Consider the following 112,051-nt stretch of genomic DNA (forward strand, 5'->3'; position numbering starts at 1 on the left):
GGCAAAGTCGCGATGAGATCGCTCATCCCGTCCCGCCCGGGAACCAGTCGCACGCATCGTCCAGCGGCTGCTTCTTCGTGGCGTTCCGCGAAGGATCGCGGGTGCATCCGGTGCGCGAAGATCTCCAGCTCACCCCGCACCCGGTTCGGAGTCTCCCGCTCGCACCGTTCGATCGCGATCGCTTCGAACTCCGCCCACATCTCTGCCGGCAGGGTCGTCCCCGCGTCGACGATCGCCCGCACATGCTCCCGCACGATCCGCCCCGATTCCCAGGCGGTCACAGCCGCAGGAAACCCTTCGATGATCGTCCGCGCCTCGCCGATCCGCCGTTGCACCGTGCGATCGGTCGTGCGCAGGACCCCGCCGACCTCGGCTGCGATCGACCGCAGGGCCATGTCGTGGAGCCGCACTTTCGCGTTCTGTTGCACCGCCTGTTCTTCTGCGAGACGCCCGGCCGCAGCCAGTACTCGCAGCTCGGCGATCTGCGCCGCGGCGACCTGGCGGGCGGCATCCGAGACGTCAGAAACGAGGCCCGCGAGAGCGGCGAGATAATCCTCGCCACCCGGGGTTTCCGCCGCATCCGCCATACCTGCACTCTCGCAGCAACCACCGACATTCAGACCCGGAAAATCACCGAGACCACCCCTTATGAACAGCCCCGAGATGAGAAACCGCTCATCTCCCGAATCGGCTCATCACCGTGGCACCCAGCCCGCGCGCACGAGCACCTCTCGGGCGGTGTCCGCCACCGTGGGCCCGTCCGTCGCGACACGCGCCAGCGGGATGCCGCTCCGCCAGCGCCAGCGGTGCGCCTGCCCGAGATTGATCACGTCCCCGTGCACCCGGCCATCCTGCCGAACTAACCCGCGCCACTGCATCCCGCAACCCCGCCGCGCATTCACGGAGGTCCGCATACCGTGGCCGGGAACCAATCGAGCGGAGTGTGTGATGCGGACGTACGACTATCTGATCGTCGGTGGCGGAATGGTGGCGGATGCGGCGGCCCGCGGCATCCGGGAACTGGATCCCGACGGCACCATCGGCATCCTCAGCGCGGACATCGACCCGCCGTACACTCGGCCGGCGCTGACGAAGAAGCTCTGGACCGATCCCGACTTCACGTGGGACCAGGTACCGCTCGGTACCGAAGAGGCCACCGGAGCGGAGATCCGCCTCGAGACGTACGTCAGCGCGATCGACCGTGAGGCGAAGACGGTCACGATCGCGGAGGGGAACGAGCTCGCGTACCGGCGACTGCTCCTCGCGACGGGGTCGAAGCCGCGCGAGATTCCGGTGCCGGAGGACGACCGCATCCTCTTCTTCCGCTCAGCCGAGGACTACCGGCAGCTGCGCGACCTGGCGGAGAACGGCGGCCGAGCGGTCGTGATCGGCGGTGGCTACATCGGCGCCGAGATCGCCGCAGCGCTCGCGCAGAACGGGGTCGAGACCGAGCTCGTCTTCCCATCGGAGGTGCTGGGCGACGGCACCTTCCCGCCCGAGCTGGCGAAGCGATACGACCAGCTGTTCCGAGACGGCGGTGTCGAGCTCGTTCCCAGTGCTCGGGTCGAAGAGGTGCGCACCGAGGGCAACCGCCTCCACGTCGTGCTCGAGGGCGGCGAAGAGCGTCCGGCCGACATCGTCGTGCTGGGTCTCGGCGTCGATCCGGTCACCGACCTGGCCGAGCAGGCCGGTCTGCAGGTGGATGACGGCGTTCTCGTCGACGAGCACCTCGTCACGAGTGATGACGCGATCTGGGCAGCGGGCGACATCGCGTCGTACCCCGACCCGATTCTCGGCCGCTCGCGCGTCGAGCACGTCGACAACGCGAACGAGATGGGCGCGGCGGTCGGCCGTTCGATGGCGGGGGAGCGGCTGCCGTACTCGCACACCCCGTACTTCTACTCCGCCGTCTTCGGCGTCCGGTGGGAAGCGGTCGGCATCCTCGACCCTGAGCAGGACCCGCTCGTCGTCGACCTCGACGAGGACCGCACGGTCGTCTACTACCGCGATGAGTCGGGTGCCCCGGTCGGCGTCCTGCTCTGGAACGTCGAGGATGCCCGCGATCTCGCCCGCGCGGTGCTCGTCGACGGCGAGACGGATGCCGAGGCCCTCCGCACGCGCATCGGCTGAATCGTGGGCCGGGCATCCGATGCCCGGCCGGCGACGAACAACAGTCATGTCGTCCCTTCCTCGCGTCGCGGCGCGTGACCGCTCCCGGCTCGACACCAGCGGGCGCGCGCTCGGGCTTCGACGCGAGGTCGTGGCGACGCCCGAGGGCGAGATCGTCGTCCATGCCTCCGAGCCCGAGAGCGGTGTGGCCGTCGTTCTCCTGCACGGGGCTGCGGGATCGTGGACGACGTGGACGCCGCTCCTCTGGGCGGCTCGACGGGCCGGTCGTCCGCTCCGCGACGTCGTCGCCGCCGACCTGCCCGGATGGGGTGAAAGCCCCCTGCCCGCGTCTGGCCTGGACATCCCACGGCTCAGCGCGGCAGTCGTCGGCGCCCTGCGGTCGCGGGGTTACGACCGGTGGGTGCTCGTCGGGCACTCGCTGGGCGGCGCCCTCGCGCTCGACATCGCAGCGCGCTTTCCGGACGAGACCGGGTCCGTCTTCCTCGTCTCGCCGTCAGGTCCCGCCGTCCTCGACGCCGTCCGCCGCCCGATCCGCGGCGGCCTCAGGCTGCCGGGCTTCGCCGGGATGCTGCTCGCGATGCGCGTCCTCGCGATGCTGGGGTCGGCATCCGCTCCGCTCCTGCGCTGGCTCGACCGCGTCGGGATGCTGCGCGCCCTCAGCTCTCCGCTGTTCGCTCGTCCCGCCGAGGTCGACGACTCGGTGGTGAGCGCGCTGGCGGAGGAGATCCGGCCGCTGTCCTTCGTCGCGGCGGCCCGCGCGGCTGCGGCCTACGACGAGTCGGCGTGGCGCGGCATCCGCTGTCCGGTTCGTTCGGTGCGGGGCGCGCGCGACGTTTTCGTCGGAGCGGATGACGGCTCGTTCTTGGCGTCGACCATTCCCGACTTTCGCGAGACCGTGCTGGATGCCGCGGGCCACTTCGCCGCCATCGAGCAGTCCGACGTCGTGGCGGCGATGCTGCGGGAGCTCGTGGCGGCAGCCGCCCCGCTCACTCCGCCGCGCTGAGCTGAAGCGTGATGGTGATCGTCGTCCCGACGCCCACCTCGCTGTCGATGTCGAGGGTTCCGCCGAGACCGGCGATCGCCGTGGCCGCGCTGGCGAGCCCGAGCCCCGTGCCGCCGTCGTCGGCGTCGGCGAGCCGACCGCGCTCGCCGGAGGACGTGATCGTCGCGAGGTCGCCGGGGTGGATGCCTCGACCGCTGTCACGGACCGTCACCGCCACGCCGTCGCCTGATCGGATGACATCGACGTGGATCTCATCGTCTGAGTAGCGGGCGGCGTTCTCGAGCACGTTGGCGAACGCTCGGCGGAGGGCAAGGACGTCGCCGCGGATCTCGGCGGCGTCGAGCCGTCCGAAGCGGACCCGTTCTTCCGTTCCCGCACGGAGTACGACGCTGGCAGCGCCCCGAACCACGAGCGAGACATCGAACGTGCGTCCTTCCTCGTCCGCACCGATGAGCGCATCCGCCATCAGCGCGCCCGCCATCGCCACGAGGTGTTCGCCGGTCTCCTGAGCGAGGCGGAGGTATCGGTGGTCCCCGCCGATCTCCTCCTCGAGCAGCTCGAGGTATCCGCGAAGCGCGGTCACGGGCGAGACGAGGTCGTGGGCGAACGTCCGCTGCAGCGCGACCTGCTCATCAGCGGCGTGCTTCTCCGCGCTCAGGTCCCGAACGATCTTGACGAACCCGCGGATGCCGCCGTCGTCGGGAACGGCGGTGATCGTCACGTGCGCCCAGAACTCCGAGCCGTCCTTGCGGACACGCCAGCCGCGGTCGTCGACGCTGCCGTGGATTCTGGCTTTGTCGAGCAGGCGCTCAGGGAGGCCGCGGTCAACGTCAGCGGCGCGGTAGAACCGAGAGAAGTGCTCACCGACGATCTCCTCAGCCGAATACCCCTTGAGCGTCTGGGCCCCGGCATTCCAGCCGCGGACGATCCCGTCGGGGTCGAGCTTCACAATGGCGAAGAGGGTGACGTGCGTCTCCCACGAGTCGAGCGTGTCTGTCCGTGTCCTCATCGTCCCCCGCCGGTCGGCAACAGTCATCCATCGTCAGCCTAGAAGCAGACGAGATGTCCGTGGTGCCGATTGCTTTTCAGAGGTCGTGGACCTCGCTTTCGCCCGCCGGCGGCAGCGGCGAGCGCGTGTCGAGGTCCTCCATCAGGTGGATCGCCGCGTACGGATGCAGCAGGATGCGGCCGGCTTCGTCGAACACGCGCAGGGTCCGTCGCAGGCGGCCGCTCGGGAGGATCGGATGCCGGAAGGTCACCTCCACTCGGGTGTCCGGCCATTCGCCGACGACGTCGATGCGCGGCTCCGTGAGCCCGATGCTGAGGGGCACGGTGACGCCGTCCGCCCCTCGCCAGTAGTGCGCGAGGTCGCCGAACTCGTCGACGAGCGCCGCGACGGCGGCATCCCGTCGATCCGTGGGCAGATCTATGCGCTCCCATGGGATGCCGACCGAGGGTTCCTCGCGGTAGCGGGGTCGCATCCCCGTGAGCTCGTCGAGCAGCGCTTCGTCGGTGAGGTCTGTCGCCGCGGTGGCCGGCGAAAGGTGGTCGGGCAGAGCGCCGGCGGGGAGTGAGGCGGTCGCGTAGCGGTACGAGTAGGCCGTCCCCGCGCCGTCTGTGTCGGCGTCCGGCGCGCTTCGCGAGAAGGTGAGGAGAGGGCCGGAACCGGATTCGTGGACGAACAGGATGCGTCGGTCGACAGCGAGCGAGATGCACGTGCCGTCGTGGCTGACGACCACGACCCGGGTGTCGGCCAGCCACGCGTCGTGGTCGTCGGGGCCCGGGTCGTGCTCCGTGCGAAACCACAGCCCGTGCCGGGTCGCGCCGAGCGAATCCATCACGCTCGGAAGTCGGATTCGACGAACAGTCCCGTCGGGGCCGACGTGGACCGCTGCCACGGGGGCGGACGAGTCGCCGTCGTCTGCGTCCTGCGGCTGGTACACGACCCACACGCCGTCGGGCGCAGCGTGGACGATCGCGTCCGCGCTGATGACGCCGATGTCGAGGTCAGCCCACGAGGCGACACGGTCGGCCTGGCCGGGATGGCGGACGACGGCTGTCGGCTGCCGGGGGCTGACGAGGATCTCGGCGTCACCGCGCGTCGTGACGCGCCAGGCGCTTGCGGGGGTGGACACGAGCCGATTCTGCCGCAGCATCCGATGTCACCGGTGTGCGGCGAGCCGGACGGCATGACCGGTCAGGGCGAATCCACGGATGCCGAGGGTGGGCACCCGGGCGGCTTTCACGCTATCGGTGCTTGACCTCGCCCCAGGGGCAGGGTCGATGCTGATGCTGTGACCGCGAACGATGAGGATCTGATGACCGCCGGCAGGTTCGGCGCGTCCACCCTGCTGTCGGCGAAGGCGCTCCGGATCTACGCCGATCGGGGTCTGCTGGCGCCGAGTCGCGTGGATGCCGACACCGGCTACCGCTACTACTCGGCGGAGCAGGTGCAGACCGGCTGGCTGATCGCGCTCCTGCGGTCAGCCGAGCTCTCGCTCGACCAGATCGCGGAGATCGTCGAGCTCGCGGAACGCGATCCGGATGCCGCGGTAAATCTCCTCGACGAGGCGATCGCCGCAATGGACCGCCGCACCCAGGCTCACCATGTCGTGCTCGCTCGAGCGCGACTTCATCTCACCAAGGAGGAACCCATGTCCATTGTCGAAACCGCGATCGAGGTCGATCGTCCCGTGCTGAGCGTGATGCGTCGGATGGCGCCGCAGGAGATGGATCAGCTGATCCATGACGAGGTCGGGCGCCTGCACGATGTGGCTGCCGCCGCAGGGCTCCGCGCCACGGGCGACCCGTTCGGCGTCTTCCACGGCCCCGTGACCGACGACTCCGACGGTCCGTTGGAGATCGTCCTGCCTGTCGACGCACTGACGGACGGCACGGACGATGTGCGCAGCTACCGCATGACCGGGGGGCAGGTTGCTCTCCGTCACGCGGAGGGCCGCGAGACCGACTTCCCCGAGATCCTCGCGCTGTACGACGAGGTGCACGCCTGGATCACGGATGCCGGTCGCACCCCGATCGGGCCGGCCCGGGAGATCTGGCACAACTCGCCCAGGGATGACGAGCCCCTGCGGCTGACCGTGGTGTGGCCGTACGCGGGCTGAGGCCTGCGCATCCGCGCGACATCCGCAAGTGGGAGATTCCTTTCACTGCGGGGTTCATAGTGGGACGGGCAAGCCCGTCACGCATGTCATCGCCGCAGCCTCGGTGCATCCGATCCGGTGTTCGCTACGAACAAGCTCTGAAGGGATGACATGAGCACTCACACCACCACAGGCAAGCGCTTCTTCTTCTGGGCGGCCCTTTCGGGCCTGGTCGGGGGTGCAGTCTTCCTCGCTGTCGCGGAGTTGGCGGCGCTGATCTTCGCGAGCACCGCCAGCCCGATCCTCGCCGTCGGTTCCTTCGTGATCGACATCGTCCCGAGGCCGCTGAAAGAATTCGCGATCACCACCTTCGGGGAGTACGACAAGATCGCACTCCTCGCCGGACTCGGGATCGCGGTCGTGGTGGCATCCGCCATCGCGGGGATTCTCGAGTACGTGCGGCCCCCGCTCGGGGTGATCGCCTTGTTCGTCGCCGGCATCCTCTCGGGTGCGGCCATCGTCACCCGCGCCGAGGCGACCACCCTCGCGTTCGTCCCGCCGCTTCTGGGCACCCTGGCCGCCGCCGCCGTCCTGTTCCTCCTGGGTCGCAGGCTTCGCGCCTGGCGCGATGCGCGAAAGTCAGGCGAGGAGAGAGAGGGCCTCGACCGTCGTCGCTTCCTCGTGATGACCGGTCTCGCCGGGGCATCCGCTGTCATCGTCGGCGTCGCCTCACGTGCCGTCAGCGCAGCTACCTCGTCGGCTGATGCGATCCGCCGTGCGCTGAAGCTCCCCGCTCCGAAGTCGACCGTGCCGATCCCGGCGGGCGCCGAACTAGACGTTCCCGGCATCAGCCCGCTGTTCACCCCGAACGCCGACTTCTACCGCGTCGACACCGCTCTCACCGTGCCGAACGTCGACCCCTCCACCTGGAAGCTCGTCATCGACGGCATGGTCGACAAGCGCGTCGAACTGTCGTTCCAGGACCTGCTCGACATGGGCCTCGACGAGTACGCGATCACGCTCACCTGCGTCTCCAACGAGGTCGGCGGGGAGCTCGTCGGCAACGCGAAGTGGCAGGGTGTGCGCCTCCGCGACGTCCTGAAGATGGCGGGACCGAAGTCGGGCGCCGACATGATCCTGTCGCGGAGCGTCGACGGCTACACCGCGAGCACACCGCTCTCCGCGGCGACCGACGAGAACCTCGACGCGATCCTCGCCGTCGCGATGAACGGCGAGCCGCTCCCGCCCGAGCACGGCTTCCCCGTCCGCATGGTGATCCCTGGTCTCTACGGTTACGTCTCGGCGACGAAGTGGGTCACCGAGCTCAAGATCACGACGTTCGCCGACGACGAGGCCTACTGGACTCCGCGCGGCTACAGCGCCGAGGCGCCCATCAAGTTCTCGTCGCGCGTCGACACCCCGAAGAGCGGCACCCCGGTCAAGGCCGGAAAGGTACCGATCGCCGGTGTCGCGTGGGCTCAGACCGTCGGTATCGAGCGTGTCGAAGTCAGCATCGACAACGGTGACTGGATCCCGGCGAAGCTGTCGACCCCGATCAACGCCGACACGTGGGTCCAGTGGGTTGTCGATTGGGATGCCACTCCCGGCACCCACTACGTGGCGGTCCGCGCGATCAACAAGGACGGCGACATGCAGATCGAAGAGCGCGCCGCCATCGCGCCCAACGGCTCGTCGGGCTGGCAGCGTTCGCTCATCTCCGTTTCGTGAGCGTCGGCGGCCCGGGCCTAGGGTGAGCACGTGACGTCCCTTCTCGCGTTCGTGATCACGGTCTCCGACCGCTCCGCCTCGGGTGAGCGTGAGGACCGCGGTGGTCCGCTCGCGGTCTCCCTGCTCGAAGGGGCCAGCATCGCCTGCGCGCCCGTCGAGGTCGTCCCCGACGGTGCAGACTCCGTCGAGCAGGCCCTCCGCCGCGCGCTCGCAGCGGGCGCTCGGCTCATCATCACCACCGGTGGCACGGGTGTCGGTCCTCGGGACCAGACCCCCGAGGGAACGGAACGCATCGTCACCCGTCCGCTCCCCGGCATCGCGGAGGAACTGCGCCGCGTCGGCCTCGCCGACACCCCGCTGTCGGTGCTCTCCCGCGGGATCGCGGGCGTCGCCGACCCCGAGGGAGCCCTCATCGTCAACCTGCCGGGATCGCCGCGCGCGGTGAGCTCCGGCATCCCCGTGATCGTGTCGGTCGCCACGCACGTGGTCGATCAGGTGAAGGGCGGAGACCACTCATGAACACCGTACGAATCGCGCGGCTCGAAGAGACCGCGCTCGACCTCGACGCCCATCTGCGTGCCGTCGAGGACCCGAAGTTCGGCGCTGTCACCACCTTCGTCGGCCGGGTGCGCGACAACGATCCGGATGCCGCGACCACCGTCGTCGGGCTCGAATACAGCGCTCACCCCGACGCCGAAGCAACGCTGCACCGCATCGCGGAGCAGGCGGGCGACGCGTCCGGTGCCGTCGTCGCCGTCAGCCATCGCGTGGGCAACCTCGCGGTCGGCGACGCGGCGGTCGTGATCGCCGTCGCGTCGGAGCACCGCGCCGAAGCGTTCGAGGTCTGCCGCGCCGTCATCGAGACGATCAAGACCGACCTGCCCGTCTGGAAACGTCAGCTCGAGACCGACGGAACCTCGGCCTGGAAGGGCATCGGCGGCTGACGCTCCGCCGCCCGCTCAGCCGCCCGCGAACGGCGGCAGGACGTCGATCAGTCGTGCGTCGATCAGCGGAGCGTCGCCATCCGTCCGCACGCCATCGACGAGGACGGCGCAGTCGGGCAGTACGAGGAACAGCGACGGGTGCTCGTTGAGGATCGCGGTGCGGAGCTCGGCGAGGGTCGCCTCCGAGCGATCCTCACTCTCGGTGCCGGCAGCCTCTGCAGCGGCGGCGAAGTAGCGCACGAGAGTCATGCCTGATCCTTTTCTCCGGGCCGCACCCAGTCGCCGGAGCGACCTCCCGACTTCGCGGTGATGCGGACGTTCTCGATCACGACCGAGCGGTCGAGGCCTTTGATCATGTCGACGATGGCGAGCGCGGCGACGGAGACGGCGGTGAGCGCCTCCATCTCGATGCCGGTGCGGTCTGCCGTTCCGACGGTCGCCTCGATCTCGACACCGTCGTCGACGATGTCGAGTTCGACCGACGCGCGGTGCACGCCGATCACGTGTGCCAGCGGCAGCAGTGTGGCGGTCGACTTCGCCGCCTGGATGCCGGCGATGCGGGCCACAGCCAGCACGTCGCCCTTCGGGGCGGTGCCGTCACGAAGGGCCGAGACGACCTCCGCGCCGCAACGGACGAAGCCCCGGGCGGTGGCGGTGCGGACCGTCGGAGTCTTGCCCGTGACGTCGACCATGTGCGCGCGGCCGGCCGAGTCGAGATGAGGAAACGTCATCCGACCAGCATGACATCTAGCTCGTCGCCGACGGCCACGACGGCGACCTCTGCCGGGACGATCGCGAAAGCGGATGCCTGTGCGAGCCCGCCGGCCAGGTGCGAGCCCGATCCTCCCGCCGTCGCCGGGCGCACGGTGCGGGCGGCGAGGTCGACCACCGCTGGCAGGTACTGCCGCCGTCCGGGCGGCGGCTTCCACGACTCCGCCGCGGTCATCGTCAGGTGGGCTCGGTGGATGACCGATCTGCTCTGGAGAGCGAGAAGGGCAGGGCGCACGAACACCTCGAACGACACGGCCACGCTGACCGGGTTTCCGGGGAGGCCGAACACCAGGCATCCGTCGCCCACGGTTCCGAAGGCCTGCGGTTTGCCGGGCTGCATCGAGATCTTCGCGAACTCGACCTCGCCGTGGCCGTCGAAGGCGGCGCGCACCGGCTCGTAGGCGCCGGCGCTCACCCCGCCGGTGAAGATGATGACGTCGGCACCCGCGGCGCGCGCATCGGCGGTGACCTGGGCGACGGCTGCGCCGTCGTCCGAGACGCGAGCGATCATGACCACCTCGGCATCCGCATCGGCGACGAGCCCAGCGAGCAGGGGACCGTTCGAGTCGGGGATGAGGCCGCGCCGCACGGTCTCGCCGGGGGCGATCAGCTCACTGCCGGTGGACACGACGGCGACGCGGGGCGCGCGGGCCACGGTCACTTCGTCGGCTCCCGCGGCCACGGCGGCAGCCACCTGGAACGCACCCATCCGCTGACCCGCCTCGACGACGACGTCGCCGGCGCGGAGGTCGGCGCCGCGGCGACGGATGAACGCCCCGGGGGCGGGGGCTTCGAGCACGTGGATGACGTCGAGCGAGTTCGCCAGCCCGCCCGCGGTGGCTTCGAACGGCACGATGGCGTCGGCTGCCGTGGGCGTAGGTGAGCCCGTCATGATGCGGGCGGTTTCCCCCGCGGCGAGCGGGGGATCTACCGAGACGCCGGCGGGCAGGTCGGCGACGACCCGGAGCGCGATCGGGGTGTCGGGGCCGGCAGTCGCGACGTCGGCCGCGTGCACGGCGAACCCGTCCATCGCGGAATTGTCGAAGAGCGGGATGTCGTGGGCGGCGACGGCCGGTGCCGCGAGGGTGCGGCCGGCTGACTCGGGCGTCGGCACGGTCTCTCCAGGGAGGGTGCGGACGGCAGCCAGCACGCGGGCGAGCTGCTCCTCGACGCTGCGCAGCCCGCTCATGCGGATGCCGCAGCCGTGGCGGCGGAGCGGAGGGGGATCTCGCGCTGGCGACCCGAGAGGGAGTCGAGGACGAGCAGACGTCCGAGCAACGGTTCGCCGACGCCGATCGCGAGCTTGACGACCTCAGTCGACAGGAGCCCTCCGACCTGCACGCAGAGCGCGCCGAGCACGCCGACCTGCGCGCACGTGGGCGGGTCGCCCTCGGTGCCGACGGCGAAGAGGTCGTTGAGGACGACGGGGTCGGCGTCGGTCGGGTTCGACCAGAAGACCGTGACCTGCGCGTACCACTCCCGCACAGCGCCCCAGACGAGAGGGATGCCGAGCGCTTCGGCGGCGGCGGCGACGGCTCGACGCGTCGCGAACGAGTCGCTCGTGTCGATGACGACGTCGGCGTCGGCGAAGAACTCCTGTGCGTTGGTCTCGTCGAGGCGGGCGGTGACGGGTCGGACAACGGTGGCCGGCGACAGGGCGGCGACCGCACGCACCGTGCTCTCCGTCTTGTGCACGCCGATGTCTTCGATGCGGTGCGCGATCTGGCGCTGCAGGTTGTGGAGCTCGACGATGTCGTCGTCGATCACCGTGATCGCGCCGACGCCCGCGGCGGCGAGGGCGAGGATCGCCGGCGAGCCGATCCCCCCGGCTCCGACGACGGCGACGCGGGTGGCGGCGAGTCGACGTTGACCCTCGTCGCCGATGCCCTTGAGTACCGTGTGGCGTGCGGTTCGCTTGCGCTCGTCGGGATCCAACTCGGACACGGGATCGACCAGGGGGCGCATGACCCGAGTTTACGCGTCAGGGGGCTGTGCAAGCGTGCCGCGTGATCGGATTCTCGGCGGGTCGTCGAGCCGCACTTGCGGATTGAAAGGCTGTGCAGGACCCGCGGATGCGGCATCATCGAAGAATGACGACGTACCGCGTGGCTCGGGCCGCACGCCTGTTGGGCGTCAGCGACGATTCGGTCCGGCGATGGATCGACCAGGGGCTGCTGCCGGTGACGGATGCCGTCCCTGCCGAGATCCCCGGCGAGGCGCTCGCGGCCTTCGCGGTGTCGATGGCGAACGATCCCGGCGACGGGCAAGAACACCGCTCCAGCGCGCGGAACAGCTTCGTCGGAATCGTGACGCGCGTGCAGGTCGACGGTGTCATGGCGCAGGTCGACATCCAGTCCGGTCCCCACCGCGTCGTATCGCTTCTCTCGGCCGAGGCGGTGCACGAGTTGCAACTCGAGGTCGGCACGCTTGCGCGGGCATCGGTGAAGGCCACGAACGTCGTCGTCGAGATCGCGGGGGAGTGACGTGCCTCGTTCCCTGCTCCGACCCGTGGCGCTCGGTGCGCTCGCACTTCTCCTGACCGGATGCGCCGCGTCGCCGCCCTCCGGCGATGACATCTCAGGATCGCTCACCGTCTACGCTGCCGCCTCCCTGAAGACGTCGTTCGACGAGGTGGCCGAAGCGTTCACGGCGCAGCATCCCGGCATCCGGATCAGTCCCGTCTACGACGGCTCGTCGACGCTCGCGACCCAGATCGATGCGGGGGCGCCGGCAGACGTGTTCGCGTCGGCCGATGAAGCCACGATGGCCAAGGTGTCCGAGTTCGCCGTCAGTCCGAAGGTGTTCGCCTCGAACACGCTCGTGATCGTCGTTCCCGCCGGGAACCCGAAGGAGGTGACGAGCCTCGCCGACCTGTCGCGCGTCGTGACGGTGCTGTGTGCGCCCGAGGTGCCGTGCGGCGCGGCATCCGCGAAGCTGCTCACCGCCGCTGACGTGACGGTCGACGCCGCCAGTCTCGAGCAGAACGTGACCGCCGTGCTCACGAAGGTCGCGGCGGGCGAGGCAGACGCGGGCCTCGTGTACGCGACCGATGTGATCGGGCGCGACGACGTCGCCGCGGTCGTTCCCGAGGGCAGCGACAAGGTCGTCAACGAGTACCCGATCGCCGCGTTGAAGGATGCCGCGAATCCGCAGGCGGCGAAGGCTTTCGTCGACTTCGTGCTGTCGGACGCTGGGCAGAAGATCCTCCACGACCGCGGCTTCGGAGCGCCGTGAGTACGGTGGCTGATCGCGGGTACGTTCCCCGTGCCCTGGCGTTCCCCGCGCTCCTCGGGCTGTGCTTCCTGATCCTGCCCCTCATCGCCCTGATCGCCCGCGTGGAGTGGGCCACCTTCGTCGCCGACGTGACATCGCCGACGGCGCTGGCCGCCCTCGGTCTCTCGTTCGGTACCGGAATCGCCGCCACCGCGATCTGCGTCGTGATCGGTGTGCCGCTCGCCCTGTTGATCGCCCGGTCGGGTCCCCGGCTTGCCGCCGTGCTGCGTGCCGCGGTGACGGTGCCGCTCGTGCTGCCCCCGATGGTCGGCGGCATCGCGCTGCTGTACCTGTTCGGCCGCGCCGGGTGGCTCGGAGGACTCGGGCTGTCGTTCACGACGCCGGCGGTCGTGCTCGCGCAGACCTTCGTGGCACTGCCGTTCCTCGTGCTGGCCGTCGAGGGCGCGGTGCGTTCGACGGGCGTGGACTTCGAACGGACTGCGGCGGCGCTGGGAGCCGGCCGCTGGACGATCCTCCGCCGCATCACGCTTCCCCTCGCAGCGCCCGGGATCGTCGCCGGAACCGTGCTGTGCTTCGCGCGGGCGATCGGCGAGTTCGGCGCGACTGCCCTCTTCGCCGGCAATCGGCCCGGCGTCACGCAGACGATGCCGCTTGCGATCTACACGGCGTTCAACGGCGCCGGGGTCACGCAGGGGACGGCCGTCGCCCTTGCGCTGCTGCTTCTCGCGACAGCGGTTCTCGTGCTGATGCTGGTGCGCGGCTGGCGACCGGGGGCCGCGCGATGAGCGGGCTGCGGGCGCACGTCGTCGTCGACCGGTCCCGCTTCCGCGTGGATGTCATGATCGACGCCGCGGCGGGGGAGACGGTCGCGGTGATGGGTCCGAGCGGCGCCGGCAAGTCGACGCTGCTGTCGGCGCTCGCCGGCCTGGTGTCGCTCGACGGCGGGGAGATCACCGTCGCGGACCGCACGGTCGAGCGCGTGGCCGCACCTCGGGTGAGCACGGCGCCGATGCATCGCGGAGTGGTGCTGCTCGGGCAGGATCCGCGCCTGTTCCCCCACTTGAGCGCACGGGAGAACGTCGCGTTCGGCCCCCGTGCCGCGGGAACGCCTGCGGCACGGGCGCGCGCCGACGCCGATGAGTGGCTCGAACGCGTCGGACTAGGCGGCCTGGGGCCTCGTATGCCGCGTGAACTGTCCGGAGGAGAGCAGCAGCGCGTCGCGATCGCGCGGGCGCTGTCGGCGTCGCCACGGGTGGTGCTGCTCGATGAGCCCTTCGTCGCGCTCGATCCGGTCACGGCCTCGTCGATCCGCGGGATGCTGCGCGAACAGCTCGTCGGCACGACGACGGTCGCCGTGACGCACGACGCCGGCGACGCGGTCGCGTTGGCCGAGCGACTGTTCGTGATCGACGCGGGAGCTGTGGTGCAGACCGGTCCCGTGCGCGAGGTCTTGCGGGCACCGGCATCCGCCTTCGTCGCCTCGATCGCCGACATGAATCGGATGCCCGGAGTCGCTGCGCGAGGAGGGTGGTCGGACTCGGACGGCCACCTGCTGACAAGCTCGGATGTCGCTTCGACCGCGCTCGCCACCGCGGACGGGACGGCGCTCGCCGCCGTGTTCCGCCCGAGTGATGCGAGGGTCGTGGCGGGGGAAGGCGCGAACACCTGGAAGGCGACCGTTCTGCGCGTCGAGCCGACGCTGTCGGGCTCGCGGATCCACACGTCCGCGGGCGCGGTGGATGTCGACGACACGCGCGACGCTTGGTCATCCGGCGACACGGTGTGGCTGCACGTCGACCTGTCGCGCGTGCGGTTCGTGCCGCTGCCGTGAAGGTGCCCTGATCAGCCCAGATCCAGGCGGCGGCGATTAGGCTCTGATGATGGGATGCCACTGGGGGACGACGCGATGACGGCCATCCCGATCACGATCGGTCGGGCGCCGCAGATCGCGCCTCACTCGGGCGCGGCTCCCGACCCGGCCGCCGGCCTCGTCGACACGCACGGACGCATTCACCGCGACCTGCGGATCTCGCTCACCGACCGCTGCTCCCTGCGCTGCACGTACTGCATGCCCGAGCAGGGCAACGAGTGGTTGGCACGCACGAGCATCCTCACGACCGACGAGATCGTCGAGATCGCGGAGGTCGCGGCGAGCCTCGGCATCCGCACATTCCGGCTCACCGGTGGCGAGCCGCTGCTGCGCACCGACATCGTCGACGTGGTGCGCCGCGTCGCTGCGATCTCAGGCCCCGACGGGCCGGTCGAGGTCGCGATGACGACCAACGGCATCCGTCTCGCCGAGGTGCTGCCCGATCTCATCGACGCCGGCCTGACGCGACTCAACATCAGCATCGACACGATCGATCGCGAGCGGTTCGCCGCGCTCACCCGTCGTGATCGGCTCGACGACGTGCTCGAGGGGATCGCGGCAGCCGCGGCATCCGATCTGAAGCCCTTGAAGCTGAACGCCGTGGCGATGCGGGGCGTGAACGACGACCAGCTTGCCGACCTCGTCGCCTTCGCGATGGAGGTGGGCGCGCAGTTGCGGTTCATCGAGCAGATGCCGCTGGATTCCGGGCACACGTGGGATCGGAGCTCGATGGTGACGCGCGAGGAGATCCTCGAGGCGCTGTCGGAGCGCTGGTCTCTCGAGCCGGTTCCCGGCCGCGGCGGGGCGCCCGCCGAGAAGTGGCGCATCGACGGCGGTCCACACGAGGTGGGCGTGATCGCGTCGGTGACCGCGCCCTTCTGCGGAGCGTGCGACCGGTTGCGCCTGACCGCCGACGGTCAGTTCCGCAACTGCCTCTTCTCGCTGACCGAGTACGACGTGACGACCGCGGTGCGGGGGATGCCGGTGGGCGCCGCCCTTGAGGACCGTCAGCGCGTGATCGCCGAGATCCTGCACGCGTGCGTGCTGGGGAAGCTGCCCGGCCACGCGATCAACGACCCGTCGTTCCTGCAGCCCGCGCGGGGCATGAACGCGATCGGGGGCTGACGAGCGTGCTCGTCTCGCGACGACGAGTGCGCTGTACCCGAGACATCGTCGGAACCGCAAGGCTCTGCCGGACAGCTCGCATCGCGCACACACTGCGGGTGTGACCCGCCTGCAGGAAGACTCTTCCCCCATCCATCTGAGCGACGGTCCCATCCGCGATTCGGGGGCCGCGTTGCTCGACGAGGCCGGTCGGATCGACGGGTTCGGTACGAACGTTGCCACCACGCTCGCCTGGGCCGTCGGTGTGGGCGCTGCACGCGGTCACGAGCGTTCACTCTCGGACGACTGGTCGTTCCTCGCTGCGGTCGCGAGTCGGGATGTGGGTGCTGCGCGCATCCTCGAACCCCACCTCGACGCGCTCGACATCCTCGACCAAGCGGGTCGCGACGGGTACGACGTCGACCTCGCGTCGATCCACGCGGATTCCGGCTCGTCATGGGGAGTGTTCGCCGCCGAAGGCGCGGGGATGCGGCTCGAGGTGCAGGGCGACGGCTCGGGGTGGCGGCTGACGGGAACGAAGCCATGGTGCTCGCTCGCACAGCACCTGACACATGCGCTCATCACCGCCTGGGTCGGCGACGAGCGTCGGCTGTTCGCGGTCGCGTTGCAGACACCCGACGTGACACCTCACACGGGACCATGGCATGCGCGGGGACTCCGACAGGTCGTGAGCGCGCCGGTCGATTTCGTCTCGGCTCCGGCCGTGCCTGTGGGCGAGCCTGGCTGGTACCTGCGCCGCCCCGGCTTTGCGGCCGGTGGCATCGGGGTGGCCGCGTGTTGGTGGGGCGGCGCGCTGCCGCTGCGGGACGCCCTCGCCGGTGCCGCGCAGCGCGAGGGCGCGGATCAGCTGTCGCGCGTCCACCTGGGCCGAGTGGATGTGGCGCTCTGGACCGCAAGACTCGCCCTGCGATCGGCGGCGCAGGAGATGGGCCGGCTGCCCGAGGCATCCCATCCCGGTGCTCTCGCCGCACGCGTCCGGGCGGTCGTCGCCGGCGCGGTCGAGACGGCGATCGACGAATCCGCTCGCGCGCTGGGGCCTTTGCCCCTCGTGGCTGACGAGGCTCATGCCCGCCGGGTGGCCGACCTCGAGATCTACCTGCGTCAACATCACGACGAACGCGATCTGGCTCGCATCGGCGCCGACATCGTGGAAGGGCGGGGCGCATGGTGAGCTTCAGTCACCGCGATCCGGGGACCGACGAAGCGGTCTGGCGGGAGGTGTTCGTCGATCGTGAGCTGCCGCCCTTGGACGAAACCTTCGAGCACCTCATCGTCGTCTCGGCCCATCCCGACGACGAGACGCTGGGCGCCGCGGGGCTGATCGCACGCACCAAGCGTCGCGGCGCGAGCGTCTCGGTGATCATCGCCACCGACGGCGAGGGCTCTCATCCGGAGTCGCCGACGCACACCCCTGTCGAGCTCGCAGCGGTGCGACGGCGGGAGGTGGCCGAGGCCCTCGGTCAGCTGGGCTCGTCGATCGACCTGCAGTTCCTCGGTCTTCCGGACGGCGGCACGGATGACCATCGCGACGCGATCAAGGACGCGCTCCATGCCGTGCTGCAAGGAAACGACGCGCATCTCGTCGTGGTGCCCTGGGTGGGCGACGGCCACCGCGATCATCGTGTCGCCGCAGAGGTGACCGCCGGGGTGTGTGCGGACCTCGGGGTCCCCTGGCGGGAGTATCCGATCTGGCTGTGGCATTGGGGCTCGCCGGATGACGTGCCTTGGGGTGACCTCGAGGTTGTCCCGCTCGAAGAGTCGACCGTGGACCTCAAGCGCACGGCCACAGATCGACATCGCAGCCAGATCGCCCCGCTCTCGTCGGCACCGGGCGATGAGGTGATGCTCCACGAGCGGATGCAGGCGCATTTCGACCGGAACTTCGAGGTCTTCGTCCGCCCTGCCGGCAGCAGCCTCGCGGAGGGCTTCTTCGACGACTTCTACCGCCGCAACGGCGATGACCCGTGGGGTTTCGAGTCGCGCTGGTACGAGCAGCGCAAGCGCAGCATCGCCCTGGCGAGCCTGCCTCGCGCCCGGTATGCGTCGGCGCTCGAACTGGGGTGCTCGACGGGCGTGTTGACCGAACTTCTCGCTGACCGATGCGACGCGGTGCATGCCGTCGACATCGCGGATGCTCCGCTCGAGATCGCACGCCGTCGCCTCGGCGATCGTGAGGGTGTTCGCCTCGACCGTCTCGCGTTGCCGGGGGAGTGGCCGGCCGGCACGTTCGACCTCGTCGTCCTGTCGGAGGTCGGCTACTACTGGAGCGCCGCTGACCTTGCCGTCGCCATCGGCCGAATACGACGAGCGATGGATGCCGGTGGCCACCTCATCGCCTGCCACTGGCGGCATCCGGTCGGGGAGTATCCGCAGTCAGGCGATGACGTACACGCCGCGCTTCGTGCGGCGGACGGGTTCGTCCGCCTGGTGCTGCACGACGAGGAGGACTTCGTGCTCGAGGTCTACGGGCTCGAGGGCGCCCGATCGGTCGCCGCGGAGACGGGGCTCATCGCATGACGCTGGGCAGTCCGGCGGTGGCGGTCGTCGTCCCTGTGCACAACGAAGCCGAGCTCCTCGACGACTGCCTCGCCGCGCTCGCCGCGGCCGTCGAGCACAGCCAGCGGACGCATCCGGGAGTGCGGATCGCGACGGTCGTCGTCCTCGACGCGTGCACGGATGCCTCGGCTCAGATCGCAGGGTCGTGGCCGGTGCGCGTTCTGAGTATCGACGCTCGGAACGTGGGAACCGCTCGACGCCGGGGTGTTGCGGCACTCCTCGCAGAGCTGGGGTCGCCGGAGGATGTCTGGATCAGCACGACGGACGGAGACTCCGTCGTCCCCGTCAGCTGGCTCAGTCATCAGCTCGATCTGCGCGCCGCGGGAGCGGATGTCGTCCTCGGCACGGTCCGCCCGGACTTCGCCGACCTCACTCTGGAGCACGCGGAGCACTGGTTGGAGACCCATCCGCGCGGCCGTCCGGCGGGCAATGTCCACGGTGCGAATCTCGGTCTGCGTGCCGACGTGTACCTCGCGGCGGGGCAGTTCGCTGACCTCGACCAGCACGAGGACGTCGAGCTCGTCCGCGCGGCGCGAGCGCTCAGGGCACGGGTGGTCGCGACGGACGAGAACGAGGTGGTCACATCGGGCCGCTTCTGGGGGCGGACGCCAGGCGGGTACGCCGCGTTCGTCCGCGCGACGCACGAGCGTATCGCCGGGGTCGGCTGACGCGTTTCCCACAAGGCCGGAAGGTAGCTGGTGCCGTCCACGTCGGCAAGGGGCGCGGTGGGGCGAGGGGACAGGCGGATCGTCGGGCTCCCCAAACCCCCGGAGGAACCATGTACTTCCACGTTCAAGAGTTCATCAATGAGATCGCACAGGACGAGCCGGATCCCGCCGCCGCCAACGCGCTGCAGGAGGGCCTCGGCGGACAGTTCGGCGAGATGCGCACGATGATGCAGTACCTGTTCCAGAGCATCAATTTCCGTGGCCCGTCGGGTAAGCCCTACAAGGACCTCATCCAGGGCATCGGCACTGAGGAGATCAGCCACGTCGAGCTCATCGGCACGACGATCTCGCGCCTGCTGGATGGGTCGCCCCGATACAACGGGAAGCCGACCGATCCGGTCGACGCGCCCGGCGCCGGCGGCGCGACACCGCTCAGCATCGCCGTCGACCACGGCAACATCCATCACTATCTGGTCGGGGCGCAGGGTGCACTTCCCGTCGACGCCGCCGGCAACCCGTGGATGGGCAGCTACGTCTACAACTCCGGCAACCTCGTGCTCGACCTGCTGTACAACCTGATGCTGGAGTCGACGGGGCGGCTGCAGAAGTGCCGGCTCTACGAGATGACAGACAACAAGATGGCGCGCAGCACGATCTCGTACCTCATCGTGCGAGACCAGGCGCATGAGAACGCCTATGCGAAGGCCCTCGAGACCCTCGGTGTGAACTGGCGTACCTCGCTCCCGATCCCGAAGACGAACGCCGAGCAGTTCCCCGAGGTGAAGCGTCTCGTCGACCTGGGGCTGCAGAGCAAGCAGTACTCGTTCGACCTGGGCAACCAGTCCGAAGCCGGCCGCATCTTCCAGGGGGCGTCGCCGTCGAACGACGGAACGCAGCTGGATGCCAGCGAGCAGGCACCGGCAGGTTCGCCGATGACCATCTCGCCGGAGCGTCCGGAAGAGTTCTCGCCGGGAGCCGACGAGGAGCTCCGGGCGCTGATCGAAGCGACGGCCGCCATGGAGATGGCCGACATCGACGCGACGTTCGGTCGTATGTAACGCTCCGCTGCGTGCGGTCGGTGCCTGGGCAGCGAGCAAGCTACCCGGGCAACCGATCGCACCTCAGTGCGGTGCGTGGTACTCGGCTTCGCCGGACTTCCAGTAGCCCTTCACGACGACCTGATCGGATGCCGCGCCCCACCGGTCGAGCAGCAGACGCCGCCCCGCCTTGACGATCCCTTGCTCGGCCGCGACGAACCCGAAGACGTCGCCGGCCGGTCGGTCTCCCGCCGAAAGGATGTCGAGGGCGGCTGTCAGCGCCGTCCCCGGGAACGCGTCGCCCCGGTGGACGAATGCGACGGCCACGGCGGCCGGAGCCGCGATCGTCAGCTCATGTGCCGCATCGGTGACCTCGATCAGGATGCGACCGGTCGCCTGCTGATCCATGAGTGCCGTGAAGCGCCGGATCGCCGGGACGGCAGTCTCGTCGCCGGCCAGGAACCAGGAGTCGGGACGGCCGGCGATCACCATCGACCCGCGAGGGCCGCCGACGCCGATGACCGACCCCAGGGGTGCGGTCGCGGCCCACGGGGCGGCGATGCCGGCGTCGCCGTGGACGGCGAACTCGACCTTGAGCCAGCCCGCCTCGGCATCCCATGCGAGCGGGGTGTACTCGCGGCTCGGGGAGCGACGAATGACATCGAGGTCGTCGGTGTCCTCGCCGGGGAAGAACAGCCGCATGTGGTCGTCGCTGCCGAGCGACGTGAAGCCCCGCAGGTCGTCACCCTCGAGCCGCACACGCACGTACGTCGAGGTCTCCCAGGTCCGCGCGGTGAGCATCGCCCGCCGGAATGTCAGGTCGAGCGACTGCCGCTCGAGGCGGAAGGAGGAGGCGGATTTGACGGAGCTCACATAGGTAAGGCTAGCCTAAGAAGCACCGGCGATCGCCCGGCATTCCCTTCCGAACGGACGCGCCAGCGCGCTCATACGCGCCCGCGCCTCCGACGACAGGAGCAGTCACATGCGCAGCATCCGTCCCCTCACCGCCACCCCGCTCGTCGCGCTCGCGGCCGTCCTCCTCGCCGGGTGCGCGGGCACGACCGCCGACGCGGAGCCCGCCGCTGAGGGCGAGGCGACGTCCGTCACGGTGGAGGACAACCACGGTGAGCAGACCGTCACCACGCCGCCGAAGCGCGTCGTGGCGACCGACAACCGCACCATCGCGATGCTCGACTCCTGGGGTGTCGACGTCGTCGGCGCGCCGCTCGACATCTTCCCGGCCGGGCTGTCCTTCAAGGACGACCCGAACGTCGCCAACCTCGGCAACCACCGCGAGCCCGACCTCGAGGCCGTCGTCGCCGCCGAGCCCGACCTCGTCGTCAACGGTCAGCGCTTCTCGACGTACTACGGCGACTTCAAGACCCTCGTCCCGGACGCCGCAATCGTCGAGCTCGACCCGCGCGACGGCGAGCCGCTCGACGCGGAGCTGAAGCGCCAGGTCACCGCGCTCGGCGAGATCTTCGGAAAGCAGGACGAAGCGGCAGCCCTCGTCGCCGACTTCGACGCCGCAATCGAGCGCGTGAAGGCCGCCTACGACAAGAGCGAGACGGTGATGGGCGTCATCACCTCGGGCGGCGAGATCAACTACGCCGCGCCGACGACCGGTCGCACCCTCGGCCCTGTCTACGACATCCTCGGGCTCACCCCGGCGCTCGAGTCGGAGGGTTCGACCGATCACCAGGGCGACGACATCTCGGTCGAGGCGGTCGCGTCGTCGAACCCCGACTGGATCCTCGTGATGGATCGGGATGCCGCGGTCAGCGTCAACACCGACGAGGCGTACACGCCCGCCAACGACCTGATCAGCGACTCCGAGGCACTGCAGAACGTGACCGCCGTGAAGGAAGGCAACGTCGTCTACATGCCGCAGGGCACGTACCTGAACGAGGGCATCGAGACGTACACCCAGTTCTTCAGTGACCTGGCTGACGCCCTCGAAGGTCGATGACAGACACCGTCTCGGCGCCCGCGGTCAGCCGACGCTCCCGCGGGCGCCTGCTCACCTGGCCCCTTGTCGGCGGCATCGCCGTCGTCGGGGGGCTGGTGGTCCTGTCGCTCTTCGTCGGCGTCTACGACGTGATCGGCGCCGACGACGGTGCGGAGATGTTCGCGATCACGCGGATCCCGCGGACGGTCGGGCTCGTCCTCGCGGGAGCGGCGCTGGCCATGTGCGGCCTCGTCATGCAGCAGCTGACGCAGAACCGGTTCGTCGAGCCGACCACGACCGGCACCACGGAGTGGGCGGGCCTGGGCCTGCTGCTCGTCATGCTGGTCTTCCCCGACGCGCCGCTCATGGTCCGGATGGTCGGCGCGGTCGGCATGGCCTTCGTCGGCACGATGCTCTTCTTCCTCTTCCTGCGCCGCGTGATGCTGACCTCGTCGATCATCGTCCCGATCGTCGGGATGATGCTCGGCGCCGTCGTCGGCGCGGTGTCGACCTTCATCGCGCTGTCGACGAACCTCCTGCAGAGCATGGCGGCCTGGTTCACCGGCTCGTTCACCTCTGTCCTGCGGGGGCAGTACGAGCCGCTGTGGATCGTCCTGCTTGTCGTCGTCGCCGTGTTCATCACGGCGGACCGCTTCACGATCGCCGGTCTCGGGCGCGACGTCGCGACCAACGTGGGCGTCGACTACTCGCGCGTCGTCCTCGTCGGCACCGTGCTCATCGCCCTGGCGGCCGGTGTCGTCACCGTCGTCGTCGGCAATCTGCCGTTCCTCGGGCTCATCGTTCCGAATGTCGTGTCGCTCATCCGAGGCGACGACCTTCGCTCGAACCTGCCGTGGGTCGCGCTCGGCGGCATCGCGCTCGTCACCGGGTGCGACATCCTCGCCCGCATCGTGAACGCGCCCTTCGAGGTGCCCGTCTCGCTCATCCTTGCCATGGTCGGAGCCGTCGTGTTCATCACCCTTCTCCTCCGGCAGCGTCGTCGTGGCTGACACCGTCGCGCTGTCGGGCGCCTTCCCCACCGCGATCCGGGCCCGTCGCTACGCGCTGACCGTCGCGGCGCTTATCGTCCTCGCCGTCGTGGTGGCCGTCGGCATCCTCGCCTGGGACAACCCCGCACCCGCGGGCAGCGCCGGCTTCTGGCGGATTGCTCAGCTGCGGGTCACGAGCGTCGTCGTCATCGCGATCGTCGCCGTCTGCCAGGGGATCGCGACCATCACCTTCCAGACCGTGACCGGCAACCGGATCGTCACGCCCTCGATCATGGGCTTCGAGTCGCTCTACACGGCGATCTCGACCGCCGCGATCTTCTTCTTCGGTGCGGCCGGCGCGCTGCTCGTCCAGGGCGCGGGGCCATATCTCCTGCAGATCCTCGCGATGCTCGCGTTCTCGGGTGTTCTCTACGGCTGGCTGCTCTCGGGCCGCTACGCGAACGTGCAGATCATGCTGCTGGTCGGCATCATCCTGGGCGGAGCGCTGGCCGCGTTCTCGACGTTCCTTCAACGGATGCTGACGCCCACCGAGTTCGACCTGCTCACCGCGCGGCTCATCGGCAGCGTCGCAAACGCCGACGGCACGCACCTGCCGATCGCGATCCCGCTCGTCGTCGTCGCGGCGGGACTCATGGTGTGGGGAGGCGGCCGTCTCAATGTGCTCGGGCTGGGACGCGAGGTCGCCCTGAGTCTCGGGTCGTCACAGCGGCGCGACTCGATCCTGGCGCTGCTGCTCGTGTCGATCCTCATGGCGGTCTCGACGTCGCTGATCGGGCCGATGACCTTCTTCGGCTTCCTTGTCGCGATGCTCACGTACCAACTGGCCGACACGTTCGACCATCGCCGGATGTTTGCGCTCGCCGCGCTCGTCGGCTTCGTCGTGCTCGGCGGTGCCTACGTCGTGCTCAAGCACGTCTTCTACGCCGCCGGGTCGGTCGGTGTCATCGTCGAGATCGTCGGCGGCACGCTCTTCCTCATCCACCTGCTCCGAAAGGGACGCCTGTGATCTCTCTCACCGCCGTCGAGAAGCGCTACAGCACCCAGGTCGCGATCGGCCCCGTGACCCTCGACCTGCCCGCGGGCGGCATCACCGCGCTCATCGGGCCGAACGGCGCCGGCAAGTCCACGCTGTTGACGATGATCGGCCGTCTGCTGCCCGCCGACGCCGGGTCGATTTCGGTCGGGGGACACGACGTCGCGGCGGTGAAGTCGCGGGAGCTCGCGAAGGTCGTCGCGATCCTTCGGCAGGAGAACCATTTCGTCACTCGTCTGACGGTGCGGCAGCTGGTCGGTTTCGGTCGGTATCCGCATTCGCAGGGCCGCCTCACGGTCGACGACGAGCGGATCATCGACCGGTCCATCGACTTCCTCGGCCTGGACGGGCTCGAGGGTCGGTACCTCGACGAGCTGTCGGGCGGGCAGCGTCAGCGCGCGTATGTCGCGATGGTGCTCGCGCAGGACACGGAGTACGTGTTGCTCGATGAGCCGCTCAACAACCTCGACATCCAGCACGCCGTGCAGATGATGAGCCACCTGCAGCGCGCCGCGCGCGAGCTGGGTCGCACGATCGTCGTCGTGCTGCACGACATCAACTTCGCCGGTCACTACGCGGATCGGGTGTGCGCCATGAAGGACGGGCGCGTTGCTGCGTTCGGGACGCCTGACGAGATCATCCGCGGGGATGTCTTGACGGGGATCTTCGATACGCCGGTCGATGTGGTCGACGGTCCGCGGGGGCGGCTGGCGGTGTACTACTGACGCGGTCGGTCTGACCGCGCGGGCGATGGGTGTGGGGGAGTTCGTTAGCCGATGTTTGTGGCGCGACGACGCACCTTGCGCTCGCCGCACGCGTCAGCGAGCCTGAGGCCATGTGGGATCGCGAGGCAGCGGCGGTAGCCGCCAACGACTGGATCGGTCGATACGTCCGTGCGTGGGGGACCAATGACCCGGACGACATCCGGTCTCTGTTCACGCCAGATGCGGAGTACCGCGACGGCCCCTCGACCAAGCCATGGATCGGCCACGACGCCATCCTCGCGGGTTGGCTCGGTCAGAAGGATGAGCCCGGCACATGGTCGTTCGAGCATGAGCTCACGGCGGTCGACGGCGACATCGCGATCATCCGCGGCCGGACCAGCTACCCGGGCGCAACGACGAAGAGTCGGCTGTACGACAACCTCATGGTCATCTGTTTGGCGGACGACGGCCGCGCGAGGTCGTTCACCGATTGGTATGTGACACCGCACACGGCGGAGACAGACGAGTAGGACCTCTCGTCGCCGGATTCAGCTGCGGCTAAGCCGAGGCTGCCGGCCGAGGATCGCCCTCCTCGCGCAAGCGAGGCTCGACGCGTCGATCAGGACGCAGCCCCGACTTGTCGGAGTAGAACGCGCGAATGGCATCCATGTCCGCGCCGACGTCGCCGGTGAGCGTGAGTGTCGGCCCCAGTCCGGTTGTCATGGTCCTGCGATCCACGTATCCAAGCGTGACGGCGAGGTCAGCCTCTCGGGCGATGCGGTAGAAGCCCGATTCCAGTGTCCGACGCCGCCGCGCGTGCCTTCGGGCGTCACCACAAGGCCGAAGACCTCGCCGTCGCGGATGCGGCGGACGAGAGCGTCGACCACCCCGGCGGGGTTCGCTCTGTCGACCGGGATGCCGCCGATCGAGCGCATCAGCGGGCCGCGCCAGCCGCGAAAGAGGCTCTCCTTGCCCAGCCAACGGAAGCGCATCTTCAGGCGCCACGCGATCGCCAGCATGAGCACGAAGTCCCAGTTGGAGGTGTGCGGCGCCCCGAGGACGACGGTGGGTCGGGTCGGTGCGGGCTCGGTTGCGAGCGTCCATCTGCTGAACGTCCAATAGACCCGGGCGACGAGGCGGAGCATTCCGCAACCGTAACGCTCCCGCGCGCTCTCCGGACGCAAGGGGCGCCGGGTCAGCTCCCAGGTTCCCGAGGTATCCTGATACCGATAGGCGGACTTCTCATTCGTCTCGCCCCGGCTGTGTGGTAACAGTCGGGGCTTTTTCTTGCTCAAGCAGACCGCTGCTACGAGCGCAGGCAGCCGCCCGTCACTCAGCCGAGGGATCGTCGGACTTCTTCAGTCGCTTGAGCTTCGACAACGGCCTCCGCTTTCACTGCACCCTCGGCCGATCCTGGTTCGCGGGTAACGTGGCGCCCTATGAGCCGACGCCCGATGTGGACTGCCGCTGTGATGCTCGCCGTGTCGACGGTGCTCGCGGGGTGTGTCTCCACGACCGATCTGGACGATGACGCGACGACGACTCCGCCACCGGCGACGCCTTCTCCTACGGCGTCCGCCCCCAGCCCTCCCGCGCCGGTCGATGGCGACTATGCGGTGCCCGGCGTCGCTGACGACGAGCTCTCGCGGATCACATTCGTCGCCGAGGGGGCCGATGGCGTTTCTGAAGGCGAGGCGACCGTCTCGGGTGTGGTGGAGGCCGGAGAGCGGTACGTGATCGACTTCGATTGCAGTCCGTCGACTGCTCGGGTGACGCTCGAATGGGCCCCGGCTCCCGCCGCTGGCGAGGAACCGGCCAATCCCGTTGGGCCGACGTCCGTCACTCAGGATTGTGGCGCGCCCGGCGGGATCGAGGGCATCGCCTACGACGCGGACACCCTCGTGCAGCTCAAGATATTCGCGGATGAATTGAACGCGGGCTGGGCCGTCCTCCGCCCCGGCGGGTGACAACAGAGGTGGGCCCCGTGGGGCTCGAACTCGGCCGATAGGTCATCAGCCGGGTCGTGTTCGATCAGGATCGTTGAAATTCCGCGCTTCGAAGAGTCAGCAGGATCAGGGTGAGCCCGGTCTATCAGAGCGAGTGTTGTCACTGTGTTGTCACGACCGCCTGTTGCTGGCATCCCCTACTGTCTCCACACTCACAGCACCACGCGCTCGCTGACGCGCTCGCGCTGAGAACAGCTCCGGGTTGGCATCTCGTCGAACAGGCGGCTGATGGTCGAGGGACATTCGCCGGCCTCCTCTCGGTACAACCAGCTCGCGGGCTCCGCGACCTCCCGTGAGGTACTCGTCGAGTACGCGGAGCGGCTGGGATTCCGACGTCATACCTATTCCGTCATCCGGACGAAACTATTCGATGGGTGCGCCACACGTTTGCATGGTCTTGGTAGATCCGACGAGCGCCGTCTGGGATTCGCTCTGGCCATTCGACGCGTATTTCTCGTTCGCCCCAACCAAAGGTTACGACCGCTCTGCCCCCCGTGTACATCTGCAGGACGTCCTCACGGACGTATAGAAGGTGGCCATCGAAACCTTCTGGAGCGGTGAAGCTCATGGCTGCGACCCGGCCCCCTTCGTCCACTTGATTGAACCCAGCGGGCGCCGAATGTAGACGCGACATCTGGGACAGCCGTTGACTTGGGACGTAGGCGAATGCCTGGTTCTCGGAGCTATTGTGCGTCTCCCAGGCGTAGCTGTGGGCCACCGACTCAAACTCGAGCGGGATCAGCTCGGCGAATTTGTTCCTTCTAGCAGGCGTGTCACTCGCGATCAGCCGATCCAGAACGTCCTGCGCGTAGCCTAGGGCTTCCGTCAGATCCTCTGCTGTAGTGGCGTTCGGATCGCTACCATCGTCATCGACGCGACTTGGTGCAGATATCTTCTGGCCATCTATGTCAACCTTCGGAACGCGGATGTCATCGATATAGGGATCCTCATAAGCGTGAGGATCGTCCCATCCGTCGTCTTTGCTCGCAATCGGGTCAACGGTGCCCGTTCCCGCGATGTCATCGCCCGAAGTCACCATCCGCGCGTGCCACGGAATCTCTCCGGCAAAAAGGTAATGCGCCGATGGAAGGTCAATTAGGTCCCGACCAGGGTGGTCTTTCGTTGACCACCATCTCATCATCGCCTCAAGGTCGTTCGGGTCGAGCGCGACGGTGTTGAATAATCCAAACCCGCCACGCTTCGCGACCCTGTCTTTCACGGTGAGTTCAGCGTGGATGAGGACCCAAGGGCCAAACTCGCCCGCAAGCGAATCGCAATACAGTAGTTCCTCCGGAATCGCGGTCTGCTCCTCGACAAGCCAATCATTGTCGTCCGCTGGAGTCGCGCTGACCCAGCTAGGTATCGGAAGAGGGAGGGGAGGAGAGGGCTGAGGGAAGGATGGGTCTATGTCCACTTCGAGCCAGTTCATGCGCTCCCCTCGAGCGCGCAACATTCCAGAGACCGTGTAGAACCCGATCCACCCGTACTTCTTCCCGTACCGCTCGACCCGGCCGGGGTTCCCGTCCTGGTCCTGCCGCGCGAGCATTTGGTCGAGCGACGCGAACTTATCCTCGCGCCATCCGAGGTCGTAGACGATGCCGAGCACCTGATCGATTGCCTCGCGATGACCTTTGTGCTCATAGTCATAATTGGCGCGGTCGTCGAATAGTCGTCCTATTGTGTAGTTCCCAAAATCCATGTGGATTGTTCGCTGGACCTCTGCATGCCGCTCGTCTTTCTCGGGGAGTGCGTCGGGGAGCGCCCCCGGGGCAAAAGCGATGCCGTCCGTCGCCTCCGGTGGAACTGACTCGGGATAGTGTTTCAGGCTGAACTCAACGGTGCCTGCGACGTAGTAGCGGGTTAAGCGATGGAAAGTCGGCGCGATGGGGGCAGTGCCAGCAGTCAACTCCGTAAGGTCCCGGAGATATTTGCCGAGTTGCCCTTCGAACTGTTCGTCCTTCAGCTGATGCGCTGTCGCAACTCCGTATGCGGCTGCCGTCGCGCGCTCGCCCACATATGCATCGTTGATCTGTAGCGCGCTCGCGGCGAGCTCAAACAGATCCGGGGGAGATTCACGGCCGAACCAGTACAGTGCTGCGGTTGCCGCATCGCGAAGATCTCGAACTGTGCTTGTCAGCATCCACATGAACCACCGGGCACGTAGGGCATCCGATTCACCCCGCTCCGAAGTAGCCTGCCAGCGCGCTGTCCACGACCGGACATCTTCGATGGCCCCGGAGACGGCTCTCGTTTGACCCGGTCGCGAGGAGGACGATTTGCGAAGCCACTCAGTCCAGGTCAAGTCACGGTCAGCGACGGTCATCGATCGAAGCGCGGAATCTGTGAACATTGCATTAAAAGGGTGATCCGGAACAGCTCGAACTGCTCGCAGCCGGAACCAGAAGTCCTGTCTCCTCGCTAGCTGCGGCAGATTTTCCCCCCAGGCGTGAAGAGTGGCGGCGTCTATGTCGCCTACCTCAAGGTCCGTTACTCGCAGAAGTGCCGCATCGAGTAGTTCGTCGGTGATGCTCGCCCACAAATGCCCCAGTCCGCTTCGGGGCAACACGAACACCAGCGCATCAAAGACGTCTACTGCGAGAGGATGGAGTTGATCGACAGAGCCGCTGAATCGGGCGACCATGTCTGGGGACTTCAAAGATGCCGCAAATGCCGCGCCCGAGGTCTTGGCCATTGCCGAGGCGATGATGTAACCAGCGAGGAGGTCGTATACGACGGCCACGACCAGTTCACCGCTGCCACCCGCGGGTGCCGGGTCCGTACCGCCCGCGACCTCGGATGTCTGACGGATTAGCACGCCCTCCTCTTGGAGGGCGTTGAGGACTGTGTCGTCCCAACGCTTGTTTGTGTCCTTAAACAGTTCTTTCACACGGGCCTCGCTGACCTCGCGTGCGCTGGTTTCCCACAGCTCGACTCCGAGGGCCACCAATGCGTTACCGACGTCCTCAGCGCGGATTCGTGACTTCGTCAGGGTCTCGATCCGCGCGGCAACACTGGTCAAGTACTCGCCGAACATCGAGTTAAGTGAGATCGCTCGCCCCACTAGTCGAACTCGCTGTTCTCGGGTCGGATTCGTGACGCTACAGAAGATTCTCAACGCGATCGGGTGATCGAACCGTTCGTATGGAAGGTCTATACCTGTCGCATCGATGTTGAAGTGGTTGAAGTAGGCCTCGACGGCATCGTTGACTCCGTCGCCGAAGCCGGACAGGACCACCGAATCAGTCACCGACACGGGAATCGACCTGTCAATAAATGTTGACCTGAGGGTGCAGACAAGGAGGACCGACGGGTAGTCCTCGAGGAGGACGAGGGCCCTCTCGAGGAGGGATTTCCACTCGCTAGGGTCTTCGGCCTCGTTGAGTCCGTCTATCACAAGAGGCAAGCGGCACTGGGCGCGCGCAGCAGCGGCGTCGATAGCCGCAAGCAAAGCCTCGAAGGTCTCGATCCTCTTCCCGTTGAGGGTAACTCGTCCCGCGAGGTCATCGAGATCGTCGCGACTTCGAAGCTGACGTCCGAATAGAAGCACTCCTGCGGGGCGTGTTTCGGTCGAGCTGGCAATATTGGCAGCAAGCTGAGTCTTCCCGTAGCCGGCGTCGCCGGTCACCGTCACACAACGAACAGCCATCTGACTAAATACGTCCTTGGCAACGGCGGCCGCGCGTCGGGTGTGGATCACCAAATTGGTGCAAGCCAGAGCTGCAGGGTGATTGGCGGCGCGAAGCCTGCGCAGGGCGGTCGGCGCTAACGACGGAGGATTCGGCACTACGGCCTCACCGAGCTCGCGCCAGGTGTGATCCCCACCGGGAGTCAGGTGTTCGTGCGCGTCGTGCAGAAGCTGCCGCAGCGTTTCGGCGGTCTCAAGGAGTCGATCGAGATCCTCTTGGATCGACGATTCGAGAGGGACCTCGGCGACGGCGATCGAGATGATCTTTGAAAGCCGGGTTATCTCCGACCCAACCGCATCAAGGTGGTGCCATGCTCCCGGCTCTGCGAGCATCCGTCGGAGTGTTGACTCGGCCTCAGAGACCTGGTGAACCTCGGGGAACCAGCGCTCTCGAACATCGGCCAATGCGAGCTCATTCATCTTGGCCAGTCGGTCTGGGGTGAAGATCAGATCGCCAAAGTACGTCTGACGCAGCAACTCAGCATCACCCGTTAGCAAGTTGCCGAGATCCTCCGCGACTTGGTGATCGAGCGTTAGGTCAGTTGGTAGATCGCGCCACCAAGGCTCGTCAATTGGCGCGAGCGGCCGCCGAGTGCAGAGCACCCAATCCGTGAGCCCGGGAATGTGGATCACCGACTTGGCTAGAGAATCCGTGACATCGTGCTTTCGTGTCAGGCCGATCGTGCGACCAGTGCTGACCTCCCACCACTTGGTCTGCCAACCGAACCATTGGCCAGCACTCCCTAGTGCGCAGTCAGAAGTGAGTTTGAGGTGAAACTCAACTCCGGGCTGTTGGGCTCGCGCTTGAAAAGTCCCGAATCTGCCATATGTGCGTCGGATTACGCCGCGCCACAGAAGCTCGAAGTTCGCTGTCTTGTCACCGGGTAAGTCCTCAAAACGCGCCCAATTGAGATCGATCATCGTGCGGCTTCAATCCGGTCGCACTGTGCGTTGCGCGCCTGCGCGTGCTCACTCATCACTTGCACCGTCGGTCTGATCGTGCATCGAATAGATCTCTACTCGGGCGCCCTTTGCAATCAGGACCTTTATGTACGCCAGCACCTCGATTTCGTCCGTTCGGACAACTACGTCAGAGTCTCGCGCCTCGACTTGCGCGTCGTAGAGGAGCTGCTCTATGTCGGCATGGCCGAGGCTGTGCACGCCTGTACCACTCATCGCCTCTAGTAGCCGATCGCTGAACAGCTCGGGGGGTGCACCGTACTCCAGTCGGCCATCTGCGTGGTCGAGCTCGGCGGCGCCAGTAAGAACTGCGATCGCCTCCCTCGCTTTGAGCGCGTCGCTTGCAGTCAAGAAGTGACCGATCAGCTCGAGATTCATCGAATGCTCCGTACCATAGCCGTGCCAGATTTTCATTACGCCCCCATGCGCTCGAGTCGCGCCAATGCGGCCATTACACCGTCTTCGTCGACAGGGACCCCGCGTTCCGCGTACGACGATCTCCGAACGGTTCCCGTCGCATCGATGTGAGCGTAGGACCGGAGGCCCACCTCGTGCTGAAGCGCTCTCGCGAGGGGAGCACCGATCTCGGCGTTCTCCGAGGTGGCGAGCGGAACCGGGCCCGAGTATCGACGAACCCAGCTCTCGAGCTCGCGAAGCGTTGCTTGCTGGACGCCGCCTGCTGTTTTCGTCGGCTGTTGCGGAAGCAGCAGGAGCTCGGCTGCTCCGTACTCAGAAGCGAGAGACGCAATCCCATCCAGATCCTTAATGGTCTCCTCGTTGATCACTGTGTTGATGCCCCATCTGAAGTCTGCTGCGATCAGCCGCAACGAGTCGCGTAAGCGCTCGAAGCTACGACCTCGTAGCCTTTCGTAGGTGTTCGTTGTGCCATCGACGCTGACGCGAACGAAGTGCACAACGCCACTAAGGCGTGATGTGAGCGCAGCATTCCATCGCAGCCCGTGGGTCGTCATGGTAACCGCGAGATTCGTGTTCTCCGCCATGTACTCGCACACGTCGGGAAGGTGCCTGTACAGAGTCGGCTCACCGCCGCCAAACCCCACTCCAAGCGCTCCAGCCAGGTCGAGCTCACGGACCCAGCCCAGAAGACTCTCAACTCCCAGCACTGCTCGATGCTTGGGTGCATAGCAGTAGGTGCACGCTAGGTCGCACGCGTTCGTCAATGCGATGGACACCTGCCGCGGAGCGGCTGACCAAGCGCGCTCGGGAACCTCTACCTCATCAAGAAGGAGGTTCATGCCTGACCAGCGGTCGAAGAGATGCGCACCGTCCGGGCCAAAACGGACTTTCACTGAATATCTCCGATCGTCGGGATCAGCGTATGCAAATCTACCCAGGTCGGCGGTGGGATCCTCGACGGCGGAAGGAGTTCTGTTCCGATCGTCCGCCGTGAGCGGCTAGCGGTGAAGAATCTTGCCGTGTTTTTGAGTAGGAACTGAATCGGGGGTGACCACCGCGTGCGCCGCCGGGTCGTTCGGTGAAGCCAATGCGACGCGTGATGCGCTTACAGCGCGGGCGCGCCGAACGTGTTGGCGCAGCAGTCGGCCTTCGTCAGATTCACGCGCGAATGCCGCGACTCGTTGGCGACCCAAGTCTCGGCTCTCCGTCCGCATCCGCGTGACGGATACGATCGAAAGAATCTGGGAAGGAGACTCCTGAATGCACGCAGGCACTTATCAGTGGGGCCTGCGGATGCGTTGTGGACAGGGGACGAGAATGACAACCTGGTTACGTGGTCCGAGGGCGCAGAAACGCTAAGAAGACGGCAGCTCAGGAGCATCAAGCGGCCGAGGAAGCTCGCGTTGAGACGGAGCGTGCCGACGCTGAGAAGCGGGCGCGCCGAGCCGTCCGCGCCATCACGAAAGCGGGCGGTGAACGCGGAGCGCTCGAGCAGCTGAGCCGCGTATCTCGAGAGATCGAACGTCTTCATCGTGAGGAGCAGGAGCTACTCGAAGAACGTGACGCACTTGTCGATGGGCTGCGCTCGGCGGGCCAAAGCTGGAACGCGCTCAGTTCGCGAACGCGACTCAGCCGTCAGGCGCTGATGAAGCGAGCGGCTCAAATGCCGGCCGGCAATAGCTGACGGTCTTCTCCACAGACGCCGGCTCGGCAGATATGCACAATCTCGCGGTCAGCCTGCGAAAACGGCGACGCCGACCTATGGTGCGAAGCAAAGCTCCGAGAAGGAGGGCCTCGTATGGGAAGCATCCACGCGTACACGACGGCATCCGGTTCACGGCTCTATCGAATCGCGTACCGGCGGCCGGACCACTCTCAGACTAACGAGCGCGGCTTCCGGACGAAGCGAGCCGCCGAGCTCCGACTCGCAGAAGTCGAACTCTCGAAGCATCGCGGCGACTACGTCGACCCGTCGGAAGCACGAATCACGGTCGGCATGATCGGGGCCTCCTGGATCGACTCCCGCTCCGGCGACCTCAAACCGTCGACGCGACGCACGATCCAGTCCGCTTGGCGCATCCACGTCGAGCCGAAATGGGGCGACCGGCAGATCGGATCGATCCGCCACTCGGAGATCCAGATCTGGGTTGCGGCGCTCTCCAAGACTCACAGCGCCACGACGGTCCGACGATGCCACGAAGTCCTTGCCAGTGTGCTCGAGGTCGCCGTCCGTGACCGTCGGCTCGCGCGAAACGTCGCTCGGGATATCAAGCTGCCGAGGAAGGTTGGGAAAGAACGCGCGTACCTGAGCCACGCGCAAGTCGCACAGCTCGCGGCGATCGCGAAGCATCCCGACCTTGTCGCGTTTCTCGCGTACACGGGTCTTCGCTGGGGAGAGGCGACTGCGCTTCGCATCAAACATGTCGACACGGTGCGCCGCCGCGTACGCGTCGAGGAGAACGCGGTGGAGGTCGGGAGCCAGGTGATCATCGGGACGCCGAAGACGCACGAGAAGCGGCAGGTGCGTTACCCGGCGTTCCTCGCGCCGACGATCGAGCACCTCGTGGCCACGCGCCCGCGCGATGCGTTGCTCTTCGGTGACGGTGATCACTTCATCCGCCGAGCCAAGTCGACGACTGGCTGGTTCAACAGCGCGGTCATGCAGATCGTTCGTGAGACACAGGAGCGAATCGACGCGGCAACGGGCATGGAGGAGCGACCGCCCGAGTCGTTCCCGCGGGTGACGCCACACGACCTCCGCCACACTGCTGCATCACTCGCGATCAGCGCCGGCGCGAATGTCAAAGCCGTGCAGCGGATGCTCGGACACGCCTCAGCGGCAATGACGCTCGACACCTATGCGGATCTCTTCGATGACGATCTCGATAATGTCGCCAACGCGCTCGACCGGGCCGCTGAGAGCACGGGGATTAAAGATGTGCTGAACGCGTCGTGATGAGCGATTGCCTGAACGCGAACCAATTGGGTCGCCCTCGAGCTCGCGGGCCCTCGGGCCTTCGGCCCCTCCCGCCTCGGCGCTTCCAGCCCACATGAGTCCGGTCCCTAGGCGGCGCGATGCCGGATTGTCGTTGACGGGCTCTCAGGATTCGCGCAGCGGGCCTCGGCGTGTCGGAATCTGCTGAACCCGCGAGATCGGTCAATGGTTGTCATGAGTCAAGACTCCGGAAGGAGGTGAGAAACATGGCACACGACAACAACAGGCACGTCGTACCGAATCAGGGCGGTGGGTGGGACGTGGTGAAGCCGAACGCACAGCGCGCGTCGTCGCACCACGACACCCAGTCTGACGCGATCAACCGCGGACGGCAGATCGTCGGCAACGCGGGTGGTGGCGAGCTGAACATCCACGGCCGCGACGGCGCGATCCGCGCAAAGGACACGATCGCTCCGGGGAATGATCCTCGCAATATCAACGGCTGAGCATTGATCAGCCTGCGGGGCCGGTTGCCTAGGGGAAGAGGCGACCGGCCCTATCTACTAGAACGCGGATCTCCCCGCGATGGACGCCCCGCGAACGATCGAGCTAGTTGGGGGACTGGGGGATCGATTAGGCGGTCGGCTCACGAGGGCGGTTGCGTGTGACCGCGCGCGCTCGAGGTGTTGTCAGGTTGTTGTCACGCTGTTGCCAGCAGGTGTTTCCAGCATCCCAAATTCCCCGAAAAAGCAAAGGTTCTGACGCTGTATCAGAGGTGGGCCCCGTGGGGCTCGAACCCACGACCCGCGGATTAAAAGTCCGATGCTCTACCGACTGAGCTAGAGGCCCTCAGTGATCCAGCCTAATAGGCGAGGGCCGCGGCATCCGTCACTTGGTGCTCTTCTGCGAGCTGAAGAGGATGCCGAACATGATGCCGAACGACAGGCCGAACGCGGCGCCCAGGCCGATGTTGTCGAGGAAGAGCATCCCGGCAATCGCGCCCCCGAGCATCCCGAACGCGATCCACAGTCCGAACGTCATTCCCCGCATGTCCTTGTTCGCCATGCCTCGACGCTACGGAGAGCGGTCCGCCCGCGGCATCCCCCGAAAGGAGGAAACACAAAGAGGCGGCGCCGCCGAAGCCCGCAGAGCTTCGACGACGCCGCCGGTCAAGAAGACCGTGATTACATCGGGGGCATCAGCACCGAGTCGATGAGGTACACGGTCGCGTTCGCGGTCTGGACGCCACCGCAGATGACCTTGGCGTCGTTGACCATGAGCTCGTCGCCCGAGCCGGTGACCTTGAGGTCCTGGCCCTCGACGGTCTTGTGGGTGCCGTCGATCTCGTCAGGCGCGATCTGGCCGGGAACCACGTGGTAGGTGAGGATCTTCGTCAGCGTCGCGGAGTCGGTCTTCAGACCCTCGATCGTGTCGGCGGGGATCTTGGCGAACGCCTCGTCAACCGGGGCGAAAACGGTGAACTCGTCGCCGTTGAGCGTGTCGACGAGGTTGACGTCGGGGTTCAGCTGGCCGCTGACTGCAGCGGTGAGCGTCTTGAGAAGCGGGTTGTTGGATGCCGCGACCGCCACCGGGTCCTTGGCCATGCCAGCAACCGAGCCGTCGCCATCCGGAACGGCGGATGCATAGTCAGCGCAGCCGGGGCCGACGAGGTTGGCAGCGGGGTCCATCGAGGGCGACGAGGCTTCGGGTGATGCCGACTCCATGGGAGCCTGCGACTGGGTGCCGCCCTCGCTCATGTTGCCACCCTCGGGTGCAGCGCTCGACGAGCAGCCGGCGAGGGCGAACGCGCCGGCCAGCGTCAGAGAGAGTGCTGCGGTCATCTTCTTCTTCGTGCTGAGCATGATTTCCTCCATGTGTTGGGACCGCCCTCTGCGGCGGCGATAACAGGTCTTCGGAACCACTAGGCAAACGGATTGCACATCTGCCGAGATTTCTTCCGACCGGTCTTTTCGAAGCCCGTCTCAGCAGGAGTCGCGAGGTCACGAATCGCTCTCGATCTCCTTTCCCCACAAGGGATTCCCGCCCCGTCATCCAGGTTCAGGAGGGGAGGGATGGCATGCTGGGGAGCAATGGTTATCGACGGTGTAGAAGTCCCCGAGGACGGGCAGTCGGCAGATCATGCCGGCGAGCTCCTCCTCCGCATCGCCGACGGCGATCAGGTGGCCTTCGCAGAGCTCTACGACATGTTGTCTTCCCGTGTGTTCGGTCTGATCAAACGGGTCCTCGTCGACCCGTCTCAGAGCGAAGAGGTGCTGCAGGAGGTCTTCTTGGAGATCTGGCAATCCGCTTCCGGCTTCGCTCCGAAGAAAGGGCAAGGAAGAAGTTGGATCCTGACGATGGCTCATCGTCGGGCAGTCGACCGGGTTCGCGCGTCGCAGTCCAGCGCGGATCGGGACGTGCGTGTCGGAGTTCGGGACGCATACACACAACAAGAAGGCATTGCCGAGCAAGTCGAGCTGAAGATCGAAGGTCGTCGCGTTGTTCGCGCTCTTCGGACTCTGCCCGACGCGCAACGCGAAGCACTCACCCTCGCGTATTTCGGGGGGTACAGCCAAAGCGAAGTCGCGGCTCTCCTCGGAGCGCCGCTCGGAACGATCAAGACACGCATGCGTGACGGATTGAACCGCCTACGACAGGAGATGGGGGTGGCACTGTGAACGAAAACGAGTTCGCTGAACTCTCGGCAGGACATGCCCTTGATGCGCTGTCCGTCGAGGATGAACAGGCCTATCAGCAGGCGTTGGCCGCTCACCCCGAATGGGCAGAGCTCGTCGACGCGGACGCCCACGTCGCCGGCTTCCTGGCCGAAGGCACGGGAGAAGAGGCGCCGCCGATCGACGTGCGCGCACGACTGCTCGCCCAGATCAACGCCATGCCGCAGCGGATGCCGGCCCCCGTCGACTCCGCTGCCGAAACCGCCCCCGAGCCCGAGCTCGCTCTGGCTGGCCCGCCGACCGAAGCAGTACAGTCCGTGCAGCGTCGCAACTGGACGCGCGGACTCTTCGCCCTCGTCGCATCGGCCGCTCTCCTCGTCGGCATCGGCTGGGGTGTCGGATCGCTCGTCGAGCAGGCCCGCACCCCGATCTCGGTGCAGGCTCTCGAACAGATCCAGGCCGCACCCGACGCTCAGACCGTCACCGGTCAGTTCGCCGAGGGAGGCGAAGCGGTCCTCCACTGGTCCGCGGAACTCGGCAAGGTCGTCCTGACGACCGACGAGGCTCCCAAGCTCGCCGACGATCGCACCTACGAGCTCTGGTTCGTCCGCGGCGACAAGCCCATCCCCGCCGGCACCTTCGACGATTCCGGCGAGGTCACCGCTCTTCTCGACGGAAGCTTCCAGCCCGGCGACGTCGTCGCGGTCACGGTGGAGCAGGCAGGCGGTTCGCCCGACGGCCAGCCGACCACCACGCCGATCATCGCGATCCCGACGGCCTGACGGTCATTCGTTCAACACCCCGCTTCGGCTTCGGCCGGGCGGGGTGTTGTCGTGCGGGGGTAGCCTGGAACGATGTCCGACGCGTCTCGCGACTTCCACAAGCCGGTCCGTCGCTCACCCGATTCGTTCGACCGCAACTTCGCGGCGGACGATCCCGCTGAAGCCAGCCGCGTGGCCCACGCCACGGCATCCGCTCTGCTCTCCCGAGTGCGCGAGCAGCCGCACGACGAGGTCATCAACCGGCTCGTCACCTTCGCCGACGCGCACGGCATCGCGACGATCGCCGAACTCTGGGCTCACTCTCCCGCGCGGTCGCTGCCGGGCGCACTGTGGCGGCTGTACCTGCTGCAGCTGATGATCCACGACGATGCGACGACGGCGGCACTGCTCTATGAGCGTGGGCGCACGCGCCTATCGTCCGCGGATGTCGTCATCGCGGGCGCTCCGGCTCCGGCGAGCCCGGATGAGCTCGTCTCGCTCATCGACCTGATCCTGCGCGGAGTGTTCGCGGGCGACTTCGCGCTGGCCCTCGAACGCGCCGCGGCGTTCTCTCGTGTGGTGTCGGCCGGGGCGACCGACCTCGCAGACGATTACGACACGAGCGAGCCGACGCGAGCCTCGCAGTTCACGACGCGGGCGCTGCGCCTCGACACGTACGCGGGCGACCTCACGGCGGCGGCAGCGCTCTGGCGACGCGACGGTCTCACCTGATCCTGCGGGTGGGTACGAAAGTGCCGGGCCGCAGAACGCCTCTCGGCGCGTGGCCGCTCGCAGCGGCTGAAGATGGAGCCCGGGGTTACTGCGGCCCGGCTAGAAAAGTGTAACGGAGCCGCTGCCGAGGTATTCCGGTCGGCGCGAGATTCTGCTTCGTCCGGGCGTGTCGGGATCCCGCCGCGTGCGCGGATGCAATGGATCGGCGGCGACACGCGGCATCCTTGGGCTGATGGGCTGATGGGCTGATGGGCTGATGGGCGGTGTGTCGCGTGAGATCTATCGCATCGCGCGACGGGGCGACGCGGGATGCCGCGCGTAGGCTCAGGGCATGGCCTGGCTCTTCGCGCTGATGATCGACCCCGCGGCATCCGACGATGTCCGCACCCACTTCGCCGACACGTTCGCCGAGATCGACCCGTCCGCTCCCGCGCTCACCGTGGGGGAGCTCAGTACTCAGCGCGGCGACGGCATCTTCGAGTCGATCGGCGTCGTCGACGGACACGCCCAGGAGGTCGAGCCGCACCTCGCTCGCCTCGCCCACTCGGCTGAGATCTGCGAGCTGCCTGCCCCGAACCTCACTCAGTGGCGCGAGGCGATCCGTCGCGCGCAGGCGGCGTCGGGGGAGGGGGAGGCGGTCATCAAGCTGATCCTGAGCCGCGGCGTCGAGCACGGCCCCACCCCGACCGCGTGGGTCACAGTGGCGCCGGCCGCGGATTTCTCGAAGCCCCGCACCGAGGGCGTCGCCGTCGCCGTCCTCGATCGCGGGTACAGCATCGACCTGCCCGGGCGTGCGCCGTGGCTCCTGTTGGGCGCCAAGACGCTCTCGTACGCGGTGAACATGGCCGCGATCCGCGAGGCGAAGCGTCGCGGCGCCGATGACGCGGTCTTCGTGAGCTCGGACGGGTTCGTCCTCGAGGCGCCGACCGCGTCACTCATCATCCGGCGAGGGGACACGTTCGTGACCCCGGCGCCGAACGGCGGCATCCTTCACGGCACCACTCAGTTGAGCCTGTTCGACCACCTCGCCGAGCAGGGTTTCGAGACCGCGTACGAAACCCTGCCCGTCTCGGCACTGCACGAAGCGCATGCCGCCTGGCTCGTCTCAAGCGTCCGCCTCGCCGCCCCGATTACCGCCGTCGACGGGCGTCCCCTTCCGCTCGACGCCGAGCTCACGGCATCCTTCAACCAGTACCTCCTCAGCCCGCGCGACTGATTTGGCTGTCGGGCGTCGCCGGATGCAATGGATCCCCCCGGCACACCGCCTGACCAGCTCGGGATGCCGCGTGTCGCCGCCGATCCATTGCATGCGCGTACCGGTGAGGCGCGGCACGGCGCTCGCGGTGAGACCGGTCAGCCTTGGCCCGCAGTCGCGGCCCCGGCATCCCTCGCTCCGTCAGCGGATGCAATAGTCCTGCCCCGACACCCCGCCGATCCGCCTTGGGATGCCGCGTGTCGCCCCCGATCTCTTGCATCCGCGTTCACGCGAGCTCACATCCCCGCGAGTGCCCCGAGGATCGCGCGCTCGACCATGTCCCAGTCGTGCACGATCAGCGCGTAGTCGAACCGCAGGGTCACGTAACCCCACATCGCCGCATTGGCGTCACGGACAAGGTCCTTGTGCCGCAGCGATGGCCCGTCATGGTTGTCGCGCCCATCGACCTCGATGATCAGCCGGTCGCCGATCAGCGCGTCCACGACGCCCACACCGGCCATGCGCACCTGGGTCTGCACCCGCAGCCCGAGGGCCCGCAGTCGCCACCGCAGCAACGACTCGAGCCCGCTGTCAGCGTCGTCCCGGCTGAGTGCGAGCGCGTCACGCCCGTCCGCGTTCAGGTTCCGGCTCAGCCAGCGCATGTCGTCGCCGTCGAGCAGCTCCTGCCGCCGCGCGGATTCCAGCGCGACGAACAACGCCTCACCGCCGTGGCACGTCAGGATCTGACGCAGGATCCTCGCCAGCGACGGTTCGCAGCGGTCCTCCGCGGGACCGGTGGCATCCCAGTGCTCGGTGCAGTCGCAGGGATGGTCGTACGTGCGCTGCCCGGGCCGCATCCAGACATGTGGCATCCGATCGTCGTCCAGCACCCAGAGTCCACGGTGCCGCGCCGCCGTCACGCACGCCAGCACCCCGCCGTGCTTCGCAGCCAGGCGAGCTTCCGCGCACGTCTCGGGCCACGCATACACCCCGATCCGCATCCGCACGAGCTCTCCGGACCGCAGTGCTCGCTGCACCCGCCGCTGCGACCACCCGGCATTCAGCAGCTGTCGCAGACGGACGATCGGATGCCGGAGCTCGCACATACTGCGAGCCTCGCCCGCTCTCTACCCGCCCGGCACGCACCCGGCGATGGTGGGGGACAACCGGCATCCCACTCTCGCGGGGGAGAAGTCCACGGATGCAAGAGATCCGCCGCGACGCGCCGCTCCTCAGGCCCGGGATGCCGCGTGTCGCCCGCCATCTATTGCATTCGCACACACCGCGCACCACGCGGCACAGGCCACGCGCCACACCGCCCCAAACCAGAACGAGGGACACCACGCTCCCGCGCAGCATCCCTCGTCCCCGAACTACGGGCTTTACCCGAAGCGGCCCGAGACGTAGTCCTCGGTGGCCTGCACGGACGGCTTGGTGAAGATGGTGCCGGTCTCGTCGTACTCGATGAGCTTGCCGGGCTTGCCGGTGCCGGCGATGTTGAAGAACGCGGTCTTGTCGGAGACGCGCGACGCCTGCTGCATGTTGTGCGTGACGATGACGATCGTGTACTCGCTCTTGAGCTCCTGGATGAGCTCCTCGATCGCGAACGTCGAGATCGGGTCCAGGGCCGAGCAGGGCTCGTCCATCAGCAGGACGTCGGGGGAGACGGCGATCGCGCGCGCGATGCACAGGCGCTGCTGCTGACCGCCGGAGAGGCCGGAGCCGGGCTTCTCGAGCCGGTCCTTGACCTCGTTCCAGAGGTTCGCACCGCGCAGCGACTTCTCGACGAGCGCGTCGGCGTCGGACTTCGAGATGCGCGAATTGTTGAGCTTCACGCCCGCGAGGACGTTGTCGCGGATCGACATCGTCGGGAACGGGTTCGGTCGCTGGAAGACCATGCCGATCTGGCGGCGCACGAGTACGGGGTCGACGCCCGTGCCGTACAGGTCCTCGCCGTCGAGCAGGACCTCGCCCTCGACGCGCGCGCCGGGGATGACCTCGTGCATGCGGTTGAGGGTGCGCAGGAAGGTGGACTTGCCGCAGCCGGAAGGGCCGATGAAGGCGGTCACGCTGCGGGGCTCGATGTCGAGGGAAACGCCCTCCACGGCGAGGAAGTCGCTGTAGTAGACGTTGAGGTCGTTGACTTCGATGCTCTTGGACACGTCGGGTGCTTTCTGTCGGATGCCGCGCTCAGCGGCCGAACTTGGGGGCGAACTTCTTGGCGACGAAGCGCGCAACGAGGTTCAGGGCCATGACGATGATGATGAGGGTGAGCGCTCCGGCCCAGGCACGCTCGAGGGCGGCCGGGATGTTCGTGCCGGGGTTCTGGAACTGGTCGTACACGAAGACCGGCAGCGTCATCATCGGGTTGTCGAACGCGTTCACGTTGAGCGACTGGGTGAACCCGGCCGTCAGGAGCAGCGGCGCCGTCTCGCCGATGACGCGCGAGATCGACAGCATGATGCCGGTCGTGATGCCCGCGATGGATGTCGGGAGGACCACCTTGACGATCGTCAGCCACTTCGGGACGCCGAGCGCGTAGGCCGCTTCGCGCAGCTCGTTCGGAACGAGGCGCAGCATCTCCTCGCTCGAGCGCACGACGACGGGGATCATCAGCACCGAGAGGGCGAGCGAGCCCATGAAGCCGGTGTTGAGACCGGGACCGAACAGCAGCGCGCACACCGCGACGATGAACAGACCGGCGACGATCGACGGGATGCCGGTCATCACGTCCACGAAGAAGGTGATCGCCTTGGCGACACGGCCTCGGCCGTACTCGACGAGGTAGATCGAGGTCATGAGGCCGATCGGCACCGAGATGAGGGTCGCCCAGCCGGTGACGATGAGCGTGCCCCAGACCGCGTGGATGGCGCCGCCGCCCTCGCCCACGACGTTGCGCATCGAGCTGGAGAAGAACAGCGGGTCGAAGCGGGCGATGCCGTTGACGACGACCGTGAACAGCAGCGAGATCAGCGGCAGGAGGGCGATCGTGAAGGCGATCGAAACGAGCACCGTCGCGAGGCGGTCGGCGGCCCGACGCCGGGTCTCGACGACGCTCGACAGGATGACGAGCGCGATGGCGAAGAGGACGACACCGACGAAGACGGCACCGGCGATGTTGAAGTCCGCGACGTCGCCGCGGCTGTTCATGATGGCGAAGACGATCCCCGAGAGGACGAGCGCGCCGGCCAGCAGGGCCCACGGCATCCACTTGGGGAGCTGCCCTGCGGTGAGCGAGTTGCCCACGGGCGTCCGGGTCTCGGAGCGGGTGAGGGTGGTCATCAGTTCGCTCCAGAGAACTCGGCGCGGCGGTTGACGACCCACCGGGCGATCGCGTTGACCGCGAAGGTCACGATGAAGAGGATGAGGCCGGTAGCGATGAGGACGTTGACGCCGTCACCGTAGGCCTCGCCGAAGTTGAGGGCGATGTTTGCGGGGATGGGCGTCGGGTTGCTGGAGTTCAGCACCTGGAAGGTGACGGCTCCCGTCGCCGACAGCACCATCGTGACGGCCATGGTCTCGCCGAGCGCACGGCCGAGGCCGAGCATTGCTCCCGACACCATGCCGCCGCGGGCGAAGGGGAACACGGCCATGCGGATCATCTCCCAGCGCGTCGCGCCGAGCGCGAGAGCGGCCTCCTCGTGGAGGACGGGCGTCTGCAGGAAGACCTCGCGCGTGATGGCGGTCATGATCGGGAGGATCATCACCGCGAGCACGAGGGATGCCGTCAGGATCGTGCGCCCGCCGGGGGAGACGGCGCCGGCGAAGAAGGGGATCCAGCCGAAGTTCTCGTTCAACCAGACGTAGAACGGCTGCAGGATCTGCGAGAAGACGAGTGCGCCCCAGAGGCCGTAGACGACGGAGGGGATGGCCGCGAGAAGATCGATCACATAGCCGAGCGCCGAGGCGAGTCGGCGCGGTGCGTAGTGCGAGATGAAGAGGGCGATGCCGATCGCGAGCGGCGTCGCGACGACGAGCGCGATGACGGATGCCCAGAGCGTGCCGAAGACGAACGGCCACACGTACTGCCAGAAGGGCTCGCCGTTCAGGAACTGCGTCTCGTCGGGGTTCGCCGTGAAGGCCGGGATGCTCTCCACGATGAGGAAGAGCGTGACCGCGGCGAGGACGATGAGGATGATGATGCCCGCGCCCAGCGCGGTGCTCGAGAAGACGAGGTCGCCACGTCGGCGCATCGGCCGAGGGGCGGTGTCCTGGTCGGCGACCAGGTCGGGGGTGGGGGGCATCGCAGTCCTCGGGTTGGAAGCGGGGCGGACGTGAGTGCTGCTGGTGGCCCCGAAGGGCCACCAGCAGCGAGGGTCTTACTTCTTGGCGCTGATCATGTCGATCGCGGTCTGAGCCTTCTCAGCGACCTCGGTCGACAGGGGGGCGGAGCCGGCGGCCTCGTTCGCGGCCTTCTGGCCCTCTTCGCTGACGATGTACGAGAAGTACGCCTTCACGATGTCGGCGGTGTCGGCATCCTCGTACTGGGCGCAACCGATGAGGTAGCTCACGAGAGCGATCGGGTACGAACCGGCGGGAGCCTTGGCGGGGTCGACGTCGAAGACGAGGTCACCGCCGTTGCGGCCCTCTTCCAGCGGCGACGACGCGACGAGCTCGGCAGCGGCCTCGGAGGAGAACGGCACGAAGTCGTCGCCGACCTTGACGGCCGCGGAGCCGAGGTCACCGACGCGCGAGGCGTCGATGTAGCCGATGGTGCCCTTGCCGCCGGTGACCGTGGCCTCGACACCCGAGGTCTGCTGCGCAGCCTCGGAGCGCGTGGTCTTGACGGGCCAGGCGTCGTCGTCCTCGTACGGCCATGCGTCGGGGGCGACCGAGGCGAGGTAGGCGGTGAAGGTGCCGGTGGTGCCCGACTCGTCGCCGCGGAAGACGGGCGTGATCGCCAGGTCGGGGAGCGTGACGTCCTTGTTGAGGTCAGCGATCGCCGGGTCGTTCCACTTCTCGATCTTCTCGTTGAAGATGTCGGCGATGACCTCGGGGGTCAGGTTCAGCTTGGTGATGCCGTCGAGGTTGAAGACGACCGCGACCGGCGAGATGTAGGCGGGGACCTCGATGATGTCGGCGGTCGCGCACGCGCCGAACTTGCCGGCGGCGATCTCCTCGGCCTTGTAGGCGCGGTCCGAGCCGATGAAGTTGCTCGAACCGGCGATGAAGTTGTCGCGGCCCGTGCCCGATCCGGTCGGCTGGTAGTTGATCGTGACGTCCGGGTTCGCCTTCTGGAAGGCGGCGGTCCATGCCTGCTGGGCGGCGCCCTGCGAGGATGCGCCGGTCGCCTTGACGGTGCCCGACAGAGCGCTGCCGCCGTTGGAGGACTGGCCGCCGGCGGGAGTTCCCTCGTTGGCCGCGCAAGCGGAGAGCGACAGAACGGCAACGGCTGCGACAGCGCCTACGCGGGCGATGCGGTTGAGCTTCACGTGTGATTTCCTTCGGGTGATCGGGACACCCCGGTGCGGGGCTGGCTCGACGCTAGGAGCCGCCGGTGACCAGGTTCCGCTCCGGAGGTGAACGACAGGTGAACGAACCCGGTCTGATCGGATTCGCCCGCAGGATCACACGACCGGCGGGTGCGTCTCGATCGCGATGATCCCCGATCCGGGGTTCGTCGCCGACAGGTGGACGACGGAGAAGGCGCCGGGTTCCAACGCCGAGGAATCCCCGAGGTAAGAGCCTTTGACCGTCGCCGTCGCGAGGGCGATCTCCCGCATAAGGTCGGGGAGCACGGGCCGATGGGAGCACAGCACGGCGGGTTTGCGCGCCCGCACTCGCTTGCCGATGAGTGTCCGCGTGTCCGCGGTTCCCGCATCCCACGCGTCCTGCGAGATCGCGGAGGTGCGGTGGATGTCGCGGCCCAACGCGGTCGCGAGCGGTGCCACGGTCTCGACGCACCGCGCCGCGTCGCTCGAGAACACTCGGCGGACGCCGAACGCGCGGAGCGGCCCGACGACCGCCGCGGCTTGCTTGCGTCCGCGCGAGGTGAGGGGGCGTCCGGTGTCGGCGCCCGTCCACTCCTCTCGCGGGGTCGCCCTGGCGTGACGGAGTACGACGAGGGGGAAGGTCTCGAGTACGCCGTCGTCGACGAGCTTCAGGAAGCTCTCCAGGATCTCGACGTCGACCGGATAGCTCATCTTCGCGACGGCTTTGCGCGCCGGCATCCACTCGAGTGCGGCGATCTCACGATTCGGGACGAACACCGACTCGCGGATCGCCTTCTCGGTCGCCTGCGCGCTCCAGTAGTGCACGATCTTGGTCCGCTTGCTGGGCATGCGGTAGTTCGAGATACCGACGGGGACCCCGAGGTGCACACGGATGCCGGTTTCCTCATGGATCTCGCGGACCGCCGTCTCGGCGAGGGTCTCACCCGGGTCGACCTTGCCCTTGGGCAGGCTCACGTCGCGGTACTTGGTGCGGTGGATGGCGAGGACGAGGAGCTTCCCGTCCAGCATCCGCCACACCACGCCGCCGGCGGCGTAGACCGCGGTTTCCGTCATCGCACCGTCCGCGTCCGGCGCCGGCGGAGGACGCTCGCCATCGTCTTCTCCTGGAGGTCGACGAGCGGCGTGCCGTCGGCATCCAGGTGATGGCGGACCCACTCGCCCTCGGCGCCGAGATGCCACGAGCTCGTGGAGTCAGCCATCGCGAGGTCGAACAGCGAGGTCAGCTCGGTCACGTGCGCCGGCTCCATGACGCGCACCAGCGCCTCGACGCGACGGTCGAGGTTTCGGTGCATCATGTCGGCGCTGCCGATGTAGACCTGGGGTTCGCCGCCGTGCGCGAAGGCGAAGATGCGCGAGTGCTCGAGGTAGCGGCCGAGAATCGAGCGGACCGTGATGTTGTCGCTCACGCCCGGCAGGTCGCTCCGCAGCGAGCAGATGCCACGCACCCACACATCGACCTTCACACCCGCCTGGCTTGCGCGGTAGAGGGCGTCGATGATCTGCTCGTCGACCATCGAGTTCACCTTGATGCGGATGTACGCAGGCTTGCCCGCCTGCGCGTTGCGCCGTTCGGTGTCGATGAGTCGGAGGAGTCCCTTGCGGAGGTGCAGGGGAGCCACGAGAAGCCGCTTGAACTTCTTCTCGATCGCATATCCGCTCAGCTCGTTGAACAGACGCGTCAGGTCGCGGCCGACCTGCTCGTTGGCCGTGAACAGGCCGTAGTCCTCGTAGATGCGACTGGTCTTCGGGTTGTAGTTGCCCGTGCCGATGTGGCTGTAGCTGCGGAGCTTGCCGTCTTCCTCGCGGATGACGTGCAGCAGTTTGCAGTGGGTTTTCAGCCCGACGAGGCCGTACACCACGTGCACTCCGGCCTTCTCGAGCGTGCGCGCCCAGCCGATGTTCGCCGCTTCGTCGAAACGCGCCTTCACCTCGACGAGCGCGAGCACCTGCTTGCCGTTCTCGGCGGCGTTGATGAGCGCCTCGACGATCGGGCTGTCGCCCGAGGTCCGGTACAGCGTCTGCTTGATCGCGAGCACGTGCGGGTCTCGCGCAGCCTGCTGCAGGAACGAGACGACACTCGTCGTGAACGACTCGTACGGGTGGTGGACGAGGATGTCTTCCTTGCGGATGGCGGCGAACAGGTCGGCGCGACCGTTCTGCTCCGCGGGCTGGAAGGGTGTCGCCGTCTTCGGGACGTGCGCGGGGTAGCGGAGGTCCGGCCGCTCGATCTGCGACAGCGAGAACAGGCCGCGGAGGTCCAGAGGGGCAGGCAGTCGGTAGACGTCGTTCTCGCTGATGTCGAGTTCGTCGAGGAGCAGCGACAGGGTGACGTCGTCCATGTCCTCGGTGATCTCGAGACGGATCGGCGGGCCGAACCGGCGGCGCAGCAGCTCCGCTTCGAGGGCCTGGATGAGGTTCTCGGTCTCGTCCTCCTCGATCACGACGTCCTCGTTGCGGGTGAGGCGGAACGTGTGGTGCTCGAGGATCTCCATCCCGGGGAAGAGGTCTCCGAGGTTCTCGGAGATCAGTTCCTCCAGCGGAAGGTAGCGGACGCTGTTGCCGTCCTTGCGGACCTCGACGAGGCGGGGCATCATCGGCGGCACCTTGAGGCGCGCGAACTCCTGCCGGCCCGTCCGGGCGTTGCGGATGCGGATGGCGAGGTTGAGCGAGAGTCCAGAGATGTACGGGAAAGGGTGCGCCGGGTCGACCGCGAGCGGCATGAGCACCGGGAACACCTGCGACGAGAAGTAGTCGTAGAGGATCTCGCGTTCCTCGTCCGACAAATCGGCCCACGAAACGACCTCGATACCGGCGTCGGCGAGAGCGGGACGTACCTGCTCGGACCAGACGGCGGCATGGCGCTCCTGCAAAGCGTGCGCAGCGGTTGCGAGGTCGCTGAGCACGTCGAGTGGTGCTCGTCCCACGTTGGTGGGGATGGCGAGACCGGTGAGGATGCGCCGCTTGAGGCCGGCGACCCGCACCATGAAGAACTCGTCGAGGTTGCTCGCGAAGATCGCCAGGAAGTTCGCCCTCTCGAGCGTGGGGAGATTCGGATCCTCCGCCAGCTCCAGCACGCGCTGATTGAAGGCGAGCCAGCTGAGCTCGCGGTCGAGGTAGCGGTTGTCGGGCAGCTGCGAGTCGTACGCTTCGACGACGTCGTCGAAGTCGTCGTCGTCCGCGTCGCCCAGTCCGGAGTCGTGAACCTGGGTGTCGATCATCTCCACATCATTGCAGGGCGACGTGACCGGTGCGTGAACACGACGCCGGATGCCGTGATGTCGACCCCTACGACGGGGAGCCGGGCAGCTGGTCGTCCTCGTAGACGTTGAAGCGGTATCCGACGTTGCGGACCGTTCCGATGAGCTGCTCGAGATCGCCGAGCTTCGCGCGGAGACGCCGGACGTGCACGTCGACCGTGCGGGTGCCGCCGAAGTAGTCGTAGCCCCACACTTCACTGAGCAGCTGCTCGCGGGTGAAGACGCGCGACGGGTGCGTCGCGAAGAAGTGCAGGAGCTGGAACTCCTTGTACGTGAGATCGAGCGGCCGGCCGTGGACCTTCGCCGAATACGACGACTCGTCGATGCTGATGCCCGATGTCTGGATGCGGGTGGAGACCTGCTCCTTCGACATCCGTCCGACGGCGAGTCGGATCCGGGCGTCGACCTCGGCGGGACCGGCGCTGACGAGGATGACGTCGTCGATGCCCCAGTCGGGGGAGACCGCGGTCAGCCCGCCTTCGGTGACCACCAGAACGAGGGGCGCATCGAGCCCGGTCGTCGTGAGGATCTTGCAGAGCGATTTCGCGCCGACGAGATCCTTCCGCGCGTCGATGAACACGACGTCCGCGTTCGGGGCGTTGACGAGCTGCGCGGCCTCGGCGGGGATCTGCCGCACGCGGTGGCTGAGCAGTTCGAGTGCGGGCAGGACGGAGTCGCCGCCGGCGGCGGAGCTCAGGACGAGCAGCTGTGCCAAGGGGGACCCTCCGGTGCGGACTCAGAACCGCGTCTCATCTTAGGGGTAGCCTCGGCGGCCGCCGTGCCGCGGCCGAGCATGCCACGAGACGTGCGCAACAATGGGGGAATGACCGCGCCCGAGATCCTTCCCCGTCGACGGGCCGCCGGTGTCATCGCGGTCTGGGTCGTGGCCGCTCTCGTCGCGCTCGCGATCGGGATCTTCGTCGATCCGGATTGGCGTGGTGCGTGGCTCCTCGTAGGTCTCGGGTTCTGCTTCTTCCTGGCCTTCGCGGTGCAGCTCGCCTCGGGTCGTTCGCAGGGATTCATCGTCCGCATCTCGGCGAGCGTCTTGGGCGCGCTGGTGGTCATGGGCCTGCTCGGTGCCGGATTCGCGCTCGCCGAGCTCCTCACCGTCTGAACGCGGCGTCATCGACCGACCGCATCGCCGCGTCCGGCCGCTAAAGTAGACGGCATGGATCTGATCGCACTCGAACTCTTCTTCGTCGGGCTGCTGAGCCTCGCATCGCTTGCGATCGCGTTCGTGTCCGGCGTCGTCGTCTGGAACCTCTACCGCGGTCAGCGCTGAGACTGTGATCGATCTGCCGACAGACCTTCCGGCTGATCTGGTCCCGCTCTCCTGGCTCCTGGGTGTCTGGGAAGGCACCGGGATGCTCGAGTACGACGCGCAGGGTCGGACCATGACCGGCGAGTTCTCGCACCGCGTGAGCTTCAGCCACGACGGCGGGAACGCCCTCAACTATTCGGCGACCGCCTGGTTCGAGGATGCCGACGGCACCCGCAATGACCTGGTCGCCGAGACCGGCTACTGGCGCCTGTCGCGTCCCGCGACGGAGGAGGATGCCGGCCCCGCGCTGTTGCCGCCCCTCGTGCCCCGCACGGAGCCGCGCACCGTCCACGATGTGGAAGAGCTCCGCACCGCGGAGGGCGGATTCGAGATCGAGGTCGCCCTCGTCCACTCCGATGGGATCAGCGAGCTCTACCTCGGACAGGTCCGCGGACCCCGCATCGACATCGCCACCGACGCCATCGTCCGCCCGGCTGGGGCCAAGGAATACTCGTCCGCGACCCGGATGTACGGGCTCGTCGAGGATGACCTCCTCTGGGCATGGGATGTCGCGGCCCTCGGCTCCGCCCTCGCCTCGCACGCCTCGGCTCGACTGGCACGAGTCCAGTGAGCGCCGAGACGTTCGCCGCCGTCCCCGGCGCCATCGTGGATGAGCGCGGGCTTTCGCACCTCGGCAATCCCGTCCGCGAACAGCGCGAGCTCGCCGCCGGCAACGCGGTCGCCCCGCTCGATGATCGCGTGGTCCTCACGGTCGCGGGCGAGGATCGCCTCTCGTGGCTCGACTCGATCACCTCGCAGGCGTTGACCTCCCTCACCCCGGGAGTGGGGACCGAGCTCCTCGTCCTCGACCCGCAGGGACACGTGGAGCATGCGGCATCCGTCGTCGATGACGGGGAGCGCACGTGGCTCATCGTCGATCGCGACCGGGCCGCCGGGCTCCTCACCTGGCTGACCCGGATGCGGTTCCGGCTGCGGGTCGACCCGCAGGACGTGTCGGCAGACTTCGCCGTCGTCGGCGGAACCGTCGAGGCGGCGGATGCCCTCGGTGCCGCTGTCGTCTGGCGCGACCCGTGGCCCCACGTCGGTATCGGCGGATGGGGATACGCGGCGACCGAGCCGCATCCCGGCGCTGAGCGGGACTGGGCGGAGGCGGTCGTGCCCCGGTCCGTTCTCGACGACCTTGCGGCTGCGGCCGCGCGCGGTGAGGCCCACCTTGCCGGATACCTCGCCGTCGACGCGCTCCGGGTGGCGGCCTGGCGCCCCCGCGCGAGTGCCGAGGCCGACGGTCGCACTCTGCCCCACGAAGTCGATTGGCTCCGCACCGCCGTCCACCTCGACAAGGGCTGCTACCGCGGGCAGGAGACGGTCGCGAAGGTCCACAACCTCGGCCACCCGCCCCGGCGGTTGGTGTCCCTCCAGCTCGACGGATCGGATGCGGAGCTTCCCACGCCCGGAGCGGCGGTCCGTCTCGACGGTACCGACGTGGGTGCGATCACCTCCGTCGCCCGTCACCACGAGGAAGGCCCCATCGCTCTCGCGATCGTGAAGCGGTCGGTCCCGGTGGACGCCGCCCTGACGGTCGAGGTGCCCGACGGCGAGGTCGCCGCGGCGCAAGAAGTCGTCGTGCCGCCGGATGCGGGACGCGCCGCATCCATCCCGCGCCTGCCGCGACTCTCTCAGCGCCGCTGACGATGACGGGGGAACCGACAGCCACGGCTCCGGTGCCCACTGCCCGGAGGTATCCGCGCGAAGGCTGGGCGCGACTGCGGGGCTCCGCGATCGCCATCCTGCAGCTCGTCGTCGCGGCGAGCGCCGCGTTCTCGGTCGCGCACTACGGACTGGGTCACCCCGCCCCGCTGATCGCGGCGACCGTGACGATCTCGAGCCTGGGGCTCGTCCGCGATGCGCGGCCCTGGCGCGTGCTCGAGACGGTGATCGGGATGACGCTGGGCGTCTTCGTCGCCGAACTGGTGGTCGTCCTGGCCGGCAGCGGCTGGTGGCAACTGGCCCTCACCCTCGGGGTGAGCCTTTCGATCGCACGTTTCCTGTCCCCGCAGGCGGGCTTCGCGATCGCGGCCGCCATTCAATCGATCATCGTGGTCGTGGTGCCGGCGCAGGTGCCTTTCCTCCGACTCCTGGATGCCCTGATCGGCGGCGCCATGGCACTGCTGGTGACCGCCCTCATCCCGCGGAGCCCGCTCCGCACGGCGATGCGCGACGCCGGGCGCCTGTTCGCTGCGTTCCAGGGAGCCGCGGGAACGGTGGCGCAGGGCCTCCGTCGCGGCAGCCGCGTGCGCGCGGAGCGCGGGCTAGAGAAGGCGCGTGGACTGCAGGGCCTCGTCGACGACTGGCGTACCTCCGTAGAATCCGGCGTCGCGATCGCCCGCATCTCGCCGTTCCTCCGGCGGCAGCGGTTCGAGCTCTCGCGGTACGACCGGATGCGGGCGAGCATGGACTTGGCCGTCCGCAACCTCCGCGTCGTCGCCCGCCGCGCCGTCTACCTCGTCGACGACGGACGGGAGCGCGATGTGGCCGCCGACCTGCTCGTCGAGCTCGTCCGTGGTGCGGACCTCATCGAGGCCTCGCTCACCGACATCTCCTACGAGCCCGCGGCGCGCGAGGTGCTGACGGCGGTCGCCGCGCGTCTCGACCCGGTGGCTCTCGTCCCCGACGGTTCGCTCGGTGACCAGACCCTCATCACGGCCCTCCGCCCGCTGGCGACGGATCTGCTCTGCGCCACGGGGTTGAGCCCCGAAGACGCTCGCGCGCTGCTGCCGCGCGTCTGACCCGCCCGTCGTATCAGCGGGGCGCGACCGCCTGCCACGGCACGGTGAACTCGCCCAGCCGCCAGCGCGACCGCGAACCGATCGGCCACCCCGCAGCGACGAGCGCCTCGAGCGTCGCCCGCCACCGCTGCACGGGCCCGAAGGAGGATGCCGCCACGGCGCGCGTCCACTCCCGGTCGAGGGCACTGATGACGTCATGCACGCGTTCGCCGTCGACGTTCCGGTGGATGAGCACCTTCGGCAGGCGTTCCGCGGCGATCGCGGGGGAGTCGAGCTCCGCGAGCCGCAACGAGACCGTGAGGCTGCGGGGCGCGGCATCCGGACCCACCTCGATCCACGTCGAGACCCGTCCGAGCTCGTCGCACGTCCCTTCGACGAGCATCCCGTCGGGGCGGAGCCGGGAGGCCATCCGCTCCCACGCGGCGCGGACGTCCTGCTCGTCGTACTGCCGCAGCACGTTGAACGCCCGGATCACCGCTGGTCGGCGATCGCCGGGCACCGGCACCTCGAAGCCGCCCCGCGCGAAAGAGACCCGCGCGTCCGCGGCGAACACTCCGGAGCCGTCGCGCACCTGCTCGAGCTGCGCGCGGGCACGGGCGACCCGCGCTGGGTCGATCTCGAGCCCCAGGACCTCTACGTCGGGGCGCGCACGCCGGAGCCTCGCTTCGAGCTCGAAGGCCGTGACTCCGCTGGCGCCGTAACCGAGGTCGACCACGAGCGGGTCGGGTGTCCGTCGCAGGACCGGATGCCGCGCGATCCATCGGTCCACGCGGCGAAGACGATTGGTGTTCGTCGTCCCGCGGGTCACCTGTCCGACGACCGGATCGGAACGCGTCATGACCCCATGATCCCATCGACCGCGCCGGTAGGATTGCGAGCATGACAGCCCCCTACACGTTGATCCTCCTTCGTCACGGTCAGAGCGAGTGGAACAAGTCCAACCAGTTCACCGGCTGGGTGGACGTCCGCCTCACCGACCAGGGCAAGGCGGAGGCCCAGCGCGGCGGCGAGCTGCTGAAGGAAGCCGGGCTTCTCCCCGATATCCTGCACACGTCGCTGCTGTCGCGCGCCATCCAGACCGCGAACATCGCCCTCGACGCGGCCGACCGTCTCTGGGTGCCCGTCAAGCGTTCGTGGCGTCTCAACGAGCGTCATTACGGGGCGCTCCAGGGCAAGGACAAGGCGCAGACCCTCGACGAGTTCGGTGAGGAGCAGTTCATGCTCTGGCGCCGCTCGTTCGACGTGCCGCCTCCGGACATCTCCGACAGCGACCCGTACACGCAGGTCGGCGACGTCCGCTACGCCGACATCGACGGCGAGGTGCCCCGCACCGAGTCGCTGAAGATCGTCATCGACCGACTGCTGCCCTACTGGGATGCCGAGATCGCACCCGACCTGAAGACGGGCAAGACCGTCATGGTCACCGCGCACGGCAACTCTCTCCGCGCCCTCGTGAAGCACCTCGACGGCATCAGCGACGAAGACATCGCCGAGCTGAACATCCCCACCGGCATCCCGCTGGTCTACCGCCTCGACGAGAACCTGGTCCCCCTCGGACCGGGCGAATACCTCGACCCCGACGCCGCCGCCGCGGGCGCTGCCGCCGTCGCGTCGCAGGGCAAGAAGTAACCGGCACACACCGGGAACACGAAGAGCGGATGCCGACGGGCATCCGCTCTTCGTCGTCCGGGCGCCCCCGAAGTCAGGTCAGACCTCGGCGTCGACACCCTCGGTGTCGGCGGACCAGGTGCCGGTCGCCAGGTACGAGACCTTCTTCGCGACCGAGAGGGCGTGGTCGCCGAAACGCTCGTGGTAGCGCGACGCGAGCGTGGCGTCGACCGTGGCGGATGCCTCGCCCTGCCAGTTGTCGCTGAGGACCTTCTCGAACACGGCGAGGTGCAGCGCGTCGAGTTCGTCGTCGAGTTCGTGCAGACGGCTCACGAGCGAGAGGTCCTCGGTACGGAGCAGGTCGGCGAGCGTGCGCGCGACCTCGGTGTCGATTTCGCCCATCTTGGTGAACGTGTTCTTCAGGCCCTTGGGAACGGCACGTTCCGGGAATCGCATACGGGTCAGCTGAGCGATGTGCTCGGCGATGTCGCCCATGCGCTCGAGCGACGCGCTGACGCGCAGGGCGGCGACGACGATGCGGAGGTCACGAGCGACCGGCTGCTGGCGGGCGAGGATCTCGATGGCGAGTTCATCGAGGGCGATGGCCTTGTCGTCGATGACCTTGTCGTTGTCGATGACGTCCTCGGCGAGGGCGACGTCGCTCGTCGCGAAGGCACGGGTGGCCTGATCGATCGCGATCGTGACGAGGTCGGAGATCTCGACGAGACGGGTCTGCACGTCCTCGAGGGACTGGTGGAAAACTTCGCGCATGGAGCACCTTCTCTTCGTGCGGGCGGGTGAGGGGCGCGATAGGTCGCGCAGAGCCTCGGCGATCCTCCCGCGCTCAGGTTAACGGTCGGTGCCGACACGGTGAACAGTCGGCTGTGCTCGGCGCACGGGCCGATTTCCGTCCGATTGCGGGGGTGCGACCACCTTACGCTGGGGGCATGGATTCGACGCAGCTCGAGCTGCTGGCGCTCGTTGTGGGGCTCCTCGTCGGCGCAGGCGCCGTCGGACTCGTGGTCTACGCCGTGCAGGCGCGGGAGCGGACCCGACTGGTCACCTCGACAGACCTGCCCGAGGGCACGGCATCCGTCCTGCAGGGTATGGACGATGCCGCAGTCGTCGTCGATCCGTCGATGCTGGTCCTCGCTGCCTCGGCAACCGCGGAGGTCTTCTCGCTCACGGTGAACGACAGCCTCGATTCGGATCGGCTCCGCCACCTCGTGCGCAACGCCCGGCAGACGGGCGTCCCCGCGACGGAGAGCATGACTCTCAAGCGCGGCGTCGAACCCCGAGTGGTTGCCGCGCGAGCGAGCGTCATCACGCCGCGACTCACGCTCATCGTCATCCGCGACATCACCGAGCGCGAACGCGTCGAGCAGATGCGCCGTGACTTCGTCTCGAACACGTCCCACGAACTGAAGACGCCCGTCGGTGCCGTCATGCTCCTCGCAGAGGCCATCGAGTCCGCCGCCGACGACCCCGACCAGGTCCGTCACTTCGTCCGCCGGCTGAGCGCCGAAGCGACCCGCCTCGGTCAGCTCACCTCGCGCATCATGAATCTGTCCCGGCTGCAGTCCGCGGACGAGATCGCGGAGATGCGCGACGTGTCGGTCGATGAAGTCGTCCGCTCGGCGATCGAGTCGCAGGCCATCGCTGCGGAGTCGGCGGAGATCCAGGTCGCCCGCGGCGGTGAGAGAGGGCTCTTCGTCCGAGGCGATCCGCAGATCCTCACCGAGGCGGTCAGCAACCTCCTCGCCAACGCGATCGCCTACTCGCCCGCCGGTGCGCAGGTCGGCGTCGGAGTTCGAGAGGCCGACGGCGCCGTCGAGATCGCCGTTGCCGACCACGGCATCGGAATCCCCGAAACCGATCAGCAGCGGGTCTTCGAGCGCTTCTACCGCGCCGACCAGGCACGCTCCCGGCGCACCGGCGGCACCGGACTCGGACTCGCGATCGTCAAGCACGCCGTGCAGAGACACGGCGGTTCCGTCGAGCTCTGGTCCCGACCCGGACGGGGCTCGACGTTCACGATCCGACTTCCCCTTGTCGCCTCGTCTGAGCTTCCCGTCTCCCGCAAGCCCAAGAAACCCAAGAAGACCGGCGCGAAGGCGCCCTCCCGAAGGAACGCACCATGACCCGTGTCCTGATCGTCGAAGACGAACCCGACCTCGCAGACCCGTTGGCCTACCTCCTCCGCCGGGAAGGCTTCGAGGTGGAGATCGCCGAGGACGGCGGACTCGCCCTCGACGCGTTCACGTCGCGGGGAGCCGACATCGTCCTGCTCGACCTGATGCTCCCCGGGATGCCGGGCACCGAGGTGTGCCGTGTCATCCGGTCGACCTCGAAGGTGCCGATCATCATGCTCACGGCCAAGGACAGTGAGGTCGACATCGTGGTCGGACTCGAACTGGGCGCCGACGACTACATCACGAAGCCGTATTCGTCGCGGGAGCTGCTGGCACGGATGAGGGCGGTCCTCCGCCGCAGCGAGAGCGACGAGCTCGACGTCGACGAGCGCATCATCGAAGGGGGTCGGGTGTCCCTCGACATCGATCGTCACACGGTCTCGGTCGACGGCAAGGAGATCTCCATGCCGCTGAAGGAGTTCGAGCTCCTCGAGCTGCTGATGCGCAACGCCGGTCGCGTGCTCACGCGTGGACAGCTCATCGATCGGGTGTGGGGGAGTGACTACTTCGGCGACACGAAGACGCTCGATGTCCACATCAAGCGCATCCGGTCTCGGATCGAGAAGAGTCCGAGCGATCCGGTCATGCTCCTCACGGTGCGCGGCCTCGGGTACCGTTTCGAGGCCTGACCGACCCGCATACGACGAAGGCCCCCACCTCGAGGGTGGGGGCCTTCGTCGTATGTTCGAGCGGATCAGCCCTCGGGCGTGGCCGTCGCAGCCGGGGTCGGCACGAACTGCGTGTAGTAGGGGAGGGTGCCGTCGAGGATCGGGACGTCGATGCGGACGCCTTCACCCTCGCCGGACTGGAACGAGACCGCCACGGTCGCACCCGGCTTGCCCACGTTGTCGAAGAGCATCGGCGCGGAGTCGACACCGAGCGAGACCGTCGAATTGGCGTCGACGGCGACCTTCTGCGGCTGACCGTCGATCGAGACGTTGAGGGCCAGGTCGTCGTCGGTGTTGTTGACGATCGCGGCGACGAGATTGCCGAGGGTGCCGTCTTCGTTCGCGATGATGAGGGCGTTGCGCACCTTCAGCGGCCCGGAGTCGGGGACATTCACGCCGTCGGACGCGGAGTACTGAATCGTGGTCGCCTGCGGCGCCAGCATGTTGCAGCCGGTGGTGCCCAAGACGACAGCGGCGCCCAGGGCCAGGGACGCGATGAGACGCGATTTCACGGATCCTCCAGATGACACGAACGACGACCCTCTCATCCTATGGGGTCGGGGCGTGCGGGTCGGGGCGGGAGGGCGGCGAACTCTAGCGTATGTCCCCTGTGGTATTCTGGAGGTTGCCGAAAGGACACAACTGCATGCTTTTTGAGGTTGGCGAAACCGTCGTCTATCCGCACCATGGCGCTGCGACCATCATCGAGGTCAAGGATCGCGTCATCAAGGGCGAGACGAAGAAATACCTGAAGCTCAACGTCACCCAGGGCGATCTCATCATCGAGGTTCCTGCGGACAACGTCGATCTGGTGGGCGTTCGAGATGTGATCGGCAAGGACGGGCTCGAGAAGGTCTTCGACGTTCTGCGCGCTCCCTTCACCGAGGAACCGACCAACTGGTCGCGCCGCTACAAGGCGAACCTCGAGAAGCTCGCCTCGGGTGATGTGATCAAGGTCAGCGAGGTCGTCCGCGACCTGTGGCGCCGCGATCAGGACCGCGGTCTGTCCGCGGGGGAGAAGCGGATGCTCGCGAAGGCGCGACAGATCCTGATCTCCGAGATCGCTTTGGCGCTGAAGGCCGACGAAGAGAAGGCGTCGAGCGTCCTCGACGAGGTCCTCGCTTCCTGAGATGTCGAGAGAACGGCCGGCTCACCAGCCGGCCGTTCTTCGTTGTTTAGCCGAGGTTCTCTGCAGAGCCGCCGCGTTGACGGCATGATGAGCCGGTGACCACCCGCTCTGCGCCTGCCGCCGTCGACCTTGCGCGTCGCGACCTCACGCTCGACCTCGCGCGGGTCGTCTGCGTGCTCTTCGTCATCGTCGTGCACCTCGTGCAGGTGGGAATCGGGCCCGGCCCGGACGGCGGCCTCGTGGCATCCCGCCCCGCTGAAGAGCAGCCGTGGTTCAACGCGGCCACCTGGGTCGGGCAGATCATGCCGCTCTTCTTCGTCGTCGGAGGCTTCGCTGCCGCGACCGGCTGGCGGTCCTGGACCGCGAAGGGCGGGGATGCCGCCGGCTTCGTCCGCACCCGAACGCTTCGCCTCGCGCAGCCCGCGCTTCCGCTGTTCATTTTGTTCGCGATCATCCTGGGGGTCGCGACGGCGGCCGGTCTGCCGCAGCAGCTGGTGGCGGATGCCGCCGTCGGTGCCGGGTCACCGCTGTGGTTCCTCGCGGCGTACCTGCTCTGCCAGGCTGCCGTGCCGTTCCTCGCGGCGTGCCACGCTCGCCGTCCCGTCCTGACGCTGGTCGTCCTCGCCGCGGGTGTCGTGCTCGTCGACGTGGCCCGCTTCTCGACCGGGATCCAGGAGATCGGCCTCCTCAACCTGCTCTTCGTCTGGCCGCTCGTTCAGCAGTTCGGCTTCTGGTACCAGGACGGATGGTTCGACCGCCGGCATCCGCTCGCCCTCATCGGCATCGCGGCGGCGTGCTACCTCGCGCTGTGGCCGCTCACAGCGATCGGGCCGTACTCGATGAGCATGCTCGGCAACCTCAACCCGCCGACTGTGCCGCTCGTGCTGCTCGGTATCGCGCAGGCCTGTCTTCTGCGGCTGCTGAAGCCGGTGCTCTCGCGCCTGATGGCGCTGCGCGCCATGCAAGGCGTCGTGTTCGTGCTCGGATCGCGGCTCATGACGATCTACCTGTGGCATCTGCCGGTGATGCTGGCCCTCACGGGGGTCAGCCTCCTGATCCCGGGGGCGGCGCCTACCCCCGCGTCACCCGCGTGGTGGTGGTCGCGGCCCATCCTGTTCGTCGCGGTGCTCGGCGTGCTGCTCGCCCTGTCCCTCGTGATCGCGAAGTGGGAGGCGCTCGGCACGCTCGGACCGACGCCGTCACGCGGCGTCGTCGCGATCGCGTGGGTGTGCGCGTTCGTTCCGCCGTTCGCGGTCATGGAGTGGTTCCTCGACCTACCGATCGCCGTGGTCGGCGCCGTGCTGCTGGGCGTCGCGGTCCTGTTGCTGCGTCGCAGTCCTGCAGCCGTCGGCTCGGTACGCTCGGAGGCATGAGCATCATCCCCGTTCCGCGTGTGGCCGTCATCGTCGTCGCAGCGGGATCGGGGACGCGCCTCGGGGTGGGTGCCCCCAAGGCGTTCGTGGGTATCGACGCTCACACGATCCTCCGCCACGCGCTCCGCTCCGTGTTCGAGGCGCCCGAGGCTCAGGTGATCGTGGTTGCGCCGAGCGACCGCACCGGTGACGCGGAGACCGAGGTGCGCGAAGCCGCCGGCAGCCGCCGCGACCTGGTCTCAGTGGTCGCGGGCGGTGCCACGCGGCAGGAGTCCGTCGCAGCGGGCCTCGCCGCCGTCTGGGCGGACGTCGAGGTCGTCCTCGTGCACGACGCTGCTCGCGCGCTCACCCCTCCGGAGGTCTTCGCCCGCGTGATCGACGCGGTGTCGCAGGGATCCGACGCCGTCATCCCCGTCCTCCCCGTCGTCGACACCCTCAAGCGCGTCGACGCCGACGCCGTCGTCGAGCCTGTCGACCGGTCCGTCCTGGCGGCCGCGCAGACCCCGCAGGGGTTCCGTCGCGCCGTCCTCGACGGTGCCTACCTGGATGCCGCGGCCGATCACACCGACGACGCCGCCCTCCTGCAGGCCGCCGGCACCGTCGTCCGCACGGTTCCCGGAGACGAGCGGGCGTTCAAGATCACGACCCCCGCCGACCTCGAACGCGCCCGCGCGCTCGTCGCGCCGGTACCGACAGCGATGGTGATCCCTCGCGTCGGCGTGGGCACCGACGTCCACGCCTTCGGCGGCGACGACACCCTCTGGCTCGCGGGTCTCGAGTGGCCGGGGGAGCCCGGGCTGAAGGGGCATTCCGACGGGGACGCCGTCGCCCACGCGATCGTCGATGCGGTCCTTGCCGCGGCGGGCCTCGGCGACATCGGCACGCACTTCGGCACCGATCAGCCCGAGTATGCGGGGGCACACGCCGCCGCGTTCCTCGCCCGGACGCGCGCCCTCGCCGCCGACGCCGGGTGGGCGATCGGCAATGTGAGCGTCCAGGTGCAGGCGAATCGTCCCCGCTTCGCGGCGCGACGCCTCGAGGCCGAGCGGGTCCTCTCCGAGGCTCTGGGAGCACCCGTGTCGGTCTCGGCGACGACCACGGACGGACTCGGCTTCACGGGTACCGGTGACGGTGTGGCGGCCTTCGCGGTCGCTGTCGTCGTCCCCGCCTGATCGGCGGGTTCAGACGGCGCGGGTCATGAAAGTCGAGGCGGGGTCGGGCGCGTAGTCGCCGAACGGCTCGCATTCCGTGAACCCCTCGCTCGCGTACAGCGATCGGGCGGCGAGGAACCCGGCATCCGATCCCGTTTCGAGCCACACCCGAGTGATGCCCGCCGTCTGTGCGGCGGCCAGGATGTGGCGGAGGATCGCGCGGCCCACCCCGGTCCCGAGATGCGTCTCGGCGACGCGCATGGACTTCAGCTCACCGTCGGCGTCGCCGAGGCGCGCGAGAGCTCCGATTCCCGCGAGCTCGCCGTCACGCCAGGCCGACCACACGGTGACCTGAGGATGCCGGAGTGCCGAGACGTCGAGCGCGTGGACGCTTTCGGCGGGGCTGAGGTCGTACATGCCGGCGAGGTGCTGCCGCACGAGCTCGATGCTGGCTTCGCCCGTGAGGTCGTCGACGCGGATGTCCAGAACTTCTGCGGGCATGTCAGGCCTCCACGGCAAAGGGGCGGGGATCGCGAGGACGGCGCGATCCCCACGCGAGAGTGACGAGCCCCGCGGCCAGCACGGCGAGCCCGATCACGGCGAGAGGGGACAGGGTCTCGCCCAGGGCGCTGACGCCGAGCACGGTGGCCGTGAGGGGTTCACCGAGGGTGAGAGTGGCCGCCGTCGCCGCGGTCAAGCCCTGGAGGCCCCACGTGAACAGGACGTAGGCCAGGGAGATAGTGGCGAGCCCGAGCCACAGTGCCATGGTGAGCCCCGACGGCGTGGCGGCCCAGGCGAGGCCCACGAAGGGGATCGCTGCAGCGCAGATCACGGCGGATCCGACGCCCATCGCCCCCACGACGGTGAACGGATCCCAGCCCCCGTCGAGGAGTCGGCGTTGCGCGTTCGCGATGACGGCGAAGCACGCGCCCGCGCCGACCGCGGCGGCGAGCCCCACCGCATCCACACCTCCGGTGCCCGAGCCGCCTCCGAACCCCAGCAGGACGACCCCCGCCGCGGCGAGGGCCGTCGCGCCCATCCAGAGCAGAGATGGCACGCGACGCGAGACCGCCCATTCGAGGATGCCGGCGAGCACCGGTGCCGACCCGAGAGCGATCACCGTGCTCACAGCCACGCCGTTCGTCTGCGTGCCGAGGAAGAAGAGCGGCTGGTACAAGCTGATCGCGACGCCCGTGGTCGCCATCAGCGCGAGCGGCCGCCACGAGAGGGCCGGGCGGGGGCGATCCGGCGTGCGCCGGCGATGGCGTGCGGCGAGCGTGAAGGCGAGCAGCGCGAGACCCGTGCCGCCCACGACAATGCGGGCGACCCCGACCGACAGCGTCGAGGCTTCAGCCGGGCCGAGTGCGCGAGCGGTCCCGGTCGTACCGAACAGGAGGGCGGCGGCGAGGACGGCGAACACGTGCAGCACCCGTCCTTTCTATCGTCTCCGAGCGGGTGCTCACGCCGCCCGCCGGTAGCATGGACCGGTGACGGTTAGGCTTTACGACTCCCAAGCGCAGGCGCTGCGCGATTTCGCGCCCGCCGATCCGGGGAACGTCACGATGTACGTCTGCGGCCCGACGGTCCAATCCGGCCCGCACATCGGTCACGTCCGCGCCGCGTTGAGCTTCGACGTCCTGCGCCGCTGGCTCGCGCATCGCTTCGGACGGGTCACGTTCGTCCGCAATGTCACCGACATCGACGACAAGGTCCTCGCCAACGCCACGGCGGAGGAACCCTGGTGGGCGTTGGCTTACCGCATGGAACTCGAGTTCTCGTACGCCTATGCCGCGGTCGGCATCCTGGCCCCGACGTACGAGCCGCGCGCGACGGCATCCATCCCGCAGATGCAGGAGCTCATCGAGCGTCTCATCGACGCGGGGCACGCCTACGCGGCTGCCGGCGACGTGTACTTCGACGTGCGGTCCTGGCCGTCGTACGGGGCGCTCACCCGTCAGTCGGTGGATGCGATGGAATCGGCCGCCGACGCGGACCCGCGCGGCAAGCGCGACCCGCGCGACTTCGCTCTCTGGAAGGGTGCGAAGGAGGGGGAGCCCGTCGACGCGACCTGGGACTCGCCGTGGGGTGCGGGGCGTCCGGGTTGGCACATCGAGTGCTCCGCCATGAGCCGGCGCTACCTCGGCCCCGAATTCGACATCCACGGCGGCGGATTGGACCTGCGTTTCCCGCACCACGAGAACGAACTCGCGCAGTCGACCGCCGCCGGCGACGGTTTCGCGCGGTACTGGGTGCACAACGGCCTCGTCACGGTCGGCGACCAGAAGATGTCGAAGTCACTCGGCAACTTCCTGCTGGCCGAGGACGTTCTGCGCTCCACCGACCCGCTCGTCGTCCGCTATGCGCTGATCGCTGCGCACTACCGCTCGAGCCTCGACATCGGCGAGACCACGTTCGCTGAAGCGGATGCCGCACTCGGGCGCATCCGTTCGTTCCTGCAGCGGGCGATCCGCGCAGCGGGCGGATCCTACGGGTGGTTCGGCTCGGATCTTCCGGAGGATTTCGTCGCCGCGATGGATGACGATCTGGGTGTTCCCCAGGCTCTCGCCGTCCTGCATGAGACCGTCCGGTCGGGTAACGCCGCCCTTGATGCGGGCGACAACGCAGCTGCGGGTACCGCGCTCCGCCGCGTGAGCGCGATGACGGCGCTCCTCGACATCGACCCCCTCGCCGAGAAGTGGGGTGCGTCGATGGCCACCTCGATGGCGTCGGCCCTTCACCGCCTCGTCACCACCATGATCGATCAGCGCGCGGCTGTCCGCGCGGACAAAGACTGGGCGGCAGCCGACCGCATTCGCGACGCGATCGCGGCGGCCGGCATCGTCCTCGAAGACGGTCCCGAAGGGACCCATTGGAGTCTGAACAATGGCTAAGCCAGGTAACCCGTCCGCAGGCCGCGGCAAGAAGGGCCCCACGAAGGGCACCGGCGGCAAGAACAAGCGCTCGCTCGAAGGACGCGGCCCGACCCCCAAGGCCGAAGACCGCGCCTGGCATCCCGCCGGCAAGCGGAAGGCTGCCAAGGAGCGTTTCGTCGCCGCCGGTGGCAAGCCGCAGCTGCGCCAGACGACGGGCGGGCGTGCCCCGAAGGCGAAGTCCGGTGACGACACCGAGACCGTGACCGGCCGCAACAGCGTGCTCGAGGCGCTCCGCGCCAAGATCCCCGCGACCGCGTTCTACATCGCGCAGCGCGTCGAGATGGACGACCGCGTCAAGGAGATGCTGTCTCTCGCGACCAACCGGAACATCCCCGTCCTGGAGGTCACGCGTCAGGAGCTCGACCGCATGGCGGGCTTCGACGGCGTCCACCAGGGTGTCGCGCTGAAGGTGCCGCCGTACGAGTACGCGCACCCGCAGGACCTTCTCGAGCAGGTCATCGACCGCGGCGCGCTGCCGCTCTTCGTGGCGCTCGACGGTGTGACTGACCCCCGCAACCTCGGCGCGATCATCCGCTCGACGGCCGCCTTCGGTGGTCAGGCCATCATCATCCCGCAGCGCCGCTCGGCAGGCGTCAACTCCGCGGCATGGAAGACCAGCGCCGGAGCGGCCGCCCGCATCCCTGTCGCGATCGCGGCGAACCTGACGTCGACGCTCAAGGAATTCAAGAAGCAGGGTGTCTTCATCCTGGGTCTGGACGGCGACGGCGATGTTTCGCTTCCCGCCCTCGAGCTCGCCGACCGTCCGGTCGTCATCGTCGTGGGGTCCGAGGGCAAGGGACTGTCGCGCCTCGTGACCGAGACGTGCGATCAGATCGTCTCGATCCCGATCAACGCGGCGACCGAGTCGCTCAATGCCGGAATCGCGGCATCCGTTGCGCTCTACCAGGTGTCGACGCTCCGCGCCTCGATGGAGTGATCGGCCGCACCCCGCGCTGATAGCCGCCGCACAGACTGCAGGACCAGACTGGAACCACCCCTAGGGAGAGGAACCCTCATGACCCGCATCGCTGTCATCGGCGGCACCGGATACACCGGCAGTCACATCGTCACGGAAGGTGTCCGTCGCGGCCACACGGTCGTCTCGGTGGCCCGCAAACTTCCCGCGGACCGCATCGAGGGAGCCACCTATATCGAGGGCTCGATCCTCGAGGCGCCGGCTGTCGCGGCCGAGCTCGAGGGGGTGGATGTCGTCGTCTTCGCCACGTCGCCCCGCGGCGACATGGTCGGCAAGATGCGGGATGCCGTGGCTGACGTCGTCGCTGCGCTTCCCCTGTCCGTGCGGGTCGGCGTCATCGGCGGCGCCGGGGGGAGCCTCGTCGCGCCCGGCGGTCCCCGCGTCATCGACAGCGGGTTCCCCGACGAGATCAAGCCGGAGGCCGAGGAGGCCATCGGCATCCTCGAGGACCTGGAAGCCGACCGCAGCGGACGCGACTGGTTCTACGTCCACCCGGCGGGCGGCTTCGGCGCGTGGGCTCCGGGGGAGCGCACCGGCTCGTACCGCACCGGCGGTGACGTCCTCGTGACCGACGACAAGGGCGAGTCGTTCATCTCCGGCGCCGACTTCGCGATCGCCGTCCTCGACGAGATCGAGTCGCCGGCGCACGTGCGCCGGCGCTTCACCGTCGGATACTGACGAGCGTCAGACGAGGTCGCGCCAGTCGACTTCGTCCTCATCGTCGTCGCTCACCGGCACCTCCGACGTGACGACGGGGATGGCGGTCGTCTCCGTCGGCGGCCCCATCACCGTCGCCTCGTCGCGGCGGTGACGCAGGACGTCGTCGATGTACGACGACAAGACCTCGGCGATGGGGATCGAGCGGCCACGAGCCTGCGACATGTACCAACGGTGCTCCAACACCTGGTGGAACACCTCGGCCGGCTCGAGCTTGCTCCGCAGCTCCCACGGGATCGCCTTGACGACCGGCTCGAACACGCGCGTCAGCCACTCGTGAGCGACCATCTCCTCGTCGCTGCCGAGGCGTGAGACCCGCGCCGCGAATTCGTCCATGTCGTTCAGCAGGCGGCGCGCCTGATTCTCCTCGACGTCGAGGCCGGTGAGGCGGAGCAGCCGACGCTGGTGGTGCCCGGCATCCACCACCTTCGGCTGGATGAGGACCTTCGTGCCGTCCGCCGTCTCGTCGATCGACATCTCACCGATGTCGAACCCCAATCCGTTCAAGCGCTGCACGCGCTCGGTGATGCGCCAGGTCTCGTTCGCAGCGAACGTCTCGGTCTCGGTGAGCGCGCTCCAGAGCGACCGGTACGAGGACATGATGCCGTCGGCGATCGCCACGGCGTCGACACCACCCTCGAGGCGGCCACCGGCCTCGAGGTCCATGATCTCGCCCGCGATGTTGGTGCGCGCGACGTCGAGGTCGTGCTCGCGCTGCCCGCGCGTGAGGCCGCCCTCGTGCAGTTCGCCCGTCTCGGCGTCGACGAGGTAGGCGGCGAACGCCCCGGCATCCCGTCGGAACAGCGTGTTCGACAGCGAGACGTCACCCCAGAAGAAGCCGACATTGTGGAGGCGAACGAGAAGGGCGGCGAGGGCGTCGACGAGACGTGTCGCGGTATCGGGGCGGAGGACCTGCGTGAACAGGGCGCGGTAGGGGAGGGAGAAGCGGAGATGCGCCGTGACGAGGGCCGCGGGGAGGGGCTCGCCCTTGGGGGTGCGCCGTCCGTCGATCACGGCGACACGGCTCACGCAGGGAACGTCGAGGCGTCCGAGCGACCCGAGCATCTCGTATTCGCGGCGAGCCATCTCGGCGGTCGTCTCCTTCACCGCGACGACGCGGCCCGACAGGTGCGCGAAGCGGACCAGGTGGCGGGACAGGCCCTTCGGGAGGGACACGATCGCATCGCTCGGCCATTCGCCGAGGGGAGTCGACCAGGGCAGGGCGAGCAGGCCCGCGTCGACGCTGCTGGCGGTGATGCTCAGGGAATGGACCACGCGGTGACCTCCGACTCACGCACCGCGGCGCGGGAGGTCCGAAGACCTTCCCGCGCCGCGGTCCTACTGATGATGACGATCAGGCCGAGACGACCGGCTTGTCGTTGAGGCGCTCGCCCGACTCGATGTCGAACGCGTGCACGTGACCCGGCTTGGCGGCCAGGGTGACCGTCTCGCCCGCGTTGGGGTGGCTGCGGCCATCGACGCGCGCGACGATGTCGGTGCGCTTGCCGTTGATGTCCACGTGGCCGTAGAGGTAACCATCGGCGCCGAGCTCCTCGACCAGGTCGACCTGGACCGCGAGGCCCTTGCCGTCTGCGGGGCCGACCTCGATGTCCTCGGGGCGGACACCGACCGTGACCTGGCTGCCGTTGGCGCGGCCGACCGTGTCGCGGTCGAGCGGGACGACCTCGGAGCCGAAGCGGATGCCGCCCTCGGCCAGGTCCGCCGGGAACAGGTTCATGGCGGGCGAGCCGATGAAGCCGGCGACGAACACGTTGTTCGGCTTCTCGTACAGGTCGCGGGGCGTGCCGACCTGCTGCAGGAGACCGTCCTTCAGGACGGCGATGCGGTCACCCATCGTGAGGGCCTCGGTCTGGTCGTGCGTGACGTAGACCGTGGTGACGCCGAGGCGACGCTGGAGCGACGCGATCTGGGTACGCGTCTGGACGCGCAGCTTGGCGTCGAGGTTCGACAGCGGCTCGTCCATGAGGAACACCTGGGGCTGGCGGACGATCGCGCGGCCCATGGCGACGCGCTGACGCTGACCACCCGAGAGGGCCTTCGGCTTGCGGGTCAGGTACTCCTCGAGGTCGAGGAGCTTCGCTGCCTCGAGAACGCGGGTGGCGCGCTCTTCCTTGCCGACACCGGCGATCTTGAGCGCGAAGCCCATGTTCTCGGCGACGGTCATGTGGGGGTACAGAGCGTAGTTCTGGAACACCATCGCGATGTCGCGGTCCTTCGGCGGCACGTCGGTGACGTCGCGGTCACCGATGCGGATGGAGCCGGAGTTGACCTCTTCGAGGCCGGCGAGCATGCGAAGCGAGGTGGACTTGCCGCAACCGGAAGGGCCGACGAGGACGAGGAACTCGCCGTCGGCGACCTCGAGGTTGAGCTTGTCGACCGCCGGGCGGGTGCCACCGGGGTACAGACGGGTTGCGTTGTCGAATGTGACGGACGCCATCGTTTCTTCTCCTTCACCGGCAGGTACGTGCCGGACGATCCGTTGTGAAGCGAGCGGGGGGACACCCCGCACACCCGCCATCGGGTGCGTGTTCAGTATGGCACGGCCTCGCTGAGAGCGGGATGCCGCCTCGTCAGCCTTTTTCCAGCGCGTCTGACTAACATCGGACCGTGCGCCCCCCGGCGCCGGGCCTCTTGGCCGCACCACAGATCTTCCCGAGGTTTCATGTCCACCGATTCCGGCGACAATTCGTCATCCGCGACCGATCGCCGCGAGGCTGTCCGCGAAAAAGCGCAGCGCGTGCACATTCGGCAATCGCGGGCACGTGTCGCGCGCCGGATCTCGCTCGGCGTCCTCGCCGCGGGAGCGGTCGCCGCGGTCGCGGTCGTCGTCGTGTGGTCGGTCACCTCGACGATGGGCGGTCGCGACCTGACGCCCAAGACGGCGACCTCCGACGGATTCGCCGTGAACGACGTCACCGGCGTCGCCGCCGATCAGGGAGCGGTCGTCGACAGCACGGTCGAAGCGACGCCTGGGTCGGACAAGGCGACGCCCGCGCCGACGGCATCCGCCACGGCTCCCGTGGACATCCGTGTATACGTCGACTACCTGTCTCCGGGTGCCCGCGAATGGCAGCTCGCCAACGTCGACCAGCTGACCACGTGGGTGGATCAGGGCGCGGCGACACTGAGCTACCATCCCGTATCGATGCTGACGGCGAAGTCGAACGGCACGAAGTACTCGCTCCGCGCAGCGGCCGCGGCGGCCTGCGTCGCAACGCACGACGAGAGCGTCTTCTTCGCGTACAACACCGAGCTGCTGAGCCGACAGCCCGCGATGGACACCGACGGGTTCTCGGACGTCGAGCTCGCTGATCTCGCACAGGCCGTCGGCGCGAAGGACCCCGAAGCCCTCCGCTCCTGCATCGAGGACGGCGACTACATCGAGTGGACGAAGGATGCCACCGAGCGAGCGATCGCCGGGATCCCCGACACCGATGGCCTTCAGCTCACCGGGACGCCGATGATCCTCGTCAACGGACAGCCCTACATGGGAGCGTTGCAGGACGCTGCCGAGTTCTCGCAATTCGTGCTGACGAGCGCGAGCGACGCGTTCTTCACAGAGCAGACTCCGACGCCGGCTCCCACCGTCCCGGCGGAGTGACCCGGCCGGCCCCGGTAGACTGGGCCACCTGCCGGCTTGGCGCAATTGGTAGCGCACCGTACTTGTAATACGGGGGTTGCAGGTTCAAGTCCTGTAGCCGGCACCACACGCTGACGGACCGTTGCGGTCAGCTCGAATGTCCGTCGACTCTGCGTGACGCAGCACCCCGCGTGGTCTTCGCTCGCTCGCGACGTACTCGGAGTCGGATGAACGGCCGCTCGACGAACCAGTACGACGCTTCCGCGGCCAGGAGCAGTGCGAGCAGCCCGCCGACAGTGAGCCTGCCGAACCAGGTGTCGTTGTGGTTCGTCAGGAAGAGCTGCTGGTACAGGTACAGGCTGTAGGAGATCAGGCCGACGTGCACGACCGGCCGCCAGTTCAAGAACCGTCCGAACGGCGAGCCCGGCGAGCGCATCATCCAGACGATGACGATCGCGACCGCGAGCGCATCGCCCACGTAACCGACGGTGTACATCCAGAGGCCCTCGAAGCGTGAGGTGAGGGCCCACGACACCGGTAGCCAGACGACGACCGCCCACTGCAGGCGCCGGGCGAAGATCCACTCCAGGATCCGCGCGTACCAGTTCTGGCCGGCACCGTACGCCAGCAGGCAGCCGATCATGAGCGCGTCCGCGCGGGTATGGAACATGTAGGTGACGGCGCCTTCGGGGACGAAGGGCAGAAGCGACGTCCCGACCCGGATGACGGGGGACAGCAGAACCCCCGCGACGAGAACCTTCACCGCAACCGCGCGTGGCATGAGGATCACCGCGAGGGGCCAGAGGACGTAGAACTGCTCCTCAACGCTCAACGACCAGGTGTGGCCGGTCCACCATGCTCCGTCGAGGGGCCAGTAGTCCCGCAGGAACAGTGCGGGGCTGATGATGTCGCGCGGCCCGACCCCGCTGATCACCCCCGTGAGGGCGAGGACGGTCACGATCGCGAGGAACACGAAGAGCGCTGGGAGGATCCGGTAGGCCCGGCGGCGATAGAACCCCGACAGCGAGATGCGCCCCGTCTTGCTCCGCTCGCGGAGCAACAAGGTCGTGATCAGGAACCCGGAGAGGACGAAGAACGCCTGGACTCCGAAGTACCCTCCGGGCAAGTACGCCCTGAGTGCGATGACCAGCTCACTCTGCGGAAGGGTGGCGGCCCCGTGCCCCCAGATGACGCACACCACCGCGAGTGCGCGAATGCCGTCCAACGATGGAATCGTCCGCGCCAGCATCGGATCGGACGCGCGCAGAACAGTTGACGTGCTCGTCATGTCTTCTCCCCAGAAAACGCGAGCTCGCGCAGATCCCCAACGCAACGGCTCGCTTCACGCAGGACGTTACCGGCTGGCCACGGCTTTGGCGAGCGCCGCCCGTCATGCCGACGTGTCGTCGCCTCCGTCGCGGGCGGTGACGCGGACCTCGGCGATGCGTCGGCGGTCGAGCGCCGTGACCTCAATGGTCGCGCCGTCCACCTCGACGACGTCGCCGACGACGGCGAGGCGCCCGAGTCGCTCGGTGACGAAGCCGGCCACGGTGTCGGAGGCTCCGCGGGGGAGCGTGATCCCGGTCGCTTCGGCGAAGTCCTGCAGGTTGAGTCGACCCTCGATGATCTCCCGATCCGCGTCGGGCGCGGTGGCCGTGTCGTACTCGTCGAAGATCTCACCGACGACCTCTTCCACGAGGTCCTCGAGCGTCACGATGCCGTCCGTGCCGCCGTACTCGTCGACGACGACCGCGATGTGATGGCCCTCGGCACGCATCTTCGTGAGGGTGGGAAGGACGCGAGCTGTCGACGGGAAGTAGGGGATCGAACGCACGATGCCCGAGAGGGGGGCATCCCGACCCTCGGCGACCGCCTCGAAGAGATCGCGCACGTGCACGAACCCGATGATGTCGTCGATCGACGTGTCCGCGACGGGATAGCGCGAGAACGGCAACTCCCGCACCTGTGCGACGGTGTCGCCGATCGTCGCCGTGTCATCGAGCGCAGTCACCTCGGGTCGAGGACGCATCACTTCGCTGAGCTGACGACCGCGAAGAGACAGGACGTCCTCGAGGATGCGGCGCTCGTCTTCAGGGAGTCCCTCGTGGCTCGCGACGATATCGCGGACCTCTTCGTCGGTCATCTCCTCGCCGCTCTTGTGGGGGTCCCCGCCCAACAGGCGCACGAGAGCGTTGGTCGACACCGACAGCAGCCAGATGACGGGCCGCATGACCTTTGCGAAACCGTCCAGGACAGGCGCGACCGCGTACGCGAACTGTGCGTTTCGTTGAATCGCGAGTCGCTTCGGGACGAGCTCGCCGAGCACGAGCGACAGGTACGCGATCACCAGCGTCAGGATGAGCGTCGCGAGCGTCAACGCCACCGCCGGATCGGCGCCCCACGACTCGAGGAGGGGCGCGACCGACGGGGCGATCGAGGTGGCGCCGTAGGCGGCGGACGCGAAGCCCGCCACCGTGACGCCGATCTGCACCGCGGAGAGAAAGGTGTTCGGGTTGCGGGCGAGGCCCGCCACCTTCACGCCTCTCTTGCCGCGTGCGGCGATCGCGTTGATCTGGCTCTCGCGGAGGGTCACGAGGGCCATTTCGGTCGCCGCGAAGACGCCGCCCACGAGGACGAACACGAACACGAGAGCGATGTTCAGGACCAGGTCGGTCACCGGATCACCTCGACTGCGGTGTCGTCAGTGGGCGGCGTCTGCGTATGGTGACAGTCCATCGGTCAGCTGCGGTCCGCGGACTGATCGTTCGGGGCGGCAGCCGTCGCGTCCGCAAGTTCTCGGGCGTCGTCCCGTCGTGTCTTCGCGAGGCTCGCGACCGTCGCGACGACGATCGTGGCTGCGATGAACAGCAGCGAGAACCAGATGGGGATCTCCGGCGCCCACAGCATGGGCTCTCCACCGTTGATGAACGGCAGCTCGTTGACGTGCATCGCGTGCAGGACGAGCTTCACGCCGATGAAGGCGAGGATGACCGCCAGCCCCTGCGCCAGGTATACGAGACGCTCGAGGAGCCCCCCGATGAGGAAGTACAGCTGGCGAAGACCCATGAGCGCGAACGCGTTGGCCGTGAAGACGATGTACGCCTCGTTCGTCAGGCCGTAGATCGCGGGGATCGAGTCGACCGCGAAGATGAGGTCGACGAAGCCGATCGCGACGATGACGAGCAGCATCGGGGTGACGAAGCGCTTGCCGGCCTTCTTGACTGTGAGCTTGTCGCCGTTGTACTCGTCGCTGACGGGGAGGATGCGGCGGACGAACTGCATGAACTTGCCGTTGGCCGGGTCGGACTCGCCGTGCGTGAAGGCCTGGCGGTAGGCCAGGAACAGCAGGAGGGCGCCGAACACGTAGAAGATCCAGGAGAAGTTCTCGATCAGGGCGGCGCCGACGGCGATGAACGCCCCGCGCATGATCAGGGCGATGACGATGCCGATCATCAGCACCTTCTGCTGATAGATCTTCGGAACGGCGAACCCGGTCATGACGATGAGGAACACGAACAGGTTGTCGATCGAGAGGGCTTTCTCCGTGAGGTATCCGGCGAAGTACTCGCCCGAGAAGACCCAGCCCCAGCCGGGGATCAGACCGATCGCGACACCGAACAGCAGCGCGAGCCCGATGTAGAAGGCCGACCAGCGAGCGGATTCGCCGATCGACGGCTCGTGCGGCTTCCGCACGTGCGCGAAGAATTCATAGACGAAGAAGGCGATCGTGACAGCGATCGTGATGCCCCAGACAAGCGGGGTGATTTCCACAGGAGTCTCCTCAATGGCGTGAACGAATGACGCCAGAGTCTTCTCCATCTCGATTCCTCGAGACCGGTGATCCGGGATGCGCCTTCACATCCGTAATGACGAACCAGCCGTAGCGGAGTACTCCCCCTGGGGATTACTGATTTTACGGGATGCCGGAACCGAAAACTGACAATTGCCCTGGCGCGGTGTCGCGTGCTACCTACGGACGGGCTCTTTGATGTCGTCGCTCGCGTAGGGCGCCGGGGCCGGGGCGTGCGCGTAGGGGATGAACCAGCTCGCGAAGTCCAGAGGAGGGGTCGCGGCTGCGGCATCCCTCTTGGTCGTGGCGTCCTGGTCGGCGAACAGCGATTCGACGTCGAGGTCCTGGAACAGCACGGTGTCGAGGTGGCCGCGCCAGCCCTCGGGGAGCTCGCCGCTGAGCCGCTCGGCGCTCCGCTCGGCTTCGTCCAGCACGAGCTTCAGCGCGAGCTCGTGGGCGACGGTCGGCGGGTACACGGGGGAGGCGCTCAGCCGTGAGGTGACCTCGATCGTCGCGGCGAGGAACTTCTGCGCGAACGCCCGGTCGTAGTTCGTCGCGTACTGCGGCGGCAGCTGCGAGATCACATGGGTCTCGCGCCAGGCGGAACGATCCTCCGGGGCATCCGTCAGCTGACGGACGTCGTCGAACAGGCAGTCCACCACCATGACCGACGCGTTCCAGACGAGGCCCTTGATCACCGTGCGTTGACGCAGCTCCGATGCCAGCGCGCCACCGCTCGACCCGTCGAAGAGTTCGTCCAGCGCCCAGTCGATGCCGGCGAGCCGGGCTCCGGCCCGCGCGACGCGGGCCGTGTCGGAGGACCCGTCGGGAATGCTCCCGGACGTGCCTTCCCACTCGGAGTCCACGATCGAGGTGCTGGTGGATTCGATCTCGACGAGCCCCTCACTGCCGGGAGCGACCGAGACGCGGATGAGTGAGAGGAGGGCATCCTCAGCGGTCAGCGACGAGGCGGACATCCGAGACGCGTCGTCGGTCCCGGACAGCAGCTCGTCGGGGTTCGCGCAGACGAGATCGAGATCGATGCGCACCGCAGCGCGGTAGCGAGGATCGGAGGCCATGGCGGCATCGTACCCAGCGGGCGACCGGAACGACGACCTTCAGCTCTCCTCGGCGAGCCCCAGCACGTCCAGGAGCCAGGCGAGCTCGAACGCCCGCTCGCGCCATGAGTTGTAGCGCCCGCTGACGCCGCCGTGTCCGGCGACCATCTCGCACTTCAACAGTGCGTCGGCTCCGACCTCCCGCAGGCGCGCAACCCACTTCGCCGGTTCGACGTAGAGGACACGCGTGTCGTTGAGGGAGGTGACGGCGAGGACGCGGGGGTAGCGCACTCCGTCCTGCACGTTCTCGTACGGCGTGTACGACTTCATGTAGGCGTAGACGTCGGCGTTGTGCAGCGGGTCACCCCACTCGTCCCACTCGATGACGGTCAGAGGAAGGGACGGGTCGAGGATCGTCGTCAGCGCGTCGACGAACGGCACTCCGGCCAGGACCCCGGCGAACAGGTCCGGGGCGAGGTTCGCGACGGCGCCCATGAGCAGCCCGCCCGCCGAGCCGCCCTCGGCGACGAGTCGGTCGGGGGACGTGACCCCTTCTGCGACGAGATGGCGTCCGACCGCGACGAAGTCGGTGAACGTGTTGCGCTTGTGGAGGAGCTTTCCCTCCTCGTACCACTGGCGTCCCATCTCGCCGCCGCCTCGGACGTGGGCGATGGCGAAGATAACGCCGCGGTCGAGCATCGACAGGCGCGCGACCGAGAAGCCGGGCTCGATGGAGTGCTCATAGGAGCCGTACCCGTAGAGGTGCAGAGCTCGCGGGGCGGTACCGGGCTCGCCGAACGACCGCTTCCAGACGAGGGACACCGGGATCCGGGTGCCGTCCTCGGCTGTCGCCCACACGCGCTCCTGGCCGTAGTCCGCAGGGTCGTAGCCGCCGAGGACGGGCTGGCTCTTGCGGAGGAGGAGGTCACCGCTCGCGACGTCGTAGTCGAACACCGTGCCGGGCGTCACGAACGAGGCGTAGCCGAGGCGGATGACCGGCGGAGCCCACTCCGACGACCCGCTCGCGCCGACGGCATACAGCGGCTCGTCGAAGCCGATCTCCTTCACGTCGTCGGTCGCGTAGTCCAAGATGCCGACTCGGGCGAGTCCTTCGCGGCGGTACTCCACGACGGCCCAGTCGCGGTACGCGGAGGCGTCCAGCAGGCGCCGGCCGGGAAGGTGGGGAAGGACGACGTGGCGTTCCCCCGCTGGGTCGGATGCCGCTACCCGCACGAGCTCGAAGTCCAGGGCACCGTCGTTGTGGAGGATATAGAGGACGTCCTCGCCGTCGATGATCGCGTGAGTGAGGGAGTACTCGACACCCTCGCGACGCGGCCACACGGAGCGGGGCTCCGCGGTGAGGTCGTCGGCGGGGACGAGGAACTCCTCCGACGTGATCGACGACCCGACGCCGATCACGAGGTAGCGGTCGCTGCGGGTGAAGCCTGCCCCCACCCAGTAGCGCTCGTCGGGCTCGGTGAAGATGACGCGGTCAGATGCCGCATCCGTCCCCACCTCGTGCAGCCAGACGGTGTCGGGACGCCAGGCGTCGTCGACGGTCGTGTAGATCACGTGCCGACCGTCGGGGGAGAACACCGCACCCGACGAGGTGTTCTCGACGACGTCGGGGAGGTCCTTCCCGGTGACGAGGTCCCGGATGCGGAGGGTGTACCGCTCGTCGCCCGCCACGTCGGTGCCGTAAAGGAGACGGGTGCCGTCGGTCGACACATCGAGGCTGCCGAGCGAGAAGAAGTCGTGACCGTCGGCCTCGACATTGCCGTCCAGGAGCACCTCCTCGCCGGGCACATCGGTGTCAGGAGACAGGACCGGCGGCGTCCAGTCGTCGACATCGGCGATGGGGGCGCGGCAGTTGATGCCGTACTGCTTCCCCTCGACGGTGCGTCCGTAGTACCACCAGTCACCGCGGCGCGAAGGCACCGACAAGTCCGTCTCGAGCGTGCGCCCCTTGATCTCGTCAAAGATGCGCCCTCGGAGCGAGTCGAGGTGATCGGTGCGCTGATCCGTGTAGGCGTTCTCTGCCTCGAGGTGGCCGATGACGGCCTCATCCTCCTTCGCGCGCAGCCATTCGTAGGGATCTGAGACGGCGTCGCCGTGGTGGGTCCGGGTGAAGGGGCGGCGGTCGGCGACGGGCGGTGTCACGGCTTCGGAAGTCACCCGACCACGCTAACGGACCCCCGCGGGCGCGCGCGGGTTATGCCATGGAGCAACGTGTGCGAGGATTTTCCAGGCCCGACTGAACAGCTGTTGACGTCTGGGTGAACTTTTCGTTCGCAACGCCGATCGCCGCGGCACCCGTTCCCCCGATTCCCGACGGAAAGCGAACTGTGGAGACCGCAGCATTCATCGTCGTCCTGGTCATCGCCCTGGCACTGTTCTTCGACTTCACCAACGGGTTCCACGACACCGCTAACGCGATGGCTACGCCCATCGCGACGGGTGCTCTCAAGCCCAAGGTCGCCGTCCTGCTGGCGGCTTCCCTCAACCTCGTCGGCGCGTTCCTGTCCACCGAGGTCGCCAAGACGATCTCGGGGGGCATGATCCGGGAGGATCAGCTCTCCGCCTCGATCTTCCCGGCGATCATCTTCGCGGGACTCATCGGCGCGATCACCTGGAACATGCTCACGTGGCTCCTGGGGCTGCCATCGAGCTCCTCGCACGCCCTGTTCGGCGGACTGATCGGTGCCACCATCGTCGGCGCCTCCATCAGCGCCATCGACACGGGCGTCGTGCTCTCCAAGGTGGTCCTGCCCGCACTCATCGCGCCGCTGACGGCCGGCGTCATCGCGTTCGTCGCGACGAAGATCGCCTACGTGGTCACCCGCCGCTACGACAACAAGCCGGACGGCCGGGACGGCTTCCGCTGGGGACAGATCTTCACGTCGTCCCTGGTTGCGCTCGCGCACGGTACGAACGACGCCCAGAAGACGATGGGTGTCATCACCCTCGCCCTCATCACGGTCGGCTGGCAGAGCCAGTCCGACCCCCAGCTCTGGGTCATCTTCGCGTGTGCGATCACGATCGCCCTCGGCACCTACATGGGCGGGTGGCGAATCATCCGCACGCTCGGCAAGGGCCTCACCGACGTCAAGCCCGCGCAGGGCTTCTCGGCGGAGGCATCCACCGCCTCGACGATCCTCGCCTCGAGCGCCCTCGGCTTCGCGCTGTCGACGACCCAGGTCGCGTCCGGCTCGGTCATCGGCTCCGGCCTCGGACGCCGCGGGGCGACGGTCCGCTGGGGCACCGTCGGTCGCATCACGATCGGCTGGGTGCTGACCCTTCCCGCTGCCGGCATCGTCGGAGCACTCGCCGCCTTCCTCATCGTCGGGTTCGAGAACCTCTTCGGCCAGGGCGTCGGTGAGCTCATCGGCGTCATCATCGGTGCCGTCATCGCGGTCGCGATCGTCCTCGCGATCTTCTTGCGGTCGCGTCGCAACGAGGTGAACGCGGCGAACGCGATGAGCGAGGTCGCCGACTCCGGCGCCGCCGTGGACCTCACCGAGGAGCCGCCGCCCACCCGCCGCCAGCAGCGCGTGGCGCAGGCTGCGGCCGAGTCCGACGAGGAGGCCGCACGATGACCGTCGGTATCGATTGGTTCGCTTTCGTCCAGGTCTTCATCGCTGCGATCCTCGCGGCGTCGACCGTCGTGACCTTCTACGCGATCGGTCTTCGTCTCCTGGTCCGCGCCGGCCGCGTGCCGGTCGTCGTCCCCGCGACCTTCACCGACGCGCTGACCGTCATGACGGCGAAAGAGCAGAAGCGTGCGGCGAAGGCAGCGAAGAAGGCGGCGAGGAAGAACCCGCTGAGCGCGGCGCAGAAGCGGGTCGCCCTCGTCGGCGCCTACTGCTCGTTCGTCGTCTGCGGGCTCGTCGTCCTGGGCGGCCTCCTGCTCATCCTCTTCAACCACTGAGCGCAGGCTCTTCAGCCATTGAGCGCAGGGCGTCTGCCGCGGTCAATAGGCTGACGGCATGCAGTCCGTCTCCTTCGGCCGGCACGCGCCCGCCCTCCGCACGATCGTCCACCTGAGCGACACCCATCTGCTCGCGGGCGACCGTCGGCTCGGCGGCGCGTACGACTCGACCGGGGGAGCGATCGCCGCGCTCGCCGCCGTGGAGCGCACCGGCATCCGTCCTGATGCGATCGTCGTCACGGGAGACCTGACGGATCTCGGGGAGCCCGAGGCGTACCAACGGCTGCGGGAGATCGCCGAACCGGTGGCCGACCGCCTGGGTGCGCCTCTCATCTGGGTCGCGGGCAACCACGACGAGCGTCCCGCGATGCGCGAGGGGCTGTTCGATGAGCCCGGGTCGCTCGCCCCTCTCACGTCCGTGCACGACCTCGACGGACTCCGCGTCGTCGTCCTCGATTCGACCGTGCCGGGGTGGCACCACGGCGATATCGACGCGGCGCAGCGGGAGTGGCTGCGGCAGGTGCTCGCGCAGCCCGCCCCGCTCGGCACGATCGTCGCGCTTCACCACCCGCCGCTGCCCAGCCACATCCCGTTCTTCGACATCCTCGAACTCCGCGACCAGGACGCCCTGGCGGAGGTCCTCGCGGGGAGCGACGTGCGCGGCATCCTCGCGGGTCATCTGCACTACTCCACGAGCGGAACCTTCGCGGGTATCCCGGTGAGCGTGGCCTCGGCCACCTGTTACACGATGAACCTGCAGCGGCCCCCGACCGAGGTGAACGGGATGGATGCCGGCCAGTCCTTCCACCTCGTCCACGTCTACGACGACACGATCACCCACACTGTCGTCCCGGTGGTCGAGGCCCCGACGGGTGACTACTTCTCCGCTGAGTGGGTCGAGCGGATGTCACGACTCAGCCCGCACGAGCGCCTCGAGGCGTTCTCCCGCAAGCCTGACTGAGAGCTGCGTGACAGGGAACGCTTGACTTAGAGCGCGCTCGAAGTTCTACCGTGAAGGCATGTCCCTTCTCTCCCACTCCGAGGGTGCGTCCATCGCCGAGGCAGCGGACGCCACCGGTGTCAGCGCGCACACGCTGCGCTACTACGAGCGCGCGGGCCTGATGCTGCACCCCGTCGACCGGGCTTCCTCGTCCCACCGGCGCTACTCCGACGCAGACCTCGCCTGGATCCGCTTCCTGGCACGCCTGCGCTGGACGGGGATGCCGATCGCCACCATGCGTCGTTACACCGAGCTCGTGCGCGAGGGAGACACGACGATCGCTGAGCGACGTCGGCTGCTCGTCGAGCACCGCGAGGTCGTCCGCCACGAACTCGACGAGGTCACTGTCAGCCTCGCCGCCATCGATCACAAGATCGACATCTACGACAAGGAGATCAGCCCATCATGAAGACCACCACGCTCGGCTCGAACGGCCCCGAGGTCGGCCGCATCGGACTCGGACTCATGGGTATCAGCGCCTTCTACACGGGCGCCGGCCAGGACGACGTCGGCGGCGCCGAAACGATCCTCGGCGCCCTCGACCGCGGTGTCACGCTCCTCGACACCGCGGAGATGTACGGTCCGTACACCAACGAGGAACTTCTCGGGAAAACCCTCGCGGAGTCCGGTCGCCGCGACGAGGTCGTCCTCGCGACGAAGTTCGGCATCGTCCGTCACCGTGAGGACGGCCGTGGACTCGACGGCACGCCGGAGAACGTGCGTCAGTCCGTGGAGGGATCGCTGCGCCGCTTGCAGACCGACCGCATCGATGTCTACTACCAGCACCGGATGGATCCCGCCGTGCCGGTCGAGGAGACCGTCGGCGCGCTTGCCGAGCTCGTCGAGCAGGGCAAGATCCGCGGGTACGGCCTGTCGGAGGCATCCGTCGCCACCATCCGCCGCGCACACGCCGTCCACCCCGTGACGGCCGTCCAGACCGAGTACTCGCTGTGGACCCGCGACCCGGAGGCGGAACTCCTCCCGGCCCTCCGCGAACTGGGCATCGGGTTCGTCCCGTACTCGCCGCTCGGACGCGGCTTCCTGACCGGGAAGATCCGTTCGGTCGACCAGCTCGCCGCCGACGACTTCCGCCGGAGCAATCCGCGCTTCGAGGACGAGGCGCTCGCCGCCAACCTGAAGATCGTCGATGTCATCGAGGAGATCGCCGCTCACGCGGGGGCGACCCCGGCGCAGATCGCTCTGGCGTGGATCCTCGCTCAGGGCGAGGACATCGTCCCCATCCCGGGAACGCGCAAGCTCGCGCGGCTCGATGAGAACATCGGCGCAGCGGAGTTGACTCTGACCGACGAGCAGGTGCGTCGACTCGACGAAGTGGCCCCGGCCGTCGGCGATCGTTACGCCGACATGTCGAGCGTGAACCGGTGAGGTCGGGGGGTGCGGGGATAGGCTCGAACCATCCCCGCACCCCCGTGACCCATGAGGACACCACACATGGCATCTGACGCGACGACGCGTACCGAGACCGACTCCCTGGGATCGATGGAGATCCCCACCGACGCCTATTGGGGCATCCATACGGCGAGAGCCCTGGAGAACTTCCCCATCTCGATGCGACCGATCTCGGTCTATCGCGATCTGGTCGTCGCCCTCGCGATGGTCAAGCAGGCCTCTGCCCGCGCCAACAAGCAGATCGGTGTGCTCGACGCCGCTCGCGCCGACCTCATCGACCAGGCCGCTCAACGTGTCATCGACGGCGAGTTCCACGATCAGTTCGTCGTGGGGGTCATCCAGGGCGGCGCCGGCACGTCGACGAACATGAACGCGAACGAGGTCATCACCAACATCGCGCTCGAGATGGCGGGCCGCGAGAAGGGCGATTACGCCTTCCTCTCGCCCATCGATCACACGAACCGCAGCCAGTCGACGAACGATGTCTACCCGACGGCGATCAAGGTCGGGCTCGGTCTCGACCTCCAGTCGCTCCTCGAGGAGCTCGACCTCCTGCGCCGCGCCTTCCTGAACAAGGCCGACGAGTTCCACGACGTCCTCAAGGTCGGGCGCACGCAGTTGCAGGATGCCGTGCCGATGACCCTCGGCCAGGAATTCCACGGTTTCGCCACGACGCTGGGGGAGGACTATCACCGCCTCCGTGAGAACGCGCACCTGCTGTACGAGATCAATATGGGCGCGACCGCCATCGGCACCGGCATCACCACTCATCCGGACTACTCCGAGGCTGTCCTCCACCACCTGCGCGAGATCAGCGAGCTCGACCTGGACACCGCGGTAGACCTCGTCGAGTCCACGAGCGACACCGGCGCGTTCATGTCGTTCTCCTCCACGCTGAAGCGCAACGCGATCAAGCTGTCGAAGATCAGCAACGACCTGCGACTTCTCTCCAGCGGTCCGCAGGCTGGGTTCGGCGAGATCAACCTGCCGGCCCGTCAGGCGGGTTCGAGCATCATGCCCGGCAAGGTGAACCCGGTCATCCCCGAGGTCGTCAACCAGGTCGCCTTCGCCGTTGCCGGCGCGGACCTCACGGTGACCATGGCGGTCGAGGGCGGCCAGCTGCAGCTGAACGCCTTCGAGCCGGTCATCGCGCACTCGATCTTCCAGTCGATCACGTGGATGCGGCGCGCGATGCGCACTCTCCGGGTGAACTGCGTCGACGGCATCACCGCCAACCGCGAGCGTCTCGGGACGATGGTCGGGTCGTCGGTCGGCGTCATCACCGCGTTGACCCCGTTCATCGGCTATACGGCGGCTGCCGCTCTCGCCAAGACCGCGCTGCTCACCAAGCGGAATGTCGGCGATCTGGTCGTCGAGGCGGGGCTGATGTCGCGCGACGAGGTCGACAAGCAGCTCTCGCCCGCACGCCTCTCGGGACTGCAGGCGGTGACCCGTGCGATTCCTGTTATCACAAAACCGGGTGCTGCGGAGGGGGTGTGATTGCGGGTTGTCTGAGAGAATCATGAGCGCTAGCGTCGGGGTCGTATCCCGGCCGATCAGAGACCTAAAGGACTTCACATGACCGACCCCAACCAGCCGAATTCCCAGAACATCCCGCCCGCGCCGCCGGCGTACGAGGCGCCCGCGTACGGCAATGCTCCGCAGTACTCCGGTGCTCCGGCAGCCGGCCCCAAGCCGGGCCGCACGATGGGCATCGTCGCGCTGATTCTCGCGATCATTCCGTTCACGCAGCTCATCGGTCTGATCCTCGGCATCGTCGCGCTCGTCCAGAGCCGCAAGGCCGGCGCGAAGAACGGTCTGGCGCTCGCCGCCATCATCGTGAGCATCGTCCTCATGATCGTCGGCATCATCATCTTCTTCGCGCTCGTCTGGCCGCCCATCGCGGCGGGCATGACGTGCGCGTCCGACCCCACGGCGATCGTGAACGTCTACGGCGTCGACGTGCCGTGCTCGCAGGTCATGGAGCAGTCGGGCCAGCTCGACTACTGAGTCATAGACGAAGCGGCGACCACCTTCGGGTGGTCGCCGCTTCGTCGTTGGATGCCGGACTCAGTCGGTGATCCGGCAGAAGGTGGTCAGTTCGCCGATCCCATCGACGCCGACCGTCACGGTCGAGCGATCGCGGAGGAAGATCTGCGGATCGCGTGAGTACCCCGCGCCGCCGGGGGAGCCGGTCGAGATGAGTGTGCCGGGAAGCAGCGTCGCCGACTGGGACAGGAACGAGACGAGCTTCGCCACAGGATGGATCATCTGATCGGTCGACGCGTCCTGCACCATCTTCCCGTCGACGATGGCCCAGATGTGGAGGTCCTGGGGGTCGGGGATCTCGTCCGCCGTGACGACGAACGGCCCCGTGGGGGTGAACCCGTCGAACGATTTGCAGCGGGACCACTGCGCCTCGGAGAACTGGATGTCGCGGGCCGTGATGTCGTTCACCACGGTGTAGCCCCAGACGTGGTCGAGTGCGTCCTCGAGTGCCACGTCGCGGGCTGCGGGCCCGATGATGACACCCAGCTCCGCTTCATAGTCGACGGACTGGCTGAGCGATCGGGGCCAGGACGTCGTCTGTCGATGACCCGAAAGCGAGCCCGGCCACAGGATGAAGACGGTGGGGGCGGCATCGGCCTTGAGGCCGAGTTCGCTCGAGTGAGCCGAGTAGTTCAGGCCGATCGCGATGGTGATCGGTGTGTCGAGGATCGCGGACGCGAACACGGGCGTGCCCACCGGCATCCACTCGGCTGTCGCGGCGCCCTCGCGCACGCGGTCGAGGAGGGCGTCGCCTCCCTCGATGAGCGGCTGCAGACGCGAAGGCGCCCCGTCGAACAGGCGCGACACGAATGCGGCGCGGTCCCCTTCGACCAGGACCAGCTGCGGCTCGTCGACTCCGTCAGGGACAACGTGGGCGAAGCGCATTGCTCCAGGCTATCGTCCTCCGCTTTCGCGGGCGCGATCCGCGCCGCCCCTAGGCTGAGCCCATGTCGTTCCCGTCGCCTCTCGCACAGCCGGGGCGCATGACGCCGACGGCTCCGCCTCCGGCCCCGTCGCGGCGCGACCTTGCTCTGCCGACCCCGACGGGCGGCCGGGTGGCCCTCTGGGTCATCGCCGCCGTCCTCGTCATCGCAGCACTCGGATTGGCGCTGTACTTCCTGGCGTTTCTGGGTCCCGTCGCGTCAATCGTCTCGGCCGTGCTGGCGCTCATCCCGTTGACGTTCGTTCTCCTTGCGATCCGGATCGTCGACCGATGGGAACCCGAGCCCCGCGGCCTGATCGCCTTCGCGCTCGTGTGGGGAGCGGTGGCATCCGTCGTCCTCGCGCTCGGCGTCGACCTGGTGATCACGGTCATGGCGCCCGGTCTCCCGGAGGTCCTCGGCACGGTGCTCCAGGCTCCGATCGTCGAGGAGATCGCGAAGGGCGCGGGAGTCCTGCTCATCTTCGTCGCCGCGCGACGCGCGTTCGACGGCCCCGTCGATGGGGTCGTCTACGGGGCGCTGGTCGGTGCCGGCTTCGCCTTCACGGAGAACATCCTCTATTTCGCCGACAGCCTGATCACAGGGGGCGTCGAGAACGCCGCCGTCACGTTCTTCCTGCGCGGGGTCCTTTCCCCGTTCGCCCACGTCATGTTCACGGCCGTCACGGGGTATGCGCTCGGACGTGCCGCGCGCACCGGGGCCCGGGGTGCCGCCGCACTCGGTCCCTGGGTGCTCGGACTCGTGGGGGCGATCGGGCTGCACGCACTGTGGAACGGGTCGACTGTGTTCGCCGACTTCTTCCTCCTTTACGCGACCCTCCAGATTCCTCTGTTCGTCCTTTTCATCGTCGGAGTCGTCCTTCTCCGAAGAGAAGAGGCCCGTCTCACTCGTGCGCGTTTGTCCGACTACGCCATAGCGGGATGGTTCTCCCCGGCGGAGGTGGAGATGCTCGCGACCGGCGCCGGACGCTCCCGCGCACTCACCTGGGCGCGCTCGCTGCCAGGAGATCGGGTGTCGGCGATGCGCCGCTTCATCGTCGAGGCGACGGCGCTGGCTGCTGCGCGGCAGCGGGTGATCACCGGACGCGATCCGCATGCCGCTCGTGATGAGCGGGTGTTCCTCGAGCGGGCCACCCGGGCACGTCACGACGTCCTGCTGGACTGAAACCCTGTCGGACAGCGCCCATCCGGAAAAGACTCAGCGCCCGGAGCCGCGGCGATGCCTGCAAGTCTTCCGGGCGCTGAGTTGGCCTACCAAGATGATCCCGCTGCCCCGACGCTCTGTCAAGAGGCCTCATGCGTCAGCGTAGGTGCATTCACGGGAATAGGATCGGATGCGGCGGCGTTACGCCCCCTTGACCGCCGGTGCACGCCGGAACCTCTCCACGAAGGACGATCATGACCGACTCCACCAGCACCCTCGACATCCCCGGCTACAAGGCGGGGACCTGGACGCTCGACGCATCTCACAGCGAGGTGGGCTTCAGCGTCCGCCACATGATGATCTCGAAGGTCCGCGGTCACTTCAACGTCAAGGAGGCGACCCTGATCGCCCCCGAGAACCCGCTCGATGCCAAGCTCGAGGCCAAGGTCGACGCAGCGTCGCTCGACACGAAGGATGAGGGCCGTGACGGCCACCTTCGCAGCGCTGACTTCTTCGACGTCGAGACCTACCCCGAGATCACGTTCGCCTCGACCGGCGTCCGCATCGAGAAGGGCGACTTCCTCGTCGACGGCAACCTGACCATCAAGGACGTCACGAAGCCCGTCACGTTCGAGGTCGACTTCGGGGGCTTCGGCACCGACCCGTGGGGCAACTACAAGGCCGGCGCGACGGCGAAGACCGTCATCAACCGCGAAGACTTCGGCCTCACCTGGAACGCGGCCCTCGAGACCGGCGGCGTGCTCGTCGGCAAGGACGTCACCATCGAGCTCGACCTGCAGGGCTCCGTCCAGGCCTGACCCGCTTTGACCGCTCGACGCACCTGGGCTTGGATGGACTCATGACTGCAGACCGCACCAAGCCCGAGATCGACGCTCCCCAGGGTGCCGCCCCCTCCGACCTTGTCGTCCGCGACCTGATCGAGGGCGACGGCGCCGAAGCGAAGCCCGGCGACACCGTCACCGTTCACTATGTCGGTGTCGAGTACGTGTCCGGCGAGGAGTTCGATTCGTCCTGGAACCGTGGCGAGAGCATCCAGTTCCCGCTCCGCGGCCTCATCCAGGGGTGGCAGGACGGCATCCCCGGGATGAAGGTCGGTGGGCGTCGCGAGCTGGTCATCCCGCCGCACCTCGCCTACGGCCCGGCCGGAGGCCACTTCCTCGGCGGCAAGACGCTGATCTTCATCATCGATCTGCTCGCCGTCGCCTGAGCGTCGTCGACTCGGGGGCCCGACCGCTTCGGCGGTCGGGCCCTCGGTCGTCGACAGGGGCGCCGTCCTGTAGACTCCTGTGGTTGCCGTTCGATCGGCCGCGGATAAAGAGAGCCCACGCATCAGGTGTTGGGCGCCGCGCAACGAAGAGGAAGGGGATCACCTATGGCACTGGAAGCAGACGTCAAGAAGGCGATCATCGAAGAGTACGCGACGCACCCCGGTGACACCGGATCCCCCGAGGTGCAGGTCGCGATGCTGACGCAGCGCATCAAGGACCTCACCGAGCACCTCAAGGAGCACAAGCACGACCACCACTCGCGTCGTGGGCTGTTCCTGCTCGTCGGTCAGCGCCGCCGTCTCCTGGGCTACCTCCAGGACGTCGACATCAACCGGTACCGCTCGCTCATCGAGCGCCTCGGCCTCCGTCGATAAGGCATTGCTGCCAGCGTTCAATCGCGCAGAACATTCTTGAGAAGGCCGCCCCACGGTGTGGGGCGGCCTTCGTCGTTCCCGCTTGTCTTCCGATTCAGGCGCGGGCGGAGACGAGTTCGGGATGCCAGATGGCGGCCACATCGGGGTGCGCACGCAGTCGCGACTTCAGTGCGTTCTCGCCGTGCAGGCCGTGGATGGGGTTCCGCGGGTCCTGCGAGATCCCGCGCGCCTGGGCCGCCAGCTCAGCAGGCAGGGTGATGGCGGGGAGCTCGGCGTCGAGTGACGGGTTGAAGAAGAACGGCACCGAGATGCGGTCCTCCGGCGCGCGCGGTGACACCACGCGGTGGTTCGTCGCGGTCAGGTAGCCGCCGGTCGCGTGCTCGAGAAGCTCGCCGATGTTGACGACGAAAGACCCGGGAACGGCCGGCGCATCGATCCAGTCGCCGTCCTTCTCCACCTGCAGGCCGCCCTTGCCCGGTTCCACCCACAGAAGGGTCAGCACGCCGGCATCCTTGTGCGCACCGACACCCTGCTGCGGCTCAGGAGCGCTGGAGCCCGGGTACCGGACGATCTTCAGGAGAGTCTGCGCCTCACCGAAGTGGTCGTCGAAGTACGTTGCCGGCGCCCCCAGCGCCTCGGCCCACGCGCGGAGGAGCTTCCGACCGACCGCCGAGAGGATGGTCGTCCACTCGTCGGCGATCGCGCGGAGCTCGGGTTGCGCGCTGGGCCACAGGTTCGGACCGACGAGCGCGGCGTAAGCGGGAGCATCGGGGTCGTCGATCGCCGGCCGCTCGGGGCCGATGTCGATCTGCTCGCGCCAATCGACGAGTCCTTGCGTGCGTTCGCCGCCGATGCGGGTGTAGCCGCGGAAGTGGGGACTCTTGATGTTCTCGATCTCGAGTTTCGCCTCGTCGGGCAGAGCGAAGAACGTACGCGCGGCACGGTGCAGGCGGCCCTCGAGCTCGGGGGAGACCCCGGTGCCCACGAGGTAGAAGAAGCCCACTTCGTGCGTCGCGCGACGCAGATCGGCGCGGAACGCCTCGGCGGCTTCAGGGCCCTGGTCGAGAAGGGACAGGTCGAGTACGGGGAGGCTCTGCGCGGACATGGTCCGAGGATAAGCAGATCGTCTTCGGGGTCCGGACAATGTTGCAGCCGGTTACCGCGTCAGTGGAACGGGGCGGCGACGCGGTTGCGGTGGTAGTCGAAGATGATGCTCGTGCGGGTGTTGGCGACGCTGCGCTGAGCCGAGAGGTGCTCGACGACGAAGGCTCGCACGTCGCTCGAATCGGCCACCGCGATGTGGATGAGGAAGTCGTCGGATCCGCCGAGGAAGAACATCTGGATGACCTGGGGGAGCCCCCGCACCTCGTGGGCGAATTCCGTGATGCTCTCGTGGCGGGATCCCGGTCGTAGGGTGACGTGCACGATCGCCTGAAGGCCAGCGCCGGCGATACGTTGGTCGACGCTCGCGTGGAATCCGGTGATCACTCCGCGGTCCACGAGTGCGCGCGTCCGGGCGTGCGCAGTGGATGCCGCGACCCCCACCCGGGCGGCGATCTCGGCATTCGTGAGCCGGGCGTCCGCAGCGAGAGCCTCGACGATTGCGCGGTCGACCTCGTCGAGGTGAGCCACCGGTCGACTATTCTTCGTCGATTCACCTTCTGCAGCGGTCATTCGTCCTCATTTCGGTCTTCCTGGCCCATTTTGAACGAAGGATCTTCGGCTGTCACCTGCTCGTAACGAATCGTCTGCAGGATGAATCCCACATCACTCGCAGACGAGGAGCGTGACGCCATGCGTATCGGGATTCCCACGGAGATCAAGAACAACGAGAACCGCGTGGCGATCACGCCCGCAGGCGTCGACACCCTGGTGTCGCGCGGGCATGAGGTGTTCGTGCAATCCGGTGCCGGGGCGGGGTCGCGCATCTCGGACGATGCGTTCGCTGCCGCCGGTGCGGTGCTCACCCCTGACGCGGAGTCGACGTGGGGGCAGGCGGAGCTCCTCGTGAAGGTCAAGGAACCGATCGCGGCCGAGTATCCCCACCTTCGCGATGACCTGACGTTGTTCACCTACCTGCACCTCGCCGCCGATCGGCCGCTGACGGATGCGCTCCTCGCCGCGGGGACGACCGCGGTCGCGTATGAGACCGTGCAGACGGCCGACCGCGCGCTGCCGCTCCTGTCGCCGATGAGCGAGGTCGCGGGCCGCATCTCCATCACGGTCGGCGCTCACACGCTCATGAGCGCGGCGGGTGGCCGCGGCACGCTCCTCGGCGGCGTGGCGGGCACCCCGAAGGCGAAGGTGGTTGTCATCGGCGGCGGCGTCGCGGGGGAGCACGCGGCAGCCAACGCTCTCGGCATGGGGGCCGACGTCAGCGTGCTCGATGTGTCGCTGTCGCGGCTGCGGGAGCTCGAGAAGCGCTACCCGGGGCTCCACACCCGCGCCTCCACCCGTTATGAGATCGCGGAACAGGTGGCATCCGCCGACCTCGTCATCGGGTCCGTGCTCATTCCGGGCGCGGCAGCGCCGAAGCTCGTGACCCTCGACATGGTCGCGGGCATGAAGGCGGGAGCCGTGCTCGTCGACATCGCGATCGATCAGGGCGGTTGCTTCGAGGGCTCGCGTCCCACGACGCACGACGCCCCGACGTTCTCCGTGCATGAGGCGGTGTACTACTGCGTCGCCAACATGCCCGGTGCCGTGCCCGAGACGTCGACGCGCGCGCTCACCAACGCCACGCTGCCGTATGTCGCAGCGCTCGCCGACCGGGGGTGGGATGCCGCCGCGGCAGCGGATCCCGCGCTCGCCAAGGGCCTAAACATCCGCGCCGGTCGCGTGACCAACGACGGCGTCGCCGCGGCCTTCGGGCTGCCCTTCGATCCCGCGTGACCCCAGCGCGGGAATAACGTGGACACGGACGCGTTGATATCGATACATTCAGTTGCATGTATCGGGCGCAATCGTCCGGGAATCGAGAGGGACATCGTGAGCGACACCAACAGCACCGCCAGCTGGCCCGGCGTGCAGTTCGGCATCTTCACCGTCACCGACATCACGCAGGACCCGACCACGGGTCACACGCCCAGCGAGCGTGAGCGCATCTCGGCGACCGTCGAGATCGCCAAGCACGCCGAAGAGGTCGGTCTCGACGTCTTCGCGATCGGCGAGCACCACAACCCGCCGTTCTGGTCGTCCTCGCCGACGACGACGCTGGCGTACATCGCCGCGCAGACCGAGCGACTCATCCTCTCGACCTCGACGACCCTCATCACGACCAACGACCCGGTCAAGATCGCGGAAGACTACGCGATGCTGCAGCACCTGTCGGGTGGCCGTATGGACCTCATGCTCGGACGCGGCAACACCGGTCCGGTCTACCCCTGGTTCGGCAAGGACATCCGTCAAGGAGTGCCACTCGCCATCGAGAACTACGCGTTGCTGCACAAGCTGTGGCGTGAGGACGTCGTCGACTGGGAGGGCAAGTTCCGCACCCCACTGCAGGGCTTCACCTCGACACCACGCCCCCTCGACGGAGTCGCGCCCTTCGTGTGGCACGGATCGATCCGCACCCCCGAGATCGCGGAGCAGGCCGCCTACTACGGCGACGGGTTCTTCGCGAACAACATCTTCTGGCCCGCCGAGCACTACCAGCGCCTCATCGGTCTCTACCGCCAGCGCTGGGAGCATTACGGGCACGGGACGCCCGAGACGGCGATCGTCGGCATCGGCGGACAGGCCTTCATGGCGAAGAACTCGCAGGATGCCGTCTCCCAATTCCGCCCCTATTTCGACAACGCTCCCGTCTACGGGCACGGCCCGGCGATGGAGGACTTCGCCGAGATGACGCCGCTCACCGTCGGCTCGCCGCAGCAGGTCATCGACCGCTACGCCGGGATGCGCGATCTGTTCGGCGACTTCCAGCGTCAGCTGTTCCTCGTCGACCACGCCGGCCTGCCGCTCAAGACGGTGCTCGAGCAGCTCGATTTCCTGGGTGGCGAGGTCGTCCCCGTCCTCCGCACGGAGCTTGCGAAGAACCGTCCCGAGACGGTCCCCGACGCCCCGACGCACGCGTCGCGCGTCGCCGCCGTCTACGGAGATGGGCCCGCACGCGAGGCGCGTCCTCGCGCGAACCGCGGTGACAACCTCTCCGGTCCGAGCCCGTATCAGGACACCGCGGCTCCCGTGGGCGCCGCGTTCGGACTGAGCGGTGCACGATGACCGCCCGCCGCATCGCCGTCGTCTCGGCGGGACTGTCGAACCCCTCCTCGACGCGCATGCTCGCCGACAAGTTGTCGGTCGCCGTCTTGGCCGATCTGCGAGAGCGGGGGGTCGAGGCATCCGTCGACACCTTCGAGCTGCGTGAATACGCCCACGACATCACGAACAACCTGCTGACGGGATTCGCCCCGCCCGCACTCGAGGCGATGATCAACACGGTCGTCTCGGCGGACGCGCTGATCGTGGTGACGCCGATCTTCTCCACGAGCTATTCGGGACTGTTCAAGTCGTTCATCGACGTCCTCGACCCGGACGCGCTCCAGGGCAAGCCGGTCCTCATCGGAGCCAATGCCGGCACAGCGAGGCACTCGCTCGCCATCGACTACGCCATCCGACCGCTCTTCGCGTACCTGCACGCAGAAGCCGTCTCGACAGGCGTCTTCGCGGCGTCGTCGGACTGGGGCGCCCGCGCCGACGACGTGTCTCCGCTGTCGTCCCGTATCGAACGAGGTGCGCGCGAATTGGCGGATGCCGTCACCCGCCGTCCCGTCGAGGAGGCGCTGGACCCCTTCGACCCGGAGTCCTACCTCGGTAAGGGCGGATCGTTCGACCACCTGCTCGGCGGCCTCACCGGCGAGTAGGGAGTCACCGCGCGCGGCGGCTCGATACTCGGGCCGCCGCGCCGTCGATCACGAGCCCCAGCGCGAGGGCGACGACGATCGACGCGATCACCGCCACCACGGGATTGCCCGGCAGGAGAGCGCCGATCGCCGCTCCCACCACGGCCTGGTAGGCCGCCCACGCGCTGGCGGCGATTGCCACCGCGGCGAAGTACCGACCGGCCGGTACTCGTGTCGCCCCCGCGGTGAGGTTCACGGCGAGCCGTGCGAACGGGATGAACCGTGCCGTGAAGACGACGGTCGCCGTGCCCTGCGTGAGCCGCGTGCCCGCCCAGTCGAATGCGGACCGGACGCGGGGATGCCGCATCCACCGCCACCTCTCGATGCCGGCGAAACGCCCCACGCTGTAGCAGAGGGCGTCGCCGCAGAACGCTGCGACCGCGGCCACGACGATGACCGCGGCGAGCGGGGGAGTGCCGGTCGCCGCGGCGAGAGCACCGGTCGCCGTGACGGCGACTTCGCCGGGGACGACGACGAGAACGGCGTCGGCGAAGACCAGGGCGAACAGGGCGGGCAGTGCCCACGGGCTGGATGCCACGCTCGTCAGGAGATCTGCGCTCACAGGCCTTGGGTACACGCCGTCGATGAACGCCGCGCGAACGGAAGGACGAATCGCGACGTCCCGATGACCGCGAGGCGAGGGGTGGATGAACACTCCGCGATCCGAGGCGCTTACGCCGGTGTCGGGGTGCGCACACGGGCACCCTGGTCGTGTGAGAGTCGCGGTCGTCACCGAGTCCTTCCTCCCGCACATGAACGGGGTCACCGGATCTGTCCTGCAGATCCGGGAGCACCTCGAGCGTCGCGGGCACGACGTGTTCGTCGTCGCTCCGGGGGTCCGCCGTCACGAGCTCGGGATGCCGGGGCGCGCCGTCGCCTCCTTCCCGTTGCCGACCTACCCCGCTGTCCGGCTGGCCGTGCCGCCGGCCGCGTCGATCGCCCGGGATCTTGCGCGCTTCGATGCCGATGTCGTCCACCTGGCCTCCCCGTTCCTCCTCGGCTGGCAGGGCCTCGTCGCCGCGGAGTCGCGTCGTCTGCCGAGCGTCGCGGTCTACCAGACCGACGTCGTCTCCTACACGGCGCGCTACGGGCTGCCGCAGGCCACAGCGCTCGCCGAAGCGCACGTCCGCCGCCTGCACCGACGCGCGACGCTCACCCTTGCCCCGTCCGCGGCGGCGCGAACGCAACTCGAGACCATGGGCGTCGATCGCGTGGCGCTGTGGGGACGCGGTGTCGACTCGCTCCGGTTCCGGCCCGAACGGCGCGATGACGCCTGGCGAGCGCGCACCGCGCCGGGCGAGGTCATCGTCGGCTACGTCGGTCGGCTCGCCCCCGAGAAGCAGGTGGAAGACCTCGTCGCGCTCCGCGGGACCCCCGGCATCCGTCTCGTGATCGTCGGCGACGGGCCGTCGAGGCCGCTCCTCGAGCAGCTCCTGCCCGAGGCGGTGTTCCTCGGGCACCTCGACGGCGACGCCCTCGCGACCGCCCTCGCGTCCTTCGACGTCTTCGTCCACCCGGGCGAGAGCGAGACGTTCGGTCAGACGATCCAGGAGGCGCAGGCCAGCGGGGTGCCGGTGGTCGCGACCGGGAGGGGAGGGCCCGTCGATCTCGTCCGCAGCAGCGTGGACGGCTGGCTGTATCGCCCCGGCGACGCCGCCGACCTCCGTGCCCGCGTCGCCGACCTGGCCGGCGACGCCGCCAAGCGTCGCGCGTTCGCCGAGGCCGCCCGCACCGCGGTCTCGGGACGCACGTGGGAGGCCCTGGGCGACCGGCTCCTCGAGCACTACGATCGCGCAGCGCTGCTCCACCGAGCGGATGCCGGGCGCCGTGTCCTCGCCTGGCCCCGACCGGATGCGGTCGAGGTCACCGCGTCGCGCCGCCGAGCATGGTCCCGCTACGTCGCGCTGGGGGACTCGATCACCGAAGGACTCTGCGACGCCTCCCGGATGCCGGCCGGCTCCTTCCGCGGCTGGGCCGACCGTCTCGCGCACCTCCTCGCCCTGAGCGGCGACGACCGGCGCCCGTTCCGCTACGCCAACCTGGCCGTCCGGAGCCGCCGCGTCTCCCACCTCGTCGACGAGCAGCTCCCTCGTTGCCTCGCTCTGCGCCCCGACGTCGTGTCCGTCCTCATCGGCGCGAACGACCTCGTGCAACTGCGGTGCGACCCGGTCGCGCTCGCCGACAGGGTGGAGGATGCCGTCTCCCGCCTCCGTGCGGCGGGCTGCGACGTGTTGCTGGCCACCGTGTTCCTTCCCGATCGCGCGGCAGCCCGCATCTTCTCCCGTCGATTCGCCGTCTACAACGCCCGTCTTCGCCAGGTTGCGGCTCGGACGGGGGCCGTCCTCCTGGACCTCGGCGCGCAGACCGAACTCTCGCGGGTCGAGCTGTGGTCGGATGACAAGGTGCACCTGCGGTCGCGAGGTCACCGCTACGTCGCCTACCGCGCCGCAGAGGCGTTGGGAGTGCCACATGCCGACGCGCTCGCGGACCTCGACGAGGCGTTCCACGTCGACGAGGATCCGACGTCGCGGGGGACGTGGCTCCGCCGGGACGCCCTCCCGTGGGTATGGCGACGCCTGCGCGGGCGCACGGCGGGCGACGGGCGGACGGCGAAGGTCCCGGACTACGTGATCGTGGGGCGGCCGACGGGACGCGCGGGGATCCGTCGGTAGCGTCGCGTCACGTCGACCAGCGGTACTCGGTCTCGGGTCGCCCCGGGGTCCCGTAGCGCTGTGCGCGTTCCGCACGGCCCGCGTCGGCGAGGTGCTCGAGGTAGCGTCGCGCGGCGACCCGCGACATCCCGAGCCGGTCGGCCGCCTCGCGAGCGGATGCCGGCTGCGTCCGCAGCAGGGTGCTCACCCGGTCGAGGGTGTCGGCCGAAAGGCCCTTCGGGAGAGTGGGCGCGGGTGAGGTGCGAAGCGCCCCGAGCATGGCGTCGATCTCCGCCTGGGTCGCGGACCCTGCGGCCCGGGTGACCTGCTCGCGAAAGCGCAGGTACTGCTGCATCCGCTCCTGGAAATCGCCGTACGTGAACGGCTTCACGAGGTACTGCGCCGCGCCGAGGGCGATGGCCTGGCGCACGACCTCGGCGTCCCGGACGGAGGTGATCGCGATGACGTCGACCGTTCCCGTGTGCGCGCGAAGGTGCCGGAGGACATCGAGCCCCGAGCCGTCGGGCATCGTCATGTCGAGCAGCACGAGGTCGATGTCGCCGGCGCGGGAGCTGTCGAGGAGAGCGGCCACCGCGGACCGGGCCCCTGTCGACTCCGCCACGACCTCGAATCCCTCGAGGCGCTCGACGTAGTGCCGGTGGAGCTCCAGGGTGAGGGCATCGTCGTCGACGATCAGCACGCCGATCATGCGTCCCGCCGGGGGAGGATGACACGGAACGTCGTCGGGTGGGCGGTCAGGGCGAGCGTACCCTCGGCCTCGTCGACGATCGCGCGGACGAGGGCGAGTCCCACTCCGCGCCCACCTCGGCCTGCCGGCTTCGTCGAGAAGCCGTGCTCGAAGATCCGGTCGGCGATCTCGGCGGGTATTCCCGTGCCACTGTCGGCGACCTCGACGGCCAACTCGTCCTCCTCCGTCCGGGTCATGCGGACGTCGACCCACCGCGGCGCGGGCCCCGAAGCCGCGGCGTCCACCGCGTTGTCGATGAGGTTCCCGATCACCGAGACCGCGTCGACGGGGGAGAGGACGGAGCGGGGCGCGTCGGCGTCGATGCGTGCGCGCCACTCGACACCGCGCTCGCCCGCCTGCGACGCCTTGCCGAGCAGCAGCGCCCCCACCGTCGGATCACCCTCGCGGCGTGCGGTGACCTGGTCGACGAGGAGCTGGCTCTGCCGTGCGTCCTCCGACAGCAGGTCGATGGCATCGCTCGTGCGGCCGAGCTCGAGAAGGGCGATCGCGGTATGCAGACGGTTCCCGTGCTCGTGCGTCTGCGCGCGAAGGGCCTCGCCGAGCGTGCGCATCGACTCGTAGGACGAGACCGCGTCACGGACGGCGCCTGCGGGCAGGTCACCCGTCACCCGCCGCGTGGCCCGGCGGGCGAACAGCGCGCCGGCGAGCCCCGTCGCCGCGAGGACGACGGCGATTGCGACGGCGGCGAGAATGCGCGGTCCGAGCGCCTCGCTGATCGATCCGATCGTGACACCCACCGACACCCGTCCCACGACCTGTCCGTCCGAGACGACCGGCACGATCGTCCGCACCGACGCCCCGAGCGTGCCGGTGAACTCCTCCGTGAGGGTGCCGGTCCCCCTCGGGATCGTCCCGATGTAGGGCTCGCCGATCCGAGCGGGGTCGCGGTGGGTGATCCGGATGCCGGCGGGGTCCATGATCGTGACGAAGTCGACGTCGGCGTCGGCGATGACCGCTTCGATCTCGGGTTGCAGGGCCCGCGTGGCGGCCGCACGATCCCCTCGGGCGAGGGCATCCGTCACTCCGGTGCTGTCGGCGATGGTCTCCGCCACGGCGCGGGTCACGCGCTCCGCCTCGGCGCGCGCAGCGCGTTGACCCTCCCAGAGGAGGATGCCCGCGATCGCGAGGCAGAGCACCAGAACGGCCGCGGCGACGGCGATGAAGACGCGGGATGCCGCGCTCGCTCCGCCCGACTGTGCCACGGCGCACTCCTCTTCCTCGTCTGCGACCAATACGACCACAACTGCGGCCCCGGTCGCTGCACGGGCACGCTGATGCACGTCGACACAGCAGTCGGCCCCGACAATGACTGTCACCCAGGAGAGATCATGGCCCTCACATCCTCGTTCCGGCTCCCCGGATACAACCCACGCCGCGGCAAGCAGGCCTGGGACAAGCACACCTGGCTGTACGTCTCGGTGATCATCGCCGTCGTCCTCGGCTGCGTCGTCGGGCTGGTCTGGCCGACTTTCGCCGTCGAGCTCGAGCCGATCGGCAAGGCGTTCGTCAACCTGATCAAGATGATGATCGCGCCGATCATCTTCTGCACGATCGTCGTCGGCGTCGGTTCCATCGCCAAGGCGGCGACCGTCGGCCGCATCGGCGGTCTCGCTCTGCTCTACTTCATGGCCATGTCGACGTTCGCGCTGGCGATCGGCCTCGTGGTCGGCAACATCATCCACCCGGGTGAGGGCCTGAACATGCAGAACGCGCAGTACGACACCGGGTCGCTGCCCGAAGCCAAGACCACGACGGAGTTCCTCCTCGGCATCATCCCGACGACGTTCTTCGGCGCGTTCACCGGTGAGAGCGTGCTGCAGGTCCTCTTCATCGCTCTGCTGGTCGGATTCGCTCTGCAGAAGATGGGCACCACCGGCGAGCCGATCATGAACGCGGTCAAGAACCTGCAGGCGCTCGTCTTCCGCATCCTCGGCATGATCCTCTGGCTCGCCCCGATCGGCGCCTTCGGAGCCATCGCCGCGGTGGTCGGCAAGACCGGTGTCGCCGCCATCCTGAGCCTCGGTCTGCTCATGGTCGCGTTCTACATCACCTGCATCGTGTTCATCGTCGGCGTTCTCGGCACCCTGCTGTACGCCGTCTCACGGATCAACATCTTCCAGGTGATGAAGTACCTCGGCCGGGAGTACCTCCTGATCGTCGGCACGTCCTCGAGCGAGTCCGCCCTGCCGCGCCTCATCGCAAAGATGGAGCACCTGGGTGTCTCCAAGCCCGTCGTGGGAATCACGGTCCCCACCGGCTACTCCTTCAACCTCGACGGCACCGCGATCTACCTGACGATGGCATCGCTGTTCATCGCCGCCGGTATGGGAGCCCCGATGTCGATCCCCGAGCAGATCGGTCTCCTCGTCTTCATGATCATCGCCTCGAAGGGGGCTGCCGGTGTCACCGGAGCCGGCCTCGCGACGCTCGCCGGCGGTCTGCAGGCATACCGTCCCGACCTCGTCAACGGCGTCGGCGTCATCGTCGGCATCGACCGGTTCATGTCCGAGGGCCGCGCGCTCACGAACTTCACCGGCAACGCCGTGGCCACCCTGCTGATCGGCACGTGGACGAAGCAGATCGACCGCGAGCAGGTCACGGCGGTCTTGACGGGGCAGCGGCCTTTCGACGAGGCGACGCTGACCGGCCACGGGGTCTCCGACGACACCGGCGCCGTCGACACGTCCGGGCTGCACGAGGCCGCGCTCACCGAGGCTGAGGCTAAAGAGCAGCGCGCCCGCGCTCGCCGCGCCGACGTGGACGGCTGAGCGACACACCGAGACGACGAAGGCCCGGACGCCACTCGGCATCCGGGCCTTCGTCGTATCGTGCTCAGCCGCTCTTGCGTCGGAACTCGCGCTTCGTGACGGCGCCGTGCGTCCCGTGCACGGAGGAGTCTCCGTCGAGGTGGGCCTCACCCTGACGGCTCCGCGAGTTCTTCTTCTCGAGCGCCTCGCGGAACTTCCGCTTCATGTCATCGGATGCCGCATCCGCGGTCTTCTCGTCGTCGCTCATCCCGCCACGATACGCACAGAAGGGGGTCCGCTGTTAGGCTGGGTCGGGTTGCCCGCGGTTATCATCGCGGCATCCGCTCAACTTCACAGTGAGCTCATGGAGCAGGCCCGGCAGGAAGCTGGTCCCCTGTGGTGGATTCCCATCCCGATTCTGGCGGATGGTGATCTTCGACTGGTGGCCAGCGCAGGCGGTCTTCGCGGACAGATCCGCGCGCCCATATCTGCCTGTTCCCGCTCCTTCGCATGATCTCGTGCGCGAAACGCGCGTGCGAGTCTAAACAAAGAAGGAGAGACCTCTTGGAAGGTCCAGAAATCACCGCCGCCGAAGCCGTTCTCGACAACGGCCGATTCGGCACCCGCACGATCCGGTTCGAGACCGGACGACTGGCACAGCAGGCGCAGGGCGCCGTTGCCGCATATCTCGACGAAGAAACCATGCTCCTGTCGGCCACCAGCGCCGGCAAGCACCCGCGTGAGGGATTCGACTTCTTCCCGCTCACCGTCGACGTCGAAGAGCGTTCGTACGCCGCGGGCAAGATCCCCGGCTCGTTCTTCCGCCGTGAGGGCCGCCCCTCCACCGAGGCGATCCTCGTTTGCCGCCTCATCGACCGGCCGCTGCGCCCGTCCTTCGTCGACGGCCTCCGCAACGAGGTCCAGATCGTCGTGACGGTGCTGTCCATCGCGCCCGGCGAGTACTACGACGCGCTGGCGATCAACGCGGCCTCCGCGTCGACCCAGATCTCCGGTCTCCCGTTCTCGGGCCCGATCGCCGGTGTGCGCCTCGCGCTCATCCCCGGCCACGGCGAGCACGCCGACCAGTGGGTCGCGTTCCCGAACCAGGCCCAGGTCGACGAGGCCGTCTTCGACCTCATGGTCGCCGGCCGCGTTCTGCCCGATGGCGACGTCGCGATCATGATGGTCGAGGCCGAAGCCACCGAGAACAGCTGGAACCTCATCAAGGGCGGCGCCGTCAAGCCGAGCGAAGAGATCGTCGCCGGTGGCCTCGAAGCCGCCAAGCCGTTCCTCAAGCAGCTCGTCGAGGCCCAGGCCCAGATGGCCGCGTCCTCGTCGCGTGAGCCCGGCGTCTACCCGGTCTTCGCGCCGTACAGCTCCGAGGTCTACGACTTCGTCGCCGGCCGCGCGTACGACGACCTGGTGAACGTCTACCAGATCGCCGACAAGCAGGAGCGTCAGGCTGCCGACGACGTGGTCAAGGACCGCGTCAAGGCTGAGCTCATCGCTGCCGTCGAGGCGGAGGAACTCCCCGCCGGTGCGCCGATCGAGTTCTCCGCTGCCTACAAGTCGGTGACGAAGGTCGTCGTCCGCGGCCGCATCCTCGCCGAGGGCGTCCGCATGGACGGTCGTGGCCTCGCCGACATCCGTCCGCTCGACGCCGAGGTGCAGGTCATCCCTCGCGTCCACGGCTCGGCGATCTTCCAGCGCGGCGAGACCCAGATCATGGGTGTCACCACGCTGAACATGCTCAAGATGGAGCAGCAGATCGACTCGCTGTCGCCCACGACGAGCAAGCGTTACATGCACCACTACAACTTCCCGCCCTACTCGACCGGTGAAACCGGCCGTGTCGGCAGCCCGAAGCGTCGTGAGATCGGGCACGGCTTCCTCGCCGAGCGCGCCCTCATGCCGGTGCTGCCCAGCCGCGAGGAGTTCCCGTACGCGATCCGTCAGGTCTCCGAGGCGCTCAGCTCCAACGGTTCGACCTCGATGGGCTCCGTCTGCGCGTCGACCCTGTCGCTGTTGAATGCGGGTGTGCCGCTGCGCGCTCCCGTCGCCGGTATCGCCATGGGCCTCGTGTCCGACCAGGTCGACGGCCAGACGCGCTACGCCGCGCTGACCGACATCCTGGGTGCGGAGGACGCGCTCGGTGACATGGACTTCAAGGTCGCCGGAACGAGCGAGTTCATCACGGCCATCCAGCTCGACACGAAGCTCGACGGCATCCCGTCGTCGGTGCTCGCCGCCGCGCTGACCCAGGCCAAGGATGCTCGTCTGACGATCCTCAACGTTCTGAACTCGGCGATCGACGCTCCCGACGAGATGGCGCCCACCGCGCCCCGCGTCATCAGCGTGCAGATCCCCGTCGACAAGATCGGCGAGCTGATCGGCCCCAAGGGCAAGACGATCAACTCGATCCAGGACGAGACCGGCGCTCAGATCTCGATCGAAGACGACGGCACCGTGTACATCGGCGCTGTCGACGGCCCCTCGGCGGAGGCTGCGCGTGCGCAGGTCAACGCCATCGCCAACCCGACGAACCCTGAGGTCGGCGAGCAGTTCCTGGGCACGGTCGTCAAGATCGCGACCTTCGGTGCGTTCGTCTCGCTCCTCCCGGGCAAGGACGGCCTGCTGCACGTCAGCGAGGTCCGCAAGCTCGCGGGTGGCAAGCGTGTCGAGAACGTCGAAGACGTGCTCGGTGTCGGCCAGAAGATCCTCGTTCGCATCACGAAGATCGACGACCGCGGAAAGCTCTCGCTCGAGCCCGTCGTCGAGGAGTCGGCTGCGGCCGGCGACGCGCCGGCCGAGGCTTCCCCCGAAGCCTGAATCGCGCTCTGAACGAACGCCCGTCCTCTTCGGAGGGCGGGCGTTCGTCGTCGACGCGAGCGTCCTCCGACGGCCGGCCTCCGAACCGTTATGGAAACGTCATCTGCTGCTGGCCGGGTGAACGCGTGACGTCGGAGGGCTGCTTTACCCTCGGAGTGAGCACATCCGAGGGCCGTGGGCGCACGCTCCTCGAGGGCTCCGCAAGGAGACGGGTATGGCAGGGTTCGAGACGGCGAATCAGACGTCGCCGACGGCCGTGCCCGGCATCCATCCCTCCGGCCCCCTTCCCGTCCACGGCGCACCGGTGGGACGAGCGGTCCGTGTTCCGCTGGGGGAGACCGGCGCGTCGGTGTTCCCTCTCATCCTCGGTGGAGCCGAGTTCGGGTGGCACGTCGATCTCGCCGCCGCGCACGCGATCCTCGACCGTTACACCGACCGTGGCGGCAACGCCATCCACACCTCCGACAGCTACGCGGCCGGGCGCAGCGAACACGTCATCGGGAAGTGGATGGCCGCGCGCCGGAACCGAGATGACATCGTCCTCTCCGTTCGGGTCGGCCGCGGTGCGGACAATCCGGGACTCGGTTCCATCAACCTCGTGCGCGCCGTCGAGGCATCCCTCACGCGCCTCGGCACCGACCGGATCGACGTCCTGTCGCTCGATGCCTCGGCCGATCGCTCGGCGATCCTCGAGGACACGCTCGCGACCGCCGAGTGGCTCGTGGAGTCCGGCAAGGTGCGCGCGATCGGTGCCGCGGGATATCGCGCCGCCCAGCTCGTCGAAGCCCGCATCCTCTCTGCCGCGGGCTACCCCCGGTTCACGGTCCTCGACGTCCCCTACAACGTCCTCCGGCGCGAGGAGTTCGACGGCGACCTGCGGCTCGTGGCGGGTGCGCAGGGCATCGCCGTGACCCCGTCGCAGGCTCTCGAGCACGGGTATCTCTCGGGTCTCCACCGGGCTCGCGACCGCGTCGGGGGGTCGGTACGGGGGCGTCAGCTGGCTGCCAGCATGAACCGCCGCGGTGCGCGGACGCTTCGCGCGCTCGACCGCATCGCCGCCGAACTGGCTGTCCCGCCGGCCGCCGTCGCGATCGCCTGGCTGCTCGCCCAGCGGATCGTCGTCGCGCCGATCGTCAACGCGTACGCGATCGCCCACGTCGACGAGCTCGTCCAGGGCGTCGGGGTGCACCTGAGCCGGGCACACCTGGCCGAGATCGCACGGGCCACCGACTGAGGCTGGTTTAGGGTGGAAGTGGTCCGGGGGGAACCCTCCGGTGCATTTCGACGAAGCGAGCAACCACGTGACGCACTATCTGTACCTGGTGCGGCACGGCGAACACCTCGACGCGGAACACGGCCTCGCTGACGGCCCACTGTCGCCGCGAGGTCGCCGTCAGGCCGAACTCCTCGCCGACCGGCTGTCGGGCGTTCCGCTCACCGCCGTGTGGCACTCGCCGCTCCTCCGCGCGGCCGAGACGGCGCGCACCGTCGCGGAGCGTCTGCCCTCGGTCGACCCCGAACCGACCGCCCTGCTATTCGACTGCGTGCCGAGCGGCATGACACCGGACACCCCCCACGTGTACGAGCCGTTCTTCGGTGGTGTGACCGAAGCCGAGGCTGACGCGGGCGCCGCGCAGATGTCGGATGCCGCGGCGGAATTCCTCGCGCACCGTCCGAACGCGCACGAGTTGCTCATCACCCACAACTTCGTCATCGCCTGGTTCGTGCGCGAAGTGCTGCAGGCGCCGGAGTGGCGGTGGTTGACGATCAACCAGGCGCACTGCGGTCTCACCGTGCTGGCCCAGCGCCCCGGGCGCCCGTGGACGCTCGTCTCCCACAACGACCTCGCCCACCTGCCGGTCGAGCTGCGGACGGGCCTTCCCGACATCCTCTCGGTGTGAGGTGCTGAGCGGCCCTCTCCTCGCCGACTGGCTTCCCGTCTCCGCGAGCGCACTCCTCTTCCTCGTCGTCGCAGCCGGTGTCGCCGGCTGGGTGGACGCCGTGGTCGGCGGTGGTGGCCTCATCCAGTTGCCGGCTCTCGTCATCGGCGTCCCGAAGGACGTCACGACCCCCTTCATCCTCGGCACGAATAAGCTCTCCTCCTTTTTCGGCACCCTCTCGGCCAGCTGGGTCTACCTGCGCCGCGTGAAAGTGCATCTCACCCTGCTGATCCCGCTCGTGGCGGGCGCCTTCGCGGGCTCGGCGGTCGGCGCCGCCCTGTCGCGGTACGTGCCCCGCGAGGTCCTGACGCCGGTGGTCCTCGTCGCCGTCGTCGCCGTGGGTGTGTACACGTTGCTGCGGCCGAAGATGGGGCTCCACCACGAACCGCGCCATACGGAGCGGGGGGCGGTCGTCTGGCGCTCGGGCGTCATCGGCGTCGGGGTGGGCTTCTACGACGGCATCCTCGGTCCGGGTACCGGCTCGTTCTTCGTCATCCTCCTCGTCGGGGTGCTCGGCTTCGGCTTCCTCCAGGCGAGCGTCAACGCGAAGATCGCCAACCTGACGACCAACCTCGCGGCGCTCATCGTCTACGGGGTCCACGGCGAGATCATCCTGATGCTCGGTCTCCTCATGGCCTGCGCGAACGTCGCGGGCGGGTTCATCGGGGCGCGGATGGCGACGCGCGGTGGCAACGGCTTCGTCCGCGTCGTCTTCCTCGTCGTGCTGGGACTCCTGGTCGTCAAGCTCGCGTGGGACACGATCGTCACCGTCCTGCCCGCCTAGGCTGGAAGCATGACGACGCGCGTGGCCCTGGTGGGCGGGACCGGCAAGCTCGGCAGCATCATCGCCGAGGTCATCGCGGCGACCGACGGCTTCGAGACGGTCACGATCCTCGGCTCCTCGAGCGACCTGGCCGAGATCGATGCGGCCGACCTCGTCGTGGACGCCTCCATCCCCGCCGTGTCGATCGACGTGGTCCGTGGGGCGATCGAGCGTGGCAAGAACGTCCTGGTCGGCACGTCCGGCTGGTCCTCGGAGCGCATCGCTCTCGTGAGGCCGCTGGTGGATGCCGCGGGCACCGGCGCGGTCTTCATCCCGAACTTCTCGCTGGGCTCCGTGATCGGTTCTGCGCTGGCTGCGGCATCCGCCCCGTTCTTCCCTTCGATCGAGATCGTCGAGACGCACCGCGAGACCAAGGTCGATTCGCCGAGCGGGACGGCGGTCCGAACGGCGGAGCTCATCGCGGCCGCTCGCTCCGAGGCCGGTCCGGTCGAGGCGCCCCACGTCGACCAGCGTGCCCGCGGTCAGCAGATCGCGAGCGTGCCCGTGCACTCGCTTCGCCGGCCCGGTGTCGTCGCGCGGCAGGAGACGATCCTGTCGGGACCGGGGGAATCGCTCAGCATCGTGCACGACACGATCGACCCGGCCTCGGCCTACGCTCCCGGCATCCGCGTCGCCCTCGAGGCCGCGCGCGACGCATCCGGCGTGATCGTGGGACTCGATTCGATGATCGACATCGGGATCCGGATGCCCAAGCCGGCCCCCGTGGTCCCGGTCGTCGAGGGCGACGTGGCAGGCCAGGCGGCCGCGGCGACCGCTCGATGAGGACGCGCATCGGCGTCGGGATCGTCGCCCTCACTCTCGTTCTCTACATCTTCCTCGTCGGGCAACGCGCGGTCCTGCTCGTGGCGAGCGGGGAGCCCGTCGGCATCGCGATGGGCGTCGCCCTCGTTCTGCTGCCCATCGTCGCGGTCTGGGCGCTCTGGCGAGAGCTGAGCTTCGGGCTCGGCGCCCAGCGCCTCGGTGAGCGGCTTGCCGCCGAGGACGCCCTGCCCGCAGAAGAGCTCACGCTCCGCCCCAGCGGTCGTCCCGTCCAGGCGGAAGCGGACGCCCTCTTCCCCGCGTACCGAGACGCCGTGGCGGCCGATCCCAGCGATTGGCGGGCCTGGTACCGCATGGGACTGCTGTACGACGGTGCGGGCGACCGCAAGCGCGCGCGCGGAGCCATCCGCACGGCGATCTCCCGCGAGCGCGCCCAGCGTCGAGGCTGAGCGCGCCCGGCAGGATCAGACGGCGGCGGCGACGGCATCCTCGACAGTCGGATGCCGGAACGTGAAGCCCGACTCGAGGAGCGCCGCCGGGACGACGTGCGTGTCGTTCGCCAGGAGGGCGTCGACAGCATCCTTCCCGAGTACCAGCCGGATCGCCCACAGCGGAGCGCGCAGCAGGTACGGGCGGTTCAGGCGCCGCGCGAGCGCGAAGCCCAGGTCGTTCGCAGTGGCTCGCTCGGGTCCGGTGAGGTTGACCGGCCCGGTGATGCCGCGGTCCATGACGTGACGGATCGCGCGGATCTCGTCGTCGAGGGAGATCCAGGGCCACACCTGCGTGCCCCGGCCCAGGGGTCCGGACAGGCCCGCCTTCGTCAGGAGAAGGAGCGGTTTCAGGACGCCGTCGCGGTGCACGATGGGTGCGGTCCGCAGAAGCGCGGTGCGTGCACCCGAGGCGACCGCCGCCGCTTCCCACTCACCGCAGAGGTCGCAGAGGAACGCCCGACCCTGGGGACCGGACTCGTCGAACGTGCGACCACGGGCGTCGGGCGGATAGTAACCCGTCGCCGAAGAGCTGATGAGGAACGGTGCGTCGTCGCCGAGTTCGCGCAGCGCGCGGGCGAGCGTGCGGGTCGGGTGAAGCCTCGACCACACGAGCTGCTTCTTGTACCCGGCGGTCCACGGGAAACGACCGATGGTGGCTCCGTTGAAGTTCACCACTGCCTCGGCGCCGGCGAGGACCGCGGGGTCGAGAGGCTTCTCGCCTGGTGCCCAGGTGACCTCGTCGGGGCCTTGGGCCGGGTGCCGGACGAGACGAGTCACGGTGTACCCGTCCGCCGTCAGGGAGTCGATGAGGGCACGGCCGATAAGACCGGATGCCCCCGAGACGACGACGCGGCGCTCAGGCAAGCGTCGCCTCGAGCGTGATCTCGATGCCGGACAGGGCCGCCGAGACAGGGCATCCCGCCTTGGCTTCGTTCGCGATGCGGTCGAAGTCCTCCGCGGACAGGCCGGGCACGGTGGCACTCACGTTCAGGTGCGAGCCGGTGATGCCGGTCCCCGGAATGAAGGTGACGGATGCCGTGGTCTCCACGCTCTCGGGCGGGGTGCCGTTCTCGGCCAGCGCGTTCGAGAGGGCCATGCTGAAGCACGACGAGTGAGCGGCGGCGATGAGCTCCTCGGGGGTCGTAACCGAGGTGGAGCCTTCGCTGCGCGCCTTCCAGTTCACCGCGAACGGTCCCTGGTTCGAGCTTTCGAGGGCGACGGATCCGGACCCCTCGAAGAGGGTGCCCTTCCAGCTGGTGGTGGCTTCGCTCGTGACGCTCATGATGTCTCCTCGGTCGGGGTCGTAACGGATCGTTGCCGAGCCTAAACCTCGTCGATGAGCGTGGGATATGACTTGACGCAGCCCCGCGGGTAGGTCAGCCGGCGCGACCGACGAGACCGATCCGCTGCAGGAGCAGCCACAACTGGCATCCGAGGCACAGACCGAACACCGCGTTGAGGAACGCAGCCATGAACGCGAGTGCCGCCGCGATGGGAAGGGCGAGCGGAATGCCGACCGCGTGCAGCACGAGGCCGACAGTCGTGACGAACAGGCCGACGCCCTGCGCGAACCGAGGCGGGCGGGGGTCTTCCAGGTCGGCCGGCGGAGTGAGCCGCGGCTGGATCGCCCGACGGTAGAGCACACCCCACGGCGCGGTACGCGGCGATACGACGCCCCAGAGGAAGAGCAGGGCGATGACCAGGACGGCGAGGAAGCCGAGGTCGAGGACGCGCGCGCCTACCGATGCCATCTCGATCGCCCAGGCGCTCCTGGAGACGAATGCGAAATCGCCCATCGGCTGATAGGCGAACCACCCGAACGACGCAGAGCCCTGAGTTGAGATGCCCACGAGAGCCAGCAACGTGGCGACCAGCAGCAGCACCGACGTGATGGATGCCGCTAACCGCGGTCCGCGCGGATCGATGCCTCGCGGCTCAGCCACGGCCGGTCCCGGCTGTCACGCGGTCGAGTTCCATCTCGACGACCTGGCGGCCGGGGGTTCCACCGAATCGTGAGCGGACGACGCCGTGCTGATCGAGGATGAGGGTCGTCGGAGTCTGCAGGACGCGGAAGTGCTGTGCGATGTCGACGCGGTGGGTGAGATCCACGTTCAGGTGGAGCACGCCCTCCCGGTCGTCGGCGATCTCGCGGAGCGTGCGGTGGACTCCCGGGCACCGGCTGCACATCTCGGTGCTGAACTGCAGCAGGGTGGCCGTTTCGCCCAGGCGGTCGGCACCGAGCCGCGTCGGCTCGATGACTTCGCGGGGGTCGAAGGCACGAGGGCGGTTCTGACGCCAGCGCAGGACGAGGCCGATGCCGACGGTCAGCACGAGGAGCGCACTGAGCACGACGATGGCGGGAAGGAGTTCCATGACCGCTCCACAGTAGTCCCGCACGCTATGGGGCGGGTCGCGCGACGTCTTTCCGAGTCACGCGGCGGGTAGGGTGAGAGCCGTGAGTGAGCGCCCCGAAGCCCCCGAGATCGAGTTCCGTAGCGATGTCACGGTCGAGCTGGTCCGCTCCTCCGCCGCCGACAGCGACGTGCTCTTCGCCGCTCGCGTGTCGACGCAGGGAGAGCAGACGCTCGCGGCAGCCGCTGACGGCTCCGAAGCGACGGGGCGCGACCGCGGCCTCATCAACTACCTGATGCGAGATCGCCACGGTTCGCCTTTCGAACACAACTCGATGACCTTCTACGTGCAGGCGCCGATCTTCGTCTTCCGCGAGTTCATGCGTCACCGCATGGCGTCGTACAACGAGGAGTCGGGCCGTTACCGGGAGCTCCGTCCCGTGTTCTATGTGCCGTCCTCCGAGCGCAACCTCGTGCAGGTCGGAAAGCCCGGCGCCTACCAGTTCCTCCCCGGCTCCGCCGAGCAGGTAGAGCTCGTCGCGCGCGAGACGCGCGAGGCATCCGTGGCCGCCTTCGAGAGCTACCAGCGGATGCTGGATGCCGGCGTCGCCCGCGAGGTCGCCCGTATCGTCCTGCCGCTGAACATCATGTCGTCCATGTACGTCACGGTGAACGCGCGCTCGCTGATGAACTTCCTGTCGCTTCGCACCATGCGCGAGGGCACGCATTTCCCGTCGTTCCCGCAGCGCGAGATCGAGATGTGCGCCGAGAAGATGGAGAACGTGTGGCAGGAACTCATGCCACTCACGTACGCCGCGTTCAACGCCAACGGCCGCGTCGCCCCCTGATCACATGCGCGTCTTAGGCTGACGCGCATGAACCGCACCGCACTCATCACGGGCGCCAGCTCCGGCATCGGAGCCGAGTACGCCCGCCAGCTGTCCGCGAAGGGCGCTGACGTCGTCCTCGTCGCTCGTGACGAGAAGGCGCTCCGTGCTCTGGCAGACGAGATCGCCGGGCGCGGGGGCCGAGCCGAGATCCTCGTCGCGGATCTCCTCGATGATGCCCAGCGTCGACGGGTCGAGGAGCGCCTCGAGCAGGGCATCGATCTCCTCGTGAACAGTGCCGGGTACGGGCTTCCGCTCGCCTTCGAGGAGAACGACATCGAGGGCGAGGCTCGTCACCTCGAGCTGCACGTCGAGGTGACGATGCGACTGACGCGCGCGGCTCTGCCGACGATGCTGTCGCGCGGCAGCGGCCGCATCCTCAACATCGCCTCGGTCGCCGGGCTCGTCCCGCGCGGGACCTACGGCGCAGCCAAAGCGTGGGTCGTGAGCTTCAGCCGCTGGGCGAATACGGTCTACGGCCCGAGGGGAGTGACGGTCACGGCGGTCTGCCCCGGCTACGTCCACACGAACTTCCACGAGCGCCTCGGTCTCCCACCGGGGGAGGAGGGGGTACTCGGCGGGATGTGGCTGAACGCCACACAGGTGGTGCGGGAATCGCTCCGAGACGCTGCCCGAGGCCGGGCCGTCAGCATCCCATCTCTCCGCTACAAGGCGCTCACCTCGCTCGCGCGCCTGCTCCCCGACCGCATCGTCGTCGCCGTCGCGTCCCGCGGCCGCTGACACAGACGCGTCGGTCGCATGCGGCCCGGTGCTCGTCGGGTGCGCGTTGCACGATCGGCGGTGCTCGCGTTCGGATCGCGCGCTCATCCGCCAGGGGCTCCCCGCGCGCTTCCGTTGGCTCGTGGACATCGCTCGCCCCGATGCAGAGAGCGGGATCGAGTCGCTCCTGCGCCTCCGTCTGCTGCGACTCGGCATCGCGCTGGTCGGCCAGGTCCTCATCTTGGGCGTCGGCCGCTTGGACTTCCTCCTGGCCGACTGGATCATCCCCCCGGACCAGGTCGTGATGACGACGCGAGGGTCCGTCGTGGTTGAGGCGGCCGTCGACTTCGATGGTGCGGGAGTCATGTTTTTGGCCGGGTGACGCAACCTGCGCCTCACCGATCGTGCATCCGTCTCGCCCCTCGAAGACCTCGCACACGGCCGAGGGACCCTGACCGGTACCCTGGGAACCATGACGCACTCCGCCAATCCGTTCGGTCAGGTGCTCGTCGCGCTCGTCACTCCGATGACAGCCGACGGCGAGGTCGATTGGCCAGCCGTCGAGAAGCACATCGACGACGTCATCACGGGCGGTGCCGACGGCATCGTCGTGACCGGGACGACCGGTGAGACCAGCACGCTGACCGATGCCGAGAAGCTGAAGCTCGTCGAGGTGGGCAAGTCCGTCTCCTCCGGCCGCGCGAAGATCATCACGGGCGGTGGCTCCAACGAGACCGCCCACGCGATCGAGCTCTACCGGGCCAGCGAGAAGGCCGGCGCCGACGGCATCATGATCGTCACGCCGTATTACAACAAGCCGACGCAGGCCGGCATCCTGACCCACTTCCGACTCGTCGCGGACGCGACCGATCTGCCGGTGATCCTCTACGACATCCCCGGCCGTACCGGAGTACCCATCAAGTACGAGACGATCCTCCGCCTCGCCAAGCACCCGAACATCCTCGCGGTGAAGGACGCCAAGGGCGACTTCAGCGAGGTCAGCCGGGTCCTGAACCAGACGGACCTCCTCTATTTCTCGGGCGACGACGCCAACGTGCTCCCGCACCTGTCGATCGGCGCGGCCGGTCTCATCGGTGTGACGGCGAACATCACGTCGGCGCCTTACCGAGTGATCGTGGATGCCGTCAACCGTGGCGACCTGCAGACCGCGACTGCTGCGCACAAGAAGCTCGAACCGCTCGTCCGTGCCGTCATGACGCACGTCCCGGGGACGGTCAGCGCAAAGTACATCCTGCACGGGCTGGGGCGCATCTCGAGCCCCCGCGTGCGCCTCCCGCTCGTCGGGCCCGAGGAATGGGAGGCCGCCCTCATCGAGGACGAACTCGACCTCGTTCGGGATGTCGACGGTGCTGACTTCTCCAACTTCCGACCAGACCGCAATGCCGCCGCGGGCGGCGCTCTTCCGAAGGTGCATGGAACAACTCGATGACCAATACCGTCTCCGCCCCTGAAAAACTCGCCCCCGGAACGCTCCGGGTGACTCCCGTCGGCGGACTCGGCGAAATCGGCCGCAACATGACCGTCTTCGAGTACGACGGCAAGCTGCTGATCGTCGACTGCGGTGTCCTCTTCCCCGAGGAGCACCAGCCGGGCGTGGACCTGATCCTCCCCGACTTCGAGGCGATCCGCGGGCGACTCGACGACATCGTCGGCGTCGTCCTCACCCACGGCCACGAAGACCACATCGGCGCGGTGCCGTACCTCCTCAAGCGCAAGGGCGACATCCCCCTCATCGGCTCGCAGCTGACCCTCGCACTCGTCGAGGCGAAGCTCAAGGAGCACCGCATCAAGCCGTACACGCTCACGGTGAAGGAAGGCCAGCGCGAGCAGGTCGGGCCGTTCGACCTCGAGTTCGTCGCGGTCAATCACTCCATCCCCGACGCTCTCGCGGTCGGCATCCGTACGCCCGCCGGTCTCGTCCTCGCCACCGGCGACTTCAAGATGGACCAGCTCCCGCTCGACGGGCGCTTGACGGACCTGCGCGCCTTCGCGCGCCTCGGCGAGGAGGGCGTCGACATGTTCCTCGTCGACTCCACGAACGCCGACGTCCCCGGATTCACGCCGCTCGAGCGGGCCATCGGGCCCGTCCTCGACCAGGTCATCGGCAAGGCGCCGCGCCGCGTCATCGTCGCAAGCTTCTCGAGCCACATCCATCGCGTGCAGCAGGTCATCGACGCGGCTGCCGCGCACGGCCGTCGGGTCGCGTTCCTGGGTCGCTCGATGGTCCGCAACATGACGATCGCGGAGCAGCTCGGCTACCTCAAGGTGCCCGACGGGGTCCTCATCGACTACAAGAAGGCCAAGGACCTCCCCGACGACCGCATCGTCTACATGTCGACGGGATCGCAGGGCGAGCCGATGGCCGTGCTCTCTCGCATGGCGAACCTCGACCACGCGATCGAGCCGGGGGAGGGCGACACCGTCATCCTCGCCTCGAGTCTCATCCCGGGCAACGAGAACGCCGTGTACCGCGTGATCGACGGCCTGACCAAGCTCGGGGCCAATGTCGTCCACAAGGCGAACGCGAAGGTCCATGTCTCGGGTCACGCGGCCGCCGGCGAGTTGCTCTACTGCTACAACATCCTCAAGCCGAAGAACGTCCTGCCCGTCCACGGCGAGTACCGCCACCTGATGGCGAACGCGAAGCTCGCTCAGGACAGCGGGGTCCCCGCGGCGAACACGATCATCGCCGAGAACGGCACGGTCATCGACCTCAAGGACGGCGTCGCGAAGGTCGTCGGCCAGCTCGACCTCGGCTTCGTGTACGTCGACGGCTCCTCGGTCGGCGAGATCACGGATGCCGACCTCAAGGACCGTCGCATCCTGGGTGAAGAGGGCTTCATCTCCGTCATCGTGGTGGTGGATGCCGCAACCGGTCGCGTCATCACGGGTCCGGAGATCCACGCCCGCGGGTTCGCGGAGGACGACGCCGTGTTCGACTCCGTCAAGCCGAAGATCGTGCAGGCGCTCGCCGAGGCCGCGAAGTCGGGCGTCCGAGACCAGCACGCACTGCAGCAGGTCGTCCGCCGCACGATCGGTCGCTGGGTGAACCAGTCGCTGCGTCGTCGACCGATGATCGTCCCGATGGTGATCGAGGCCTGAGCGGACCGCTACCATTCGGGCATGCCCGAGTCGTGGTCGCTGCGTCCTGCCACCCAGGCGGACGGGGTGTTCCTCGGCGACATGGTCGTCGAGGCCGCCAATTGGCGGCCTGGCGCGCCTCGTCCGAGGCATGAGGTCCTGGCCGACCCTGATCACAGTCGGTACCTCGCAGGCTGGATGCGTCCCGGCGACGTCGGATTCGTGGCCGTCGCCGGCGCGGAACTGATCGGGGCCGCCTGGTATCGGACGCTTCCGCGCACCGATCCCGGATTCGGGTACGTCGGGACGGGCGTTCCGGAGCTCATCATCGGGGTGAAAGCGATGTGGCGGTCGCACGGCGTCGGCCGTGCGCTGCTGCGTCGACTGTGCGATGCCGCGCACGCAGAGGGACGGGCGCGCATCTGCCTCTCCGTCGAGCGCGGAAACTTCGCGCAGGTCCTCTACCGCACGGAGGGCTTCGCGGTCACGCGGAGCGGAATCGGCCGCGACACGATGGTCAAGCGTCTCGGCTGACGCGCGGATACCGCCTGGGAGTCGCGTCAATCCGGGCAATGTCGGCCATCCGGCTTACCGTGGAAGGTATGCCCAGGAGCAGCAGTCCGACCAGCAAGCCCCGCGCGTCCGCGTCGGGCTCCTCGGCGCGCGCGAAGAAAGCCGAGCCCGCCCCGCGGCGCAAGGCCGAGCCCGCCCCCCGTCACTACGT

At 68.1% G+C, this 112,051-nt stretch carries 115 protein-coding genes, 2 tRNA genes and 1 pseudogene (1 of these 118 cut by a window edge); 71 read left to right on the forward strand and 47 right to left on the reverse strand.

Annotation, left to right across the window (positions count from 1 at the left end; genetic code table 11):
- Window positions 1–587, reverse strand: a 587-nt coding sequence (locus MO1_RS08125) for a DUF222 domain-containing protein (protein ID WP_157526390.1), incomplete at its 3' end; no start/stop codon positions are given.
- 108 nt (window positions 588–695) lie between these two features.
- Window positions 696–842, reverse strand: a complete 147-nt coding sequence (locus MO1_RS14610) for a hypothetical protein (RefSeq protein ID WP_157526392.1) — start codon at window positions 840–842, stop codon at window positions 696–698.
- Window positions 843–948: 106 nt separating this feature from the next.
- Here MO1_RS14610 and MO1_RS08130 point away from each other — a divergent pair, with 106 nt between their 5' ends.
- Both MO1_RS08130 and MO1_RS08135 read left to right on the forward strand, forming a co-directional pair.
- Complete coding sequence (locus MO1_RS08130; RefSeq protein ID WP_060915753.1) at window positions 949–2,130, forward strand: NAD(P)/FAD-dependent oxidoreductase; 1,182 nt, start codon at window positions 949–951, stop codon at window positions 2,128–2,130.
- A 46-nt stretch (window positions 2,131–2,176) separates the two neighbouring features.
- Entirely contained in the window at window positions 2,177–3,133 is a 957-nt protein-coding gene (locus MO1_RS08135) for an alpha/beta fold hydrolase (RefSeq protein WP_060915754.1), read from the forward strand.
- On the opposite strand, the gene MO1_RS08140 is transcribed toward MO1_RS08135, so the two are convergent.
- Window positions 3,117–4,169, reverse strand: a complete 1,053-nt coding sequence (locus MO1_RS08140) for an ATP-binding protein (protein WP_244604316.1) — start codon at window positions 4,167–4,169, stop codon at window positions 3,117–3,119. The genes MO1_RS08135 and MO1_RS08140 overlap by 17 nt on opposite strands.
- Before the next feature lie 49 nt (window positions 4,170–4,218).
- On the reverse strand, window positions 4,219–5,268 hold the full coding sequence (locus MO1_RS08145) for a hypothetical protein (RefSeq protein WP_060915831.1): 1,050 nt from the start codon (window positions 5,266–5,268) through the stop codon (window positions 4,219–4,221).
- 159 nt (window positions 5,269–5,427) lie between these two features.
- Here MO1_RS08145 and MO1_RS08150 point away from each other — a divergent pair, with 159 nt between their 5' ends.
- From MO1_RS08150 to MO1_RS08165, 4 genes are all read left to right on the forward strand, one after another.
- Complete coding sequence (locus MO1_RS08150; RefSeq protein WP_255209242.1) at window positions 5,428–6,255, forward strand: MerR family transcriptional regulator; 828 nt, start codon at window positions 5,428–5,430, stop codon at window positions 6,253–6,255.
- Between the two features lie 150 nt (window positions 6,256–6,405).
- Window positions 6,406–7,962: a molybdopterin-dependent oxidoreductase gene (locus MO1_RS08155; protein WP_060915756.1), complete on the forward strand. Its 1,557-nt coding sequence runs from the start codon at window positions 6,406–6,408 to the stop codon at window positions 7,960–7,962.
- A gap of 30 nt (window positions 7,963–7,992) precedes the next feature.
- Window positions 7,993–8,481, forward strand: coding sequence for a MogA/MoaB family molybdenum cofactor biosynthesis protein (locus MO1_RS08160; RefSeq protein ID WP_060915757.1), 489 nt, complete (start codon window positions 7,993–7,995; stop codon window positions 8,479–8,481).
- Window positions 8,478–8,906, forward strand: coding sequence for a molybdenum cofactor biosynthesis protein MoaE (locus tag MO1_RS08165; protein WP_060915758.1), 429 nt, complete (start codon window positions 8,478–8,480; stop codon window positions 8,904–8,906). Before MO1_RS08160 ends, MO1_RS08165 begins: the two co-directional genes overlap by 4 nt.
- A gap of 15 nt (window positions 8,907–8,921) precedes the next feature.
- Here MO1_RS08165 and MO1_RS08170 read toward each other — a convergent pair whose 3' ends face one another.
- From MO1_RS08170 to MO1_RS08185, 4 genes are read right to left on the reverse strand one after another with little or no spacing between them, the layout of a single operon-like run.
- Window positions 8,922–9,155, reverse strand: a complete 234-nt coding sequence (locus tag MO1_RS08170) for a MoaD/ThiS family protein (RefSeq protein ID WP_060915759.1) — start codon at window positions 9,153–9,155, stop codon at window positions 8,922–8,924.
- A complete protein-coding gene (gene moaC / locus MO1_RS08175; protein ID WP_060915760.1) occupies window positions 9,152–9,637 on the reverse strand; it encodes a cyclic pyranopterin monophosphate synthase MoaC in 486 nt (161 codons plus the stop codon). The genes MO1_RS08170 and moaC overlap by 4 nt, the downstream gene beginning before the upstream one ends.
- Entirely contained in the window at window positions 9,634–10,866 is a 1,233-nt protein-coding gene (locus tag MO1_RS08180) for a molybdopterin molybdotransferase MoeA (RefSeq protein WP_060915761.1), read from the reverse strand. Before MO1_RS08180 ends, moaC begins: the two co-directional genes overlap by 4 nt.
- Window positions 10,863–11,642, reverse strand: coding sequence for a HesA/MoeB/ThiF family protein (locus MO1_RS08185; protein ID WP_060915762.1), 780 nt, complete (start codon window positions 11,640–11,642; stop codon window positions 10,863–10,865). The genes MO1_RS08180 and MO1_RS08185 overlap by 4 nt, the downstream gene beginning before the upstream one ends.
- A 125-nt stretch (window positions 11,643–11,767) precedes the next feature.
- Between MO1_RS08185 and MO1_RS08190 the strand changes: the two genes are divergently transcribed.
- The 9 genes from MO1_RS08190 (at window position 11,768) to MO1_RS08230 (ending at window position 20,188) form a co-directional block, all read left to right on the forward strand.
- Window positions 11,768–12,160 carry a TOBE domain-containing protein gene (locus MO1_RS08190; protein ID WP_060915763.1) on the forward strand — a complete coding sequence of 131 codons (393 nt, stop codon included), beginning with the start codon at window positions 11,768–11,770 and terminating at the stop codon, window positions 12,158–12,160.
- 1 nt (window position 12,161) lies between these two features.
- Window positions 12,162–12,911: a molybdate ABC transporter substrate-binding protein gene (modA, locus tag MO1_RS08195; RefSeq protein ID WP_060915764.1), complete on the forward strand. Its 750-nt coding sequence runs from the start codon at window positions 12,162–12,164 to the stop codon at window positions 12,909–12,911.
- The gene (modB, locus tag MO1_RS08200; protein ID WP_255209243.1) at window positions 12,908–13,696 is read left to right on the forward strand and encodes a molybdate ABC transporter permease subunit; all 789 of its coding nucleotides are present in this window, start codon (window positions 12,908–12,910) and stop codon (window positions 13,694–13,696) included. Before modA ends, modB begins: the two co-directional genes overlap by 4 nt.
- Window positions 13,693–14,742, forward strand: a complete 1,050-nt coding sequence (locus MO1_RS08205) for an ABC transporter ATP-binding protein (RefSeq protein WP_060915766.1) — start codon at window positions 13,693–13,695, stop codon at window positions 14,740–14,742. The genes modB and MO1_RS08205 overlap by 4 nt, the downstream gene beginning before the upstream one ends.
- 75 nt (window positions 14,743–14,817) lie before the next feature.
- Window positions 14,818–15,906 (forward strand): GTP 3',8-cyclase MoaA, encoded by a 1,089-nt coding sequence (gene moaA / locus MO1_RS08210; RefSeq protein ID WP_167542030.1) that lies wholly within the window; start codon window positions 14,818–14,820, stop codon window positions 15,904–15,906.
- Window positions 15,907–16,006: 100 nt separating this feature from the next.
- On the forward strand, window positions 16,007–17,077 hold the full coding sequence (locus MO1_RS08215) for an acyl-CoA dehydrogenase family protein (protein WP_255209244.1): 1,071 nt from the start codon (window positions 16,007–16,009) through the stop codon (window positions 17,075–17,077).
- A complete protein-coding gene (locus MO1_RS08220) occupies window positions 17,071–18,423 on the forward strand; it encodes a PIG-L family deacetylase (RefSeq protein ID WP_255209245.1) in 1,353 nt (450 codons plus the stop codon). Before MO1_RS08215 ends, MO1_RS08220 begins: the two co-directional genes overlap by 7 nt.
- On the forward strand, window positions 18,420–19,130 hold the full coding sequence (locus tag MO1_RS08225) for a glycosyltransferase (protein WP_060915767.1): 711 nt from the start codon (window positions 18,420–18,422) through the stop codon (window positions 19,128–19,130). Before MO1_RS08220 ends, MO1_RS08225 begins: the two co-directional genes overlap by 4 nt.
- A 110-nt stretch (window positions 19,131–19,240) precedes the next feature.
- The gene (locus tag MO1_RS08230) at window positions 19,241–20,188 is read left to right on the forward strand and encodes a manganese catalase family protein (RefSeq protein ID WP_036313513.1); all 948 of its coding nucleotides are present in this window, start codon (window positions 19,241–19,243) and stop codon (window positions 20,186–20,188) included.
- A gap of 63 nt (window positions 20,189–20,251) precedes the next feature.
- Here MO1_RS08230 and MO1_RS08235 read toward each other — a convergent pair whose 3' ends face one another.
- Window positions 20,252–21,040: a siderophore-interacting protein gene (locus MO1_RS08235; RefSeq protein WP_060915768.1), complete on the reverse strand. Its 789-nt coding sequence runs from the start codon at window positions 21,038–21,040 to the stop codon at window positions 20,252–20,254.
- A gap of 109 nt (window positions 21,041–21,149) precedes the next feature.
- On the opposite strand from MO1_RS08235, the gene MO1_RS08240 reads away from it, so the two are divergent.
- The 5 genes from MO1_RS08240 to MO1_RS08260 all read left to right on the forward strand — a co-directional run bounded on the left by MO1_RS08240 (window position 21,150) and on the right by MO1_RS08260 (window position 25,392).
- Entirely contained in the window at window positions 21,150–22,136 is a 987-nt protein-coding gene (locus tag MO1_RS08240; RefSeq protein WP_060915769.1) for a siderophore ABC transporter substrate-binding protein, read from the forward strand.
- Entirely contained in the window at window positions 22,133–23,125 is a 993-nt protein-coding gene (locus tag MO1_RS08245; RefSeq protein ID WP_060915770.1) for an ABC transporter permease, read from the forward strand. Before MO1_RS08240 ends, MO1_RS08245 begins: the two co-directional genes overlap by 4 nt.
- Window positions 23,118–24,131 (forward strand): iron chelate uptake ABC transporter family permease subunit, encoded by a 1,014-nt coding sequence (locus tag MO1_RS08250; protein ID WP_036313523.1) that lies wholly within the window; start codon window positions 23,118–23,120, stop codon window positions 24,129–24,131. Before MO1_RS08245 ends, MO1_RS08250 begins: the two co-directional genes overlap by 8 nt.
- Window positions 24,128–24,883: an iron ABC transporter ATP-binding protein gene (locus MO1_RS08255; protein WP_036313524.1), complete on the forward strand. Its 756-nt coding sequence runs from the start codon at window positions 24,128–24,130 to the stop codon at window positions 24,881–24,883. The genes MO1_RS08250 and MO1_RS08255 overlap by 4 nt, the downstream gene beginning before the upstream one ends.
- A 110-nt stretch (window positions 24,884–24,993) precedes the next feature.
- On the forward strand, window positions 24,994–25,392 hold the full coding sequence (locus tag MO1_RS08260) for a nuclear transport factor 2 family protein (protein WP_060915771.1): 399 nt from the start codon (window positions 24,994–24,996) through the stop codon (window positions 25,390–25,392).
- Between the two features lie 28 nt (window positions 25,393–25,420).
- Here MO1_RS08260 and MO1_RS08265 read toward each other — a convergent pair.
- A pseudogene (locus MO1_RS08265) lies at window positions 25,421–26,007 on the reverse strand (1-acyl-sn-glycerol-3-phosphate acyltransferase).
- Window positions 26,008–26,334: 327 nt separating this feature from the next.
- On the opposite strand from MO1_RS08265, the gene MO1_RS08270 reads away from it, so the two are divergent.
- A complete protein-coding gene (locus MO1_RS08270; protein ID WP_255209247.1) occupies window positions 26,335–26,829 on the forward strand; it encodes a hypothetical protein in 495 nt (164 codons plus the stop codon).
- Between the two features lie 388 nt (window positions 26,830–27,217).
- Here MO1_RS08270 and MO1_RS08275 read toward each other — a convergent pair whose 3' ends face one another.
- The 3 genes from MO1_RS08275 to MO1_RS08285 form a co-directional block, all read right to left on the reverse strand.
- A complete protein-coding gene (locus MO1_RS08275) occupies window positions 27,218–31,186 on the reverse strand; it encodes an NACHT domain-containing protein (protein ID WP_157526394.1) in 3,969 nt (1,322 codons plus the stop codon).
- Between the two features lie 336 nt (window positions 31,187–31,522).
- Window positions 31,523–31,927: a DUF6375 family protein gene (locus MO1_RS08280; RefSeq protein ID WP_060915774.1), complete on the reverse strand. Its 405-nt coding sequence runs from the start codon at window positions 31,925–31,927 to the stop codon at window positions 31,523–31,525.
- Window positions 31,927–32,769 carry a radical SAM protein gene (locus tag MO1_RS08285; protein ID WP_217995487.1) on the reverse strand — a complete coding sequence of 281 codons (843 nt, stop codon included), beginning with the start codon at window positions 32,767–32,769 and terminating at the stop codon, window positions 31,927–31,929. Before MO1_RS08285 ends, MO1_RS08280 begins: the two co-directional genes overlap by 1 nt.
- Window positions 32,770–33,728: 959 nt before the next feature.
- Between MO1_RS08285 and MO1_RS08290 the strand changes: the two genes are divergently transcribed.
- Together MO1_RS08290 and MO1_RS08295 are read left to right on the forward strand one after the other, a co-directional pair.
- Window positions 33,729–34,886 (forward strand): tyrosine-type recombinase/integrase, encoded by a 1,158-nt coding sequence (locus MO1_RS08290; RefSeq protein ID WP_060915776.1) that lies wholly within the window; start codon window positions 33,729–33,731, stop codon window positions 34,884–34,886.
- A gap of 245 nt (window positions 34,887–35,131) precedes the next feature.
- Complete coding sequence (locus MO1_RS08295) at window positions 35,132–35,371, forward strand: DUF2188 domain-containing protein (protein ID WP_060915777.1); 240 nt, start codon at window positions 35,132–35,134, stop codon at window positions 35,369–35,371.
- Between the two features lie 270 nt (window positions 35,372–35,641).
- On the opposite strand, the gene MO1_RS08300 is transcribed toward MO1_RS08295, so the two are convergent.
- The 3 genes from MO1_RS08300 to MO1_RS08305 form a co-directional block, all read right to left on the reverse strand.
- A tRNA-Lys gene (locus MO1_RS08300) sits at window positions 35,642–35,714 on the reverse strand.
- A gap of 39 nt (window positions 35,715–35,753) precedes the next feature.
- The gene (locus tag MO1_RS14760) at window positions 35,754–35,930 is read right to left on the reverse strand and encodes a glycine zipper domain-containing protein (RefSeq protein ID WP_164739606.1); all 177 of its coding nucleotides are present in this window, start codon (window positions 35,928–35,930) and stop codon (window positions 35,754–35,756) included.
- A gap of 119 nt (window positions 35,931–36,049) precedes the next feature.
- Window positions 36,050–36,727 (reverse strand): fasciclin domain-containing protein, encoded by a 678-nt coding sequence (locus tag MO1_RS08305; RefSeq protein WP_060915778.1) that lies wholly within the window; start codon window positions 36,725–36,727, stop codon window positions 36,050–36,052.
- Window positions 36,728–36,955: 228 nt separating this feature from the next.
- On the opposite strand from MO1_RS08305, the gene sigK reads away from it, so the two are divergent.
- The 4 genes from sigK to MO1_RS08325 all read left to right on the forward strand — a co-directional run bounded on the left by sigK (window position 36,956) and on the right by MO1_RS08325 (window position 40,249).
- On the forward strand, window positions 36,956–37,543 hold the full coding sequence (gene sigK / locus MO1_RS08310; RefSeq protein WP_060915779.1) for an ECF RNA polymerase sigma factor SigK: 588 nt from the start codon (window positions 36,956–36,958) through the stop codon (window positions 37,541–37,543).
- Window positions 37,540–38,322, forward strand: coding sequence for an anti-sigma factor (locus MO1_RS08315; RefSeq protein ID WP_036313539.1), 783 nt, complete (start codon window positions 37,540–37,542; stop codon window positions 38,320–38,322). Before sigK ends, MO1_RS08315 begins: the two co-directional genes overlap by 4 nt.
- Window positions 38,323–38,394: 72 nt before the next feature.
- Window positions 38,395–39,033: a hypothetical protein gene (locus MO1_RS08320; RefSeq protein WP_060915780.1), complete on the forward strand. Its 639-nt coding sequence runs from the start codon at window positions 38,395–38,397 to the stop codon at window positions 39,031–39,033.
- A 331-nt stretch (window positions 39,034–39,364) separates the two neighbouring features.
- On the forward strand, window positions 39,365–40,249 hold the full coding sequence (locus MO1_RS08325; RefSeq protein WP_060915781.1) for an aminodeoxychorismate lyase: 885 nt from the start codon (window positions 39,365–39,367) through the stop codon (window positions 40,247–40,249).
- A gap of 275 nt (window positions 40,250–40,524) precedes the next feature.
- On the opposite strand, the gene MO1_RS08330 is transcribed toward MO1_RS08325, so the two are convergent.
- The 8 genes from MO1_RS08330 to MO1_RS08365 form a co-directional block, all read right to left on the reverse strand.
- Complete coding sequence (locus MO1_RS08330; RefSeq protein WP_060915782.1) at window positions 40,525–41,334, reverse strand: type IV toxin-antitoxin system AbiEi family antitoxin domain-containing protein; 810 nt, start codon at window positions 41,332–41,334, stop codon at window positions 40,525–40,527.
- 276 nt (window positions 41,335–41,610) lie between these two features.
- Window positions 41,611–42,390: a phosphate ABC transporter ATP-binding protein PstB gene (gene pstB, locus MO1_RS08335; RefSeq protein WP_036313546.1), complete on the reverse strand. Its 780-nt coding sequence runs from the start codon at window positions 42,388–42,390 to the stop codon at window positions 41,611–41,613.
- A 28-nt stretch (window positions 42,391–42,418) separates the two neighbouring features.
- Window positions 42,419–43,510 carry a phosphate ABC transporter permease PstA gene (gene pstA, locus MO1_RS08340; protein WP_036313547.1) on the reverse strand — a complete coding sequence of 364 codons (1,092 nt, stop codon included), beginning with the start codon at window positions 43,508–43,510 and terminating at the stop codon, window positions 42,419–42,421.
- Window positions 43,510–44,472 (reverse strand): phosphate ABC transporter permease subunit PstC, encoded by a 963-nt coding sequence (gene pstC, locus MO1_RS08345; RefSeq protein ID WP_036313549.1) that lies wholly within the window; start codon window positions 44,470–44,472, stop codon window positions 43,510–43,512. Before pstC ends, pstA begins: the two co-directional genes overlap by 1 nt.
- Before the next feature lie 75 nt (window positions 44,473–44,547).
- Window positions 44,548–45,660, reverse strand: coding sequence for a phosphate ABC transporter substrate-binding protein PstS (locus MO1_RS08350; RefSeq protein WP_036313551.1), 1,113 nt, complete (start codon window positions 45,658–45,660; stop codon window positions 44,548–44,550).
- Between the two features lie 135 nt (window positions 45,661–45,795).
- Complete coding sequence (locus MO1_RS08355) at window positions 45,796–46,734, reverse strand: NUDIX hydrolase (RefSeq protein ID WP_036313553.1); 939 nt, start codon at window positions 46,732–46,734, stop codon at window positions 45,796–45,798.
- Complete coding sequence (locus MO1_RS08360; protein ID WP_060915783.1) at window positions 46,731–48,899, reverse strand: RNA degradosome polyphosphate kinase; 2,169 nt, start codon at window positions 48,897–48,899, stop codon at window positions 46,731–46,733. Before MO1_RS08360 ends, MO1_RS08355 begins: the two co-directional genes overlap by 4 nt.
- 67 nt (window positions 48,900–48,966) lie before the next feature.
- Window positions 48,967–49,653 carry a winged helix-turn-helix domain-containing protein gene (locus tag MO1_RS08365; RefSeq protein WP_036313557.1) on the reverse strand — a complete coding sequence of 229 codons (687 nt, stop codon included), beginning with the start codon at window positions 49,651–49,653 and terminating at the stop codon, window positions 48,967–48,969.
- 108 nt (window positions 49,654–49,761) lie between these two features.
- Here MO1_RS08365 and MO1_RS08370 point away from each other — a divergent pair, with 108 nt between their 5' ends.
- The 4 genes from MO1_RS08370 to MO1_RS08385 all read left to right on the forward strand — a co-directional run bounded on the left by MO1_RS08370 (window position 49,762) and on the right by MO1_RS08385 (window position 53,006).
- Window positions 49,762–50,052, forward strand: coding sequence for a hypothetical protein (locus tag MO1_RS08370; protein WP_036313559.1), 291 nt, complete (start codon window positions 49,762–49,764; stop codon window positions 50,050–50,052).
- 172 nt (window positions 50,053–50,224) lie between these two features.
- Window positions 50,225–50,830 (forward strand): nitrobindin family protein, encoded by a 606-nt coding sequence (locus tag MO1_RS08375; protein WP_060915784.1) that lies wholly within the window; start codon window positions 50,225–50,227, stop codon window positions 50,828–50,830.
- Window positions 50,827–51,909, forward strand: a complete 1,083-nt coding sequence (ygfZ, locus tag MO1_RS08380; RefSeq protein WP_060915785.1) for a CAF17-like 4Fe-4S cluster assembly/insertion protein YgfZ — start codon at window positions 50,827–50,829, stop codon at window positions 51,907–51,909. Before MO1_RS08375 ends, ygfZ begins: the two co-directional genes overlap by 4 nt.
- A gap of 32 nt (window positions 51,910–51,941) precedes the next feature.
- Window positions 51,942–53,006, forward strand: a complete 1,065-nt coding sequence (locus MO1_RS08385; RefSeq protein ID WP_060915786.1) for an FUSC family protein — start codon at window positions 51,942–51,944, stop codon at window positions 53,004–53,006.
- Between the two features lie 13 nt (window positions 53,007–53,019).
- Here MO1_RS08385 and MO1_RS08390 read toward each other — a convergent pair whose 3' ends face one another.
- Window positions 53,020–53,844 carry a class I SAM-dependent methyltransferase gene (locus MO1_RS08390; RefSeq protein ID WP_036313571.1) on the reverse strand — a complete coding sequence of 275 codons (825 nt, stop codon included), beginning with the start codon at window positions 53,842–53,844 and terminating at the stop codon, window positions 53,020–53,022.
- A 41-nt stretch (window positions 53,845–53,885) separates the two neighbouring features.
- Here MO1_RS08390 and MO1_RS08395 point away from each other — a divergent pair, with 41 nt between their 5' ends.
- Entirely contained in the window at window positions 53,886–54,635 is a 750-nt protein-coding gene (locus MO1_RS08395; RefSeq protein ID WP_036313573.1) for a phosphoglyceromutase, read from the forward strand.
- 78 nt (window positions 54,636–54,713) lie between these two features.
- Here MO1_RS08395 and phoU read toward each other — a convergent pair whose 3' ends face one another.
- A complete protein-coding gene (phoU, locus tag MO1_RS08400) occupies window positions 54,714–55,385 on the reverse strand; it encodes a phosphate signaling complex protein PhoU (RefSeq protein WP_036313577.1) in 672 nt (223 codons plus the stop codon).
- 176 nt (window positions 55,386–55,561) lie between these two features.
- Between phoU and MO1_RS08405 the strand changes: the two genes are divergently transcribed.
- Both MO1_RS08405 and MO1_RS08410 read left to right on the forward strand, forming a co-directional pair.
- Window positions 55,562–56,755, forward strand: a complete 1,194-nt coding sequence (locus MO1_RS08405) for a sensor histidine kinase (protein WP_036313579.1) — start codon at window positions 55,562–55,564, stop codon at window positions 56,753–56,755.
- A complete protein-coding gene (locus tag MO1_RS08410; RefSeq protein WP_036313583.1) occupies window positions 56,752–57,435 on the forward strand; it encodes a winged helix-turn-helix domain-containing protein in 684 nt (227 codons plus the stop codon). The genes MO1_RS08405 and MO1_RS08410 overlap by 4 nt, the downstream gene beginning before the upstream one ends.
- Before the next feature lie 65 nt (window positions 57,436–57,500).
- Here the strand turns inward: MO1_RS08410 and MO1_RS08415 are convergent, their stop codons facing one another.
- Entirely contained in the window at window positions 57,501–57,986 is a 486-nt protein-coding gene (locus MO1_RS08415) for a hypothetical protein (protein ID WP_036313586.1), read from the reverse strand.
- Window positions 57,987–58,120: 134 nt separating this feature from the next.
- Between MO1_RS08415 and MO1_RS08420 the strand changes: the two genes are divergently transcribed.
- The 3 genes from MO1_RS08420 (at window position 58,121) to ispD (ending at window position 61,148) form a co-directional block, all read left to right on the forward strand.
- The gene (locus tag MO1_RS08420; RefSeq protein ID WP_036313590.1) at window positions 58,121–58,603 is read left to right on the forward strand and encodes a CarD family transcriptional regulator; all 483 of its coding nucleotides are present in this window, start codon (window positions 58,121–58,123) and stop codon (window positions 58,601–58,603) included.
- A 95-nt stretch (window positions 58,604–58,698) separates the two neighbouring features.
- The gene (locus tag MO1_RS08425) at window positions 58,699–59,976 is read left to right on the forward strand and encodes an acyltransferase family protein (RefSeq protein ID WP_060915787.1); all 1,278 of its coding nucleotides are present in this window, start codon (window positions 58,699–58,701) and stop codon (window positions 59,974–59,976) included.
- Window positions 59,973–61,148, forward strand: a complete 1,176-nt coding sequence (ispD, locus tag MO1_RS08430) for a 2-C-methyl-D-erythritol 4-phosphate cytidylyltransferase (protein ID WP_060915788.1) — start codon at window positions 59,973–59,975, stop codon at window positions 61,146–61,148. The genes MO1_RS08425 and ispD overlap by 4 nt, the downstream gene beginning before the upstream one ends.
- Before the next feature lie 9 nt (window positions 61,149–61,157).
- Here ispD and MO1_RS08435 read toward each other — a convergent pair whose 3' ends face one another.
- Together MO1_RS08435 and MO1_RS08440 are read right to left on the reverse strand one after the other, a co-directional pair.
- Window positions 61,158–61,628 (reverse strand): GNAT family N-acetyltransferase, encoded by a 471-nt coding sequence (locus tag MO1_RS08435; protein WP_060915789.1) that lies wholly within the window; start codon window positions 61,626–61,628, stop codon window positions 61,158–61,160.
- Window position 61,629: 1 nt separating this feature from the next.
- Window positions 61,630–62,556 (reverse strand): EamA family transporter, encoded by a 927-nt coding sequence (locus MO1_RS08440; protein WP_060915790.1) that lies wholly within the window; start codon window positions 62,554–62,556, stop codon window positions 61,630–61,632.
- A gap of 58 nt (window positions 62,557–62,614) precedes the next feature.
- Between MO1_RS08440 and cysS the strand changes: the two genes are divergently transcribed.
- The 3 genes from cysS (at window position 62,615) to MO1_RS08455 (ending at window position 65,714) form a co-directional block, all read left to right on the forward strand.
- Window positions 62,615–64,018 carry a cysteine--tRNA ligase gene (cysS, locus tag MO1_RS08445; RefSeq protein ID WP_060915791.1) on the forward strand — a complete coding sequence of 468 codons (1,404 nt, stop codon included), beginning with the start codon at window positions 62,615–62,617 and terminating at the stop codon, window positions 64,016–64,018.
- A complete protein-coding gene (gene rlmB / locus MO1_RS08450) occupies window positions 64,011–64,997 on the forward strand; it encodes a 23S rRNA (guanosine(2251)-2'-O)-methyltransferase RlmB (RefSeq protein WP_036313602.1) in 987 nt (328 codons plus the stop codon). The genes cysS and rlmB overlap by 8 nt, the downstream gene beginning before the upstream one ends.
- Before the next feature lie 78 nt (window positions 64,998–65,075).
- Entirely contained in the window at window positions 65,076–65,714 is a 639-nt protein-coding gene (locus MO1_RS08455) for an NAD(P)-dependent oxidoreductase (RefSeq protein WP_060915792.1), read from the forward strand.
- Window positions 65,715–65,720: 6 nt separating this feature from the next.
- Here MO1_RS08455 and MO1_RS08460 read toward each other — a convergent pair whose 3' ends face one another.
- Window positions 65,721–67,028 carry a DUF4032 domain-containing protein gene (locus tag MO1_RS08460; RefSeq protein ID WP_036313606.1) on the reverse strand — a complete coding sequence of 436 codons (1,308 nt, stop codon included), beginning with the start codon at window positions 67,026–67,028 and terminating at the stop codon, window positions 65,721–65,723.
- 79 nt (window positions 67,029–67,107) lie between these two features.
- Window positions 67,108–68,211, reverse strand: a complete 1,104-nt coding sequence (locus tag MO1_RS08465) for an ABC transporter ATP-binding protein (RefSeq protein ID WP_036313608.1) — start codon at window positions 68,209–68,211, stop codon at window positions 67,108–67,110.
- A gap of 225 nt (window positions 68,212–68,436) precedes the next feature.
- Here MO1_RS08465 and MO1_RS08470 point away from each other — a divergent pair, with 225 nt between their 5' ends.
- Window positions 68,437–69,375 (forward strand): DsbA family protein, encoded by a 939-nt coding sequence (locus MO1_RS08470; protein WP_060915793.1) that lies wholly within the window; start codon window positions 68,437–68,439, stop codon window positions 69,373–69,375.
- Window positions 69,376–69,405: 30 nt separating this feature from the next.
- Window positions 69,406–69,481, forward strand: a tRNA-Thr gene (locus tag MO1_RS08475).
- Window positions 69,482–69,502: 21 nt separating this feature from the next.
- On the opposite strand, the gene MO1_RS08480 is transcribed toward MO1_RS08475, so the two are convergent.
- The 5 genes from MO1_RS08480 to MO1_RS08500 form a co-directional block, all read right to left on the reverse strand.
- Window positions 69,503–70,642, reverse strand: coding sequence for an acyltransferase family protein (locus MO1_RS08480; RefSeq protein ID WP_082724394.1), 1,140 nt, complete (start codon window positions 70,640–70,642; stop codon window positions 69,503–69,505).
- A 102-nt stretch (window positions 70,643–70,744) separates the two neighbouring features.
- Complete coding sequence (locus MO1_RS08485; protein WP_060915795.1) at window positions 70,745–72,031, reverse strand: hemolysin family protein; 1,287 nt, start codon at window positions 72,029–72,031, stop codon at window positions 70,745–70,747.
- 62 nt (window positions 72,032–72,093) lie between these two features.
- Window positions 72,094–73,125, reverse strand: coding sequence for a TerC family protein (locus MO1_RS08490; RefSeq protein WP_036313617.1), 1,032 nt, complete (start codon window positions 73,123–73,125; stop codon window positions 72,094–72,096).
- Between the two features lie 195 nt (window positions 73,126–73,320).
- Window positions 73,321–74,223, reverse strand: a complete 903-nt coding sequence (locus tag MO1_RS08495) for a hypothetical protein (protein WP_036313619.1) — start codon at window positions 74,221–74,223, stop codon at window positions 73,321–73,323.
- 39 nt (window positions 74,224–74,262) lie between these two features.
- Window positions 74,263–76,362 carry a S9 family peptidase gene (locus MO1_RS08500; protein WP_060915796.1) on the reverse strand — a complete coding sequence of 700 codons (2,100 nt, stop codon included), beginning with the start codon at window positions 76,360–76,362 and terminating at the stop codon, window positions 74,263–74,265.
- Window positions 76,363–76,547: 185 nt separating this feature from the next.
- On the opposite strand from MO1_RS08500, the gene MO1_RS08505 reads away from it, so the two are divergent.
- The 7 genes from MO1_RS08505 (at window position 76,548) to MO1_RS08535 (ending at window position 82,550) form a co-directional block, all read left to right on the forward strand.
- The gene (locus tag MO1_RS08505) at window positions 76,548–77,798 is read left to right on the forward strand and encodes an inorganic phosphate transporter (protein WP_036313625.1); all 1,251 of its coding nucleotides are present in this window, start codon (window positions 76,548–76,550) and stop codon (window positions 77,796–77,798) included.
- Window positions 77,795–78,130, forward strand: coding sequence for a hypothetical protein (locus MO1_RS08510; protein WP_036313627.1), 336 nt, complete (start codon window positions 77,795–77,797; stop codon window positions 78,128–78,130). The genes MO1_RS08505 and MO1_RS08510 overlap by 4 nt, the downstream gene beginning before the upstream one ends.
- 58 nt (window positions 78,131–78,188) lie before the next feature.
- Window positions 78,189–79,091, forward strand: a complete 903-nt coding sequence (locus MO1_RS08515; protein WP_060915797.1) for a phosphodiesterase — start codon at window positions 78,189–78,191, stop codon at window positions 79,089–79,091.
- Window positions 79,092–79,149: 58 nt separating this feature from the next.
- Complete coding sequence (locus MO1_RS08520; RefSeq protein WP_060915798.1) at window positions 79,150–79,539, forward strand: MerR family transcriptional regulator; 390 nt, start codon at window positions 79,150–79,152, stop codon at window positions 79,537–79,539.
- The gene (locus MO1_RS08525) at window positions 79,536–80,516 is read left to right on the forward strand and encodes an aldo/keto reductase (RefSeq protein ID WP_036313630.1); all 981 of its coding nucleotides are present in this window, start codon (window positions 79,536–79,538) and stop codon (window positions 80,514–80,516) included. The genes MO1_RS08520 and MO1_RS08525 overlap by 4 nt, the downstream gene beginning before the upstream one ends.
- Window positions 80,517–80,582: 66 nt before the next feature.
- On the forward strand, window positions 80,583–82,040 hold the full coding sequence (locus tag MO1_RS08530; protein ID WP_060915799.1) for an aspartate ammonia-lyase: 1,458 nt from the start codon (window positions 80,583–80,585) through the stop codon (window positions 82,038–82,040).
- A gap of 78 nt (window positions 82,041–82,118) precedes the next feature.
- On the forward strand, window positions 82,119–82,550 hold the full coding sequence (locus MO1_RS08535) for a DUF4190 domain-containing protein (RefSeq protein ID WP_036313633.1): 432 nt from the start codon (window positions 82,119–82,121) through the stop codon (window positions 82,548–82,550).
- Window positions 82,551–82,610: 60 nt separating this feature from the next.
- Here the strand turns inward: MO1_RS08535 and MO1_RS08540 are convergent, their stop codons facing one another.
- A complete protein-coding gene (locus MO1_RS08540; protein ID WP_036313640.1) occupies window positions 82,611–83,474 on the reverse strand; it encodes a fumarylacetoacetate hydrolase family protein in 864 nt (287 codons plus the stop codon).
- Window positions 83,475–83,536: 62 nt separating this feature from the next.
- Here MO1_RS08540 and MO1_RS08545 point away from each other — a divergent pair, with 62 nt between their 5' ends.
- From MO1_RS08545 to rpsO, 4 genes are all read left to right on the forward strand, one after another.
- Window positions 83,537–84,694: a PrsW family intramembrane metalloprotease gene (locus MO1_RS08545; RefSeq protein ID WP_060915800.1), complete on the forward strand. Its 1,158-nt coding sequence runs from the start codon at window positions 83,537–83,539 to the stop codon at window positions 84,692–84,694.
- 233 nt (window positions 84,695–84,927) lie between these two features.
- On the forward strand, window positions 84,928–85,491 hold the full coding sequence (locus MO1_RS08550) for a YceI family protein (protein WP_036313642.1): 564 nt from the start codon (window positions 84,928–84,930) through the stop codon (window positions 85,489–85,491).
- Between the two features lie 41 nt (window positions 85,492–85,532).
- Window positions 85,533–85,901: an FKBP-type peptidyl-prolyl cis-trans isomerase gene (locus tag MO1_RS08555; RefSeq protein ID WP_036313643.1), complete on the forward strand. Its 369-nt coding sequence runs from the start codon at window positions 85,533–85,535 to the stop codon at window positions 85,899–85,901.
- 165 nt (window positions 85,902–86,066) lie between these two features.
- Window positions 86,067–86,336 (forward strand): 30S ribosomal protein S15, encoded by a 270-nt coding sequence (gene rpsO / locus MO1_RS08560; protein ID WP_018187174.1) that lies wholly within the window; start codon window positions 86,067–86,069, stop codon window positions 86,334–86,336.
- 94 nt (window positions 86,337–86,430) lie between these two features.
- On the opposite strand, the gene MO1_RS08565 is transcribed toward rpsO, so the two are convergent.
- Together MO1_RS08565 and MO1_RS08570 are read right to left on the reverse strand one after the other, a co-directional pair.
- Window positions 86,431–87,441 (reverse strand): isopenicillin N synthase family dioxygenase, encoded by a 1,011-nt coding sequence (locus MO1_RS08565; RefSeq protein ID WP_036313644.1) that lies wholly within the window; start codon window positions 87,439–87,441, stop codon window positions 86,431–86,433.
- 59 nt (window positions 87,442–87,500) lie between these two features.
- On the reverse strand, window positions 87,501–88,010 hold the full coding sequence (locus MO1_RS08570; RefSeq protein WP_060915801.1) for an Lrp/AsnC family transcriptional regulator: 510 nt from the start codon (window positions 88,008–88,010) through the stop codon (window positions 87,501–87,503).
- Between the two features lie 120 nt (window positions 88,011–88,130).
- Here MO1_RS08570 and ald point away from each other — a divergent pair, with 120 nt between their 5' ends.
- The 3 genes from ald (at window position 88,131) to MO1_RS08585 (ending at window position 91,198) form a co-directional block, all read left to right on the forward strand.
- Complete coding sequence (gene ald / locus MO1_RS08575; protein ID WP_036313646.1) at window positions 88,131–89,228, forward strand: alanine dehydrogenase; 1,098 nt, start codon at window positions 88,131–88,133, stop codon at window positions 89,226–89,228.
- Window positions 89,229–89,360: 132 nt separating this feature from the next.
- Complete coding sequence (locus MO1_RS08580) at window positions 89,361–90,557, forward strand: LLM class flavin-dependent oxidoreductase (RefSeq protein WP_060915836.1); 1,197 nt, start codon at window positions 89,361–89,363, stop codon at window positions 90,555–90,557.
- Window positions 90,554–91,198 (forward strand): FMN reductase, encoded by a 645-nt coding sequence (locus tag MO1_RS08585; RefSeq protein WP_036313648.1) that lies wholly within the window; start codon window positions 90,554–90,556, stop codon window positions 91,196–91,198. The genes MO1_RS08580 and MO1_RS08585 overlap by 4 nt, the downstream gene beginning before the upstream one ends.
- Window positions 91,199–91,202: 4 nt before the next feature.
- Here MO1_RS08585 and MO1_RS08590 read toward each other — a convergent pair whose 3' ends face one another.
- Complete coding sequence (locus MO1_RS08590; RefSeq protein WP_036313872.1) at window positions 91,203–91,799, reverse strand: DedA family protein; 597 nt, start codon at window positions 91,797–91,799, stop codon at window positions 91,203–91,205.
- A 151-nt stretch (window positions 91,800–91,950) separates the two neighbouring features.
- Between MO1_RS08590 and MO1_RS08595 the strand changes: the two genes are divergently transcribed.
- Complete coding sequence (locus tag MO1_RS08595; protein ID WP_060915802.1) at window positions 91,951–93,909, forward strand: GDSL-type esterase/lipase family protein; 1,959 nt, start codon at window positions 91,951–91,953, stop codon at window positions 93,907–93,909.
- 7 nt (window positions 93,910–93,916) lie between these two features.
- Here the strand turns inward: MO1_RS08595 and MO1_RS08600 are convergent, their stop codons facing one another.
- Together MO1_RS08600 and MO1_RS08605 are read right to left on the reverse strand one after the other, a co-directional pair.
- A complete protein-coding gene (locus MO1_RS08600; RefSeq protein ID WP_060915803.1) occupies window positions 93,917–94,597 on the reverse strand; it encodes a response regulator in 681 nt (226 codons plus the stop codon).
- The gene (locus tag MO1_RS08605) at window positions 94,594–95,859 is read right to left on the reverse strand and encodes a sensor histidine kinase (protein WP_036313653.1); all 1,266 of its coding nucleotides are present in this window, start codon (window positions 95,857–95,859) and stop codon (window positions 94,594–94,596) included. The genes MO1_RS08600 and MO1_RS08605 overlap by 4 nt, the downstream gene beginning before the upstream one ends.
- Window positions 95,860–95,985: 126 nt before the next feature.
- Between MO1_RS08605 and MO1_RS08610 the strand changes: the two genes are divergently transcribed.
- Window positions 95,986–97,425, forward strand: a complete 1,440-nt coding sequence (locus MO1_RS08610) for a cation:dicarboxylate symporter family transporter (protein ID WP_036313655.1) — start codon at window positions 95,986–95,988, stop codon at window positions 97,423–97,425.
- 64 nt (window positions 97,426–97,489) lie between these two features.
- Here MO1_RS08610 and MO1_RS08615 read toward each other — a convergent pair whose 3' ends face one another.
- Complete coding sequence (locus MO1_RS08615) at window positions 97,490–97,672, reverse strand: DUF5302 domain-containing protein (RefSeq protein WP_018187186.1); 183 nt, start codon at window positions 97,670–97,672, stop codon at window positions 97,490–97,492.
- Window positions 97,673–97,968: 296 nt separating this feature from the next.
- Here MO1_RS08615 and MO1_RS08620 point away from each other — a divergent pair, with 296 nt between their 5' ends.
- From MO1_RS08620 to MO1_RS08645, 6 genes are all read left to right on the forward strand, one after another.
- Window positions 97,969–100,233, forward strand: coding sequence for a polyribonucleotide nucleotidyltransferase (locus tag MO1_RS08620; RefSeq protein WP_060915804.1), 2,265 nt, complete (start codon window positions 97,969–97,971; stop codon window positions 100,231–100,233).
- Between the two features lie 214 nt (window positions 100,234–100,447).
- Entirely contained in the window at window positions 100,448–101,467 is a 1,020-nt protein-coding gene (locus MO1_RS08625; RefSeq protein ID WP_036313660.1) for an aldo/keto reductase, read from the forward strand.
- A 67-nt stretch (window positions 101,468–101,534) separates the two neighbouring features.
- Window positions 101,535–102,134, forward strand: coding sequence for a histidine phosphatase family protein (locus MO1_RS08630; protein ID WP_036313875.1), 600 nt, complete (start codon window positions 101,535–101,537; stop codon window positions 102,132–102,134).
- A 1-nt stretch (window position 102,135) separates the two neighbouring features.
- On the forward strand, window positions 102,136–102,957 hold the full coding sequence (locus tag MO1_RS08635) for a sulfite exporter TauE/SafE family protein (protein ID WP_036313661.1): 822 nt from the start codon (window positions 102,136–102,138) through the stop codon (window positions 102,955–102,957).
- Between the two features lie 9 nt (window positions 102,958–102,966).
- Window positions 102,967–103,779 (forward strand): 4-hydroxy-tetrahydrodipicolinate reductase, encoded by an 813-nt coding sequence (gene dapB / locus MO1_RS08640; RefSeq protein ID WP_036313662.1) that lies wholly within the window; start codon window positions 102,967–102,969, stop codon window positions 103,777–103,779.
- Complete coding sequence (locus MO1_RS08645; RefSeq protein WP_036313665.1) at window positions 103,776–104,225, forward strand: tetratricopeptide repeat protein; 450 nt, start codon at window positions 103,776–103,778, stop codon at window positions 104,223–104,225. The genes dapB and MO1_RS08645 overlap by 4 nt, the downstream gene beginning before the upstream one ends.
- Before the next feature lie 15 nt (window positions 104,226–104,240).
- On the opposite strand, the gene MO1_RS08650 is transcribed toward MO1_RS08645, so the two are convergent.
- The 4 genes from MO1_RS08650 to MO1_RS08665 all read right to left on the reverse strand — a co-directional run bounded on the left by MO1_RS08650 (window position 104,241) and on the right by MO1_RS08665 (window position 106,640).
- Window positions 104,241–105,131 (reverse strand): TIGR01777 family oxidoreductase, encoded by an 891-nt coding sequence (locus MO1_RS08650; protein ID WP_060915805.1) that lies wholly within the window; start codon window positions 105,129–105,131, stop codon window positions 104,241–104,243.
- Complete coding sequence (locus MO1_RS08655) at window positions 105,124–105,549, reverse strand: OsmC family peroxiredoxin (protein WP_036313670.1); 426 nt, start codon at window positions 105,547–105,549, stop codon at window positions 105,124–105,126. Before MO1_RS08655 ends, MO1_RS08650 begins: the two co-directional genes overlap by 8 nt.
- Window positions 105,550–105,643: 94 nt before the next feature.
- Window positions 105,644–106,210 (reverse strand): DUF4395 domain-containing protein, encoded by a 567-nt coding sequence (locus MO1_RS08660; RefSeq protein WP_060915806.1) that lies wholly within the window; start codon window positions 106,208–106,210, stop codon window positions 105,644–105,646.
- Window positions 106,203–106,640 (reverse strand): TlpA family protein disulfide reductase, encoded by a 438-nt coding sequence (locus MO1_RS08665; RefSeq protein ID WP_036313672.1) that lies wholly within the window; start codon window positions 106,638–106,640, stop codon window positions 106,203–106,205. Before MO1_RS08665 ends, MO1_RS08660 begins: the two co-directional genes overlap by 8 nt.
- A gap of 82 nt (window positions 106,641–106,722) precedes the next feature.
- Here MO1_RS08665 and thyX point away from each other — a divergent pair, with 82 nt between their 5' ends.
- The 7 genes from thyX to MO1_RS08700 form a co-directional block, all read left to right on the forward strand.
- Window positions 106,723–107,466 carry an FAD-dependent thymidylate synthase gene (gene thyX / locus MO1_RS08670; RefSeq protein ID WP_036313673.1) on the forward strand — a complete coding sequence of 248 codons (744 nt, stop codon included), beginning with the start codon at window positions 106,723–106,725 and terminating at the stop codon, window positions 107,464–107,466.
- Between the two features lie 27 nt (window positions 107,467–107,493).
- The gene (locus MO1_RS08675) at window positions 107,494–108,246 is read left to right on the forward strand and encodes an SDR family NAD(P)-dependent oxidoreductase (RefSeq protein ID WP_060915807.1); all 753 of its coding nucleotides are present in this window, start codon (window positions 107,494–107,496) and stop codon (window positions 108,244–108,246) included.
- Window positions 108,247–108,367: 121 nt separating this feature from the next.
- The gene (locus tag MO1_RS08680; RefSeq protein ID WP_157526398.1) at window positions 108,368–108,607 is read left to right on the forward strand and encodes a hypothetical protein; all 240 of its coding nucleotides are present in this window, start codon (window positions 108,368–108,370) and stop codon (window positions 108,605–108,607) included.
- 90 nt (window positions 108,608–108,697) lie between these two features.
- Window positions 108,698–109,675, forward strand: a complete 978-nt coding sequence (gene dapA / locus MO1_RS08685) for a 4-hydroxy-tetrahydrodipicolinate synthase (protein ID WP_036313684.1) — start codon at window positions 108,698–108,700, stop codon at window positions 109,673–109,675.
- Window positions 109,672–111,348, forward strand: coding sequence for a ribonuclease J (locus MO1_RS08690; protein WP_036313687.1), 1,677 nt, complete (start codon window positions 109,672–109,674; stop codon window positions 111,346–111,348). The genes dapA and MO1_RS08690 overlap by 4 nt, the downstream gene beginning before the upstream one ends.
- 21 nt (window positions 111,349–111,369) lie before the next feature.
- Window positions 111,370–111,861 (forward strand): GNAT family N-acetyltransferase, encoded by a 492-nt coding sequence (locus tag MO1_RS08695; protein ID WP_060915809.1) that lies wholly within the window; start codon window positions 111,370–111,372, stop codon window positions 111,859–111,861.
- A 68-nt stretch (window positions 111,862–111,929) separates the two neighbouring features.
- Window positions 111,930–112,051, forward strand: partial view of an FtsK/SpoIIIE family DNA translocase gene (locus tag MO1_RS08700; protein ID WP_060915810.1) — the 5' portion only. It continues 2,587 nt past the right edge of the window; 122 of the gene's 2,709 nt are visible here — the first part of the coding sequence; its start codon is at window positions 111,930–111,932; the stop codon falls past the right edge of the window.

This window comes from Microbacterium oleivorans NBRC 103075, from assembly GCF_001552475.1.
Lineage (GTDB): Bacteria > Actinomycetota > Actinomycetes > Actinomycetales > Microbacteriaceae > Microbacterium > Microbacterium oleivorans.

Excerpts from the sequence above, each read along its gene's own strand:
- MO1_RS08225 (WP_060915767.1), top strand. The coding sequence starts at position 18,420 with ATGACGCTGGGCAGTCCGGCGGTGGCGGTCGTCGTCCCTGTGCACAAC.
- MO1_RS08565 (WP_036313644.1), bottom strand. The coding sequence starts at position 87,441 with ATGTCCGCGCAGAGCCTCCCCGTACTCGACCTGTCCCTTCTCGACCAG.
- MO1_RS08130 (WP_060915753.1), top strand. The coding sequence starts at position 949 with ATGCGGACGTACGACTATCTGATCGTCGGTGGCGGAATGGTGGCGGAT.
- MO1_RS08405 (WP_036313579.1), top strand. The coding sequence starts at position 55,562 with ATGGATTCGACGCAGCTCGAGCTGCTGGCGCTCGTTGTGGGGCTCCTC.
- MO1_RS08270 (WP_255209247.1), top strand. The coding sequence starts at position 26,335 with ATGCTCGCCGTGTCGACGGTGCTCGCGGGGTGTGTCTCCACGACCGAT.
- MO1_RS08535 (WP_036313633.1), top strand. The coding sequence starts at position 82,119 with ATGACCGACCCCAACCAGCCGAATTCCCAGAACATCCCGCCCGCGCCG.
- MO1_RS08495 (WP_036313619.1), bottom strand. The coding sequence starts at position 74,223 with ATGGCCTCCGATCCTCGCTACCGCGCTGCGGTGCGCATCGATCTCGAT.
- MO1_RS08180 (WP_060915761.1), bottom strand. The coding sequence starts at position 10,866 with ATGAGCGGGCTGCGCAGCGTCGAGGAGCAGCTCGCCCGCGTGCTGGCT.
- MO1_RS08665 (WP_036313672.1), bottom strand. The coding sequence starts at position 106,640 with ATGGAACTCCTTCCCGCCATCGTCGTGCTCAGTGCGCTCCTCGTGCTG.
- pstA (WP_036313547.1), bottom strand. The coding sequence starts at position 43,510 with ATGACCACCCTCACCCGCTCCGAGACCCGGACGCCCGTGGGCAACTCG.
- MO1_RS08155 (WP_060915756.1), top strand. The coding sequence starts at position 6,406 with ATGAGCACTCACACCACCACAGGCAAGCGCTTCTTCTTCTGGGCGGCC.
- MO1_RS08585 (WP_036313648.1), top strand. The coding sequence starts at position 90,554 with ATGACCGCCCGCCGCATCGCCGTCGTCTCGGCGGGACTGTCGAACCCC.
- MO1_RS08555 (WP_036313643.1), top strand. The coding sequence starts at position 85,533 with ATGACTGCAGACCGCACCAAGCCCGAGATCGACGCTCCCCAGGGTGCC.
- MO1_RS08260 (WP_060915771.1), top strand. The coding sequence starts at position 24,994 with ATGTGGGATCGCGAGGCAGCGGCGGTAGCCGCCAACGACTGGATCGGT.
- MO1_RS08610 (WP_036313655.1), top strand. The coding sequence starts at position 95,986 with ATGGCCCTCACATCCTCGTTCCGGCTCCCCGGATACAACCCACGCCGC.
- rpsO (WP_018187174.1), top strand. The coding sequence starts at position 86,067 with ATGGCACTGGAAGCAGACGTCAAGAAGGCGATCATCGAAGAGTACGCG.
- MO1_RS08230 (WP_036313513.1), top strand. The coding sequence starts at position 19,241 with ATGTACTTCCACGTTCAAGAGTTCATCAATGAGATCGCACAGGACGAG.
- MO1_RS08540 (WP_036313640.1), bottom strand. The coding sequence starts at position 83,474 with ATGCGCTTCGCCCACGTTGTCCCTGACGGAGTCGACGAGCCGCAGCTG.
- dapB (WP_036313662.1), top strand. The coding sequence starts at position 102,967 with ATGACGACGCGCGTGGCCCTGGTGGGCGGGACCGGCAAGCTCGGCAGC.
- sigK (WP_060915779.1), top strand. The coding sequence starts at position 36,956 with ATGGTTATCGACGGTGTAGAAGTCCCCGAGGACGGGCAGTCGGCAGAT.
- MO1_RS08600 (WP_060915803.1), bottom strand. The coding sequence starts at position 94,597 with ATGATCGGCGTGCTGATCGTCGACGACGATGCCCTCACCCTGGAGCTC.
- rlmB (WP_036313602.1), top strand. The coding sequence starts at position 64,011 with ATGGCTAAGCCAGGTAACCCGTCCGCAGGCCGCGGCAAGAAGGGCCCC.
- MO1_RS08245 (WP_060915770.1), top strand. The coding sequence starts at position 22,133 with ATGACAGACACCGTCTCGGCGCCCGCGGTCAGCCGACGCTCCCGCGGG.
- moaA (WP_167542030.1), top strand. The coding sequence starts at position 14,818 with ATGACGGCCATCCCGATCACGATCGGTCGGGCGCCGCAGATCGCGCCT.
- MO1_RS08515 (WP_060915797.1), top strand. The coding sequence starts at position 78,189 with ATGCAGTCCGTCTCCTTCGGCCGGCACGCGCCCGCCCTCCGCACGATC.
- MO1_RS08390 (WP_036313571.1), bottom strand. The coding sequence starts at position 53,844 with ATGACGCGTTCCGATCCGGTCGTCGGACAGGTGACCCGCGGGACGACG.
- MO1_RS08135 (WP_060915754.1), top strand. The coding sequence starts at position 2,177 with ATGTCGTCCCTTCCTCGCGTCGCGGCGCGTGACCGCTCCCGGCTCGAC.
- MO1_RS08510 (WP_036313627.1), top strand. The coding sequence starts at position 77,795 with ATGACCGTCGGTATCGATTGGTTCGCTTTCGTCCAGGTCTTCATCGCT.
- MO1_RS08285 (WP_217995487.1), bottom strand. The coding sequence starts at position 32,769 with ATGAACCTCCTTCTTGATGAGGTAGAGGTTCCCGAGCGCGCTTGGTCA.
- MO1_RS08420 (WP_036313590.1), top strand. The coding sequence starts at position 58,121 with ATGCTTTTTGAGGTTGGCGAAACCGTCGTCTATCCGCACCATGGCGCT.
- MO1_RS08305 (WP_060915778.1), bottom strand. The coding sequence starts at position 36,727 with ATGCTCAGCACGAAGAAGAAGATGACCGCAGCACTCTCTCTGACGCTG.
- MO1_RS08520 (WP_060915798.1), top strand. The coding sequence starts at position 79,150 with ATGTCCCTTCTCTCCCACTCCGAGGGTGCGTCCATCGCCGAGGCAGCG.
- MO1_RS08545 (WP_060915800.1), top strand. The coding sequence starts at position 83,537 with ATGTCGTTCCCGTCGCCTCTCGCACAGCCGGGGCGCATGACGCCGACG.
- MO1_RS08140 (WP_244604316.1), bottom strand. The coding sequence starts at position 4,169 with ATGACTGTTGCCGACCGGCGGGGGACGATGAGGACACGGACAGACACG.
- MO1_RS08480 (WP_082724394.1), bottom strand. The coding sequence starts at position 70,642 with ATGACGAGCACGTCAACTGTTCTGCGCGCGTCCGATCCGATGCTGGCG.
- MO1_RS08690 (WP_036313687.1), top strand. The coding sequence starts at position 109,672 with ATGACCAATACCGTCTCCGCCCCTGAAAAACTCGCCCCCGGAACGCTC.
- MO1_RS08655 (WP_036313670.1), bottom strand. The coding sequence starts at position 105,549 with ATGAGCGTCACGAGCGAAGCCACCACCAGCTGGAAGGGCACCCTCTTC.
- MO1_RS08165 (WP_060915758.1), top strand. The coding sequence starts at position 8,478 with ATGAACACCGTACGAATCGCGCGGCTCGAAGAGACCGCGCTCGACCTC.
- MO1_RS08465 (WP_036313608.1), bottom strand. The coding sequence starts at position 68,211 with ATGGCGTCCGTCACATTCGACAACGCAACCCGTCTGTACCCCGGTGGC.
- MO1_RS08220 (WP_255209245.1), top strand. The coding sequence starts at position 17,071 with ATGGTGAGCTTCAGTCACCGCGATCCGGGGACCGACGAAGCGGTCTGG.
- MO1_RS08295 (WP_060915777.1), top strand. The coding sequence starts at position 35,132 with ATGGCACACGACAACAACAGGCACGTCGTACCGAATCAGGGCGGTGGG.
- MO1_RS08185 (WP_060915762.1), bottom strand. The coding sequence starts at position 11,642 with ATGCGCCCCCTGGTCGATCCCGTGTCCGAGTTGGATCCCGACGAGCGC.
- moaC (WP_060915760.1), bottom strand. The coding sequence starts at position 9,637 with ATGACGTTTCCTCATCTCGACTCGGCCGGCCGCGCGCACATGGTCGAC.
- MO1_RS08570 (WP_060915801.1), bottom strand. The coding sequence starts at position 88,010 with ATGACCGCTGCAGAAGGTGAATCGACGAAGAATAGTCGACCGGTGGCT.
- phoU (WP_036313577.1), bottom strand. The coding sequence starts at position 55,385 with ATGCGCGAAGTTTTCCACCAGTCCCTCGAGGACGTGCAGACCCGTCTC.
- MO1_RS08325 (WP_060915781.1), top strand. The coding sequence starts at position 39,365 with ATGGCCTGGCTCTTCGCGCTGATGATCGACCCCGCGGCATCCGACGAT.
- MO1_RS08410 (WP_036313583.1), top strand. The coding sequence starts at position 56,752 with ATGACCCGTGTCCTGATCGTCGAAGACGAACCCGACCTCGCAGACCCG.
- MO1_RS08190 (WP_060915763.1), top strand. The coding sequence starts at position 11,768 with ATGACGACGTACCGCGTGGCTCGGGCCGCACGCCTGTTGGGCGTCAGC.
- MO1_RS08280 (WP_060915774.1), bottom strand. The coding sequence starts at position 31,927 with ATGAAAATCTGGCACGGCTATGGTACGGAGCATTCGATGAATCTCGAG.
- dapA (WP_036313684.1), top strand. The coding sequence starts at position 108,698 with ATGACGCACTCCGCCAATCCGTTCGGTCAGGTGCTCGTCGCGCTCGTC.
- MO1_RS08615 (WP_018187186.1), bottom strand. The coding sequence starts at position 97,672 with ATGAGCGACGACGAGAAGACCGCGGATGCGGCATCCGATGACATGAAG.
- MO1_RS08370 (WP_036313559.1), top strand. The coding sequence starts at position 49,762 with ATGACCGCGCCCGAGATCCTTCCCCGTCGACGGGCCGCCGGTGTCATC.
- MO1_RS08675 (WP_060915807.1), top strand. The coding sequence starts at position 107,494 with ATGAACCGCACCGCACTCATCACGGGCGCCAGCTCCGGCATCGGAGCC.
- MO1_RS08355 (WP_036313553.1), bottom strand. The coding sequence starts at position 46,734 with ATGACGGAAACCGCGGTCTACGCCGCCGGCGGCGTGGTGTGGCGGATG.
- MO1_RS08695 (WP_060915809.1), top strand. The coding sequence starts at position 111,370 with ATGCCCGAGTCGTGGTCGCTGCGTCCTGCCACCCAGGCGGACGGGGTG.
- MO1_RS08360 (WP_060915783.1), bottom strand. The coding sequence starts at position 48,899 with ATGATCGACACCCAGGTTCACGACTCCGGACTGGGCGACGCGGACGAC.
- ald (WP_036313646.1), top strand. The coding sequence starts at position 88,131 with ATGCGTATCGGGATTCCCACGGAGATCAAGAACAACGAGAACCGCGTG.
- MO1_RS08625 (WP_036313660.1), top strand. The coding sequence starts at position 100,448 with ATGGCAGGGTTCGAGACGGCGAATCAGACGTCGCCGACGGCCGTGCCC.
- MO1_RS08435 (WP_060915789.1), bottom strand. The coding sequence starts at position 61,628 with ATGCCCGCAGAAGTTCTGGACATCCGCGTCGACGACCTCACGGGCGAA.
- MO1_RS08330 (WP_060915782.1), bottom strand. The coding sequence starts at position 41,334 with ATGTGCGAGCTCCGGCATCCGATCGTCCGTCTGCGACAGCTGCTGAAT.
- pstC (WP_036313549.1), bottom strand. The coding sequence starts at position 44,472 with ATGCCCCCCACCCCCGACCTGGTCGCCGACCAGGACACCGCCCCTCGG.
- MO1_RS08530 (WP_060915799.1), top strand. The coding sequence starts at position 80,583 with ATGGCATCTGACGCGACGACGCGTACCGAGACCGACTCCCTGGGATCG.
- MO1_RS08205 (WP_060915766.1), top strand. The coding sequence starts at position 13,693 with ATGAGCGGGCTGCGGGCGCACGTCGTCGTCGACCGGTCCCGCTTCCGC.
- MO1_RS08525 (WP_036313630.1), top strand. The coding sequence starts at position 79,536 with ATGAAGACCACCACGCTCGGCTCGAACGGCCCCGAGGTCGGCCGCATC.
- MO1_RS08550 (WP_036313642.1), top strand. The coding sequence starts at position 84,928 with ATGACCGACTCCACCAGCACCCTCGACATCCCCGGCTACAAGGCGGGG.
- MO1_RS08170 (WP_060915759.1), bottom strand. The coding sequence starts at position 9,155 with ATGACTCTCGTGCGCTACTTCGCCGCCGCTGCAGAGGCTGCCGGCACC.
- MO1_RS14760 (WP_164739606.1), bottom strand. The coding sequence starts at position 35,930 with ATGGCGAACAAGGACATGCGGGGAATGACGTTCGGACTGTGGATCGCG.
- MO1_RS08320 (WP_060915780.1), top strand. The coding sequence starts at position 38,395 with ATGTCCGACGCGTCTCGCGACTTCCACAAGCCGGTCCGTCGCTCACCC.
- ispD (WP_060915788.1), top strand. The coding sequence starts at position 59,973 with ATGAGCATCATCCCCGTTCCGCGTGTGGCCGTCATCGTCGTCGCAGCG.
- MO1_RS08395 (WP_036313573.1), top strand. The coding sequence starts at position 53,886 with ATGACAGCCCCCTACACGTTGATCCTCCTTCGTCACGGTCAGAGCGAG.
- MO1_RS08645 (WP_036313665.1), top strand. The coding sequence starts at position 103,776 with ATGAGGACGCGCATCGGCGTCGGGATCGTCGCCCTCACTCTCGTTCTC.
- MO1_RS08470 (WP_060915793.1), top strand. The coding sequence starts at position 68,437 with ATGTCCACCGATTCCGGCGACAATTCGTCATCCGCGACCGATCGCCGC.
- MO1_RS08290 (WP_060915776.1), top strand. The coding sequence starts at position 33,729 with ATGGGAAGCATCCACGCGTACACGACGGCATCCGGTTCACGGCTCTAT.
- MO1_RS08455 (WP_060915792.1), top strand. The coding sequence starts at position 65,076 with ATGACCCGCATCGCTGTCATCGGCGGCACCGGATACACCGGCAGTCAC.
- MO1_RS08240 (WP_060915769.1), top strand. The coding sequence starts at position 21,150 with ATGCGCAGCATCCGTCCCCTCACCGCCACCCCGCTCGTCGCGCTCGCG.